The sequence below is a fragment of the Pseudodesulfovibrio thermohalotolerans genome, assembly GCF_021353295.2.
GTDB lineage: Bacteria > Desulfobacterota > Desulfovibrionia > Desulfovibrionales > Desulfovibrionaceae > Pseudodesulfovibrio > Pseudodesulfovibrio thermohalotolerans.
Genome location: NZ_CP120635.1, coordinates 1 through 112,929 on the forward strand (window position 1 = coordinate 1; position 112,929 = coordinate 112,929).

At 60.7% G+C, this 112,929-nt stretch carries 113 protein-coding genes, 2 tRNA genes and 1 pseudogene (1 of these 116 only partly in view); 69 read left to right on the plus strand and 47 right to left on the minus strand.

Going from position 1 to position 112,929, the window contains the following annotated elements; genetic code table 11:
- Positions 1-17 precede the first annotated feature (17 nt).
- The 3 genes from LF599_RS00005 to LF599_RS00015 all read right to left on the minus strand — a co-directional run bounded on the left by LF599_RS00005 (position 18) and on the right by LF599_RS00015 (position 3,444).
- A complete protein-coding gene (locus tag LF599_RS00005) occupies positions 18-1,313 on the minus strand; it encodes an ATP-dependent 6-phosphofructokinase (RefSeq protein ID WP_269940621.1) in 1,296 nt (431 codons plus the stop codon).
- Positions 1,314-1,348: 35 nt separating this feature from the next.
- Positions 1,349-2,362 (minus strand): D-glycero-beta-D-manno-heptose-7-phosphate kinase, encoded by a 1,014-nt coding sequence (rfaE1, locus tag LF599_RS00010; protein ID WP_279521810.1) that lies wholly within the window; start codon positions 2,360-2,362, stop codon positions 1,349-1,351.
- Positions 2,363-2,526: 164 nt separating this feature from the next.
- Positions 2,527-3,444, minus strand: coding sequence for a ParB/RepB/Spo0J family partition protein (locus tag LF599_RS00015; protein WP_279521811.1), 918 nt, complete (start codon positions 3,442-3,444; stop codon positions 2,527-2,529).
- Between the two features lie 90 nt (positions 3,445-3,534).
- On the opposite strand from LF599_RS00015, the gene LF599_RS00020 reads away from it, so the two are divergent.
- Complete coding sequence (locus LF599_RS00020; protein ID WP_279521812.1) at positions 3,535-3,960, plus strand: hypothetical protein; 426 nt, start codon at positions 3,535-3,537, stop codon at positions 3,958-3,960.
- Positions 3,961-4,024: 64 nt separating this feature from the next.
- Here the strand turns inward: LF599_RS00020 and LF599_RS00025 are convergent, their stop codons facing one another.
- The 6 genes from LF599_RS00025 to LF599_RS00050 all read right to left on the minus strand — a co-directional run bounded on the left by LF599_RS00025 (position 4,025) and on the right by LF599_RS00050 (position 9,540).
- Positions 4,025-4,798, minus strand: coding sequence for a ParA family protein (locus LF599_RS00025; protein ID WP_279521813.1), 774 nt, complete (start codon positions 4,796-4,798; stop codon positions 4,025-4,027).
- A 240-nt stretch (positions 4,799-5,038) separates the two neighbouring features.
- Positions 5,039-6,046, minus strand: a complete 1,008-nt coding sequence (locus LF599_RS00030) for an NAD-dependent epimerase (protein WP_269940624.1) — start codon at positions 6,044-6,046, stop codon at positions 5,039-5,041.
- A 352-nt stretch (positions 6,047-6,398) separates the two neighbouring features.
- On the minus strand, positions 6,399-7,148 hold the full coding sequence (locus LF599_RS00035; protein WP_279521814.1) for a hypothetical protein: 750 nt from the start codon (positions 7,146-7,148) through the stop codon (positions 6,399-6,401).
- Positions 7,124-8,350: a bifunctional phosphopantothenoylcysteine decarboxylase/phosphopantothenate--cysteine ligase CoaBC gene (gene coaBC, locus LF599_RS00040; protein ID WP_279521815.1), complete on the minus strand. Its 1,227-nt coding sequence runs from the start codon at positions 8,348-8,350 to the stop codon at positions 7,124-7,126. Before coaBC ends, LF599_RS00035 begins: the two co-directional genes overlap by 25 nt.
- 1 nt (position 8,351) lies before the next feature.
- Positions 8,352-8,813, minus strand: a complete 462-nt coding sequence (locus LF599_RS00045; RefSeq protein WP_269940626.1) for a hypothetical protein — start codon at positions 8,811-8,813, stop codon at positions 8,352-8,354.
- 40 nt (positions 8,814-8,853) lie between these two features.
- Complete coding sequence (locus tag LF599_RS00050) at positions 8,854-9,540, minus strand: hypothetical protein (protein ID WP_269940627.1); 687 nt, start codon at positions 9,538-9,540, stop codon at positions 8,854-8,856.
- 158 nt (positions 9,541-9,698) lie between these two features.
- Between LF599_RS00050 and queA the strand changes: the two genes are divergently transcribed.
- The 6 genes from queA to LF599_RS00080 all read left to right on the plus strand — a co-directional run bounded on the left by queA (position 9,699) and on the right by LF599_RS00080 (position 14,274).
- Positions 9,699-10,781 (plus strand): tRNA preQ1(34) S-adenosylmethionine ribosyltransferase-isomerase QueA, encoded by a 1,083-nt coding sequence (queA, locus tag LF599_RS00055; RefSeq protein WP_279521816.1) that lies wholly within the window; start codon positions 9,699-9,701, stop codon positions 10,779-10,781.
- Positions 10,782-10,823: 42 nt separating this feature from the next.
- Positions 10,824-11,057 carry a 4Fe-4S binding protein gene (locus LF599_RS00060; RefSeq protein ID WP_279521817.1) on the plus strand — a complete coding sequence of 78 codons (234 nt, stop codon included), beginning with the start codon at positions 10,824-10,826 and terminating at the stop codon, positions 11,055-11,057.
- A 1-nt stretch (position 11,058) separates the two neighbouring features.
- A complete protein-coding gene (locus LF599_RS00065) occupies positions 11,059-12,129 on the plus strand; it encodes a 3-methyl-2-oxobutanoate dehydrogenase subunit VorB (protein ID WP_279521818.1) in 1,071 nt (356 codons plus the stop codon).
- Entirely contained in the window at positions 12,130-12,900 is a 771-nt protein-coding gene (locus tag LF599_RS00070) for a thiamine pyrophosphate-dependent enzyme (protein ID WP_279521819.1), read from the plus strand.
- Complete coding sequence (locus LF599_RS00075) at positions 12,900-13,442, plus strand: 2-oxoacid:acceptor oxidoreductase family protein (RefSeq protein WP_279521820.1); 543 nt, start codon at positions 12,900-12,902, stop codon at positions 13,440-13,442. The genes LF599_RS00070 and LF599_RS00075 overlap by 1 nt, the downstream gene beginning before the upstream one ends.
- Positions 13,443-13,827: 385 nt before the next feature.
- Complete coding sequence (locus tag LF599_RS00080; RefSeq protein ID WP_279521821.1) at positions 13,828-14,274, plus strand: hypothetical protein; 447 nt, start codon at positions 13,828-13,830, stop codon at positions 14,272-14,274.
- Positions 14,275-14,793: 519 nt separating this feature from the next.
- On the opposite strand, the gene LF599_RS00085 is transcribed toward LF599_RS00080, so the two are convergent.
- Entirely contained in the window at positions 14,794-15,963 is a 1,170-nt protein-coding gene (locus LF599_RS00085; RefSeq protein ID WP_279521822.1) for a homocysteine biosynthesis protein, read from the minus strand.
- 369 nt (positions 15,964-16,332) lie between these two features.
- Here LF599_RS00085 and LF599_RS00090 point away from each other — a divergent pair, with 369 nt between their 5' ends.
- From LF599_RS00090 to LF599_RS00185, 20 genes are all read left to right on the plus strand, one after another.
- Complete coding sequence (locus LF599_RS00090) at positions 16,333-17,631, plus strand: DnaA ATPase domain-containing protein (protein ID WP_279521823.1); 1,299 nt, start codon at positions 16,333-16,335, stop codon at positions 17,629-17,631.
- Positions 17,632-17,778: 147 nt separating this feature from the next.
- Complete coding sequence (gene dnaN, locus LF599_RS00095; RefSeq protein WP_269940631.1) at positions 17,779-18,948, plus strand: DNA polymerase III subunit beta; 1,170 nt, start codon at positions 17,779-17,781, stop codon at positions 18,946-18,948.
- A complete protein-coding gene (gene gyrB / locus LF599_RS00100) occupies positions 18,949-21,342 on the plus strand; it encodes a DNA topoisomerase (ATP-hydrolyzing) subunit B (RefSeq protein WP_279521824.1) in 2,394 nt (797 codons plus the stop codon).
- Between the two features lie 247 nt (positions 21,343-21,589).
- Positions 21,590-24,037 (plus strand): DNA gyrase subunit A, encoded by a 2,448-nt coding sequence (gyrA, locus tag LF599_RS00105; protein ID WP_269940632.1) that lies wholly within the window; start codon positions 21,590-21,592, stop codon positions 24,035-24,037.
- A 6-nt stretch (positions 24,038-24,043) separates the two neighbouring features.
- Positions 24,044-24,868, plus strand: a complete 825-nt coding sequence (locus LF599_RS00110) for a tetratricopeptide repeat protein (RefSeq protein ID WP_269940633.1) — start codon at positions 24,044-24,046, stop codon at positions 24,866-24,868.
- A 71-nt stretch (positions 24,869-24,939) separates the two neighbouring features.
- A complete protein-coding gene (locus tag LF599_RS00115; RefSeq protein ID WP_279521825.1) occupies positions 24,940-26,049 on the plus strand; it encodes a glycosyltransferase family 4 protein in 1,110 nt (369 codons plus the stop codon).
- A 5-nt stretch (positions 26,050-26,054) separates the two neighbouring features.
- Positions 26,055-26,648, plus strand: a complete 594-nt coding sequence (locus LF599_RS00120) for a histidine phosphatase family protein (protein WP_279521826.1) — start codon at positions 26,055-26,057, stop codon at positions 26,646-26,648.
- Positions 26,648-27,259: a hypothetical protein gene (locus LF599_RS00125; protein WP_279521827.1), complete on the plus strand. Its 612-nt coding sequence runs from the start codon at positions 26,648-26,650 to the stop codon at positions 27,257-27,259. The genes LF599_RS00120 and LF599_RS00125 overlap by 1 nt, the downstream gene beginning before the upstream one ends.
- A complete protein-coding gene (locus LF599_RS00130) occupies positions 27,168-27,791 on the plus strand; it encodes a glycosyltransferase family protein (protein ID WP_279521828.1) in 624 nt (207 codons plus the stop codon). The genes LF599_RS00125 and LF599_RS00130 overlap by 92 nt, the downstream gene beginning before the upstream one ends.
- Before the next feature lie 75 nt (positions 27,792-27,866).
- A complete protein-coding gene (locus tag LF599_RS00135; protein ID WP_279521829.1) occupies positions 27,867-28,631 on the plus strand; it encodes an enoyl-ACP reductase FabI in 765 nt (254 codons plus the stop codon).
- Between the two features lie 380 nt (positions 28,632-29,011).
- Positions 29,012-29,398, plus strand: coding sequence for a 4Fe-4S dicluster domain-containing protein (locus LF599_RS00140; protein WP_279521830.1), 387 nt, complete (start codon positions 29,012-29,014; stop codon positions 29,396-29,398).
- Between the two features lie 2 nt (positions 29,399-29,400).
- Positions 29,401-31,236: an aldehyde ferredoxin oxidoreductase family protein gene (locus tag LF599_RS00145; protein WP_279521831.1), complete on the plus strand. Its 1,836-nt coding sequence runs from the start codon at positions 29,401-29,403 to the stop codon at positions 31,234-31,236.
- A gap of 21 nt (positions 31,237-31,257) precedes the next feature.
- Complete coding sequence (locus LF599_RS00150) at positions 31,258-32,187, plus strand: dihydrodipicolinate synthase family protein (protein WP_279521832.1); 930 nt, start codon at positions 31,258-31,260, stop codon at positions 32,185-32,187.
- A 5-nt stretch (positions 32,188-32,192) separates the two neighbouring features.
- Positions 32,193-33,023 (plus strand): IclR family transcriptional regulator, encoded by an 831-nt coding sequence (locus LF599_RS00155; RefSeq protein ID WP_279521833.1) that lies wholly within the window; start codon positions 32,193-32,195, stop codon positions 33,021-33,023.
- Positions 33,020-34,006 carry a C4-dicarboxylate TRAP transporter substrate-binding protein gene (locus LF599_RS00160; protein WP_269940644.1) on the plus strand — a complete coding sequence of 329 codons (987 nt, stop codon included), beginning with the start codon at positions 33,020-33,022 and terminating at the stop codon, positions 34,004-34,006. The genes LF599_RS00155 and LF599_RS00160 overlap by 4 nt, the downstream gene beginning before the upstream one ends.
- Positions 34,007-34,084: 78 nt before the next feature.
- The gene (locus LF599_RS00165; protein WP_269940645.1) at positions 34,085-34,570 is read left to right on the plus strand and encodes a TRAP transporter small permease; all 486 of its coding nucleotides are present in this window, start codon (positions 34,085-34,087) and stop codon (positions 34,568-34,570) included.
- Positions 34,570-35,853, plus strand: coding sequence for a TRAP transporter large permease (locus LF599_RS00170; protein WP_279521834.1), 1,284 nt, complete (start codon positions 34,570-34,572; stop codon positions 35,851-35,853). The genes LF599_RS00165 and LF599_RS00170 overlap by 1 nt, the downstream gene beginning before the upstream one ends.
- Positions 35,854-35,863: 10 nt before the next feature.
- Positions 35,864-36,523 (plus strand): RraA family protein, encoded by a 660-nt coding sequence (locus LF599_RS00175; RefSeq protein WP_279521835.1) that lies wholly within the window; start codon positions 35,864-35,866, stop codon positions 36,521-36,523.
- Between the two features lie 16 nt (positions 36,524-36,539).
- The gene (locus LF599_RS00180) at positions 36,540-36,821 is read left to right on the plus strand and encodes a UxaA family hydrolase (protein WP_279521836.1); all 282 of its coding nucleotides are present in this window, start codon (positions 36,540-36,542) and stop codon (positions 36,819-36,821) included.
- A 23-nt stretch (positions 36,822-36,844) separates the two neighbouring features.
- Entirely contained in the window at positions 36,845-38,047 is a 1,203-nt protein-coding gene (locus LF599_RS00185) for a UxaA family hydrolase (protein ID WP_279521837.1), read from the plus strand.
- Between the two features lie 325 nt (positions 38,048-38,372).
- Here the strand turns inward: LF599_RS00185 and LF599_RS00190 are convergent, their stop codons facing one another.
- Positions 38,373-38,549 carry a hypothetical protein gene (locus LF599_RS00190; RefSeq protein ID WP_269940651.1) on the minus strand — a complete coding sequence of 59 codons (177 nt, stop codon included), beginning with the start codon at positions 38,547-38,549 and terminating at the stop codon, positions 38,373-38,375.
- A 207-nt stretch (positions 38,550-38,756) separates the two neighbouring features.
- On the opposite strand from LF599_RS00190, the gene LF599_RS00195 reads away from it, so the two are divergent.
- Complete coding sequence (locus LF599_RS00195; RefSeq protein ID WP_279521838.1) at positions 38,757-39,638, plus strand: LysR family transcriptional regulator; 882 nt, start codon at positions 38,757-38,759, stop codon at positions 39,636-39,638.
- A 69-nt stretch (positions 39,639-39,707) separates the two neighbouring features.
- Here the strand turns inward: LF599_RS00195 and LF599_RS00200 are convergent, their stop codons facing one another.
- Complete coding sequence (locus LF599_RS00200; protein ID WP_279521839.1) at positions 39,708-40,589, minus strand: LysR family transcriptional regulator; 882 nt, start codon at positions 40,587-40,589, stop codon at positions 39,708-39,710.
- Positions 40,590-40,764: 175 nt separating this feature from the next.
- On the opposite strand from LF599_RS00200, the gene LF599_RS00205 reads away from it, so the two are divergent.
- Positions 40,765-40,926 (plus strand): hypothetical protein, encoded by a 162-nt coding sequence (locus LF599_RS00205; RefSeq protein WP_269940655.1) that lies wholly within the window; start codon positions 40,765-40,767, stop codon positions 40,924-40,926.
- A gap of 348 nt (positions 40,927-41,274) precedes the next feature.
- Here LF599_RS00205 and LF599_RS00210 read toward each other — a convergent pair whose 3' ends face one another.
- From LF599_RS00210 to LF599_RS00245, 8 genes are all read right to left on the minus strand, one after another.
- Positions 41,275-42,150, minus strand: a complete 876-nt coding sequence (locus tag LF599_RS00210) for a cell division protein FtsX (RefSeq protein WP_269940656.1) — start codon at positions 42,148-42,150, stop codon at positions 41,275-41,277.
- A complete protein-coding gene (gene ftsE / locus LF599_RS00215; protein WP_279523123.1) occupies positions 42,147-42,869 on the minus strand; it encodes a cell division ATP-binding protein FtsE in 723 nt (240 codons plus the stop codon). Before ftsE ends, LF599_RS00210 begins: the two co-directional genes overlap by 4 nt.
- Before the next feature lie 113 nt (positions 42,870-42,982).
- Complete coding sequence (locus LF599_RS00220) at positions 42,983-43,480, minus strand: rubrerythrin family protein (protein ID WP_269940658.1); 498 nt, start codon at positions 43,478-43,480, stop codon at positions 42,983-42,985.
- 169 nt (positions 43,481-43,649) lie between these two features.
- Positions 43,650-44,420, minus strand: a complete 771-nt coding sequence (locus LF599_RS00225; RefSeq protein WP_269940659.1) for an aminotransferase class IV — start codon at positions 44,418-44,420, stop codon at positions 43,650-43,652.
- Entirely contained in the window at positions 44,417-45,691 is a 1,275-nt protein-coding gene (locus tag LF599_RS00230) for an anthranilate synthase component I family protein (protein ID WP_279521840.1), read from the minus strand. The genes LF599_RS00225 and LF599_RS00230 overlap by 4 nt, the downstream gene beginning before the upstream one ends.
- The gene (locus LF599_RS00235) at positions 45,657-46,196 is read right to left on the minus strand and encodes an aminodeoxychorismate/anthranilate synthase component II (RefSeq protein ID WP_269940662.1); all 540 of its coding nucleotides are present in this window, start codon (positions 46,194-46,196) and stop codon (positions 45,657-45,659) included. Before LF599_RS00235 ends, LF599_RS00230 begins: the two co-directional genes overlap by 35 nt.
- 62 nt (positions 46,197-46,258) lie before the next feature.
- Positions 46,259-47,272, minus strand: coding sequence for a helix-turn-helix domain-containing protein (locus tag LF599_RS00240; protein ID WP_279521841.1), 1,014 nt, complete (start codon positions 47,270-47,272; stop codon positions 46,259-46,261).
- 363 nt (positions 47,273-47,635) lie between these two features.
- Positions 47,636-48,169: a hypothetical protein gene (locus tag LF599_RS00245; protein WP_279521842.1), complete on the minus strand. Its 534-nt coding sequence runs from the start codon at positions 48,167-48,169 to the stop codon at positions 47,636-47,638.
- A gap of 169 nt (positions 48,170-48,338) precedes the next feature.
- Here LF599_RS00245 and LF599_RS00250 point away from each other — a divergent pair, with 169 nt between their 5' ends.
- Complete coding sequence (locus LF599_RS00250; protein ID WP_279521843.1) at positions 48,339-49,304, plus strand: sensor histidine kinase; 966 nt, start codon at positions 48,339-48,341, stop codon at positions 49,302-49,304.
- 83 nt (positions 49,305-49,387) lie between these two features.
- Here the strand turns inward: LF599_RS00250 and LF599_RS00255 are convergent, their stop codons facing one another.
- Positions 49,388-51,304, minus strand: coding sequence for a methyl-accepting chemotaxis protein (locus tag LF599_RS00255; protein ID WP_279521844.1), 1,917 nt, complete (start codon positions 51,302-51,304; stop codon positions 49,388-49,390).
- A gap of 215 nt (positions 51,305-51,519) precedes the next feature.
- Between LF599_RS00255 and LF599_RS00260 the strand changes: the two are divergent.
- Positions 51,520-52,575, plus strand: a pseudogene (locus tag LF599_RS00260) (YifB family Mg chelatase-like AAA ATPase); the annotation flags it as partial.
- A gap of 197 nt (positions 52,576-52,772) precedes the next feature.
- On the opposite strand, the gene LF599_RS00265 reads toward LF599_RS00260, so the two are convergent.
- Positions 52,773-53,732, minus strand: a complete 960-nt coding sequence (locus LF599_RS00265) for an integrase domain-containing protein (RefSeq protein WP_071545417.1) — start codon at positions 53,730-53,732, stop codon at positions 52,773-52,775.
- 815 nt (positions 53,733-54,547) lie between these two features.
- Between LF599_RS00265 and LF599_RS00270 the strand changes: the two genes are divergently transcribed.
- Complete coding sequence (locus LF599_RS00270) at positions 54,548-55,036, plus strand: helix-turn-helix domain-containing protein (RefSeq protein ID WP_071545418.1); 489 nt, start codon at positions 54,548-54,550, stop codon at positions 55,034-55,036.
- Positions 55,033-55,761, plus strand: coding sequence for a DNA-methyltransferase (locus tag LF599_RS00275; protein WP_071545419.1), 729 nt, complete (start codon positions 55,033-55,035; stop codon positions 55,759-55,761). The genes LF599_RS00270 and LF599_RS00275 overlap by 4 nt, the downstream gene beginning before the upstream one ends.
- A gap of 156 nt (positions 55,762-55,917) precedes the next feature.
- Here the strand turns inward: LF599_RS00275 and LF599_RS00280 are convergent, their stop codons facing one another.
- Positions 55,918-56,979: a TOBE domain-containing protein gene (locus LF599_RS00280; protein ID WP_071545420.1), complete on the minus strand. Its 1,062-nt coding sequence runs from the start codon at positions 56,977-56,979 to the stop codon at positions 55,918-55,920.
- Between the two features lie 188 nt (positions 56,980-57,167).
- Between LF599_RS00280 and LF599_RS00285 the strand changes: the two genes are divergently transcribed.
- Positions 57,168-58,109 carry a sulfite exporter TauE/SafE family protein gene (locus LF599_RS00285; RefSeq protein ID WP_071545421.1) on the plus strand — a complete coding sequence of 314 codons (942 nt, stop codon included), beginning with the start codon at positions 57,168-57,170 and terminating at the stop codon, positions 58,107-58,109.
- Between the two features lie 378 nt (positions 58,110-58,487).
- Here LF599_RS00285 and LF599_RS00290 read toward each other — a convergent pair whose 3' ends face one another.
- Complete coding sequence (locus tag LF599_RS00290) at positions 58,488-58,808, minus strand: DsrE family protein (protein ID WP_242652933.1); 321 nt, start codon at positions 58,806-58,808, stop codon at positions 58,488-58,490.
- Between the two features lie 151 nt (positions 58,809-58,959).
- Between LF599_RS00290 and LF599_RS00295 the strand changes: the two genes are divergently transcribed.
- The 18 genes from LF599_RS00295 (at position 58,960) to LF599_RS00380 (ending at position 76,560) form a co-directional block, all read left to right on the plus strand.
- On the plus strand, positions 58,960-59,247 hold the full coding sequence (locus tag LF599_RS00295) for an ArsR/SmtB family transcription factor (RefSeq protein WP_071545423.1): 288 nt from the start codon (positions 58,960-58,962) through the stop codon (positions 59,245-59,247).
- Between the two features lie 208 nt (positions 59,248-59,455).
- Positions 59,456-60,217 (plus strand): sulfite exporter TauE/SafE family protein, encoded by a 762-nt coding sequence (locus LF599_RS00300; RefSeq protein WP_071545424.1) that lies wholly within the window; start codon positions 59,456-59,458, stop codon positions 60,215-60,217.
- Positions 60,218-60,273: 56 nt separating this feature from the next.
- Positions 60,274-61,254 carry an ABC transporter ATP-binding protein gene (locus LF599_RS00305; protein ID WP_071547066.1) on the plus strand — a complete coding sequence of 327 codons (981 nt, stop codon included), beginning with the start codon at positions 60,274-60,276 and terminating at the stop codon, positions 61,252-61,254.
- Positions 61,251-61,988: an ABC transporter permease gene (locus LF599_RS00310; protein WP_071545425.1), complete on the plus strand. Its 738-nt coding sequence runs from the start codon at positions 61,251-61,253 to the stop codon at positions 61,986-61,988. The genes LF599_RS00305 and LF599_RS00310 overlap by 4 nt, the downstream gene beginning before the upstream one ends.
- Positions 61,981-62,529 carry an RNA polymerase sigma factor gene (locus tag LF599_RS00315; protein ID WP_022661553.1) on the plus strand — a complete coding sequence of 183 codons (549 nt, stop codon included), beginning with the start codon at positions 61,981-61,983 and terminating at the stop codon, positions 62,527-62,529. Before LF599_RS00310 ends, LF599_RS00315 begins: the two co-directional genes overlap by 8 nt.
- Positions 62,530-62,596: 67 nt before the next feature.
- Entirely contained in the window at positions 62,597-63,070 is a 474-nt protein-coding gene (locus LF599_RS00320) for an anti-sigma factor family protein (protein WP_071545426.1), read from the plus strand.
- A 3-nt stretch (positions 63,071-63,073) separates the two neighbouring features.
- Complete coding sequence (locus tag LF599_RS00325; protein ID WP_071545427.1) at positions 63,074-63,571, plus strand: Spy/CpxP family protein refolding chaperone; 498 nt, start codon at positions 63,074-63,076, stop codon at positions 63,569-63,571.
- Positions 63,572-63,618: 47 nt separating this feature from the next.
- A complete protein-coding gene (locus LF599_RS00330; protein WP_071545428.1) occupies positions 63,619-64,329 on the plus strand; it encodes an ABC transporter ATP-binding protein in 711 nt (236 codons plus the stop codon).
- Positions 64,322-65,575 (plus strand): ABC transporter permease, encoded by a 1,254-nt coding sequence (locus LF599_RS00335; RefSeq protein WP_071545429.1) that lies wholly within the window; start codon positions 64,322-64,324, stop codon positions 65,573-65,575. Before LF599_RS00330 ends, LF599_RS00335 begins: the two co-directional genes overlap by 8 nt.
- Positions 65,576-65,594: 19 nt before the next feature.
- Positions 65,595-66,344: an outer membrane lipoprotein-sorting protein gene (locus tag LF599_RS00340; protein WP_071545430.1), complete on the plus strand. Its 750-nt coding sequence runs from the start codon at positions 65,595-65,597 to the stop codon at positions 66,342-66,344.
- Positions 66,345-66,358: 14 nt separating this feature from the next.
- Positions 66,359-67,741, plus strand: a complete 1,383-nt coding sequence (locus LF599_RS00345; protein WP_071545431.1) for a hypothetical protein — start codon at positions 66,359-66,361, stop codon at positions 67,739-67,741.
- Positions 67,742-67,887: 146 nt separating this feature from the next.
- Positions 67,888-67,962: transfer RNA gene (locus tag LF599_RS00350), tRNA-Glu, on the plus strand.
- A gap of 392 nt (positions 67,963-68,354) precedes the next feature.
- Entirely contained in the window at positions 68,355-69,017 is a 663-nt protein-coding gene (locus tag LF599_RS00355) for a 4Fe-4S dicluster domain-containing protein (RefSeq protein WP_279521845.1), read from the plus strand.
- A 25-nt stretch (positions 69,018-69,042) separates the two neighbouring features.
- Complete coding sequence (locus tag LF599_RS00360) at positions 69,043-71,187, plus strand: aldehyde ferredoxin oxidoreductase N-terminal domain-containing protein (RefSeq protein ID WP_279521846.1); 2,145 nt, start codon at positions 69,043-69,045, stop codon at positions 71,185-71,187.
- A gap of 129 nt (positions 71,188-71,316) precedes the next feature.
- Complete coding sequence (locus tag LF599_RS00365) at positions 71,317-72,714, plus strand: B12-binding domain-containing radical SAM protein (RefSeq protein ID WP_279521847.1); 1,398 nt, start codon at positions 71,317-71,319, stop codon at positions 72,712-72,714.
- A 118-nt stretch (positions 72,715-72,832) separates the two neighbouring features.
- A complete protein-coding gene (locus LF599_RS00370) occupies positions 72,833-73,975 on the plus strand; it encodes an iron-containing alcohol dehydrogenase (protein ID WP_279521848.1) in 1,143 nt (380 codons plus the stop codon).
- 1 nt (position 73,976) lies between these two features.
- Positions 73,977-75,215, plus strand: coding sequence for a two-component system sensor histidine kinase NtrB (locus tag LF599_RS00375; RefSeq protein ID WP_279521849.1), 1,239 nt, complete (start codon positions 73,977-73,979; stop codon positions 75,213-75,215).
- Positions 75,216-75,222: 7 nt separating this feature from the next.
- Positions 75,223-76,560 (plus strand): sigma-54-dependent transcriptional regulator, encoded by a 1,338-nt coding sequence (locus LF599_RS00380; RefSeq protein ID WP_279521850.1) that lies wholly within the window; start codon positions 75,223-75,225, stop codon positions 76,558-76,560.
- Positions 76,561-76,573: 13 nt separating this feature from the next.
- On the opposite strand, the gene LF599_RS00385 is transcribed toward LF599_RS00380, so the two are convergent.
- Positions 76,574-77,611 carry a TIGR00341 family protein gene (locus LF599_RS00385; protein ID WP_279521851.1) on the minus strand — a complete coding sequence of 346 codons (1,038 nt, stop codon included), beginning with the start codon at positions 77,609-77,611 and terminating at the stop codon, positions 76,574-76,576.
- Positions 77,612-77,716: 105 nt separating this feature from the next.
- Positions 77,717-80,215, minus strand: a complete 2,499-nt coding sequence (locus LF599_RS00390) for a methyl-accepting chemotaxis protein (protein WP_279521852.1) — start codon at positions 80,213-80,215, stop codon at positions 77,717-77,719.
- A gap of 669 nt (positions 80,216-80,884) precedes the next feature.
- Here LF599_RS00390 and LF599_RS00395 point away from each other — a divergent pair.
- Both LF599_RS00395 and LF599_RS00400 read left to right on the plus strand, forming a co-directional pair.
- Entirely contained in the window at positions 80,885-81,562 is a 678-nt protein-coding gene (locus LF599_RS00395) for a thermonuclease family protein (RefSeq protein ID WP_279521853.1), read from the plus strand.
- Positions 81,563-81,639: 77 nt separating this feature from the next.
- The gene (locus tag LF599_RS00400; RefSeq protein WP_129586516.1) at positions 81,640-81,852 is read left to right on the plus strand and encodes a hypothetical protein; all 213 of its coding nucleotides are present in this window, start codon (positions 81,640-81,642) and stop codon (positions 81,850-81,852) included.
- Positions 81,853-81,977: 125 nt separating this feature from the next.
- On the opposite strand, the gene LF599_RS00405 is transcribed toward LF599_RS00400, so the two are convergent.
- Entirely contained in the window at positions 81,978-83,798 is a 1,821-nt protein-coding gene (locus LF599_RS00405; RefSeq protein ID WP_279521854.1) for a recombinase family protein, read from the minus strand.
- A 56-nt stretch (positions 83,799-83,854) separates the two neighbouring features.
- On the opposite strand from LF599_RS00405, the gene LF599_RS00410 reads away from it, so the two are divergent.
- Complete coding sequence (locus LF599_RS00410) at positions 83,855-84,283, plus strand: magnesium chelatase subunit ChlI family protein (protein ID WP_319023425.1); 429 nt, start codon at positions 83,855-83,857, stop codon at positions 84,281-84,283.
- A gap of 391 nt (positions 84,284-84,674) precedes the next feature.
- Here the strand turns inward: LF599_RS00410 and LF599_RS00415 are convergent, their stop codons facing one another.
- From LF599_RS00415 to LF599_RS00435, 5 genes are read right to left on the minus strand one after another with little or no spacing between them, the layout of a single operon-like run.
- Positions 84,675-85,034, minus strand: coding sequence for a response regulator (locus LF599_RS00415; protein WP_269940702.1), 360 nt, complete (start codon positions 85,032-85,034; stop codon positions 84,675-84,677).
- Position 85,035: 1 nt separating this feature from the next.
- The gene (locus LF599_RS00420; protein ID WP_279521855.1) at positions 85,036-85,410 is read right to left on the minus strand and encodes a NifB/NifX family molybdenum-iron cluster-binding protein; all 375 of its coding nucleotides are present in this window, start codon (positions 85,408-85,410) and stop codon (positions 85,036-85,038) included.
- A 23-nt stretch (positions 85,411-85,433) separates the two neighbouring features.
- The gene (locus LF599_RS00425) at positions 85,434-86,312 is read right to left on the minus strand and encodes an ATP-binding protein (protein ID WP_269940704.1); all 879 of its coding nucleotides are present in this window, start codon (positions 86,310-86,312) and stop codon (positions 85,434-85,436) included.
- Complete coding sequence (locus tag LF599_RS00430; RefSeq protein ID WP_269940705.1) at positions 86,300-87,169, minus strand: ATP-binding protein; 870 nt, start codon at positions 87,167-87,169, stop codon at positions 86,300-86,302. The genes LF599_RS00425 and LF599_RS00430 overlap by 13 nt, the downstream gene beginning before the upstream one ends.
- On the minus strand, positions 87,166-88,104 hold the full coding sequence (locus LF599_RS00435) for a DUF134 domain-containing protein (RefSeq protein ID WP_269940706.1): 939 nt from the start codon (positions 88,102-88,104) through the stop codon (positions 87,166-87,168). Before LF599_RS00435 ends, LF599_RS00430 begins: the two co-directional genes overlap by 4 nt.
- 233 nt (positions 88,105-88,337) lie before the next feature.
- Here LF599_RS00435 and LF599_RS00440 point away from each other — a divergent pair, with 233 nt between their 5' ends.
- The gene (locus tag LF599_RS00440) at positions 88,338-88,781 is read left to right on the plus strand and encodes a PACE efflux transporter (RefSeq protein ID WP_279521856.1); all 444 of its coding nucleotides are present in this window, start codon (positions 88,338-88,340) and stop codon (positions 88,779-88,781) included.
- A gap of 2 nt (positions 88,782-88,783) precedes the next feature.
- Positions 88,784-89,422, plus strand: coding sequence for a LysE family translocator (locus LF599_RS00445; protein WP_279521857.1), 639 nt, complete (start codon positions 88,784-88,786; stop codon positions 89,420-89,422).
- 328 nt (positions 89,423-89,750) lie between these two features.
- Here the strand turns inward: LF599_RS00445 and LF599_RS00450 are convergent, their stop codons facing one another.
- Entirely contained in the window at positions 89,751-89,921 is a 171-nt protein-coding gene (locus tag LF599_RS00450) for a helix-turn-helix domain-containing protein (protein WP_269940708.1), read from the minus strand.
- Positions 89,922-90,138: 217 nt separating this feature from the next.
- On the opposite strand from LF599_RS00450, the gene LF599_RS00455 reads away from it, so the two are divergent.
- On the plus strand, positions 90,139-91,644 hold the full coding sequence (locus tag LF599_RS00455) for an MltF family protein (protein WP_279521858.1): 1,506 nt from the start codon (positions 90,139-90,141) through the stop codon (positions 91,642-91,644).
- Positions 91,645-91,747: 103 nt separating this feature from the next.
- On the opposite strand, the gene LF599_RS00460 is transcribed toward LF599_RS00455, so the two are convergent.
- Positions 91,748-92,008 (minus strand): RNA recognition motif domain-containing protein, encoded by a 261-nt coding sequence (locus LF599_RS00460; RefSeq protein WP_279521859.1) that lies wholly within the window; start codon positions 92,006-92,008, stop codon positions 91,748-91,750.
- A 348-nt stretch (positions 92,009-92,356) separates the two neighbouring features.
- Here LF599_RS00460 and purD point away from each other — a divergent pair, with 348 nt between their 5' ends.
- The 8 genes from purD to LF599_RS00500 all read left to right on the plus strand — a co-directional run bounded on the left by purD (position 92,357) and on the right by LF599_RS00500 (position 98,376).
- Positions 92,357-93,634, plus strand: a complete 1,278-nt coding sequence (purD, locus tag LF599_RS00465; RefSeq protein WP_279521860.1) for a phosphoribosylamine--glycine ligase — start codon at positions 92,357-92,359, stop codon at positions 93,632-93,634.
- A gap of 321 nt (positions 93,635-93,955) precedes the next feature.
- Positions 93,956-94,438: a 5-(carboxyamino)imidazole ribonucleotide mutase gene (gene purE / locus LF599_RS00470; RefSeq protein ID WP_279521861.1), complete on the plus strand. Its 483-nt coding sequence runs from the start codon at positions 93,956-93,958 to the stop codon at positions 94,436-94,438.
- Between the two features lie 152 nt (positions 94,439-94,590).
- Entirely contained in the window at positions 94,591-95,115 is a 525-nt protein-coding gene (locus LF599_RS00475) for a hypothetical protein (RefSeq protein ID WP_279521862.1), read from the plus strand.
- Position 95,116: 1 nt separating this feature from the next.
- Positions 95,117-95,614 carry a hypothetical protein gene (locus LF599_RS00480; RefSeq protein WP_279521863.1) on the plus strand — a complete coding sequence of 166 codons (498 nt, stop codon included), beginning with the start codon at positions 95,117-95,119 and terminating at the stop codon, positions 95,612-95,614.
- A 4-nt stretch (positions 95,615-95,618) separates the two neighbouring features.
- A complete protein-coding gene (locus LF599_RS00485) occupies positions 95,619-96,365 on the plus strand; it encodes a hypothetical protein (protein WP_279521864.1) in 747 nt (248 codons plus the stop codon).
- Between the two features lie 42 nt (positions 96,366-96,407).
- Positions 96,408-97,007, plus strand: coding sequence for a glycosyltransferase (locus LF599_RS00490; RefSeq protein WP_279521865.1), 600 nt, complete (start codon positions 96,408-96,410; stop codon positions 97,005-97,007).
- Between the two features lie 100 nt (positions 97,008-97,107).
- Positions 97,108-97,527 carry a universal stress protein gene (locus tag LF599_RS00495; protein WP_269940719.1) on the plus strand — a complete coding sequence of 140 codons (420 nt, stop codon included), beginning with the start codon at positions 97,108-97,110 and terminating at the stop codon, positions 97,525-97,527.
- A gap of 42 nt (positions 97,528-97,569) precedes the next feature.
- Positions 97,570-98,376: a substrate-binding periplasmic protein gene (locus LF599_RS00500; protein ID WP_279521866.1), complete on the plus strand. Its 807-nt coding sequence runs from the start codon at positions 97,570-97,572 to the stop codon at positions 98,374-98,376.
- 175 nt (positions 98,377-98,551) lie between these two features.
- Here LF599_RS00500 and LF599_RS00505 read toward each other — a convergent pair whose 3' ends face one another.
- Complete coding sequence (locus tag LF599_RS00505) at positions 98,552-99,430, minus strand: THxN family PEP-CTERM protein (RefSeq protein WP_279521867.1); 879 nt, start codon at positions 99,428-99,430, stop codon at positions 98,552-98,554.
- Positions 99,431-99,839: 409 nt separating this feature from the next.
- Here LF599_RS00505 and LF599_RS00510 point away from each other — a divergent pair, with 409 nt between their 5' ends.
- A complete protein-coding gene (locus LF599_RS00510; RefSeq protein ID WP_269940722.1) occupies positions 99,840-101,183 on the plus strand; it encodes a glutamine synthetase family protein in 1,344 nt (447 codons plus the stop codon).
- 137 nt (positions 101,184-101,320) lie between these two features.
- On the opposite strand, the gene LF599_RS00515 is transcribed toward LF599_RS00510, so the two are convergent.
- From LF599_RS00515 to LF599_RS00530, 4 genes are all read right to left on the minus strand, one after another.
- Positions 101,321-101,551: a thioredoxin family protein gene (locus LF599_RS00515; RefSeq protein ID WP_269940723.1), complete on the minus strand. Its 231-nt coding sequence runs from the start codon at positions 101,549-101,551 to the stop codon at positions 101,321-101,323.
- 21 nt (positions 101,552-101,572) lie between these two features.
- On the minus strand, positions 101,573-102,676 hold the full coding sequence (locus LF599_RS00520; protein ID WP_269940724.1) for a permease: 1,104 nt from the start codon (positions 102,674-102,676) through the stop codon (positions 101,573-101,575).
- 149 nt (positions 102,677-102,825) lie between these two features.
- Positions 102,826-103,128 (minus strand): ArsR/SmtB family transcription factor, encoded by a 303-nt coding sequence (locus LF599_RS00525; protein WP_269940725.1) that lies wholly within the window; start codon positions 103,126-103,128, stop codon positions 102,826-102,828.
- Between the two features lie 85 nt (positions 103,129-103,213).
- Entirely contained in the window at positions 103,214-103,657 is a 444-nt protein-coding gene (locus LF599_RS00530; protein ID WP_279521868.1) for a hypothetical protein, read from the minus strand.
- A 202-nt stretch (positions 103,658-103,859) separates the two neighbouring features.
- On the opposite strand from LF599_RS00530, the gene LF599_RS00535 reads away from it, so the two are divergent.
- Both LF599_RS00535 and LF599_RS00540 read left to right on the plus strand, forming a co-directional pair.
- The gene (locus LF599_RS00535; protein ID WP_279521869.1) at positions 103,860-104,318 is read left to right on the plus strand and encodes an NfeD family protein; all 459 of its coding nucleotides are present in this window, start codon (positions 103,860-103,862) and stop codon (positions 104,316-104,318) included.
- Positions 104,319-104,320: 2 nt separating this feature from the next.
- Positions 104,321-105,304 (plus strand): SPFH domain-containing protein, encoded by a 984-nt coding sequence (locus LF599_RS00540; RefSeq protein WP_279521870.1) that lies wholly within the window; start codon positions 104,321-104,323, stop codon positions 105,302-105,304.
- A 101-nt stretch (positions 105,305-105,405) separates the two neighbouring features.
- On the opposite strand, the gene LF599_RS00545 is transcribed toward LF599_RS00540, so the two are convergent.
- The 8 genes from LF599_RS00545 to LF599_RS00580 all read right to left on the minus strand — a co-directional run.
- On the minus strand, positions 105,406-106,626 hold the full coding sequence (locus tag LF599_RS00545) for a phosphopentomutase (RefSeq protein WP_279521871.1): 1,221 nt from the start codon (positions 106,624-106,626) through the stop codon (positions 105,406-105,408).
- Positions 106,626-107,972: a thymidine phosphorylase gene (deoA, locus tag LF599_RS00550; RefSeq protein ID WP_279521872.1), complete on the minus strand. Its 1,347-nt coding sequence runs from the start codon at positions 107,970-107,972 to the stop codon at positions 106,626-106,628. The genes LF599_RS00545 and deoA overlap by 1 nt, the downstream gene beginning before the upstream one ends.
- Before the next feature lie 71 nt (positions 107,973-108,043).
- Positions 108,044-108,832, minus strand: coding sequence for a deoxyribose-phosphate aldolase (gene deoC, locus LF599_RS00555; protein WP_279521873.1), 789 nt, complete (start codon positions 108,830-108,832; stop codon positions 108,044-108,046).
- Positions 108,829-109,239, minus strand: a complete 411-nt coding sequence (locus LF599_RS00560; protein ID WP_279521874.1) for a cytidine deaminase — start codon at positions 109,237-109,239, stop codon at positions 108,829-108,831. Before LF599_RS00560 ends, deoC begins: the two co-directional genes overlap by 4 nt.
- A gap of 132 nt (positions 109,240-109,371) precedes the next feature.
- The gene (locus LF599_RS00565; RefSeq protein WP_279521875.1) at positions 109,372-110,364 is read right to left on the minus strand and encodes a BMP family lipoprotein; all 993 of its coding nucleotides are present in this window, start codon (positions 110,362-110,364) and stop codon (positions 109,372-109,374) included.
- A 229-nt stretch (positions 110,365-110,593) separates the two neighbouring features.
- Complete coding sequence (locus LF599_RS00570; protein ID WP_279521876.1) at positions 110,594-111,382, minus strand: hypothetical protein; 789 nt, start codon at positions 111,380-111,382, stop codon at positions 110,594-110,596.
- Positions 111,383-111,649: 267 nt separating this feature from the next.
- Positions 111,650-111,725: transfer RNA gene (locus LF599_RS00575), tRNA-Phe, on the minus strand.
- A 65-nt stretch (positions 111,726-111,790) separates the two neighbouring features.
- Positions 111,791-112,929: the 3' portion of an aldehyde ferredoxin oxidoreductase N-terminal domain-containing protein gene (locus LF599_RS00580; protein WP_279521877.1), read on the minus strand. Its footprint extends 616 nt past the window's final position; the window shows 1,139 of its 1,755 coding nt (coding positions 617-1,755); its start codon lies beyond the right edge, outside the window; the stop codon is at positions 111,791-111,793.

Consider the following 112,929-nt stretch of genomic DNA (forward strand, 5'->3'; position numbering starts at 1 on the left):
CAGCAAACGATCCTCGGCTACTTCAGGAACTCACGCTGGCCGGTGGCTTCCATGACGGACGACCACCAGTCGGAATTGATGTTGATACGCCTGCGTTCTGCGGCGACAAGATGCAACGGGAGGTGGACCATACTGGACTTGAGCCTTGTGATGACCATGTCAGTCTTTCCTGCCATGGCGGCGTGCACGGCATTTTGGCCAAGAAACCCGCAATACACGCGGTCTCCGGCATTTGCCGGAATTGAGCGAATCAAATAACTGGGATCGATGAATTTTATGTTGATCTCGAAATTCCTTGATTCGGCATAGCCCTCAAGTTCGCGGATAATGAGGCCGCAGATGTCGCCCAGCTTGGGATTGCCGGACGGGTCCCGTTCGGGTTCGCCGCCGAGAAGGTCCTGGCCGGCACCTTCGGCGCAGACGATTATCGTGTGCTTTCTTTCCTTGAGACGATCTTCCACGGCTTGAAGAAGCCCGCCTTCACCATGCAGGGAGAAGGGCTGTTCCGGAACAAGGAGAAAATTCACCTCCTGCATGGCCAGCGTAGCCTGAGCCGCGATGAAACCGGCCTCCCGGCCCATGAGCTTGACCAGTCCCACACCCATATCCATGCCCGTGGCTTCGACGTGGGCGCACTGAATGACTTCGGCCGCTTTTTCCACGGCGGTATCAAACCCGAAGGATCGGGTTATAAAGTTGATATCATTGTCGATGGTCTTGGGAATACCGATGACCGCGATGTTGCGCTTACGGGCGGATACCTCGTCGACGATGGCCCGAGCCGCACGCATGGCACCGTCGCCGCCGATGACGAAAAGGATGTTGATATTCAGCCGATCGAGGGAATCGACTATTTCCACGGGGTCTTGCAGACCGCGCGACGAGCCGAGGATGGTGCCGCCGAACTGGTGTATGTGGGACACCGACTCCGGCGTGAGCACCTTGACTTCGTAGCCGTACCTGGGAATGAAGCCGCGCAGCCCGTTGGTGATGCCGAGCACGTGGCGCACCCCGTAGTGGTAGTGGGCCTCGTTGACGATGGCGCGGATGACGTCGTTGATGCCGGGACAGATGCCGCCGCACGTGACCACGGCGCACCGGGCCTTGGAGGCGTCGAAGTAGATGCGCTCGCGCGGCCCGGCCTTTTCGAAGTCTTTTTGCAGGATATCCGTGTTCAGTTGGGTCAGCTCGCCGGCGGTGAGCATCAGCGTTACCGGCACGGATTCGTCCACGAATCTCGCGCTCTTGAGGGGCGACATGATCTTGGCCGCGCCAAGACTTGGTATCTCAGTACTGAAATCAAGTCGTTTCATAGTTGCGCTCCGTGTTGCGGATTACGCGCCGACGGTCATTCCTGCCAATACGTCACCTGCGGTTCGGGAAGCTCGCCGACGGTTTCCCTGAGATCCTCCGGGGTTGCCGTGGCCGCTCCCACTTGGGCGACGACCACGCCGGCCGCGTAGTTGGCCAAAGTACAAGCCGTGAGCAGGTCCATGCCCGCCGCAAGGGCCAGGCCGGTGGTGGCGATGACCGTATCGCCCGCGCCGGTGACGTCGAAGACCTTGCGCGCAAAGGTCGGGATATGCCGAACAGCCCCTTCGCCTTCGAATAGGGCCATGCCGTCCGGGCCCAGGGTAATGAGCAGATTCCGGCAGCCGAGACGCCTGAAAATGGCCCGTCCCGCATCAATGACGGATTCCTGATCCGAAACGGGAAGATTCGCACCTTCGCTGGCTTCCTTGGTGTTGGGAGTCAGCAGGTCCACGCCCTGGTAGAGGTCGTAATTGACGGTCTTGGGATCGACCAGGACCATCGGCGGGGTGGCGCGGTTCTTCACCAGGGGCATGAATCGATCCATGAATTCCCGGGAAATGAACCCCTTGCCATAGTCGGACAGGATGACCACGGGGTAGTCGGGGAGATTTTCTTCAAGGATGACGAAGAGGGTGTCCAACTCGGCAGGGGAGAGGGGGCCGACCCGTTCCTGGTCCACGCGGACCACCTGCTGGTTGTGCGCTATTATCCTCGTCTTAACCGTTGTGGGACGGCTTCCATCCTGAATAAGGCGGGTGCTCAGTCCGGCCTGATTGCACAAATTTTCAAGGACCGAGCCGTTGCCGTCCGTTCCCACGGCCCCAATGAGCAGAGGCTTGCCGCCCAGGTCAGCGATGTTCCGGGCCACATTGCCCGCACCGCCTAGGAGGTAGGATTCTTGCTCGACCCTGACCACGGGCACGGGCGCTTCGGGCGATATGCGCTCGACACCACCCATAAGGTAGTGATCCAGCATGAGATCGCCGATTATCATGACCTTGTGGCCCTTGAGGGCATTGACGGCTTCCAGAATCAGTTCATGTGACATATCGTAAACAACCAATGTTTTCCTACTGTTGGTATATTTTCACGGCAAATCGAAATCATGCGGCGATCACGGGCTGTATCATCGATGAAAGGCGGCATGATCGCATAAAATCACGTTTCGCTCACATCCCGATCATTTAACATCGCAGATGACGTCCGGTGCCTCTATTGGAACTGGACCCCAAACTTTTCCGCAACCGACCGCAAATCATCTTCAGCCTTGTAACTTACTGTTAATTTGCCTTTTTCCGGAGAGCCAGAGATTTTAACCGTAAGTCCCAACATATCGGACAACTCGTCCTGCAAAGCCTCTAGGCGCGGATCAACGACGCGAGGTGTGGATTTTGCGGATCGTGAGGGGGACGCAGCCCCGACCTCGTCGGCTCCCGGGAGCCTTCCGTTCTGCTTGTAAAAGGACGCCTGTGCTTCGGCCTGTCGCACGGTCAGCCCGTTTTCGGCGATACGGCGGTGCAATTCGGCCTGCGGCTCGGGGTCGCTCACGGCCATGATCGCGCGGCCATGCCCGGCGGAAAGAATGTTCTGCTGAATATCGGTTTGAACCGACTCGGGCAGGTTGAGCAGCCGCAAGGAGTTGGCCACGGCCGAGCGGCTTTTGCCCACCTGGCGGGCCAGCTCTTCCTGACTCAGACCGAATTCCTGTTGCAACCGCTGATAGCCGAGCGCCTCTTCAACCGAGTTCAGGTCCTCGCGCTGAAGGTTCTCGATAAGGGCGATGGCCAGACTCTCCTGGTCGCTCATTTCCCGGACCAGGGAGGGGATTTCCTCCAGTCCCGCTTTTATGGAAGCGCGAAGCCGCCGCTCACCGGCCACAAGTTCATATTTGCCTCCGCCAAGAGTACGAACCAGGACGGGCTGAAGCACTCCGCGCGTCTGGATGGAAGCGGTCAGGTCGTTGAGCGCCTCTTCGGAGAATTCGCGACGGGGCTGATGCGGGTTCGGAGCAATGGCTCCCACCGGGATGAGCCGCACCTCGGCCGCGTCGGAAGTGACTTTCTCGTCTTCGCGCACGCCGCCGAGCAACGCGTCGAGTCCCCGGCCCAATCCCCTGTTGGTCAATGACATATATGACTCCTCTCTGGCTTATAATTTCATTCTTGCTCTAAATGGCGCTAGTGCCTATAACGCTCCGAAAACAGAACTAACGGAGCGCATATGTCCCAGCACATCAATGAACTTTTCGACAAGGACGGCAACCTCATCGGCGCGCTTTTGACCGCCGAAGCATGGACCGCCGTACGCGATCAGGTCATGACCGCCCTCGGTGTCAGCGAAACCCCCACGGTCCAGGAGAAGCCGGAGCCTCTCTCCGATTGGGAAGAACTCATTAAGTATTGGGACTTCCCGTACCCTGTGGACATGGACGTGGCTTGCGATAATTGCGGCAACGAAACCGCCGACTGGTCCAAGGACGACCCGCGCCGGTTCCGGCTCACGAGCGCCAATCTTGCCGGTTTGGTGTCCTTCAAATGCATGAACTGCCAGGCCAAGGTGGCCAAAAAGCACTTCAAGGACAAGATCGCCACCGAATGCACTCCCTATCAGGAGGAAAAGATCACCTCCAAGGAAGGGCTGTACTGATCGCCGCTTGCTCACGTTCGCGCCGTCCGATCATCAGGGACGGCGCGGATGGGAAAGAACCTGTTTAAGCCCCGGCCGTAGTGCTTCGCTCCACTTCCTGAGCCAGGGCGAGATACGCCTCCGCCCCCCGCGACTTGATATCATAGTTGATCACGGGCTTACCAAAGCTCGGCGCCTCGGAAAGACGGACGTTCCTCGGAATGATCGTCTCGAACAGGTGCTGGGGAAACGCCTTTCGCACCTCGTTCTTTACCTGCCACGAAAGCCTGTTGCGCGAATCGTACATAGTCAGGACCACGCCGAGAATATCCAAACCCTGGTTGAGCCTCTTGCGCACCAGTTCATAGGTCATGAGCAACTGAGCGATGCCTTCCAGCGCATAGTATTCGCACTGCAACGGTACGAGCAGTTCCGTGGCCGCGCACAGGGCGTTGACGGTCAGCAGTCCGAGAGAGGGGGGGCAGTCGATAATGATGAAATCGTATTCACCGTCCACCTGCTCAATGAGTTCGCGCAGGTAGTATTCCCGGGCAAACTTGTCCACCAACTCGATCTCAGCCCCCACCAGATCCTGAGTACCCGGCAGAATGTCGAGAAAGGGAACCCCGGTCTCATAGATAGCCTTGTGAATGTTCTTCGGATCGAACAGCACGGTATAGACGTTCTCCCGCTTGTCGCCGGGGTAGAACCCCAGTCCGCTGGACGCATTACCCTGAGGATCGCAATCCACCAAAAGCACGCTTTTTTCCATCACAGACAGGGAGGCCGCCAGGTTGATGGCGGTAGTGGTCTTGCCGACTCCGCCTTTCTGGTTCGCAATCACGATTCTTCTCGCCACAGGACCCTCGCTTTCGAGCTGCACTTGATGCGTTCGAGATAAAGTCGTTTGTTTCACGTGAAACATTCCTTTCCAAAAAACAGCATGTTTCACGTGAAACATCGTCCTCTTGTCGCTTCGAATGTCGTAGGCTGAATAAAAAACAAAGGCAAGCGACGAGGCTGAAAAAAGGAGAAAAGACACAAAAAAAGGGCGGCTGACGCCGCCCTTGATGATCGTGATGATCGAGATGATCGCCCGCTATTTTCCGTAGTACTCGTTATACCATTCGATGAAATTGCGGATGCCGACCTCAATGGTGGTGTCGGGCTTGAAACCTACATCGGTCTGAAGATCGGAGACGTCTGCCTCGGTGGCCGGAACATCACCTGCCTGCATGGGCATGTAATTGTAGATGGCCTTCTTGCCGACCACTTCCTCGATAACCTCGATGTAGCGGGAAAGCTCGACAACGGTATTGTTGCCGATGTTGTAGATCTGGTAGGGGACCGAGCTGGTGCACGGATCAGGCTTGTCGCCGTCCCACTCGGGGTTGGCTACGGCCGTACGCTTCATGACCCGGACAACGCCTTCCACGATGTCGTCAATGTAGGTAAAGTCGCGACGCATCTTGCCGTAGTTGAAGACGTTAATGGGCTTGCCCTCGATGATGTTCTTGGTGAACAGGAAGAGCGCCATGTCGGGACGGCCCCACGGTCCATATACTGTAAAGAAGCGCAAACCGGTGGTGGGCATGTTGTACAGGCTCGAATAGGAGTGGGCCATCATCTCGTTGGACTTCTTGGTGGCCGCGTACAGGCTCATGGGATGGTCGACGCCTTCATGCGGATTGAGCGGCATCTTGGTGTTCAGACCGTACACGGAAGAGCTGGAGGCGTAGACCAGGTGTTCCACGCCATTGTGACGGCAACCTTCCAGAATATTGAGAAATCCGACCACATTGGAGTCGATGTAGGACCTGGGATTCTCGATGGAATACCGGACGCCGGCCTGAGCGGCCAGGTTGACCACATGGGTGAACTTCTCGGCCTTGAACAACTCGCCCATGGGCTGGTCGTCCTGCAAGTTGATATTCACGTGCTTGAAGAGAGGACTATTTTCGAGAATCTTGAGACGGGCCTTTTTCAGGTTCACGTCGTAGTAGTCATTGAGGTTGTCCAGGCCAACGACTTCATGTCCCTCGTCGGTCAGGCGCTTGGAAAGATGGAAGCCGATGAAGCCAGCGGCTCCAGTCACGAGTATTTTCATATGAATAATCCTTATACCTGTTATAGCCAGGCGGTTGACTTGCAATGAACGGTGCGGGGCGTCGACAACGCACGCCGCACAAAGCTCATACTCCAATTAAAGCCCTGAGGGCAAGTTTTCATAACTTTCCGTTGGCCCCAGGGCTCGGCAAAGTCGCTGAAAGCCGAAAAGGCACGCTTACGGAGAAGAAACAGAACGCAACCTGTTGATATACAAGGTTTTGCGCGCAGTTTTCCATATTTTGTCGGACAACGTTTTTTTGAGAAAAATCGACCACAGGCCCACCCGGGGCAGCCTCTCGCGTCAGAACGAAAATATGCGCGAATTTCACTGATATGGGACAAACAGCCGATCAGAGCCGCATGTTGGCGATGGCATCCACGGCCATCTGCTGTTCATGAGGAAGCATTTCAACGAAACGGGCCATGGGCGGCAACCTATGGACTATGACGTTTTCCAAAAGATGGGTGACGGCCTCGGGATCGGCGTCGGGCAGGATGACCCGGATAGTCTCTTCGCCGAAACAAATTATGTGCGGCGTGTGCCACAGCTCCCATCCGCTCCAGAACATGGACGCGTTGGGTTGGAGCGTTCCGTCGATCAGCGCGGCCATGGGCCAGTAGTTGATGGTGCCCGGAGGCCACTTCAGGTGCGCCTGAAGATTCTTGAGCACGGAGCGGCGTCTGGGGTCGGCCTGGCCGCCGAGATCAAGCCCGAGCTCCATGTAGGTCATGACCACCTTGGCCCCAGGTTTGGTAAACCGCAAAAACGATGACCAGGGTGCGGGAAAATTGGGCGTTGCCCGGGGCGGGACCTGAGGCGCGGCCTGCGGAGCCGGGGAGGGGTGGGGCGGCTCGACCGGGGGACGGCTCCGCTCAGGCTTGGCGGCGGGACGTTGCGGCGCAGACGACTGCGCCGGGCCCTCCGCCTGGCGGGCGGCGGGGTGCGTGGCAGGCTGTTCTGCGGGCCGAGCGGAAGGGCGAGCCGGTTCGGGCTGCGCCTCCACGGTCAGCCCCCCGGGCGCGTACACGAACTCAAGTCCGGATTCGAGCCAGGGGCGCAGAGATTCGCGCACGTTCAGTCGAGAAGAAGGTGATCCCATAATCTCCATGCAACTTCTGTCTTGGGCAGTTGCGGCCACTGTTCCTTACGGCCCTTGGCATCCATGACGAACATCTCGTTGGTGGCCACGCCGAAGCCGCTACCACTGCGGGAGATATTGTTGGCCGCGATCAGGTCGAGATTCTTGCTTTCGAGCTTTCTCGCCGCCTCAGCACGGACGTTGTCGGTCTCGGCGGCGAAGCCGATCAGCTTCTGCCCCTCGCGCTTGGACGCACCCAGGGACTTGAGAATATCCGGATTGGTCTCGAACTCGACGGAGATGCCCGCGCCCGCCGAGGTCGCCTTCTTGAACTTCGTGTCGCCGAAGGGAACCGGCCTGTAGTCTGCAACGGCCGCGGTCAGGCAAGCCATGTCCATGTCGGGCCAGAGGTCTGTGCACGCCTCGAACATCTGCCGGGCGGTGGTTACGGAGACCACGGTCACGCCGCAGGGGAAGCCGAGGGCGGTCGGACCGGCCACAACGGTCACGTCCGCACCGCGCAGATAGGCGGCCATGGCCACGCACGCGCCCATGGTGCCGCTGGACGGGTTGGACCAGAAGCGGACGGCGTCCCACGGCTCGCGGGTGGGGCCGAGGGTGACGAGCACCCGTTTGCCGACCAGGTCCTGCGGGGCCAGGGACTTGAGGGTGGCGACGAGTATCTCCTCCGGAGAAGCGAGACGGCCGGTGCCGGTATCGCCGCAGGCGACCGAACCGCTGTCCGGCGTCACCCGGACATAGCCGAGTTCGCCGAGCATGTCCCAGTTTCTCCTGGTGGCCGGTGCGGCCCACATGCGCGGGTTCATGGCCGGAGCCACGATCCTGGGACCGGCAAAGGCCAGGGCCTGGCAGGAGAGCATGTCGTCTGCCAGACCGAAGGCGAGCTTGGCCATGGTGTTGGCAGAGGCCGGGGCGATGAGCAGGGCGTCCGCGGCCTGACCCGGCTCAAGATGGCCAAAGGCGGTGTCCGCTCCGGGCGTCTCGTCGAACATGTCAGTATAGACGGGCGATGCGCCGAGCGCCTCGAAGGAAAGGGGGGTAACGAACCGGGTCGCGGCCTTGGTCAGGGTGGCCGAGACCATACAGTCCGCCCGTTGCAGGGCGCGCGCCAAATCAAGAGCCTTGTAGGCGGCTATGGACCCGGTCACGCCCAGGTGGACGCGCTTGCCCATGAACCCGGCAAATTCGTAATGAGGCTGCATGTTATTTTCTCTTCACGTCAGCGGAATCCTTGACCTCCACCGCGAAAATAGTCGTGGTGGCGGTAGCGAAGGAGTCGTCGATCTCGATGACGCAGCTCTTGTTGTACTTCTCGAAGGTCAGGAACTGCACGGAGCTGGCCTTGTTGTTGGAAACCAGACTCCAGTTGTCCTTGGTCATGTTGTTGATGAAGTACTGAACCAGCTCGGGAATTTCGACCCGACCCTTGAACTTCATTATCGCGGCCCGGAACTTGGCGTTATCCAGTTTGTAGGACCCGTCGTTCACGTAGTCGATTTCCTTGGGGATCATGATGTCGTCGAAATCGAGATAGTAGTCCGGTTCCTGCTGTTGACCGGCGGAAGGCTGGGACGACCCAGAGGTGGAAGACGAGTTCCTTGCGGTGCAGGCGGCCAGCGCGCCGACAATCAGCAGCGCCAAAAGAATTTTGGTGAAAGAGCGCATTATTCTCCCTCCGGGCTGTACGTGTGGTTCATTGTCTCACTCAGGACGCGGTTTGCCTGAGCCGGTCGATCTTGTCTTGAAGGTATCTTTCCATGTCCCGTCGGTCCTTACGCAACCGAACGAGTTCGCTCTCCAGTATCTGAAGCTTGGCCTTGATATCCGAAGTGTCAAAGGTCAGCTTGAGAGCCATTTCCTCGATCTCCGCATCCTTTTCCTCCAGGGCCTTTGTCTGCTCGGCGATCTCCTCGGGCAAGACGGCCGGACCGGACGGCAACTGCTTGATGCGCTTCTGGCTGCGGGCGAGAAGCACAAAAGCGGTCTTGAGCTTGTGGATGTCTTCCTGCTGCCGCTCGATGGTCGCCTTCTGGTCCGCGATGACCTCCATGCAGGAAGTGACGCGGGAAAGGACATCGTTGAAGGTGGACGCAAGATCGCCGAACCCGTCCATGGACGCGACGGAATGTCCCGCGGCCGGCCGGTGGGTGTCCACCTCTATGGTCCGGGGAAACTCGCTGTGCAGCCTGTCGTCGATCTCGCTGGTAACCAGACCGTCGCCGTAAAGTCGGGAAATACGCTCGAAGACCACCACGGAATCCTCCGGGTACTTGGTCACGCGTCCGACCTTCCGGCCCCCGAGAAAATCCTTGAACAAAGCGGCGTAACGGCGCGCGGTCGGGGCGGGGATGCGGGTGAGTTTGGCTATCTCAGCCACGGAAAGCCAATTCATGGCTATGAAATACCATGATTACGGCCAAGATCAAGCCCCTGCCGCCTAAAGACGTCTTTAGCGCATAGTCGCTCGATATCATTGAAAAAGAAAAAGATTCCGTTGAAATTCGAGGTGTTGTACAAAACGAAACGCACAAGGAGATTGGACATATATTTATGGAAATACCCGAAGATTACCGGCTGTCGAGCTACGATTACGACCTGCCGGAAGACCGCATAGCCCAGGAACCGGCCAAGCAGCGCGACGGCTCAAGGCTCCTGGTTCTGGACCGCAAGGACCGCTCGTTAACCCCGACACGTTTCACGGACCTGCTCGACTTTCTCCCGAAAGACTGTCTGCTCGTGGCCAACAACTCCCGCGTCATCCCGGCACGCGTGTTCGGCCACAAAGCCACCGGCGGGCAGGTGGAGTTTCTGCTGCTCACGCCGCTGCCGCTGATGAAGGCGGTGGAGGAGGGCGGCTGGTTCATGGCCGAGGCAGAAGGACTGCTGCGCGCCTCCAAAGGTCCCAAGCCCGGAACGATCGTTTCCTTTTCCGACGACTTTCATCTGACCGCCGTGGAGGCGAGCGAATTCGGCCGCTGGAAGGTGGAACTGCGCTGGAAGGGCGACCTCAAGGCGCTGTTCGACGCCCTCGGCCATCTGCCTCTGCCTCCCTACATCAAGCGTCCGGACGGCAAGGCTGACCGGGAGCGGTATCAGACCACGTACTCGGACACGTCCAGGACGGGGTCCGTGGCCGCACCCACGGCCGGACTGCACTTCACCCCCGAACTGCGCGAACAGATCAGGGCCCGAGGCATTGAATGGGCCGAAGTGACCCTGTACGTCGGCTACGGCACCTTCAGCCCGGTCCGGTGCCCGGACATCCGCGACCACCGGATGCACGCCGAATACATCGAGGTTTCGGACGCCACGGCCGAGGCCGTGCGCCGGGCCAAGGCCGAAGGACGTCCCGTCATCGCGGTGGGCACGACCAGTGCCCGCACACTGGAGGGAATGCTCCGCGAGGCCGGATCAATCCGCCCGTTCCACGGAGAAACTGATATTTTCATATCGCCGGGCTATACTTTCGGTGTGGTCGACGGTATCCTCACAAACTTCCATTTGCCAGAATCGTCGCTCATCATTATGATCTCGGCTCTTGCTGGTAGAAAAACCATTCTGGATGCATACGCGTTCGCCCTGGAAAACAACTTCCGTTTCTTCTCCTATGGGGATGCGATGCTCATCCTATAACTACGGCAACATTTTGTTATTATTAACAGAACTGGAGTAAACATGTCTCGAATTGAGGTCCAGGAAGATCGGTGCAAAGGGTGTCTGCTCTGTACCACCGTCTGTCCCGTTGACATCATCGTCCAGTCTGACCGGTTCAACGTCAGCGGCTACAAGGTCGCCGAGGTGCCCGAGGCCGACAAGGACAAATGTACCGGCTGCGCATCCTGCGCCCAGATCTGCCCCGACGTGGCGATCAAAGTGTACAGGACCCCAAAGAAAAAAGGGGGAAAGTAGCATGAGCAAGACATCCGAACGCATCTTCGTCAAGGGTAACGAAGCCATTGCACGCGGCGCTCTGGCCGCAAAGTGCAAATGTTTCTTCGGCTACCCCATCACCCCCCAGAACGACATTCCCGAGTTCATGTCCTCGGCCATCATCAAGGCCGGAGGCGACTTCGTCCAGGCCGAGTCCGAAGTGGCCGCGGCCAACATGCTGCTCGGCGCCGGCGCAACCGGCGTCAGGGCCATGACCTCCAGTTCCTCGCCCGGCATCGCCCTCAAGCAGGAGGCCATCTCCTACATGGCGGGCAGTGAAATCCCGGCGGTCGTGGTCAACATGACGCGCGGCGGGCCAGGCCTGGGCGACATCGGTCCGTCCCAGGGCGACTATTACCAGTCCACCCGAGGCGGCGGGCACGGCGACTACCGCCACTTCACCCTCGCTCCCGGCACTGTGCAGGAAGCCTACGACCTGACCATCCGCGCCTTCGACATCGCCTACGAACAACGTACCCCGGTGCTCATTCTGGGCGACGCCATTCTCGGCCAGATGAAGGAACCCATCGTTCCCTGGGAACCCGAGAACATCGACGACAACGCGGGCCGCGACTGGGCCATCAACGGACGCACCGACGGCCGTGAGAAACGGCTCATCAAGTCCCTCTTCCTCGAAGAAGGCGCTCTGGCCGGTCAGAACAAGAAACTCCAGGCGAAATACGACTCCTGGAAGGGCATGACCGAGGCCGAACAGTTCGAGACCGAAGACGCGGACCTGATCATCTGCGCCTACGGCTCCATCGGCCGCATCGCCAAGTCCGCGGTGCGCAAGTTCCGCAAGGAAGGCAAAAAGGTCGGCCTGTTCCGGCCCATCACCCTGTACCCGTTCCCGAAAAAGGAACTCAAGGCGCTGGCAGAGCAGGGCAAGCGGTTCCTGACCATCGAACACAACCTGGGACAGATGATCGACGACGTCCGCCTGGCCATCAGGACCATCGCCGACTCCGACTTCTACCCCGTCTACCCCGGCAACCTGCCCACCCCGGATGAGCTGGAGGAGCCGATCCTCAACTGCCTGGAGGGTAAATAAATGACCGAAATGAAAGAAAAACTGGTCTTTGACAGGCCCGAAAGCGTCATCGACCGGCCCACCCATTACTGCCCGGGCTGCCACCACGGCATCGCCCACCGGCTCATCGGCGAACTGCTCGATGAGATGAACCTGGCGGAAAACACCCTCCTGGTCACCTCCATCGGCTGCTCCGTCTTCCTCTACAACTACCTCAACGTGGATGCAGTGGAAGCGCCGCACGGCCGCGCTCCGGCAGTGGCCACCGGCGTGAAACGCTCCCGGCCCGACAAATTCGTCTTCACCTACCAGGGCGACGGCGACCTCGCCTCCATCGGCATGGCCGAGATCATGCACGCCGCCAACCGTGGTGAGAAGATGTGCGTCGTCTTCGTCAACAACACCGTCTACGGCATGACCGGCGGCCAGATGGCCCCGACCACCATGATCGGACAGGTGACGACGACCACCCCGGCCGGACGCTGCCAGACCCACGAGGGCGCGCCCATCCGCATGACCGAGATCATCGCCTCCCTGGGCGGCGTGGCCTTTGCCGCGCGCGGCGCGCTCAACAACGTGGCCAATATCAAAAAATCCAAGAAATACCTGAAAAAGGCGTTCGATTTCCAGCTCAACAACACCGGCTTCGGGTTCGTCGAGCTGCTCTCCGGCTGCCCGACCAACTGGAAAATGACCCCGCTCCAGGCCAACGAGCGCATCGAAAAGGAAATGATCCCTTACTTCCCCTTGGGCATATACAAAGACGTGTCCGAGGAAGGAGGTGTCTGCTAATGCGCTACATTGATTCCATCATCGCGGGCTTCGGAGGCCAGGGCGTCATGCTCATAGGCAACCTGCTCGCCTATGCGGGCATGAAGGACGGCCTCAACGTCACCTACATCCCGGTCTACGGCCCCGAGATGCGCGGCGGCACCGCAAACTGCACCGTGGTGCTCTCCCAGGAGGATATCGGGTCTCCCATCATCCTTCGGCCCAAATCCCTCATCGCCATGAACCGGCCGTCCCTGGACAAGTTCCAGTCGCGCGTGCAGGACGGCGGCATCCATATCATCAACTCCTCCCTCATCGACATGGAGCTGGCCGATACGGAACGCCTCAAATGCTACGACGTGCCGTGCAACGAAATCGCCGACGAACTGGGCAACACCCGCATGGCCAACATGGTCGCCATCGGCGCCTTCGTGCAGGCTTCGGGAATCATCCCCCTCGACGCCGTCATCGGCTCCCTGGAGAACGTCATCTCCCCGCGCTACCACAAACTCATCCCGGCCAACGCAAAAGCCATCGAGGCCGGCGCCAAGCACGTCGCCTAGATACGCGAATAGCCATTCACTCTAAAAGGCCCTGCCGTAACGGCAGGGCCTTTTTTTGACCGTCGGCCAAAACGCAGTTGGCGAAAAAGCGATGACTTGCCGAAATAAAGCGCATGGCGTTGAGCAATATTCAAACATCATGTATATCATTATATGTACACCTTCTATGGTTAAGCCGAATCAGATATGATGGGGTTGTTTGCAATCCCTGTCCAAGGCGGAATGGCAGCCTCTATTGGATTTTAGGGCCAGTTCCATGCGCATATTCCGCACAGGCTGAGCCGGATACACGTAGTTTGGATTTTTTTGGTCCCGGGGCTCATCGTAGAAGGCGTCGGGGGAATTGTTGGAAAGACAAGATCAATGACAAAAGTAAGGAGCCGAAATGAGATACGTTCTGTTTTTTTTCTTGGCCATACTGAGCTTCGCATCGAGCGCAATGGCTGAGGACGAGCCGATCACCGCTACGGAGATCGTCCAGCGTGAAAAGAAGATGTGTACTGATTTTAATGATGGGAAATTTCACACCACCGAGCAAACCATTACACTGTACGACTTCACCGGCGACGGTCGCCCTGAGACTATTGTGGATGCGTCGCAATTCTCCTGCTCGACATCCGCCACCATGTGGGGCGGCACCGGCGGCACCTTATTGTGGGTGGTTGTGGACGGAAAACCGTACGAGTTTATTGCTCACAGATGGAAAGTCGTGGACATGGACGGAACCAATGTTCTTTTGCTGGCGGTCCATCCTTCGCAATGCAGCGACAATATAGTTCCCTGCTACCGCGCTTATGTCTGGAGCAACGGGGCATTCCATACAACGCGCTGATTGGAGCGCACTATAGGCACACACTCGAAATTCTCCGGTTTTACCACCCCAAAAGGGGCTCATCGTTTAAGCGTACTTTTCCATAACGGGATGTGGACTTCTCTTGTCATGACGCCGTCAGACGCATCCTTTGCCGCGCATCAGCCCGGAGCGAAGCGGACGGCTCTGCGGAGCCAGCGCGGCTTGGCATTCCTGTGACCCCGCATCACTTGGCCCCAGCAAGTTCCGACGCACGCGCTCTCATGGATTTCGTTCTCCCAAAGTACGCATGTTGTGGATGCACCGGATTTTGTGAGCGCCCCCATCTCCCTTCCCAATCTTTTTGTAGTCCCTTCGCGAAAGAGGAGGGTGACAAATAATTTTCAAAACTCAAACAAAGAAAGGCTGCCCCTCTTGGGACAGCCTTTCTAAATTGCACTGTGCGCACCGGCCGAAGGCACACAAAAATTTCTGGAAGGAAAGTCCAGAGGGGAAACCTTTTTCAAGAGGTTTCCCCTCTGGCCGCCGGAGGCATTCTTCTTAATAACTGGGGATATCGTCCTGCTTTTCGGTCAGCAGGAATTCTCCCTTGAGTATCCATTCCTTGAGCTTGTCGGCCACTTCCAGGGACATGGAGTGGGACGTAACGGGCACGGTAGAGGTTTTCTTCTCGTTGACCGTTACTTCGCCGCTGCGCAGTTCCTCGAAGGTGACGCGGGTAACCTCGCGGGGGATGCCGTTGGGATAGTCGTAGCCGTAATCCTTGACCGGCATGGAGATGTCCGCATTGGACACCCCGGTGAACCAGGCCATTTCCTCGTTGAGCATGGGGATGGGAATGCCCACGCCGAGCGCCAGGGACACGCCGTACCCGATGATGGACTGGGCGCGCACGTAGCGGGCCTCCATCTTCTTGAAATCGCCCTTGAGCATCAGGGTGCCGGAACCGCTCTCGGGGATGCCGCGCTCGTTGCGCTTGGGCTTCTGGACGTGCTGCGTACCTTCGCCGATGACGTAGCCTATGCCGCCGCCCAGGAAGATTCTCGTGCCCATGCCGATGGTCTTCAGGTACGGGTCGTTGAAGAGCGGGGAGAGTTCGCCTGCGGTGGCGTAGTTCACGTTCGAGGCGTTCGCCTTGAGCGGCCCCATGTACGTGTAGATGGTCCGGTTGGTCAGGTTCACGGCCGCGTTGTAATTCTGATAGCAGTTGCGCGGGTTGAGCATGACCGCATTGGGCAGGTCGGCAAGGGTGATGTCCTTGTCCAGCTCGCGCCGGGGGTAGCAGTCCGTGCCGTAGGCCTCGGCCCGCAGATGCACGGCCTTGCCGCGCAGCAAATCCTCCATGACGTGCGCTCCGCCATAGGCGAAGCGTCCGGGGTGGACTTTGTTCAACGGATCGTCCTCAGCGGCCTCTGTGGCCCCGAGATACTCGTCCACGGCGGCCAGGCCGCTGTAACAGGGCACGTTGTTGAGCCACAGCCTGGAAACCTTCATGACCGGCGGCTGCTGGCCAATGTTGAAGATCAGCCCGGAGGAGCACATGGGGGAGAAGGTGCCGGTGGTGACGACGTCGACTTCCTGAGCGGCCTTGACCTTCCCTTCCTTCCTGACGATCTCGACCATCTCCTCGGCATTGACGACCACGGCCTTGCCCTGGCGAATGCGTTCGTTGATCTCGCTGACCGTCTTGTTCACTTTGAATTCTGCCATTTGTATCCTGCCTTCGCCCCTCACGCGAACAGCGTCGAAGGGTATTGTTCAGTGCTTGAAGTCAACCCCTTGTAATCCAAATTCGCCAGAAGGAAAACCGACTTGTTGAACTGCCCGCACGGGCGTCTGTTGATAACTCTAAAATATGAGGAAAACTCCTTGTTTTCCTCATGTTATCAACAGATGCTCAATCAACGGTAGAAAACGACATTTCGAATACGTCAAATAAGGGAAAAAATGGCGGAAAAGCTTGGCTTTCTGGCCATTTTGGAGTATAGAATCACATAAATTTCGGGAGTTTTTTTAGACTCGTTTACAAAATTTTAAAATACTTAAAATTCAACTGGTTATAAACAACATTATCACATCGTGAAAGATTCACTACGGCAACATCTCCTCCAGACCTGCACGGACGAGGAATTGAAGCGCTGGTTCGACCCGCTGTCCTTCGACTACTCCGAAGAAAACAAGCGGCTGACCGTTGGTTTTCCCCATGCTTTTTTCGCCAAATGGTTTGAGTCCGACGTTCAGGACAAGTTCGAGGCGCAGCTCAATTTGTTCCTGGGGAACGGCTATGTGGTCAGCTACAAGGACAGCGAAGCCGCCGAACGTCCGCGCGGGGTCCAGGTGGCCGACGTGGTCAAACGCATCGACTTCCCCTTCGGCCAGGAATTCACCTTCGACACCTTCTTGATAAACAAGAAGAACTACTTCCCCATCGCCTCGGCCAAGGAGGTGGCGAAACAGACGGGCTCACTGTTCAATCCGTTCATCATCTGCGGACCGGGAGGGTCGGGAAAGACCCATCTGCTCAAGTCCGTGGCCAACGAGATCAGCAAGAAGCACGACTATTCGACCATCTTCATGGGGTCCCTGGAGGAGTTGAACTCCCTGTATTCCATCAGGTTCAAGGGCGACCCGTTCAAGGCGCGCAACCACCTGTTCGAATACAACTTCCTGTTCATCGACGACTTCCACAAGATCAAGGAACATCCGCATTTCCAGCAGGAGTTGGTGAACATATTCAACCACTTCTACGACAACAAGAAGCAGATGGTCCTGGCCTGCCGGGAAAAGGTTACCAGTTACGATTTCCTTGACGACAACCTCCAGTCCCGTCTGGGCTGGGGGCTTATCGTCACCCTCAAGGAGCCGGATCTGGAAATCAGGGTCGGTTACATCCAGCGTCAGGCGCGGGCCAAGCGGCTGACCCTGACAAAGGAACAGGTGCTCACGCTGGCCCAGCGGTTCACGGACTTCCGCTACCTCCAGGGCATCCTGCTCAAGCTCTTCGCCTTCAAGGAGCTGGTCAAGCAGGACCTCTCGCAGAAAGACTTTGAACACATCCTGGCCAACACCGAGGAAAAGACCACGGACGACCTGACGCCCAAGAAGATACTCAGCGTGGTGGCCGAGCATTTCAGTGTCCACGTGAAGGACCTTACGGGCACAAAACGGCACCAGCACATAGCTCACGCCCGTCAGGTGGCCATGTTCCTTTGCCGCCAGATGTTGAACACATCCTACCCGGCGCTGGGCAGGGCCTTCGGCGGAAAGGATCACTCGACGGTCTTGTACTCGGTCAAAAAAATCGATCAATTACAGGAAGATGACTTCGAATTGAAACAACTGTTGAAAACGTTGAAGAATAAATGTCGCATGTCGTGATCTTTTTCGAAAAGAACCGATTCACGCACTTTCGGTTCGCAAAAGATGACAAATAGTGTGCATAAAAAAATCAATGAAAATAAAGGTTTGATTCCAAAAGGAACAAAGGAACCGAGCTAATAAATCTCAATCAAGGAGATATTTTTTATGTTTCTGAAAGTGAACCGAGATGAAATCATCGAAGGACTCCAGAAGTCGGCGAATATCATCCCGGCTAAAACCGGCGCAGCCTTCCTGAGGACCATCTGGCTCCAGTGCGAAAACGGGAACCTGAACATCATGAGCACAGACTCGAATCTGGAGTTCATGGGATCATACCCGGCCGCCCTGGAAGGAGAGGGGTTGGCCGGTGTGCAGGGCCGCGCCTTCTATGATCTGGTGAAGCAGCTTCGATCCGATCAGGGCGAGCTGACCATCCGCACGGACGACGGCGATCAGAACGTGCTGGTGGAGCAGAAGGCCAGGAAGTACAAGTTCCCGGTCAACGACCCGGAATGGTTCCAGAAGTTCTCCTCCTTTCCCGAGGACGGCACGGTCTACTGGTCCGGAGATTTCCTGCACGAGATCATCGACAAGATTTCGTTCTGCATCTCCGATGAGGATTCCATGGAGGCCATTGCCTGCATCTACATGGTTCCCCGTGAGAAGGACGGCAACAAGACCGTCGAGGTCTGCGGCCTGAACGGGCACCAGTTCTCCATGCTCAACTTCGTCAACGACGATATTTACGCCATGCTTCCCGAAGAGGGCGTGCTCATCCAGAAGAAGTACCTGGCCGAGCTGAAGAAGTGGCTGACCGCCGACGAGATAGAGTTGGCCATCTCCAACAAGCGGCTCTTCTTCCGCACCGGGGACAAGCGCGAGACCTTCACTTTGCCGCTGTCATATTATCAGTATCCGAACTACAACAACTTCCTGGCCAGGCTGAACGACGACAACGTCTCCTCTCTTGAGGTCAAGCGCCTCGACCTGGTGGACGCCCTGTCCCGCGTGGCCCTGTTCAATACCGACTCCAACCGCTGCGCCTACTTCACCTTCGGCGAGAACGAAGTCACCGTGTCCGCGCAGGGCCAGGAGACCGGCACGGCCCGGGAGTCCATCGATGCCGTCTACACGGGCGACATGGAACGCATCGCCTTCCCCACGCGGAACCTGATCGAGATACTCAACCACTTCAATTCCGAGACCGTGAAATTCACTCTCACCGGCACCGAGGCCCCGTGCGGCCTGACCGGCGTCGACGACAAGGATTACATAGTGATCGTCATGCCCATGATGATCCAGGAAGAGACCTACTATACCGAGGAAAACGCATAAATGAGCGACAAACAGTACAACGCCGAGTCAATTACGGTTCTAGAGGGACTCGAGGCCGTTCGGAAACGTCCGGCCATGTACATCGGGTCCACGGATATCCGGGGCCTGCATCATCTGGTCTACGAAGTCATTGACAACTCCATTGACGAGGCCATGGCCGGGTATTGCGACAAGATCAAGGTAACCCTGCACATGGACAACTCCTGCACGGTCACCGACAACGGCCGCGGTATCCCGGTGGACATCCACCCGAAGGAAAAGGTCCCGGCGGTTCAGCTCGCCATGACCACGCTTCACGCGGGCGGCAAGTTCGACAACGACTCCTACAAGGTCTCTGGCGGCCTGCACGGCGTGGGCGTGTCCTGCGTCAACGCCCTGTCCGAGTTCATGGAGACCACGGTCAGGCGTAACGGTCTGACCTACCGCATGAAGTTCGAACGCGGCTACGTGACCCACGAGTTGGAGGAGATTGGCCCGTCCGATGCCACCGGCACCACGCAGCGGTTCAGACCCGACGAGGAAATTTTCGAGGTCAACCAGTTCGAATACGACGTTCTGCGCAAGCGGTTCCGCGAGCTGGCCTACCTCAACTCGGGCCTGGAGATCGAGTTCAAGGACGAGCGGTCCGGCAATTCCGAGACCTTCAAGTTCGAGGGCGGCATCACGCAGTATGTCAAGGACATCAACACCAACCTGAACACCATCGGCGAGATAGTGCACGGCGTTGGCGAGTCCGAGAACATGATTGTCGAGTTCGCTCTCCAGTACACGTCGAGCTACAAGGAAAACACGTACACCTTCGCCAACAACATTCGGACCATCGAAGGCGGTACGCACCTTGCTGGCTACAAGACAGCTTTGACCAGGGCCATCAACAACTACGTCCAGAACGCCGACCTGCCGAAGAAGCTGGTCAAGAAGCTTACCGGCGACGACGTCCGCGAAGGCCTGACCTCGGTTATCTCGGTCAAGCTGCCTGATCCGCAGTTCGAGGGCCAGACCAAGACCAAGCTCGGCAACTCCGAGGCTGCCGGTCTGGTCGCCGGCGTCATCTACGAGAAGCTGAACACCTTTTTTGAGGAGAACCCCAAGGAAGCGCGGTTCATCATCGAGAAGGTCGTGGACGCCGCAAGGGCTCGCGAGGCGGCCCGCAAGGCCCGTGACCTGGTCCGCCGCAAGGGCGCCCTGTCCGACAACGCGCTGCCCGGCAAGCTGGCCGACTGTCAGTCCAAGAATCCCGAGGATTCCGAAATATTCATCGTTGAGGGTGATTCCGCAGGCGGTTCGGCCAAGCAGGGCCGCAACCCCAAGATTCAGGCCATCCTTCCCCTGCGAGGCAAAATCCTGAACGTGGAAAAGACCCGCCTGGACAAGATGCTCGGCAACAAGGAAATCCGGGCCATGATTACCGCCTTCGGAATCGGCATCGGCCACGAGGAGGACGCAAAGGACTACGACAAGCTGCGCTACCACAAGATCGTCATCATGACCGATGCCGATGTGGACGGCTCGCACATTCGTACTCTGCTTTTGACCTTCTTCTTCAGGCAGTACGAAGAGCTGATCCACCGAGGCCATATCTACATCGCCCAGCCGCCATTGTTCCGGGCGAGCAAGGGCAAGTTCGAGCGCTTCATCAAGGACGACATCGAGCTGGACAACTTCCTGCTCGGCCGCATCGGCGGCGATCTGGCCGTGAAGACCGAAAAGAACGCCGTACTGGAAGGGCAGAGGCTCGTCGACGCCATGGACAAGATACGCTTCCTGCGCACCCGGTTTAACGAAGCGGAGACCGTGGGCATCGCCCCCGACCTGTACATGAAGCTGATGGAGTTCCCCGAGCGCATCTCGTTCACCTATTTCGAAGAGCACGATCCCGCGATTTTCAAGAAGAATTTCGAGACGAACGGCTACAAGGTCGAAATAGAAAAGGAACACGATCACGAGATGGACAAGGACCGGCTGTATCTTGCATTCGAGAACGACAACGGCCACCGTACGCGTCTCGCCATGGAGTTCTTTCACTCGAAGCTCTATAAAACGGCCTACAATACCTACGCAGAGCTCAAGGAGGCTTGCGGCGGGTTCGAGTTCGCTTTGGACATGAAAGATAGCGAGAGGCTCGTTTCCGGCATTTTCGCGCTATATGACGCGGTCATCGAGGAAGCTCATCGCGGCTGGCAGATCCAGCGCTACAAAGGTCTGGGTGAAATGAACCCGGAACAGCTCTGGGAAACGACCATGGACCCGGAAAACCGGACCATGCTCCGCGTGACCATTGAGGATGCGGCCGCGGCCAACGATATCTTCATCGACCTTATGGGCGACAACGTGGAACCGCGCAGGGAGTTCATCGAGAAGAACGCCTTGGCTGTCCAGGAACTGGATATCTAGTCGAGATTCCGGCGGGAGCCGGGGGAGCCGGAAAAAGGCGCTTCCGGGGTCCTTCATCCGGGTCGAGGCAAACAGAGCCCACGGATTTCAATTTGCGAAAAACCAACGCCGCCGAAGGGTAGCCGGACAAACCGGCCCGGCGGCGAGACAAAAGTTTGGGAGATTCCCGGGACCCCTTGTTCAAGGAGGTCCGGGCAGCCGGAAAAATTCCGTTTTCGGGACCGGCATCCCAGGAGGCAAGTAAGGAATGAGTGATACCATCACCATCGAAAGCGAACTCAAGAAAAGTTATCTTGAGTATTCCCTGTCCGTCATCATCGGACGCGCCATCCCGGACGTTCGCGACGGGTTGAAGCCGGTTCACCGGCGCATCCTGTACGCCATGTACGACCTGGGCAACTACCACAACAGGGCCTACAAGAAGTCCGCCCGCGTGGTTGGTGACGTCATCGGTAAATACCACCCGCATGGCGACTCCGCGGTCTACGACGCCTTGGTGCGTATGGCGCAGGACTTTTCCATGCGCGACATGCTGGTTGACGGCCAGGGTAACTTCGGTTCCATCGACGGCGACTCCGCGGCCGCCATGCGTTACACCGAAGTCAGAATGGCGAAGCTCTGCTCGGAGTTCCTCGGGGACATCGAGAAGAACACTGTCGACTTCGCGCCCAACTATGACAACACCTTGCAGGAGCCGTCCGTCCTGCCCACCAAGGTGCCGAACCTGCTGTTGAACGGCACCACAGGCATCGCGGTCGGCATGGCCACGAACATCCCGCCCCACAACCTGGGCGAGTTGATCGACGGTTCCATCCATCTGCTGGATAATCCGGACTGCACCATCGAGTCCCTGATGAAGCGGGTCAAGGGCCCGGACTTCCCCACTGGCGGCACCGTGTTCGGCGGCCAGGGGTTGGTGGACGCCTACACCACGGGACGCGGCTCCATCAAGATTCGCGGCGTGATCGAGATAGAAGAGGCCCGCAAGGGACATAAGGAAGCCATTGTTATCAGGCAAATTCCCTACGCGCTCAACAAATCCACCCTGGTGGAGAAGATCGCGGCCCTGGTCCACGAAAAGAAGATCGACGGCGTTTCCGACCTGCGCGACGAATCCGACCGCAAGGGCATTCGCATCGTCCTCGACCTCAAGCGCGGGGCCATCGCGGATATCATCATCAACTCGCTTTACAAGTACACTCCGCTCGAAAGCAGCTTCGGCATCAACATGATGGCCGTTGTCGGCAAGCGCCCGATGCTTCTGAACTTGAAGGAGGTCCTGGGCCACTTCCTGGATCACCGCCGCGAAGTCATCATCCGCCGGACCAAGTTCGATCTCGACAAGTGCGAGAAGCGCGTGCACATCCTGGAAGGCTTGCGCATCGCGCTCGACAATATCGACGAAGTGGTCAAGCTGATCCGCGCGTCCAAGTCGCCCGAAGAGGCCCGCGACGCATTGATGACCCGGTTTGAGCTGTCGGAGATTCAGGCCAGGGCCATCCTGGATATGCGTCTGCAGAAACTGACCGGATTGGAGCGCGACAAGCTGCTGGAAGAATTGGCCGAATTGATGAAGAAGATCGAATACTTCAAGTCCATTCTGTCCAATGAGGACGTGCTCAAGGGCGTCATTCGGGACGAGCTTGTCGACATCAAGGAGAACTACGCCACCCCGCGCAAGTCCGAACTGCTCAAGGCCGATCTCGACTCCATCGACATCGAGGACCTTATCCCGGACGAGGACACGGTCATCACCCTGAGCCGCCGCGGCTACATCAAGCGCACTCCGCTGTCCAACTACACCGCCCAGAAGCGCGGCGGAAAGGGCATCGCGGGCGTGCAGACCGGCGACGGCGACTTTATCCACACCTTCATGCTGACCACCAACCATCAGCATCTGGTGCTCTTCACCAACTTCGGCAAGATGTTCAAGATCAAGGTTCATCAGGTGCCGGAGGGGTCGCGCTACGCCAAGGGCGGCCATGTCAACAACCTCCTGCCCCTGGACAAGGACGAACAAATCGCCACTTGCCTGTCCCTGCGGGAGTTCGACGACGACAGGTTCTTCCTGTTCGTGACCCGAAAGGGCATGATAAAGCGGTCGTCCATCGGCCTGTACGGCAACTGCCGGACCACCGGCATCCGCGCCGTGAATCTGCGCGACGGCGACCAGCTCATGACCGTGCGTGAGATCGAGCCTGATGTGGACTGCATCCTGGCCAGCCGGGACGGTTCCGCGATCCGCTTCAACATCAACGACGCCCGTCCCATGGGGCGCGCGACCGCCGGTGTGAAGGGCATGGCGCTGCGGCCCAACGACGAAGTTGTGGCCTGCGTCGTCACCGGAGATTCCGAGCGCGACCAGATTCTGACCGTGTCCGAGGGCGGCTTCGGCAAGCGCACCTCCATCGATCAGTACCGGGTCCAGACCCGAGGCGGAAAGGGCATCCTGAACATGCGCCTGACCAACAAGACCGGCAAGGTCGTGGGCGCGCACATGGTCAACGAGTCCGACGACGTGATCCTGCTCACTTCCCAAAACAAGGTCATCCGCATGTCGGTTGGTGAAGTCAGCCAGACGCGCGGTCGCGCCACGCAGGGCGTCCGCCTGGTGCGTATGGATGCTGACAACAAGGTTGTCGGATTTGATCTTGTCATGGATGACGACGAAGACCTGACCGAGGTCCAGGCCTAGAGGGCTATGCGAACCATACTCGTGTTGATATTGCTGGCCGCGGCGGCGTTTGCCGCCGCGGCCTGCTCTTCGTCCACCTCGCCCGGCAGGGAGGACATCGAGCGGGCGCGCGAATCCTATTCCAAGGGGTTTTACCTTGAAGCGGAAAAGGATTTCGAGCGCTATCTCCAGGTGGAGCCGCAAGGACGGTTCCGCAAGGAGGCGTGGAACAGGCTGGCCGAGATAGCCGTGTCCATCAAGGGCGACTATGACCGTGCCGTGGTCCTGCTCGAAGCCATGTATCTGGAGCTGGGCAGCGACCCGGACACAGCCTGGAATATCCTGTTTCAGTTGGGCGAGGCGTATTCCGAGCTTGGCAATACGCCGAGGGCATTGGAATCCTTCGAGAAATGTCTGACACATGCCCAGGGAAATCCAGATCACATCTACAGGACCCAACTGCGCATGGCGCGGCTGTACAGGTCCATGGGCAGCTATGACCTGGTGGCCGCCACCCTGGAAAATTGCGCCGATTCGGCGGCGGACGACCAGGCCAAGGCCAAGTGCTTGTATGAACTGGCTCAGAGCTACACCTTCATTTCCAGTTGGTCCCAGGCGTCCAAAACCCTGGACGCGTTGCTCAAGCTCAAAAACATCTCCGCCGAGACGCGGGCCCTGGCTGTTTTCCTCAAAGCGGATATTGCCGAGAACGATCGGGATTACGCCAAGGCCAGGAAACTGCTCGAATCCATTCTGGACACCTATCCCAACCCCAAGGTGGTGGAGACCCGGCTGGCACATCTGCCGATTGTGGAACCGGAGCCGCTGCCTCTGTTGCCGCCCCGGCAGTAAGCCGGTTCACAGGGTCAGGTGATTTGGTGTATCACGATGACGGCGTCCCGCTGAACATTCGAGAGTGACCCGTGAAGATCGCCCTGTGCACCCCGTTCAAACCCATGGACAACGCGTCGGTTTCCGGCGACGTGACCATCGCCCGCGACCTGCGCGATACGCTGGAGGGCCTGGGGGACGAGGTGGTGGCGGTGCCGTTCTTCTCCGCCAAGGAGATATGGAAGCATCCTTCCCGGTGGTTTGGCACATATCGGGCCCTGGGTCGTATGACCGAGGCCGCCCGGGGGTGCGCGGCATGGCTGACCTACGGCACCTATTACAAGGTGCCGGACGTGTTCGGCCCGTCCTGCGCGGCCAGGCTGGGCATTCCCTATGCCATTTTTCAGGCGAGCTACGCCGCGAATCGGGGCCGGAAAGCGGCCACCTGGCCGGGATACCGGCTGAACAGGCGGGCCATGCTTCGGGCCAATCATATCTTTTGCAATCGTTTCAATGACCTGAAAGGATGCTCCCGGTTGCTGCCGCCTGAACGGTACACCCATGTCAGGCCCGGCCTGCCCGAGGGGCTGCCCGTCCGCGACGATGTTGCCGGAGCCGTGTTGCGCCGGGAGTGGGGCGCGGAAACGGCCCGTGTGGTGGTCACGGCGGCCATGATGCGCGCCGGGGTCAAGGCCGAGGGTGTGCGATGGGTTTTCCGGGCCTGCGCGGACCTCGTGCGACAGGGCAGGGATATAGTCCTCGCCGTGGCCGGAGACGGCCCGCGCAGAATGGAACTGGAAGCCGAGGCAAAGGCCCTGCTTGGGGAGCGGGTGCGCTTTGTAGGCCTGGTGGACCGCGAACGGCTTGGCGGCTTTTTCGCGGCCGGAGACTTGTTCGCCTTTCCGGGGCTCAAGGAGAGCGTGGGCATGGTCTATCTGGAGGCTCAGCAGTGCGGCCTGCCCGTGGTCGCCACGGACGACGAGGGCGCGCCTCATGTGGTCGCCCACGGTCGAACCGGGATCATTACCCCTGCGGATATCGAACATTTCACCCGGGGCGTGGACGAACTGGTGCGCGGTCCGGAACGGTGCGCGGCGCTGGCCGCCAACGCGCCTCTATACGTAAGCGAAGAACACAACGCGCGGCGCAATTACGGCCAGGTGGCCGAGATTCTGCGCCGGTTGGCCGAAGCGAGGGCCTGAACGACATGACCACCTATTTCTGTATGCGCCACGGGATGACCGAATGGAACCGCGAGCGTCGCATTCAGGGCAACACCGACGTCCCTCTTTGCGACGAAGGACGCGCAATGGCCCGCAACTGGGCTGAATCGCTCGGCGGCGGGGGACTGGACTGCATCTTGACCAGCTCTCTGTCCAGGGCGAGGGAAACGGCGGATCTCATCAACGAGACCCTGGGCGTGCCGGTGTTCGAGGACAAACGCCTCGGTGAACAGGACTGGGGCCGGTGGACCGGCCTGACCAAGGACGAGTTGAAGGAGATGCGCAAGGAGGTTCGCAGGCAGGAATACCAGGGATTCGGTTTCCGGCCCGATGGCGGGGAGAGCCGCGACGAAGTCCTGTTCCGCGCATGTGACGCGCTCATCGAATTCTCCGAAGAGCATTCCGGCGAGTCCGTGTTGGTCGTCACCCATAACGGGGTGCTCAAATGCCTGGCCCACGCCCTGTCCGGCTCGGATTTCATGCCCGACGACACTGTGGAATACCTGCCGTACCGCCTGCACCGCATCGAATGCGTCGAAAACGAACTCGCCCTGGGCGAACTGAATATGGAGCTGTAATGCGCATCGTCTTCTACTGCCAGCACGTGCTCGGCGTCGGCCACATGTTCCGCTCTCTGGAAATCGTCAAGGCCCTGAAGGACCACGAGGTCATCCTGGTTACGGGCGGGGCCGAGGTGGATTTCGATCCGCCCGCCAATATGACGCGGGTCCAACTGCCCGGCCTGATGATGGACGCCAAGTTCACCCGGTTCATCCCTCTGGAGGAGGGCGCGGAAGTGGACGAGGTCCTGGGCCGCAGGCTGCGGTTGTTCAAGGAAATCATGGCCGAGCAGCAGCCCGACATTTTCATGGTCGAGCTCTTTCCCTTCGGCCGCAAAAAATTCCGTTTCGAGCTGCTGCCCATCCTCAAGAAGGTCAGGAAGGGCGAGTACGGCAAGTGCCGGTCGGTCTGCTCCGTGCGGGACATCCTGGTGGAAAAGAACGACATGAAGCGGCAGGTGGAGCGCGTCCACGGCTATCTCAATCCCAATTTCGACCACGTTCTTGTGCACTCCGACCCCAACGACGTTTCCCGGAGTGGACGGCATCGTTCCCGAAGTCCATTACACCGGCTATGTGGCCCGCAAGCCCGATCCGGCCGAGACCGAACGGCTGGCCGCGGAACTTGATCTCGGCGACACGCCTCTGGTGGTGGTTTCCGTGGGCGGCGGGCACATCGGCCGCGACCTGCTGCGCGGGGCCATGGCCGCTTCGCCCATTTTGCAGCAAATCCACCCGCATCGTCTGGCCGTGTTCACCGGCCCGTACGTGGAGGAAGACGAGTTCGCACGTCTTCAGGCTCAGACCGAGGCGTTCCCGCACATCACCGTGAAGCGGTTCACCAAGCGATTCCTGGCCTATCTCGACCTGGCACGGCTGTCCGTTTCCCTCGGCGGCTACAACACGACCATGAACCTGCTGGCCACCAATACCTTTGGGCTCATGTACCCCTTTCTTCAGAACCGGGAACAGAACATGCGTGCCCGGCGCATCGAGGAAAAGGGCGGCCTCAAGGTCATCACCGAGGATGATCTCGGCGCCGAACGGTTGGCTGCGCTCATGCGCGAGGGGCTGGACCGCACAGCCGCGCCGCTCAACCTCAACCTTGACGGTGCCGACAACTCGGCCCGCATCCTGGAAGGGGTGCACGCGGCCATGTAGCTTTCCGCCCGGTTCAATTTCCCCTCGCCAGAAAACTCGGGCAGGGGTACCATGCCGGCAAGCAAAGGAGACTACATGCTGCTCAAGGATAAAAAGGCTCTCATTTTCGGCGTGGTCAACGACCGCTCCATCGCCTACGGCATCGCCAGGCAATTGAAGGAACACGGCGCGCGCCTCGCCTTCAGCTACGCCGCAGACCCCATTGAACGCCGACTGGCCCCCATCTGCGAGGAGCTGGGCGGTGAGTTCATGTATAAATGCGACGTCACCTCGGATGAGGAGATCGCCTCCGGCGCGGACCTCGTTCGCGAAAAGTGGGGCGGCGTGGATATTCTCGTTCACTCCATCGCCTACGCCAACCGCGAAGACCTCAAGGGACGGTTCATCGACACCAGCCGCGAGGGCTACAAGGTCGCCCTGGACGTGTCCTCCTATTCCCTGGTCGCCCTGTGCCGCGCCTTCGAGCCGCTCTTTCCCGTAGGCGGGTCGGTCCTGACCATGAGCTACTACGGCTCGGGCAAGGTGGTGGCCAATTACAACGCCATGGGCGTCGCCAAGGCCGCCCTGGAAGCCTGTGTGCGCTACCTTGCCGTGGACCTGGGCGAAAAAGGAGTGCGCATCAACGCCATCTCGGCCGGGCCGGTCAAAACCATGGCCGCCTCGGGCATCTCGGGCTTCAAGTCCATTCTCGGACGCATTGAGGAAAAAGCTCCCCTGCACCGAAACATCTCCATCGAAGACGTGGGCAAATGCGCCCTCTACCTCGCCTCCGATCTTTCCTCCGGCACCACCGGCGACGTCGTCTTCGTGGATTCGGGCTACAACATCATGGGCGTGTAGCACCCTCAGCGGGTAGGCGCATCCGTCCGGTATCGCCGATAGCTCAAATAGACTTCCAACGATACGGCAGGCCAGACCGGGCTGCCAATATTGTATGTAATGGACGCGCTGTTCGATGTGCTCGAACGGCGCGTCCATTTTTTTTATCGCCCAAAAAGAATTTTCATTTTTTGCATCATAGTCCGCGTTGGAGTCATTTTATGGAAGTTGCTGTTTGTAAAAAATACAAATTAAAACAAAATGATATACGTTAAAAATGAGGTAAAAACAAACAAGGTTCAATATAATAAACTTTCGTTCAACCTCTTGAATGGGGCCTTTAATTTGATAGAATGAATTTTAGTTCAGTATATTGAACAGATATTCAGAGAGAAGGAACCATGATCAAAACACGGAAAACGGAATGCACCAACTGTCGGCTCTGCATGCTGGCATGTACGGCGGCTCATGAGTCCGGCCTGCACAGTTCTAAATTTTCGCGCATACACATCGAGGACGCCTGGCCCGAAATCGGGGCCATTCATGTCTGCGTGAGTTGCGCCAAGCAATTCTGCGTTGAAGCCTGTCCCGAAAAGGCTTTGTCCTGGGATGGACACGTGGTGCTGGACAAGGACAAATGCACCCGCTGCGGCGTCTGTTCCGAAGCCTGTCCCTTCGGCGGCGTCCGCAAGCATCCGGTGAGCGGTTACCCCCTGGTATGCGATACGTGCAATGGTCGTTATTTATGCATCAAAGCCTGCCCCGCAGGGGCCATTTCGAGGAGATAGCCATGGAGTGGAGCGGATACGCCGGAAAAGTGCTCGAAGTTGATCTGACTTCGGGTTCCATCACCATCAACGAGCTTGACCGCGATATGGCCGAGCAGTTCGTGGGCGGCAAGGGGTTCGGGGCGAGCATCCTGTACGACAGGTTGCCCGCCGGATGCGACCCCCTGTCTCCAGAAAACATGATCGTTCTGGCCACCGGTCCCCTGACTGGCACCAGCGTCGCGGCCTCCGGGCGGCTTGAGCTGTGTACCAAGGGACCTGCTACCAACCTGTGGCTGGATTGCAACGCGGGCGGAAGCTTCGGGCCGGAATTGAAATATGCGGGCTATGACGTGTTGATTATTACCGGCGCGGCCTCCGAGCCGGTAATGCTGGTCATAGAGGACGACGACGTTCGCCTGGTTTCAGCAGATGAATACTGGGGGCAGGATACCCTGGAAACCTCCCGGCGGCTCAAGGCCGACTTCGGTGGCGATTACCGGGTGACCTGCATCGGCCAGGCGGGAGAACTGCTTTCGCCGTTGGCCTCGGTGCAGACGGAATACCGCTCCTTCGGCCGGGGCGGGGCCGGGGCGGTCATGGGCAGCAAAAAGCTCAAGGCCATTGTGGTCAATGGATCGGGAGGTCTCAGGGCCGCAGATTCCGCCAAGCTGGATATGATGATCCGCGAGGCCGCCAACGAGCTGGCCAATTCCCCGGACACCGGTTCGGCGCGGCCCGAATTCGGCACCAATGTGCTCCTTTCCCTCATGGAATATACCGGCATCCACCCGAACAAGAATTTCCAGCAATCCACCCTTGAAGGCGAGCCCGTGACCGAACTGGAGGTCAGCAGGTACTTTGATAGAAGCAGGGCCTGCTTCGCGTGTCCCATCCGGTGCAGCAAGATAGCCCGGGTCAAGGAAGGGCGGTTCAAGGGCGCTTTCACCGAAGGCCCGGAATACGAGACCGTGTGGGCCTTCGGTGGCCATTGCGCCAACAAGGACATCCCGACCATCATTGAGGCGGAGCATGTTTGCGATGCCTACGGCCTGGACGCCGTGTCCGTCGGCAACGTCATCGGGTTCCTGATGGATTGCTGGGAGCGGGGTTTTATCACCGCCGAGGATACGGCGGGGCTCGAATTTACCTGGGGCAACGTGGAAGCCATGATCGAGGCGGTCCATCTCATGGGCAAGCGGGAAGGTCCCGGCATGGATTGGTCCATGGGCGTGCGCTATCTCGAAGGAATTATCCCCGGAGCCGCCGGCCTGGGTGGCCACGTCAAGGGGCTTGAGTTGCCCGCCTACGACCCGAGGGCGAGCAAGGCCATGGCCCTCGCCTACGCCACCAGCGACCGGGGCGGCTGCCACTTGCGTTCCTGGCCCATTTCCGAAGAGGTCATGGTGCAGAATCCGCTGGGTCAGCACACGCTGGAGTTCAAGCCCGAAGTGGTCAAGGGCCAGCAGGATTTCTACAGCCTCATCAACAGCAGCGGTCTGTGTCTGTTCGCAGCATTCGTCCTGACCATGGAGCAGATAGCTCCGCTCATGGAATATGCCACCGGGCTTCCCGGACTGGATTCCGCCGACAAGCTAATCGCGGCCGGAGAGCGCATCAATACTCTCGTCAGGCTGTTCAACCTGCGCGAAGGCTTGACCGCCGACCAGGATACCATCCCCGACCGTTTTCGCACGGACCCGTTGCCGGACGGTCCGTGCAAGGGAGAAACCGTCGATGTGGCGCAACTCGTCAGCGCCTACTACTGCCTGCGCGAATGGGATTCCGAGGGCCGACCCACGGAAGAACTGCTGAACAAACTCGGCCTGGCGGAACGGTCCGCCGCTTCGCAACAATAGCGATAAGGAGATTTTCATATCATGTTCCGTCCTGAAGGAATTTACCCCGCACTTTTGACACCGTTCGACGAAGACCACCGGATCAACGAAACGGAATTGCGCCGCCTTTCGGAGTTCTGCGTGCAAAAGGGGCTTGACGGCATATTCCCCGTCAGCTCCGTCGGCGAAGGCCTGCATATGAGCTTCGAAGAAAAATGCCGGTGCATGGATATCGTCATGGACCAGGTTGACGGTCGTATTCCCGTCACTCCCGGAGTGGTCGCCTCCACGCCGGATGAGAGCGCCCGGCTGGCGCGCCATGCCGGTTCCCTCGGCTGCCCTGCCGTGGTCGGCACCCCTCCCTATTATTTCAAGCCCGGCGTGGCCATGGTCGAGCGCTTTTTCGAAACCATCGTGGAGAAGGGCGGCGTGCCGCTGATCCTCTACAACATCCCCTTGTTCACCCAGCCCTTGGACTACGACATGGTCAAGCGGTTGAGCCGCTACGAATACGTCGTGGGCATGAAGGATTCCAGCGGCAGCATGGTCGATTTTCTGCACTTCATGGACAAGATATCCATCGCCGGGGAGGACATCAGCATGCTTACCGGCCGCGAGGAAACGCTGCTCGCCTGCCTGGTCATGGGCGCGAAGGGCAGCATGACCGCCATGGCGGGCATCTTTCCGGAAATCATGGTGGGCATCTACGACGCCTGGAAGCGGGGCGACATGGACGAAGCCAGGACTTTGCAGAAGTCCATGCTTGTGCTGGTCCGCACCATGTTCGCGGTGCCGTTCCCGGTCGGGTTCAAGCTCGGCCTGGAGCTGCGCGGCTTCAATATGGGGCCGCCGCTCATGCCGCTGGCCCATGGGGACGCCTACCAGCTTTCGGTGGTTCGTTCCCGGCTCCAGATGCTGATGCGTCCCCTTTTGGCAAACTATGGAGAAAAATTGTTCGAAACCAACGTGTAAAAGCCATGCAGAACAAAAACAAATATCAGGTTCCAGCTCTAATGCGGGCGGCTCGGATACTCGAACTGCTCGGCAAGAAAAGCGCGGATTTAACCGAGATCATGACAATCCTGGAACTACCCAAGAGCAGCGCCTATTCGCTGGTGCTTACTCTTGAGGAGTTGGGGTTTGTGCGCCGTCTTGCCGACGGACACAGGTTTACTCTCGGGTTCCGCCTGTTCGAACTTGGCAACCTCTCGGTGACCAAGGTGTCCATCCGGGACTACGCCATGCGGCACATCCAGGAGCTTGTGCAGCGGGAGAAGGTCACCAGCCATCTGGGAGCGTTGGACGGCGCGGAAGCCGTGTACCTGCTCAAGGTGGACCCCCAGGACAGCATTCTCATCAATTCCTGGGAAGGAAAGAGGGTGGCCCTGACCCGTTCCGCGATGGGCAAGGTGCTCCTTGCCTGGCTGCCGCTGGAGCGGCAGATCGCGCTGCTCAAGTCGGCATCGTTCGTCAAGAAGACGCCCAAGACCATCGTGGATATGGACGAACTCCGCAATCATCTCGCCGACGTCAAGCGACAGGGGTGGGCGATAGATGACGAAGAGGACATATTGGGAATTCGTTGTGTGAGCGCTCCGGTTTTTTCGCCGGACGGCGCCGTCAGGTATGCGCTCAGCATCTCCAGCACGGTGCTGGCCATCAGCCCGGAGCGGATCCCCGAGCTGGTGAAGGCGGTCACGGAGGCCGCCAACAATATTTCCCGAAGCATCGGGACACCGTCGGAAATGTTTCAGCACTGGAAACGGGAAACCATGGACTGTAATAATCTTATGGAGGGAAGCGAATGAAATCCGTCAAAACCACTTTGGTAGCCCTGCTGGCAGGGGCTGTGCTCATCCTGGCCATGTCCGGGATCGCCCAGGCCAAGACGACCATCCGCCTGGCTTATGAAAACAACCCCGGCGAGCCTTTGGATCAGGTCGCCCACAAATGGGCCGATCTGGTGAAGGAGCGGAGCAACGGCGAGGTGGAGCTTCTGCTGTTCCCCAGCTCGCAGCTCGGCGGCAAGAAGGACATCCTTGAAATGGCCAAGATGGGCGTCAACGTGATTACCATCTGCGACGCGGGCTTTCTGGCCGACTACGTCCCCGATTTCGGCATCCTGGTTGGTCCCTATCTGGCCGAAAGCCCGGAAAAGATTTTCAAGCTCTTCAAGACCGGCTGGTACAACGATCTCGCCAAACAGCTTGAAAGCAAGGGCCTGCACATCGTCACTTCCAACTGGCTGTACGGCGTCCGTCACATGGTCACCACCAAGCCCGTGAAATCGCCCGCCGACATGAAGGGCCTGAAGATTCGCGTACCCAACAACCGCATCCAGATCGCGGCCCTCAAATCCATGGGCGCGACCCCGACCCCGATGCCCCTGGGCGAGGTCTACCCCGCGCTGACGCAGGGCATCATCGACGGCGCCGAGAACCCGCTGAGCGTGCTGTACGGCCAGAAGCTCTACGAGCCCGCCAAGTACATCGAGCTGATCGGCTACCTGACCATGACCGCCCAGTGGGTCGGCGGCCAGGCCTACTTCGACACCCTGCCTGCCGACGTCGTGACCCTGCTTCAGGAGACCGGCGACGAAGCCGGGTTGTACAGCCGCAAGGTCATGGCCGAGGAAGACGAGAAGATCATCAAGAAGATGATCGCCGACGGCTCCACCCTGGTGGATGTAGACACGGCCGCCTTCCGGGAGATGTCCAAGTCCACCTACTCCCAGTTCCCCGAGTGGACTCCCGGTCTGTACGAAAAGGTCCAGAAGCTGCTGGCGGAATAGTCCGCTTTCAACGTTGCCTGCGGGTCGGAACCGTTCCGGCCCGCAGGAAAACGCTCAGGTCAACCTAGGAGAGACTCAATGCGATTTCCTGACCCGGTAAAGGTATTCGACTTCCTGCCCGCAGCGGCGCTGGGAACGATCATGCTACTGACCGTGGCCGCGGTATTCCAGCGGTACGTGATGTCCACCCCCATCGCCTGGCTGGAGGAAGTGAACGGTTTGCTCTTTCTCTGGGCGATCATGCTCGGAAGTGCCGCGGCCAAGGGTGCCGGAAGCCATTTGAGCATCGACATCCTCACCTCGCTGCTGCCGCCCAGGGGGCAATGGATCATGAGCATCGTCGTTGAGGTCCTTACCCTGTTCGTGGCCGGTCTGATGTCCTGGTACGGCTATCTTTTGGCCAGCCAAGTGCAATTCAAGATCACCAACGTGCTTGGCATTCCCTATAGCTACATCGACTACGCCGTTCCTGCGGGCGGCATCGGCATCGCGCTGTTTTCCATCCGCAACATCGTTGTCCTCTGCAAGGGCCACGACCCCAGCGTCGCCAAGGAGATGAACTGATGACTCTCGCCGTTATCTGCGGAGTGATGCTGATTGGCTTCTGCATCAACCTTCCGATATTTCTTTCCGTTATTGCCGCGACCTTGCTGTACTTCGTAATGAACGACGGTATATCCGCGACCATCGCAGTCCAGCGGCTCGTGGGCTCGTCCCAGAACCTTTCGCTGCTGGCCATTCCGTTCTTCATCATGCTCGGCACGGTCATGAACCATACGGGCATCACCAAACGGCTCCTCAAGCTCGCCGAGTTGATGGTCGGCCGTTTCCACGGCGGGCTGGCGCAGGCGAACGTCTTGTTGAGCACCATGATGGGCGGACTTTCGGCGTCCAACCTCGCCGACTGCGCCATGCTCACCAAGATGCTCATGCCGGAGATGAAGCGGCACGGCTACGACAAGCCCTTCTCGGCGGCCGTCACCGCTTCCGGATCGCTCATCACGCCGATCATCCCTCCGGGAATCGCCCTCATCATCTATGGATTCCTGGCCGACGTTTCCATCGGCAAGATGTTCATGGCGGGCATCCTTCCCGGCATCCTGTGCGCCGTTCTTCTCATGTGCGCCATCTATCTCGTGGCCAAGAAGAAGGGGTACGCTCCCTCGCGCACGCAACGGGCGACGTCCGGCGAGTACCTCGTGGCCCTGCGGAACGCCATTCCGGCGATCACCCTGGTCCTGGTCATCATCGGCGGCATCCGGTTCGGCGTTTTCACCCCCACGGAAGCGGGCGCGGTTGCGGTCATCTACGTCATCGTCATCGGCATGTTCGTGTACCGGGAAATGAAGGTGCGCCACATCTTCGAGTCCCTGGTCGAGACCACCAGGTCAACGGCTTCGGTCATGATTATCATCATGGCCTGTTCCGCGCTGGCCTGGATCTTCTCCTGGGAGCAGGTGGCCCAGAGCATGGCCACCACGATCACCTCGATCACCACCAATCCGCATCTTTTCCTGCTGATCATCAACGTGCTCTTTCTGTTCCTGGGCATGGTGCTCGAAGGCAATGCCATCCTCATCGTGCTGGTGCCTCTGCTCAAGCCCACGGTCATGGCCCTGGGAATCGACCTGGTCCACTTCGGGCTGGTGATCATCCTGAACCTGTCCATCGGCACGCTTTCCCCGCCCGTGGGGACGGTCATGCTGCTGGTCACGGGGTTGAGCGGGACCAAGATTCAGGATTTCGTTAAGGCGGCCCTGCCGTTCTACGGGGCGCTCGTGTTGTCCCTGTTCCTGATTACCTACTTCCCCGTGATCACCTTATTATTGCCAAACCTCATGAAATAGGGAGTGTTTAATGACACCGGAAGAAAAAAGAATTTGCGCCCATCGCCTTGAGCAGTGTTATAGCGGCGCGGTTTACGACGCCCTGCGTGAAAAAGGCATCCGCGATTGCGTGCTGCCCCCGGAGTTCGCACCCCTGGCCCCGGGACGCAGGCTGGCCGGTCCCGTCTACGCCGTGGAGGGCGAGCGGGTAACCACCTCGGACCACGAGACCCTGCTGGAATGGACCGGGCTGTTGTCCAAGGTCCCGAGCGGCACGGTGCTTATGATCCAGCCCAATGACATGGAGCAGGCGTACATGGGCGAGTTGTCCGCTGAAACCTTGTCGCTCAAGGGCGTCAGGGGAGCGATCATCGACGGGAACTGCCGGGACACTGACTTCATCGTCCGTTCGGGATTTCGCGTGTTCGCCAAGGGCAAAACTCCAAGGGACGTCGTCGGCACCTGGCTTCCCAGAAAATTCGACGCCCCGGTCCTCATGGGCGGCGTGACCGTCAATCCCGGCGACTTCGTGGTCGCGGACGAAGACGGCATTGTCATCGTACCGGGCGACCTGGTGGAGGAGATCACCACCAGGGCCGAGGAGTTCCTCAGGACGGAAAGCCTTGTGCGCAAGGCCATTCTGGAAGGCGAGGACCCGCAACAGGCGTACATCAAATACGGCAAGTTCTGATTTAGGAGTATATACAATGAGTTGTGTACGAATTGATCCGGCGGACAATATCGTCATCGCCACCAGCCCGCTGAAAAAGGGGGAGGTCATCAACGTGGACGGCGAAAACATCACCGTCAGGGATGACGTGGCCTCCTATCACAAGGTTGCCGCCAGGGACATAGCCAAGGGCGAGCCGGTGTTCCGGTACGGCGTTTCCATCGGCGAGGCCACGGAAGACATCCAGGCCGGTTCCCACGTGCATCTGCACAATATGCGGAGCACCTATCTGCCCACCTATCTGCGCAAGGGCGAATAGCCCCGCACCAAGGAGTTCACATAATGATCATAGGAAACGGATATGTCCGCAAGGATGGGCGCAAGGGGATCAGGAACGTCGTCGTGGTAACCTATCTGGTCCAATGCGCATCCCATGTGGCCAAGAAGATCGCCGGTGATTTCGGCGATACCGTGCATCTGGCGGGATTCACGGGGTGCTACCCCAACGACCATGCGAATAGAATCATGACTCGCTTGTGTACCCATCCCAATGTGGGCGGCGTGGTCGTCGTGGCCCTGGGCTGCGAGAGCTTCCCCAGGAACGCGCTGGTGGAGGCTGTTCGGGAATCGGGCCGCCCTGTGGAGCTGGTGGTAATCCAGGAAGACGGCGGCACGGCCAGTAGCGTGGCCAAGGGCAAGGCCGCGGTGTCCCGCATCCAGGACGAAATAGCCGACGCGCCCCGCGCTCCCATGCATCTTGACGAGCTGGTGGTCGGCACGGTCTGCGGCGGTTCCGACGCGACCAGCGGCATCGCCGCCAACCCCGCAGTGGGCCTGTTCTTCGACAAGTTCATCGACGACGGCGGAACCGGTATCTTCGAGGAAACCGGAGAGCTGATCGGCTGCGAGGAAATCATCCGCCACCGCAGCGCCACTCCGGAAATCGGCGAAGAGGTCGTGGAATCCATCCACAAGGCCGCCCGCTACTACACGGTCATGGGTCACGGCAGCTTTGCGCCGGGCAATGCCGAAGGCGGTTTGACCACCCAGGAGGAGAAGTCCATGGGCGCGTACGCCAAGAGCGGTTCCTGCTCCATCAGCGGCGTTATCCGGCCCGGACAGATCCCTTCGGGGAAGGGGCTCTACCTCATGGACGTGATCCCCGACGGCGAGCCGCGTTTCGGATTCCCGAACATCAACGACGTCACGGAGATCATCGAAATGGCCGCCTCCGGGTGCCACATCATGCTTTACACCACCGGCAGGGGATCCGTGGCGGGCAGCGCCGTCATTCCGACCATCAAGGTCTGCGCCAATCCCGAAACCTACCGCCGGATGCCCGGCGACATGGATATTGACGCGGGCCGGGTGCTGGAAGGACGCGGCACCCTCCCGGAAGTGGGACAGGAAATCTACGACCTGGTGGTTAAGGTGGGGGGGGGAACCCCGTCCAAGTCCGAGGCCCTGGGTCATCAGGAATTCGAATTGCCTTACAAAACCTTCGCAATCGAAGAATCGCCCTTTGATTGCGGTTGCGCCTCCTAAATGCCTCTTGCGGAACGCCCCGGTCGCATCGGGGCGTTCCGCAAGAAATCTCCAGCCTTTCCTCCGGCCCCGGACCGAAGTCCGCTGGCCGATAATGAAAAAGGCTCCCCGCCGACAATGCATGCATCGGTGGGGAGCCTTTTCATTGCGGAACCAAGTAATTGGGGACGGTGCCTTCATGGAATGCCCCCCCCCCAAAAAAAGCCGCGGCCGGACAGCGGATTTCCGTGACTTGCGTCTCCGCTGTCCGGCCGTTGCCGGAGAGGACCTTATCAGGTCTGAGCGCGGGAGCGAGCAGGTGATTCGCTTCCGCGGAAAAATGTAATTAGACGAGTTGGCTGATGGCCACGCTCAGGGCCATGGAAACGCCCGTCCAGAAAAGGAGTTTGACCAGGCCGAGCGGTCCATTGGCGGCGCGGCACAGCTCGTTGCTCCAGGGCTCGCCCGTGGAATCCTCGGGCTTGAACAGATAAACAAGCGGATTCATGGTGGACTTCTTCATTTTCTCGACCTCCTTGATTATCTTGTTGCAAGGCAACCAACTTCTTTTTTTCTCCTATGCGTTTCTGGGCGATCTGGTCCAATAACGATGCGTGAGCATATACATAAGGATTCCTTATGGGATGGCTGAACGGCCCATTATCCGGGGGGAAATCGGAGGCGGGCGATACCGATTGCCCCTTTTGGTCCGTGCGGGTATGAAGAGCCCATGGAACTCTACCAGCTAAGAACGTTCGTGGCAGTGGCCGAGGAAGGCAATTTTACCCGTGCGGGCAGGCGGGTACATGCCACCCAGCCTGCGGTGAGCGCGCATATCAAGGCCCTTGAGGAAGAGCTTGGCGTGCGGCTTTTCGACAGGGTGCCGCGCGGCGTCGAGTTGACCCAGGCCGGAGCCGAACTGGTGCATGACGCCATTGAAGTGCTGGCTGCGGCCAACGCGCTCAAGGCCCGGGCCGTGACTCTGGGCGGCGAGGTGGCGGGGCAGGTCGCGCTGGGGCTGTGCACCGATCCGGCCTTTCTCAAGGCCACCAGCCTCATCGACCTCATGAGCGAGCGTTTCCCCAAGCTCAGTCTGAAGCTCATCCAGTCGCCGTCCGGCGTGATCCTGAGCGGCATCCGGGCGCGCACCCTGGACGCGGGATTCGTCTTTTCCGGCAATCCCTACCATGATTTGGAGAGCATCAAGCTGGCCGAGCCGAAGTATTCCATTCTGGGCGCGGCCAGGTGGCGCGATGAACTGGCTGTTGCCGATGCCGAAGCGTTGTCCGCGTTCACCTGGGTAATGCCCGCCAGCCACAGCCCGTTCCGAGAACTGCAACTGGAAATATTCAACAAGTACGGGATAGTTCCGGCACGAACCATCGGTGCGGATTCCGAGGAGGTCATCCGCGCCCTGGTTGCGGACGGCAAGGGGTTGGCCCTGGTGCGCGAGGACGAGATGACGGCCATGCTCGAAAGCGGGCAGGCGGCCGAGTGCGTCCTGGTCGGGCGGCATCCGGTTGAGGTGAATTTCGTGTTCCGCAAGGGAGAGGACAGCCTGCCTTCCCTGGCCGCCATCATAGAGCTGGTGCGGCGCACCTGGGAGTGCTGACGGGCCGGTTCCGGTTTTTCGTTCGGAAGGTTTGTTTTCCCTATGCGCCCCGAGCGGGCGCGATGATCTTTACGCCACTTCCCAACATTGCTTGACGCGGTCGATGACCGCGCGCATGACCGGGTCTTCGTCGTGCTTCCTGAGGTAGACGAAGTTCGCCTGGATGGACAGCTCGTCGAAGGACATGGTGTGCACGGGCCTGCCGATGCGGTTGGCCGCCTGGATTTCGTTCTTTCGAAGGAACGAGATGCCTTTGCCCGCGGCCACAAGCACCCGGATAACCTCGTCGCCGTCCACTTCCAACTGGATGGAGGGCTTGATGTTGTGCGTCTTGAAGAAGGGCTCGATGAGTTGCTGCACCGGATTGTCCGAGGGGTCCATGATCCACGGCAGGTCGGACAGCCCGGACAGCCCGAGGCTCATGCGGTCCTTCCAGATATCCGGCACGGCTACGAAAAAGCGCGTCTTTTCCAGGGGGATGGCGCAGAGTTCCGGGTATCGAGGCTCGCCGAAGATGAATCCGCAGTCGAGTTGCCCGTCGCGGATGGCCCCCTGTACCGAGGTGGATGCGCGCTGCTGGATTTGCAGGACGATTCTGGGGTGGTCCTCGCCCAGTGAGGTCAACAGGGGGACGATGCGCAGGTATTCGGCGTCCGTGTTCAGGCCGAGCGACAAGTCGCCCACCAGCTCGTCGCCCATGCTTCGGGCCTCCAGCTTCAGCTCCCGGGCGGCCTTGAGCACGTTCTCGGCCCTATGCTTGAGCCGTTCCCCGGCCTGGGTCAGGCGCATTCCCTTGGGCGTGCGGATGAACAGCTTGGTCTCAAGCTCCTCCTCCAGGGATTTGATGTGTGCGCTTACCGAGGGCTGGCTGGTATGCAGCCGGACCGAAGCGCGGGTCAGATGGCCTTCCTCGGCCACAACCACGAATGTCTTGAGTTGGTAGAGTTCCATCCGCGATCAGCCTCCTTAATACTCTTCATAATCATATCCGATCAAGATCGGATATGCCATCAGAAAAACGGAACAACTACATCAAACAAAACAATTGGATTGATTTCGACAACATCCGTAGATGTGCAGATATGGAGAACCGCCTGATTGGTGGCGTCAAACAAGGAGCAACACTATGAGCATGGACAACGATACCCGACTGGCCATGATGCATATGCGCAACGAGGCGCACCGTTACGACGATATCCGTCCCCGCCGAAACAACAGCAAGCGTGTTCGCAAGATCACTTCGGCCATGGCCGCCTTTACGTTGCTGCTGTTCACTCGGGGTTTCTAAATATTTCCGGGAGCATTCCGCTCCCCTTACTCAGCGGGTTAGAGCCGCTCTTGTCTGGGGTTTGTTCATCCTTTCCTCTCAGACAAGGGCGGCTCTTTTATTATTTATACGGCAAGGCGCGTCGTTGAGTAGCCGAATCCATGAAAGCGTGTGAGGCGGTATTCGCGGGCTTTGCGAGCAGCTTCGCGGCCGGGTGGCGTTGGGCCCCGGAAAGGCTGGGCCGCGCTTGTTCCGCATGACTTTTCCATCCGCATCGGATTGGCGGCGTGGGATTGACTTAAGTCCGGCGTGAACCGTTTCGTATCAAATGGGAGTGAGGGGGGGTCGGCATCCCGTTACGGGGTGCGGCTATTTTACGGCCACCCAACTGGACAGGACGGACACGAAGGTCACGGCCCCGCCGAGGATGAGAAGCTGGCTCAATGGGAGAAACTGGAGCTGGATGAGGAAGGGCGGGAAGTTGAGGGCGTCGGCCACGGCCGAGTGGGTCGCGGCGAGCAGGCCGATGCCGAGTCCCGCGCCGAGGATGCCCTGGATCAGGCCGCCGATGAGCAGGGGCCAGCGGATGTAGGCAGGGCTGGCCCCGACCAGCGCGAGGATTTCCACCTCGTCCATGCGGGTGAGCAGGGAGAGCTTGATGGTGTTGTGGACCACAAGGGCGACCACGAGGCCGAGGAAGCCCAGGACCGGCCATATCACCGTGCGGGTCAGGGTGCGCCATCCCTGGGCCAGGTCGGCCTGGAACGGGGCGTAGTTGACCTTGTCCACGCCGGGCAGTTCCTTGAGCGTGGAGAGCAGGGCGGCGGCCCAGCCCTCGCGCTGCGCCTCGGGAGGCACGGCAAAGGCGGCAAGGCCGGAATAGGGCAGGGGATTGTCGTCGGCCAGCCGGGAGAAGTCGCCGGTCTTGCCCAGGGATGCCGCAAGTTCGGCAAGGGCGTTGGCCGGAGTGAACGTCTTGAAGGCGTTCAGATGGTCCATGGCGCGGATGGTCTCCCATTCCGCGTTCACTTGCGCCGGTTCGACGCCGTTCTTCCAGTATATCTGAAACTCCACCCGTCCTCTGGATTTGAGCAGCTCCTGGTCGAGGTTGTGCACGCCGAGCAGGATAAGCCCGGTGAGCAGCGTGACCATGGCCACGGCCATGAGGGTGAGCAACTGGGCAAAGGGGTGGAGGCGCAGGTCGGTGATGCCGCGCAGGGTCAGGCGGAGGAGCGGTCCGATCACGGCTTCTCCTCGTCGAAATCGTCTTCGAAATCCTCGTCAAAGGGGATGTCGTCCAGGGGGTCGCTGTCTTTGGTGATGCGCCCGTCCTGGAGATGGAGAATGCGCGCGTTGGGCACGCATTCGAGGACCTCGGTGGAATGGGTGGCCATGATGACGGACGTTCCGTAGGTGTGGAACTGCTTGAAGATTTCCATGAGGTGCATGGTCAGGTCGACGTCGAGGTTGCCGGTGGGCTCGTCGGCCAGGATCAACTCGGGGTTGGCGACCATGGACCGGGCGATGGCCACGCGCTGCTGTTCGCCGCCCGACAGGCGTTCGCACAGGGAATAGCTTCTGGTTTCCAGGCCCAGCGCGCGGATGATGGCGCGCACGCGGCGTTCCAGGTGGGTGCGGGGCATTCCCCGGACTTCGAGCGCCATGGCCACATTGTCGAAGACCGTGCGCTCGGGCAGGATTTTGAAGTCCTGGAAGACGACGCCCACCTTGCGGCGCAGCTTCGGGATGTCGCGCTTCCGAAGGTGGTTGAGCTGGAACCCGGCCACCGAGGCGCGGCCTCGGGATACGGGCAGGGCTCCGTAGAGCAGACGCAGGAGGGTGGTCTTTCCGGCCCCGGAGTGCCCGGTGAGGAAGAGAAATTCGCCTTTCTCCAGGGTGAAGGAGATGTCCTTGAGAGCCCAATAGGACCCGAAGTTGTAGGACAGGCGTTCCACATTGACCATCATGTCGGGTTATGTACCTGTCTCACCCGCGTTTGTACAGGACCGGAAAAGAAAACGCCGCCCCGTTCCGGGCTGGAACGGGGCGGCGCATGAGAATCACGATGGCGGAGGGGTTAGCCTTCGACCTTGACGTATGCCTTAACGGCGGCACCGCAGATGGGACACTTGTCGGTGGGTTCGCCGTCCATGGTGTGGCCGCACACGGAGCAGATGTAGAACTCGGCGTCGGCGAACTTTTCCGGGTCTTCCAGGGCCTCGGAGTACAGCTCGGCATGGATCTTCTCGGCCTCGTTGGCGAATCCGAAGTAACGCAGGATGGCGTTTTCGCCCTCGGCCTTGGCGTCTTCCATCATCTCCGGGTACATCTTTTCAAATTCGTAGGTCTCGCCGGAGATGGCGGCCTTGAGATTCTCCTCGGTGGAGCCGATGCCCTTCATCAGCCGCAGGTGGGCATGGGCGTGGATGGTCTCGGCGGCGGCAGCGGCGCGGAACAGCTTGGCGACGCCGGGTTTGCCTTCGGCCTCGGCCTTGTCGGCGAAAGCGAGGTACTTGCGGTTGGCCTGGGACTCGCCGGCAAAGGCGGCTTTGAGATTTTCCATGGTCTTGGTCATTTTGTCTCTCCTGTATTGTTTTGTGTCGGCTCGCAGGCCGATTGAATGCGTGAAGCGATTAGTAATGATTCCTATTTTAAAATGCAAGCAAAAAAATGCTTTTGATGAACATCCCGAGTTCGGAAGCGGTTTGTGTTGATGTTTGAGTCGCCATATCGGGAGCACCGGGCTAGTCCGAAGCGTTCAGGACCAGGGCAGACACTTTGTCGCAGGCCTTGTCGTCGGGCACGAATGCGGTTTCGCCGATGGCCACCACCGGCCGCATTCCTATGAGGGCGTTGAGCAGGTAGGCGTGCCGGTAGGAGGCGAGGTCGTGCATGGGAAGACGCGCGGGCAGGATGTCCAGGACTTCCATGGCGAGCTTCAGGGTGGTGGAGCGGAGCCGGTACTGGGAATCCGGGAAGAAGAACCGTCCGTCTTTTTCAAGGACGATCGCGCCGGTGGCGGCTTCGAGGAGGTTGTCGCCGAAGTCGAACAGGGCCACGTCGTCGAAGCCGCGCGCTTTGGCCCGGCGCAGGGCCAGATGAAAGAACATGTAGCTGGTGGTTTTCTGTCCGTTGAGGGTGGAGACATGACGGTCTTCGCAGATGCACAGCCGATAGGCCTTGTAGGGCTTGGCTTCGTAGGGCGCGGCGATGATGACGGGCGAGGCGTTCGCGCTCTCGATGGGGTAGAAGATATTGACCCGGGCGGTTTGGCCGACAAGGCCGTTGCGGCTCAGGACCTGGCCGATGATCTGTTCAAAGTCAACGGTGACGTAGGGAATGCCGTAGTCGCGCAGGGAGGAGAGGATGCGGTCCAGGTGCCGTCCGAGGTGGCAGACGTCCCGGCCGTTGTAGTAAAGCGTTTCGAAAAAGCCCGCGCCGTAGCGGAAGGCCGGAGCTTCGGGGTCCTGTCGGACGTCTTCGTCGGAATAGCCGCCGTTGTGATAATGGATCATGTTTTTTCCAGTGAAAGAAATTTTTCGGCTTTTGCCAGTGTCTCCAGATACTCTTTCGCCGGATCGGAGTCCACCACGATGCCGCTGCCGGCGAAAAAGTCCAGAAACTCCGTTTCCACATCGAAGATCGCCGTGCGGATGGCGATGGAGGAGTCCATGTTCCGACGGTCGCGGATCACCGCCATAGCCCCGCAGTACACGTTTCGCGTGTGCGGTTCCAGTTCCTCGATGATCTCCATGGACCGCTTTTTGGGGCAGCCCGTGATGGACCCGCCCGGAAATGCGTCGAAGAATAGGTCCAGGCAGTCCCTGTCCGCACGCAGTGTTCCGCGCACGTCCGAGTACATCTGCAACAGGTTGTCCACCGCGAAGACGGATTTGTGGTTCTCCACCCGGACCGACCCGTACTCGCTGTTTGCGGAGATGTCGTTGCGGATCAGGTCCACGATCATGGACAGTTCCGCGGACTCCTTGTCCGAGCTTTTGAGTAAGTTCTCGGCAACTGTCCGGTCGCCCTCAAGGCGCGCCGTGCCCTTGATGGGCTGGGACAGGATTTGTCCGTCGGACACCCGGAGGAACCGTTCGGGCGAGGTGGACAATATCCGCCTGGGGCCGCTGGAGAACCATGCGTAGAACGGCGCGGGATGGCGGCGTCGCAGGGTCAGCAGCAGGGCCAGGGGATCGAGGCCCGGACAGCGCCGGGAGAACCGGGTGGACAGGTTGAGCTGGTAGGTGTGCCCGGACAGGATGCGTTCCAGGGTCTCGCGGACCCCGGCTTCATAACCCGCCCGGTCGAGCGAAGCCGTCGGGGGCGTCTCGGGGAAGGCGGGCATGGCGGGCGCGGAGTCGGCGTCCGGAGTCCGTTCCAGGGCTGCGGCGAGGTCCCGGGCCAGGGACGCGGAACGAGCCTGGATTCGGGCCGCGCCGTTGTCGAATTTGATGGTCGCCGCGTATTTTCTGAGGTGCCCCAAAGGACCGCCGCGTTTTTTGGCCGACCCCACGCCGCGCAGGAGCATTCCGAAATCGTAGCTGATGAAGCCGAAGGTTGGACCGGGCGTGCCGAAGCAGAACGCCTTCGCGTTGTCGGGCGTGGTCTTGTCGGTGAAGATCAGTTCGGCCACTGGCTCCACGCCGACCAGGGATTCGGTTTGGGCGGGGAAACCGTCCGTGGACAGGAGCATGTCGGCCCCCTGCGTGCGGGCCAGCTCGCCTGCGAAACGGTCGAACCGTTTGCGGCTAGCGGAGACCGAGATAGTCGAGAGCGAAGTCAATGAACCAGCCTCCGTCGCGGGAGAGAAAGGATTCGGGATGGAACTGGCAGCCGATGACCCGTTGCGTCCTGCTGCCCATGCACATGACGATTCCGTCCCTGTTGGCGGCCAGAACGTCCAGCCCGGCACCCGGCTCCGTCACGTGCAGCGAATGATACCGGGCCACCACGTGTTCCGCGCCGTCCATGAACAGGGTGTCGGTCTTGCCGTGCACGCAGCCGTGAAGCCTGCCCGTGAGGCCGCCGAACCGCTCGTTGACGATCTGCATCCCGAGGCATACCCCGAGAATCGGCTTTTCGGCCGAAAACACCCGATCGTAGCCGAGGTATTCCGAGGGCGCGCCCGGGCCGGGTGAGATGACGAGCAGGTCGCGGGCTTCGAGATCGGCGTCCTTCAGCCTGGCGTACGGCGTCACCTCCACCGTTGCGCCGGGCACGGAGGCCGCGAGCAGGTGCTCCAGGTTCCTGGTGAAGCTGTCGTCGTTGTCGATGAGCAGAATATTCATGGCGTGCGGCCTGCCCGATTCGCCCGCGCCTGCGGACGGGACGGGAGCCCCGGTGGCGGGGCTCAGGCCTTGTCCTTCACCTGGCGGAAGAATTCCTGGAGAAATTCGGGGCTGGTCCGCGTGTGGTTCACGTCCAGCCGGTCCAGCAGGATCACGAGATTGCCGCGAGGCGTGGTGGTGGAGGTGAAATGGAGGGCGTGAGTGTCGCCGTCGGACGCGGTCACGGTGAATATCCAGGTGTTTTCCTTCCTGGTCCAGTTGGCGTCGGCTCCGTCGGTTTCGTCAACCAGGATGGAAAGGAATCCGGCCAGGGGGAGCCTGCCGGGAACGCCGAGGAATTCGCCCTGGTCGTTGCGGATGACAATGGGCGTGCCGAGGAAGGCGTCGGACGGGCGCTCGGGGGAGGGCTGGTCGTCCTGCTCCAGGGCGTAGGAGGCCACATCGCCTTCGGGGCCGCGCACGTTGACGATCTTGCGCGCCCGTATTTTCGGCTCCGGAGCGGACTGGGGTGCGGCCTCGGCCGTAGGTTCGGCCGCAGGTTCGGGGGCGGCTTCGGGCGCGTCGCCGGGAATTACGGGCGCGGCGGTCCGTTCGAGAATTCGGGAGAAGAAAGCCTTGTTTTCGGCCTCGATCTCAAGGAGCTTTTCCAGGGCGGTTTCGACTTTGCGCAGCCTGTGCTCGGCCTTGGCCTGGGCCGTGGCCAGTCCGGCCATGCCCTGCATCATCTGCCCGGCCGTGGCGAAGAAGCGTTCGAGATATTCCTGCGAGACGCCGGCCGAGAACGCGGCGGACTGCTCCGGGGCGGGGTCTGCGTTCCGGGCGCGGCGTTGCCGTGCGGGCCGGTCTTCCTTGAAGTGTTCCTTGAGGACCTTGTAGGTCTCGTTGACGGACATGCCCTTGGCGAAGCAGTCGCGGATCTTGAGGCAGATCTCGCCCGCCTCGGACTTGAAGCGGATGGGCTTGCCGCGCGTCAGCACCGGGATGAAGCCGGGGAACTTGCGCCGGTAGCTCTTGATGGTGGTTTCGGAGACGCCGCAGAGCGCGGCCAGATCCTTATGTGTATAAATATCTGCCATGATAGCTGTTCATCCTCGGGTTTGTGAGGGCGGTGTCCCTGGTGGCCAGGGCGAGACGCCGGGGCCGATTGCGGAACCGGGTGTCCCAGACGCAGGAAACCGTCTTCGGGCGTATGTTTTCGGTATGGGTGAGCGTGTGCGTTTCGCCAAGCCTGACAACCACTTTTCGGGGTGCGGAACCAAATGCGAGTCTGATCATCTGTCCTCCTTGTGTGGAAATCGGCACCAATCGTCACCCTTGTAAATAAAGGAAATTCAAGGAACGAAACTTACCGATATATTATCTAGAAAACATCTAGACGTCAAGGCGGGCAAGCTCTGTGGACCGCGCTTTGGCCCTGTGCGGCCGAGTCTCGGGCACGATCAATTGGTCTTGAAGGAGATGTTGGCCACCTCGCTTTTCTTTACCTCGGTCAGCTTGCGTTCATACCGGTCGTCCAGGACATAGAAGGCATAGGTGCCGGGCTGTTCGCTGCCCAGGTATAGGTTGGCGTCCTCGAATGCCCACTCCTTGCCCCGGTTATTGGTGATGGTAAAGGTGTGCGGGTCTTTGAAGACGATGGACTGCCAGCTCATGAGGTCCCGGAAGCGGGTCAGGCTGATGACTGTGGAGGAGCGGCCGTTGAGCTTGCCGGAGATGTATATCCAGTAGTTGCCCAACTTTTCCAGCCCGTCGATTACAAGGGTGGAGCCGTTGGTCAGTTGGATTTGGCCGATCGGGCCTTCCGGGATGGTTTCGGTGATGGCGAGCGAGGAGACGGGCTGCCCGTTCGACGGGGCGGCGGATTCCCGGGCGGCCGGGGCCTCGTCGGGAACGGGAAGTTGCGCGGCTTCGTCTTTCGAGGAGCAGGCCGTCAGGGCCAGCGCGAGCATCAGGGCAAGCAGCAGGGTTCGCATGTGTCCTCCATGGGGGTTTTTGCCCTTCGGTTTTAGCAGGGAACGAGCCGGGAATCCAGGGTTGTATGCGCGTCCGGCCTGTTGGAAAGGACGCGGTTGCATGGTGTCGGGACGTGAGTGGGATGGGGCGGCCTGTCGCTGCGGGATGTCCTGTGCTAGGTGATATGCTATGAGAGAAGGAAGCCATGTTCGGGAGATATGTTTTTATGCGGTGGTGCTCTTCGGAAGCACCTGGCTGCTTATGCGTATGGACGCTTACGAGTCCCTGCACGAGTGGAGCCGTGCGCATGAACACTGGGAGCTGGATGAACTGGCTCTGACCCTGTTCGGCATCCTGATCTGCCTCGCGCTTTTCGCCTTCAACAGGGTTCGCGATTTGAAAAAAGGGGCTGCGCTGCTGGAGGATTCACGCCGGGACCTGGCCAAGGCCCATGAGGAATTGCGCGTCCTGCACCAGTCCAGGGAGACCTTCCTGACCACTGCCTGTCATGAGTTGAAGAGCCCGCTGGTCGGCATCGTGAACGCCCTGGAGCTCATGCAGTTGTCCGGGGACGACGACGAGCGCAGTGAACTGATCGAGCTGACCTGGATGGCGGCCAGGAAGTTGGGCGTTTTGGTGGACGGCGTACTTGAATTTTCCCGTCAGGAGTCCCTGTCTCTGTCCCGTGGCGTGTTCTCCCCGGCCGAACTGATCGAGTCCGTCCGGGATATGTCCCGGCTTCAGGCCAGGAGCGAAGGGCTCTCCGTGTCAGCTCAAGTGGCCGAGGGCACGCCCGCCCTGGTGTACGGGAGCGAGTCGGTTCTGCGGCTGGTGGCCCTGAATCTGGTGGGAAACGCCGTGCGCTACACCGAGCGGAGCGGTGTCCGCATCGAACTTGGCTACGACCACGAATCCGGCGGGGAACTGGTCCTGACCGTGTCGGATACGGGCCGGGGCATCCCGGTCGACGAGCTGGAGACCATCTTCGAGCCCTATGAAACGGGCTCCGGCGGCGGCAACGGGTTCGGATTGGGGCTGTCTATAGTCAAGCGCAGCGTGGAGCGCATTCAGGGGACCGTTTCCGTGGACAGTACGCCCGGCAAGGGGTCGCGGTTCACGGTCAGGCTTCCGGCCGCCGAGGCCGAACATCCCTGACCGCCTGGTGCGGTCCGCCGGGAAAATGCAATCGGCCCCCGCGCGATGGTTCGCGCGGGGGCCGGTTGCGTATCGAAAGGGGATCAGTAGCGTTTGAGGCCGTCTTCCTCGCCCAGGTTGAAGCGGCCGATGGCCTCGTGCAGGGAGCGGGAGCCCTCGGACAGGCTGGCGGCCGTGGCCGCGACCTCCTCGGCTGTGGAGGCGTTCTGCTGGACCACGGATTCCGACTCCTGGATGGCCTTGGAAACCTGCGCGATGCCCTGGCTTTGTTCGCTGGCGGCGGCGGAGATTTCCTGGATCAGCTCGGCCGTGTGCTGAATGTCCGGGACCATGCGCTTGAGCAGTTCTCCGGCTTCCTCGGCCACGGCCACGCTGCTGGACGACAGCTCGCTGATGCCTGCCGCGGCCGTGCCGCTGCGTTCGGCCAGTTTGCGCACCTCGGCCGCGACCACGGCGAATCCCTTGCCCGCCTCTCCGGCTCGGGCCGCCTCGATGGCCGCGTTGAGCGCCAGCAGGTTGGTTTGGCGCGCGATTTCCTCGATGATGCCGATTTCGTCGGCGATCTTGCGCATGGCGGACACGGTGCGGGCCACGGCCTCGCCACCCGTCTCGGCGTCTGCCGAAGCCTTGGAGGCGGTCACTTCGGTCCTGTGGGCGATGTCGGCGGTCTGCTGGACGCTGCCGGACATCTCCTCCAGGCTGGCGGCGATCTCCTCGATGCCCGCGGCCTGCTGGTTTGCGCCCTTGGAAAGACTGTCGCTGGCCAGGGAAAGTTCCGAGCATCCCTCGGCCACTTCGCCGGAGATATCCCGTATGTCGCGGATGGTGTTCGCGAGGGTCGCGTTCATTTCACACATGGCCGACAGGATGATGCCCATCTCGTCGCTGCGCATTTCGCAGGCCTGGCTTCGCAGGTCGCCCCGGGCGATGTCCGAGGCCAGGTCGGCGCATTGGATGATGGGCCGCTTCACGGACCGTTCCACCACCCAGAAGATGATGACGATGGGCACGACCACCACGATGAGCAGGCCCACCCCGACGAGCCACGCCACGGCGGACATCATGGCCTGCTGGTCCGTGATGTCCATGGACAGGAGGATCACGCCGATGGCGTCGCCCCGGTAGTCCTTGACCGGAAACACGGCCACTCCGTCATGCCCCTCGACCTCCACCAGGGCGGACTGCATCCCTCGGTCCAGGAGGTCGGTACCGGCCAAGGCCCGCGCCGATTCGTTCTTCTGGCCGTAGATGAGCACGAACTTGCCGTCCTTGACCGGGTTCTTGGCCGGGTCCCGCAGTCTGGTGGTCACCGGAAGCAGCTTGGCGTCCATGTAGAGCAGGGCCTTGACGGCTCCGGCGGACTCCATGGTCTTGAGGATGTTGTCGAACCCGAGCAGCACTTCCACGGACCCGAGGTGTGCTCCGTCCGTCCCGGTGACCGGCGTGAGACCTCGGATGGTGAAGCCGCCCCGGCCCGGCTCTATGCCCAGGACCGGCTTGCGGGTCTTGTTCACGTCGATGACCGTGTTGCGGAATCCGGACAGGTCGTCGGAAATGTCCACCCACTCGCCGCCCTTTTTGGCCTGTTTCTCGCGCCAGGTGCGCAGCAGGCTTCGGGCCGTGGGCAAATGGAAATGGAGCTGGAAGCTCCGGCCGATGTTTTCCTTGTATCCCGCGAGCACGGGCGCGAGGGATGCGCGCAGTCGTTCTCTGGCCTCCTGGAGCATGGGGTCGGCTTCATCGTCCATGTTTCCCCGGTTGGCCAGGGCGTATGCCTCGACCACTTCGGGCATTCGGCTGAACAGGGCCGCCTGTTGCAGGGCGCTTTCGGAAATTTGTGTGATGGACTGGCGGACGTCCTCGATTTTTCCCCGCAGAATCAGGGTCACAAAGGAGTTCTCCAGATCGGCGAACTGTGACTTGAGGACCAGATACCCGCCTACGAGCATAACCAGGGCCATGCCCAGCAGGGGCAGAAAAAGTTTGGCGCGGATACCCATCGGAGCTCCTTGGTGAATCGTTTAATCGTGTCGGACTCGTTCATTTTTGGTGCAGCCGGATGCAATGGGCAATTATTTTTCCGTCGGACGAAATCTTTCGGCCATGCGCTCCGCGCGGCAACGGGAGTGCGGACGCCCGGAAGGACCGACCGGACCTTTACAGCAAACCGCTTTTGTACTAGCCGTATTCAATTATCTGTAATCACGAGGCTTTCATGATCGCCACCATCTCCTGCGCCGCCCTCATGGGCATCGATGCCTTCAAGGTCCAGCTCGAAGTCGATTTTTCCCGCTCCGGGATGCCCTGTTTCACCATGGTCGGCCTGGCCGAAGGGGCCGTGCGCGAGTCCAAGGAACGGGTTTTTTCCGCTTTGAAAAACTGCGGCTTCAAGGTGCCGCCCGCACGGATCGTCGTGAATCTGGCTCCGGCGGATGTGCGCAAGGAGGGGAGCGGCTACGATCTGCCGCTGGCCGTGGGCATTCTCTGCGCCATGGGCGTTCTCGAACAACAGGCTGTGGACGGCTGGTTCATGGCCGGGGAACTTTCCCTGAGCGGAGAGCTCAAGTCCGTGCCGGGCGTCCTGCCCCTGGCCCTGGCCGCGCGCAAGGAAGGCGGGCGGGGCATCATCGTGCCGGAGGCCAACGGCCGCGAGGGCGCGGTGGCGGGGGACCTGTCGGTTATCGGGGCCGTCGACCTGGGGCAGGTGGTGCGGATGCTTCTTGGCGAGGAGATCATTGAGCCCGCCAAGGTGGACATCGACACCCTCTGGAACGAGCGGTCCCGGCACCTGAACGACTTCGGCGAGGTCAAGGGCCAGGAACACGCCAAGCGGGCCATCGAGATCGCGGCGGCGGGCGGGCACAACATGCTTTTCATCGGCCCGCCCGGCTCGGGCAAGACCATGCTCGCCAAGCGCATTCCCACTGTGCTCCCGCCTCTCGGATTCGAGGAGGCCTTGGAGGTGACCAAGATATACTCCGTGGCCGGGCTGCTCCCGGCGGACCGGGCACTCATGGTAACCCGGCCGTTTCGCACCCCGCATCACACCATTTCGGACGTCGGCCTGGTGGGCGGCGGCCGCTATCCCCAGCCCGGCGAGACCTCGCTGGCGCACAGGGGCGTGCTTTTCCTCGACGAGATGCCCGAATTCAAGAAGTCCGTGCTTGAGGTCCTGCGCCAGCCGTTGGAGGACGGTGAAGTGTCCATCTCCCGCTCGCTCATGACCCTCAAGTACCCGGCGGACGTCATGCTCGTGGCCGCAATGAATCCCTAATTATATTTTCTTTTGGCCAACATAAAATTTCCCATGGCGAGGCGCTAAATTTGCTCCAGATGTAGTTTTATAAACCCCTATTTTATTTTTCCTTTCCTTACCTAGTTGTAACCGAGTACAGTATTAGCCGCACTCCATGCGTGAGCAAAGCCTCACGCCCGAAAGAAACCCCGCCGGAAATGGCGGGGTTTCTTCTAACGGGAACTGCCAAGATAGGCGTTCGATACGTCCCGACGGCCAGGCGAATGCCCCGCCGCCACTTCGATGTTGTCGCGTGCTTCGTCGTCGAGCCGGGGCCAGTCGTCCCCGGCCGTGGCCTGGGCGGCTTCGTGGAATGCCTGAACGCTATCGTACTGGTTCGGCGGTTCGAAGCCCGTATGGTCCACATACATCTGTCGAAAGCGTTCGTGACGCAGGCCATGCAGGGTACCCCCGGCATCCTTGCCCGTCAGGCCGTGCTTTCTGGCTGCATAATCCAGCCGATGCAGCCATTCGTCGCCCATGCCTTCGGGCATGAGATTGTTGATGCCCTTTCGGTCGGAAGGGGACACGTATTCTTCGGCCCGCTTAAGGGCCGCTTCCTGTTGCCGGGACAAGCCGTACAGGGTTCGGGGCCTGCCGCCCTTGGTCCCATACTGAACGAGAAGGCTATGGTTTTCCCGGTCCCAGTCGTTAGGCAAGTCCAGCTTGGCTGATTCTTCCCGGCGCAATCCCACGTTGTACATCAGGTCGATCTGCGCCGCCGCCCGACCCGCGTGCGGATACGACTTGTCGTTCCGCATGCGGGTCAGGGTGCCTTGGAAGACATCCGCGGCGACCGCACGGGACATCGCATTGGCGATGGACCCGCGCTTGACCCCGAAGGTCGCGTTGCTTTCGCTGATCTGATCGTTTCCGTAAGCGCGGCAGATGTGGCGTGCCGCGGTGAAGACTTCGGCAATCCTGCCGTCGCCCACACCGTCCGCACGCATGGCATCCGCCACGCGCTGGAAATGCTTGTTGGATACATTGGTCCACTTTTCAATCCCCATGTTCGCCTGGCGCAAAACATCGACGAAATGGCGGGCAGTCTGGCGGATTCGGTGTTGTTTCGTTTTTTGCCCGGACAAGGTTGCCCGGTTCACCGCAAACTTAAGGCTGTCGGATTTTCCCATTGGAATTCTCCTTCCGTTAAAGGTTCGGGGCAGCGCCCCGGGGCCAAGCAGATCGGACTTTTCCCGTTATCCGGGAAAGACCTGCCTGTGGCGGTAAACCCGCCACGCATCACCAGCTAAGGGAAGAATGAATGCCCGTTTCCCATTGGAAGAAGATTCCGGAAGACCCAGTCAATAAGGGGTGCTGCCCCGCAAGCGCGTACGTCTTGCGGACTTAATGGCAGCCGTAGGGGAAGTGCGGCAATGACAAGCGTAGATACTTGCCATTCCACTATCGGCGGGTGCTGCGTTACAGCCTGCGTGTTTGGATTTGGAAATGGCCGTTTGTTTGGAAAACGGCGCGTGGATCGTTGAAGCACAAGGCTTCTTCATGCGTCATCAGTTTAGACTTCGTCAAAACTTATGAACGCGCCTGATCGCGTTTTACCTCCTTCTGGTGACCGATTTATCCTGTGGATATGCCCAACCATATGACGCCCCTCAACCCTCGCGCAAGCTCCGACGGCACGATTTCTTCCCCTCCCGCCGATTATCCGCGAGCGTGGCGCAAGCAGCCGCCGGGGCAAGGCCAAGCCCTACGGGCGGACGCTTCGCGGTCCGGCCTTGCCCCGACGACTTTACTTGCGTCGTGATTACCGCAGGCGACGGCGAGAGGGATGGCGGGTTCGACTCCGGCTCAAGGGATATCCTCAGGTCCCTGCTCACGCATCCACCCCAAAAAAGCAACAAATCCCTTGCTACTGATTATCAACTTATTTATTAACAGCGTTAAGCAACTAGTTGCTTAACGCTGTTAATAAGGTGGTTGATTAACCATGGCCGAAGATGACGACGTTGACCTCACCCCTGTGAAGACCCCGGAACAATTGTTGAAAGAAGAAGTCGGGCTTTATCTGAAGATTGTCCGGGAGAATCGGCACAAACCCCTCAGATGGGTCGCCCAGAAATTGGGGTGCTCCAGCTCGTTCATATCCCAGATCGAAAAGGGGGACGCTTCGATTCCACTGGATCGGGTACTCGACTTCTCCCTTGCCTATGATCTTCCTGTTCCGGAGTTCGTTCGAATCGTTCTCGTCACCATGCACAACGACACATATCGGGCGTTGATGAGCATACTGGAGAATGACCCGGAAATGGCTAATGCCGCCAACAGTTGCCACACGATTGCAAATCCCAAAGAACGAGCCAAGCGTCGCAAAATTCTCAATCCGGGACTGAGCTCAAAATCGCTTGATCGAATGCGGGAATTTATCTTGGAGAACCAAAAACCAACATATGGGAAACCGGTGGCAGGTGACTCATGATAGATTTACGGAAACAAGACCATCTTGGGGTAACCTCTTCGTCTAAGGACGGCGACATTCACAACAAGGACGCGTTCCTTTTTTTGGGGAATTGTCCTGCCCACAGGTACGAGGCCATAATCACCGACCCACCTTACGAGATCGGTATTGCCGGCAAGGATTGGGATTGCAAAAAGCTACGGATCGACGTTCTGGCCTATCAATTCCATCGCGTTCTGAAACCTGGCGGCAATGTCTTTGTGTTCTGCTCGGATTTCCAATTCGGCGATTGGTATCGTGAGCTTTCCCGCTATTTTACCAGGTTGCGCAAGTATGCTTGGTGCAAACCGGATTCGCGAGGCACCAACAAGGGGATGTTCCAGGAAAGCTTCGAACTTGGGCTACATGTGTGCTCAGAAAATGCATACTTCGACATGGAAGACCGCTATAAAAATTATGTGGTCGCTGGAAAAACATCAGGGAATGAACGGATGATGCCTGACCCAGACGAGGAATGGTCAACCAAGAAGGGCGAAAAAACCCTTCACCCAACTCAAAAAAAATTGTCGGTAATTGAGACTCTGGTTACCGCATTGAGCAAAAAGGGCGACACCATTCTTGATCCCTTTGCCGGCACCGGAACGCTTGGGGTCGCAGCCAAAAATTTGGGCAGAAAATTCGAGATGGTCGAGTACGGCTTCCGAAACCACATTGCGGCATGGGACAGGATTCTAGGGGAAGAGTGAGTCCCTTTTGTCTTTACCCGCAAATGCCAATTCAACGTGCGGCGCAACGTGTCTTAAGAGTCCAGTTTATTTTAAGCAGACTTCAAGGGGTGGCTCCCAGAAAAGCCCTTGTAGTCTTGTATAATACAAATCGAGAAAACCAGCGGGAGGAGGTCATCAGTCAACGTGAAGCACCACGGCGGAACAATTAAACAATGCCCATGCACAGTCTCCAACATTTAATTCAAAGGGTGAGCTTGGGGAGGAAGTGACAAGGGCGCATATTTCAGTTGTTTCAGAAATCTTGACGATAAATTCCGTGTTGACCTCTCCATTGGTTATTCTGGTCACCACTCCCCTGAGTCTGTTTTCCGTGCTGCATTTCGGAGATGCTTCACCGCCATGCAAGATTACCAACGGAGCCTTTACCTCGGCTGTGATCAATCTGCCTAAGCTCAAGCCAAGCCGCTCCAAACTGTCATTCGTGATTACGGTGATGATGGAGTTTCCTTCTAGGGTTTCCATAACGACGCGTGTTTGTATGTCGCCCCTCAATATTTCTGACACTTTTCCAAAAAAACTATTTCGTGCGCTTGTTTTGCGGCCGGATTCCTTTTCCAGAAAACGCTGAGCAACAGCTTGAATTTCATCCTTGGAGAACGCGACATAGGACGAGGTGAGATTGGGGGTGGAGTGCCCCAGCATCATCTGCACAGCGGGCAAGGGGATGTTGCTTTGCATCAACTCCACGCCTCTCGCCTTGCGGATGGCTTCCGGACCGCCCAGCCGCTTTGGAAACCCACATTCCAAAGCCCGTTCATAAAATTTGCGCCGAACAAAACCAGGGTCCAAATCAAGCAGTCTTTCCGACTCCTTGTGAGATTTCAAGGTGTCGATCTTCCCCCTGATCTCGTCGGCAAGAGATTGTGAAATATGAACTTCCCTCGGTTCCGCATTCTCATTCCCATTCGAACGAAAAATCACCAGATGGCGAGCCCAATCGAGATCGGTATGTATGTTGATCGATAATACTTCGCTCAACTTTGCGCCCGTATACCTGACCAAAAGGAAAATGAGCAAAACGCTTAGTCTGGACAAACGAACATCGTCGCGTTTTGGTTTTTCAGCCCATTCCCGGAAAGAATCCTCTAATCGATTAAGTTGGGAGTGACTCAGGCACTCCTCGCCTTCCGCAATAGAGAGAATCCGTCCATCATCACTTCGGTTGAAACCTGTCATTGCTATGAACCTTTGATTGCTGAGAGTTGCTGCTTGCCCCCGAAAATACCATGTCATCTTGAAGAAAGCCCGGCGATAATCATTCGACCTCGCTCACATTGGTATTGACTTGTCGAAGTTTTACTGTCACGAATATAAATACTTTCGTGACTGTTGACAAATGTTTTCACAAAAAGGCGGTCGATTCCATGTATTTCCAAACTGCTGATATCGAAGTCGCGCTCTGGATTCCACCTTTTGTGGCGTTCGTCATTTCTTTTTTCACCTCAATGGGCGGCGTTTCCGGTGCCTTTCTGCTCTTGCCGTTTCAGATGTCCTTCATCGGGTATACGAATCCATCGGTCAGCGCCACCAACCAGGTGTTCAATGTCGTTGCCATCCCAAGCGGAGTATATCGTTACTGGCGCGAGGAACGAATGGTGTGGCCGCTGACGTGGATTGTTGTCTTCGGCACGCTGCCAGGCGTCTTTATCGGCGCCATGGTAAGGGTGCTCTATTTGCCGGATCCGAAACATTTCAAACTGTTTGCCGCCTGTGTGCTCTTTTATATCGGGTTTAAAATGGTGAGGGACGTGCTGGGGAACTCAAATGGTGGGAACAAGAAAAAAAGCGAAGCACGCTTTCGGGAAATGGTCAAACGTAATACCAGTCCTGGGGGGGCGGCAGCCTCGCCCGCCACGACAGTCACTTGTTTCAATCTAAAGCGACTGGGGTTCACGTTCTACGGAGATGCCTATAATGTTTCATTCTGGGGAATTTTGCTTCTCAGTTTCATTGTCGGCATAGTAGGGGGAATCTACGGGATAGGGGGAGGATCAATAATTGCCCCGTTTTTTATAACTTTTTTCGAACTTCCCGTCTATGTCGTCGCAGGGGCCGCACTGATGGGTACTTTTGTCACATCAGTGGCTGGCGTCGTTTTTTATCAGGCCATCGCCCCATTCTATCCGAATCTTTCCGTGGCCCCCGACTGGCTGTTGGGAATTCTTTTCGGAGTAGGTGGAATGGCGGGAATGTATCTTGGGGCTCGATGTCAAAAGTTTGTGTCAGCCAAGGCCATCAAGTGGATGCTGGCGGGTGTCATGGTGTTTACTGCAATCAAATACATCCTTAATTTCTTTGAATATTGAAGAACAGCAGCCGACAATCCGCTCCCCTTCAGGAGGCGATGCTATGTGTACGAAGAGAGATATTGAAGACATTCTCAAGCAAATTGGAGAAAGCCACGATCCCGATCATATTCGGCGACTCCTTGAAGAGATTAATGCATGCAGCAAATGTCCGGAGAATCTTCAGTACCAGGATGACCAGGATTCAGTTTGCCGTTGTCGTCTAAATTTTCATATTGAACTCAAGAATCACATCTATGCGATTACAAACAAAAAATAGTGTATCCTTTTTGGCAGAGGGTCTTGCGGTTGCGTGCCCACCTCATTTGCAAATGTGATCGACAATGTTTCTCCGAAGACGTGGAAGGCACCTTTCCCAAGGTGCCTGCCACGTATCATCTAGTAGTTGAGAATCCTGTCCGCCTTGATCATTTCCGCATACAGGAATTTCATGCTGGACAACTTGACGTATTCGCTTTCATCCACCCCGTGGATGCTCAGGCACTTCCCTCAGGCTACCAGCACGCCCTCGCTCAGGGCGAACATCTTCGCCTGTTCGGCGATCGGGAATGCTTCCGAATCGCCCGCATACAAATCAACGGCACCGGCGTTCAGGAACAACGTGACGTCCTCGCCCTCGTTCAACAGGAAGTTACCGAAACGGACAGCGTTCCATTTCACTTCCGGGTCGTTGCTGGAAAGAATGATCAAGACCTGCATAGAGGCTCCTTCTATTTGACATTGCCTAAGCATAGATTATTTCCATGCGAAGTTGAACAAAAACCTCGGCAAGGCCATTGTTGGAAATGGGGGACTTTACGCCATTTTTAAATAAGTATATGCATAGACTCTTAAACAGATCGAGGTACGTATGGTCAATTATGAGAAACAAGCCAGAATATTCAAAGTCCTCTCGGTCGACACCCGCATCCGGATGCTGGAGTTGCTGAAAGGCGGGCCTTTGTGCGTGAACGCCTTGTCAAAAAGGTTGGGCATCACTCCGTCGGCTGTGTCCCAGAACCTGCGCATCCTGAGGGATGCGGACCTCGTGGTCGCGGACAAGCAGGGCTATTTCGTGCATTACGGGATTAACCGGCAGACCATGACGGAATTGCGGTCCCTCGCGAACGGGGTGTTCAGCATGCCAAATTTGTTGTGAAATGGTATGAATAGACAACCTGTGGAGAAACCCGCAACTCGTGCCGAAAGATTGCCTGGGGAGCAATTCGGTCGGTACGGCAGAAATGCCGAAGCGGTCGCGATGCGACTTTTTCCGATCAACAGATTGAAACGGTACACCATCTAGGTGGGCACGAGTCCCCGACCTGCCGCAAACAATCACCTGAACACATCGTCAAGGATCGCATATGACTGTTCCCGTTGTCCTGCTTGCGAGCATATTTCTCATCTCACTCCTACTGACCATGGTCGGCCTCGGCGGCGGGCTTGTCTTCTCGCCGCTGTTCGTGCTCCTGGGTATGGCGAAAGCCCAGGCGGCTGCGGCATCCTTGTTCCTGAACCTCACGGCGGCGGGGTCGGCGGCGTACGCCTATTCGCGAAAGGGGATGGTCGATTTCTCCCTTTCGATCCCGCTGATCCTATTTTCCGCAGCGGCCGCGCCGCTCGGCGCTTACCTGAACACCCGAATCGAGACGAAACCGTTCCTGATGATCATGGCCGTCATTCTCTTTCTGGCGGCGATACGCATGCTATTTTCACCCAAAGGCGACAACCGAACGGTTGAACGGGCAAAAGCAACAAAAATCATCGGCGGGGCGACCATCGGCGCGGTCACCGGCTTGATGGCCGGGCTGCTTGGAGTCGGCGGCGGGGTTTTCATCGTTCCCCTGCTGATCTTCGCCCTGAAGACGCCGACCAAGACCGCTGCCGCTTCATCCACCTTCATCGTCTGCTTCTCCTCGCTCACCGGGTTCATGGGATACGCTTCCATGGGGGAGGTCGATTGGTATTTCCTTTTGCCTGCGGCGGTGGTCGCCTTTATCGCCGGTCAGGCCGGGGCGCGGCTCATGAATGCCCGGCTGACGGGCCGGACGGTCAGGCTGCTGTTTAGCCTGCTCCTGTTCGGGTTGTGCGCCAAACTGTTGCATCAGTGGTTTTCGGGGGTTTGATGAATACGGTAAAGAGCAGATTGAAACAAGAATTAGTTCGGGGGGGGGCCATCCTGATGAAGAATGAAGCAGTAGCGGTCGAAGACCTGAGCAAACGGTTCGATGGCGTGCAGGCCGTGGACGGCGTGTCGTTCGCCGTGGAGCGGGGGGAGTTGTTCGGATTCCTCGGGCCGAACGGGGCAGGAAAGACCACGACCATCAACATGCTGACCGGGTTGGCCCGCCCGGACTCGGGGGTAATTCGCCTGTGCGGCGTCGATTGCACCACAACCCCTAGGACCGCCCAGCACCTGATAGGGGTGGTCCCTGACGAAAGCAACCTCTACCCCGAGCTGACCGGATTCGAGAACCTGTGTTTCTGCGCATCGCTGTACGGCATCCGGAAGGACGAGCGCCGGGCGCGGGCAAGGGCGCTGCTGCGCGACTTCGACCTCGCCAAGGCGGCTGACCGAAAGTTCGGCGGGTACTCCAAGGGGATGAAGCGGAAGCTCACCATCGCGGCGGGCATCATCCACCGTCCGGACATCCTGTTCCTCGACGAACCCACCACGGGCATCGACGTGGCCAGCGGACGCCAGATACGCCAGCTCGTGGCCGACCTGCACCACGCCGGGACGACCATCTTCCTGACCACCCACTACATCGAGGAGGCCGAGCGGCTTTGCAACCGCATCGCCTTCATCGTTGCCGGGCGCATCGTAGGCATCGACTCGGTGGAACACCTGATTCAGCCCCTGCAAGGACGGCATGTCCTCGAAATCACCTGTCAGGAGGCCTTGACGGAAACGGTTCGTGAAGGATTGAGCCAGGCCTTCCCCCCGCTGGTCATCTCGCCCCCCGAGCAACATTCGATCCGTGTGGAATCGGACTCCCCCGTGCACGTGGGGCCGTTGGTGCGCCGAATCGAGGAACAGGGATTCACGGTCACGGAGGCGCGGCGGGTGCGCCTCTCTCTTGAAGATGTTTTCGTGCAGATAACGGGCATAGAATCCGGCACCATGCATCACGAGAAAGAGATGAAGGGGGGAAAGAAATGAACAAGCTGATCGCCTTCTGGAACATATTGGCAAAAGACATGCGAACCTACTATCTGAAACCGCCGAACGTGAGCTGGGGCATCATCTTCCCCCTGGCGTGGACGGCCATGTTCTTCATCCGCTCCGGGAGCGGGCTGGAAAGTATTCCGCAACTGCTTCCCGGCGTGGTGGCCATCTCCATTCTGTTCGGCACCACCTCCATGCTCGCGGTCACGGTGACCTTCGAGAAGAAAAACCGCTCCTTCGAACGGCTGTTGCTGGCCCCCATGTCCTTTGAGCTGCTCATGCTTGCCAAGACGAGCGGAGCGATCTTTTTCGGCGTGTGCAATGCCTTTGTACCCGTGATCATGGCTCTGTTCCTGACCGACCTCGCCGGGATCGCCTGGGCGCAGTTCATCCCCGCAGTGATCCTCATCGCGGTGGCCTCCACGTTCCAGGGACTGTTCATCGCAGTGGCCGTCAGCGAGGTGTTCGAGGCGCAGACCTTTTCCAACTTCTTCCGTTTCCCCATGATCTTCCTGTGCGGGCTCTTCTTTCCCATCGAGAGGCTGCCCGCCCTGCTCCAACCCGTGTCCTACGTCCTGCCCCTGACTTACGGGGCCGACGTCCTGCATGGTGCTGTCCATGGCGGCCACATCCTGCCATGGTACCTGGACTTGCCTGTACTCGGCCTGTTCTGTGCGGCGCTGTTCTGGGCGAGCCTTCGAAACATCAGGAGGCGGTGGATTGCCTGATCGGTCCCGATCGCAACTTCCGGACGAAGCCCTGCTGGAAGCCTCGGGCAACGGGGACCGGCAGGCCTTCGGCGAACTCGTCCGACGGCACCAGTCCTGGGCCTGGGGCGTGGCCTATCGTTTCATTGGATCCAGGGACGAGGCCGAAGATATTGTTCAGGCCGCCTTCATCAAGTTGCTTGTCGCGTCGGGCCGCTATCGCCGTACCGCACGCTTCAAGACGTTCTTCCACGTCATCATATCCCGGCTCTGCCTGGATCATGCCAAAAGGGAGAAGCCCGTACAGGCGGACGACTATCCGGAATTGGCCGACTCGTCTCCCGGACAGGAGGAGGCGCTGATGACGAGCCAGAACGCGGCCCGCGTGCGCCGGGCATTGGACTCCCTTCCCCCCAGACCTCGCATGGCCGTCGTGCTTCGATACTACGAAGGGCTCGGTTATGATGAAATGGCCGTGGTTCTTGAAACGTCGCGGAAGGGTGTCGAGCGGCTGCTGTCCAGGGGACGCGAGGCGTTGCGGGAGAAACTGGGATCACGCTGAACTTTTTTCGATCGAAGGCGGGGGTTTTCCGAACTTGGATCGTTTAATAAAAATGAGGTCGACACACATGCTTTGCCGAAACTGCCATACACGTCTTTCTGCCTACCTGGACGGTGAACTGTCCGGGCGGGAGCTGTGGGACATGAAACGCCATCTCGACGGTTGCGCGTCCTGCCGCGCCCACCTTGCCGAGTTGGAGGCGTTGGACGCACCGCTTGCCTCTCCGGGCACCCCGGAGATGCCGGGCGACCTGGAATACCGGATCATGGCCCGGGCTTCACGAGAGTATTTCGATGCCCGTGACACGAGCCGCTTCCGGGCGATTGCCCGTAGGTGGCTGGGGCCGACCGCCACGGCATCCGCCTTGGCGATCGGTCTGCTTCTGGGAGGATTGCTCGGGTGGAACAGCCATGGCGGACCAATTTCGGAACAGTCCACCCTGCGGACGGAAAATGCGGTCTTCGCATCCCTGAGCGCGGCCCCCGGCGGATCGATCGAGGCCGCGGTGCTGGCCGGATTCGACGGCGGAGGGAGGTTGTAATCCATGCATTATCTGAAACGGTCGTTGCTGGCCTTGTCTGTGGGATTGAACATCGCCTTTGTCCTGTTCTGGGGCATGCAGTATTTTCAAGGACAAGATCCGGCGCCGTCAGGAGCGCCCCGCCGTTCGGGAGATCAACTTCTTACGGCGCGGTATGAAGGGGTCCAGGTGACTCCCGAACAATGGAAGGCGCTGGAGCCCAACGTGCTGGCCTTCAAGACCAACACCGATCGTATTCGCCGGGAAACGGTGCAGTTGCGAGAGCGGGTGCTGGAGTTGCTGGCCGAACCCGTTGCCGATGAAGAGGCGATCCAGGCTATCCAGCAAAGAATTCTTTCGAATCAGGGCGGCATGAAAGACGAAGTGCTTCGACTTCTGCTCCGTGAAAAGGACGTGTTGCGGCCGGATCAGTTCTCCGTGCTGATACAGGCGATTCAGAATTACGGAGGCCGTGGTCCCGGATTTGGTGTAATGACCGGCGGGAAACCGGAACGCAATTAACGGCACGACCGGGGGATGCCCCTGAGTCATGCGTACAGGAGAAAATCATGTCGCTGATCGAGCTGAACAGCATTTCGAAAAAATACCTGACGGGTCAGGTCGAAACCGAAGCCTTGAAACAGGTTACCGTGTCCATCGAAAAAGGGAAACTCGTCACGTTCGTGGGACCTTCGGGAAGCGGCAAGACAACGCTGCTCAACATCATCGGTTGCATGGACAAGCCGTCTTCCGGGGAGGTCCGCGTGACCGACACCAGGGTGGACACCCTGGACAAGAAGGCGGCGGCGAATTTTCGCGGCAAGCATCTCGGTTTCATCTTCCAGTCGTTCAATCTCATCCCGGTCCTGAGCGTGTATGAGAATATCGAATACCCCTTGCTCATGATCTCCCGGACCCCCGCAGGCGAGCGGCGGGAACGCGTGATGGCCGTGCTGGAGGCCGTAGGCATGGCCGACCAGAAGGACAAGCGGCCGGACCAGATATCGGGCGGACAGAAACAGCGCGTGGCCGTGGCCCGGGCGCTGGTGACCAACCCGGACGTGGTGCTTGCCGATGAACCCACCGCGAACCTCGATCACGACACGGCCCACAAGATAATAGATTTGATGAAAAAGATGCGGGACACCTACGGGACCACCTTCGTCTTCTCCACCCACGACCCGCGCATCGTCGAACACGCCGACGTGGTGCACGGCATTGAGGACGGCAGGCTGCTGAACGGAAACCCGCTGTACCAGGGAGGAAAAGACCATGCGTAACATATTCAAGATCGCCCTGCGCAACCTTACTCGCTACAAACGGCGTACCGCCCTCACCTCTCTGCTCATCGTCATCGGCGTGTGCATGGTGGTCATGTTCTCAGGCCTGGCCGGGTCGTTCAAGTCCATGATGATCGGCATCATCACAGATTCAAGCATCGGCCACCTGCAAATCCATCGAAAGGGGTACTTCTCGTCCATCGACACGATGCCCCTCAACCTGAACATGAAAGGGCCGGCATACCAAAAAATATCGGAAATGCTCGAAGCGACACCCGGTGTGACAGCCTATGCGCCCAGACTGAAATTCGGTGCGGTCCTCAGCAATTACATGGAAAGCACCAACGTCAGGCTTTCGGCTGTCGATCCGAAACGGGAGCTGGCTGTCTGCACGGCCTTGGCTGACAGGATGAAGCAGGGAGCCCCCGGTCCCGGCGAGGGACTGCTCGAAAAGGGCCAGGTCGTGGTTCCCGAAAAGGTGGCCAAGAGCCTGGGGATGAAGCCCGACGACTCCGTGGTGCTGGTTGCCACCAACAAGGACGGCTCCGTCAACGGCATGGAATTCCAGATTGCCGGAATCATCGAGGACCTCATGGGACCGGGCGGCAAGGACGCCTACATGCACATCGAAGACGCCCGCAGCCTCCTGCGCACCGAACCGGGCGAAGTCACGGAAATCGTGGTCAGGGTGTCCGATTTCAACAAGCTGAAGCCTGTCGCAGCGTCGCTCGCGGCAACGCTCGGGGAGGTCAAGAACAAGAAGGGCCAGCCCGCCTTCGAACTGCACACCTGGGACAAGCTGTCGCCGTTCTCCAACATCGCAAACATGATTGACCTGATGCTGGTCACGGTGAAGATCGTCATGGTCGCCATCGTCCTTATCAGCGTGCTCAACGTGATGCTGATGTCGGTCTTCGAGCGCGTACGGGAAATCGGAACCATTGCCGCCATGGGGACATCCCCCGGAACGATCATGTCGCTTTTCGTGGCCGAGGGCGTGCTCCTGGGCGTGCTGGGGACGGCGCTCGGCCTGATTCTGGGCGTGGGCGGTTTGTTGGCCTTCAAGGCGGCGGGAGTTGCCTTCTCCTTCGGACGGATGGACAACCTGATCGTGCGCCCGGACATCAATCCCGGCGAAATGCTCTTTTTGTCGGCCATCGTCCTGCTCGCCTCCGCCCTGGCGGCGCTGCAACCCGCGTGGAAGGCGAGCCGGATGGAACCCGTCGATGCGCTCGGGCACGTATAACATCATGAGGATACCACAAATGCATTACTTGAAATACGTTCTGTCCGTTGCCGCCGTCTGTCTCGTCCTTGCCGGGGGCTGGCCGGCGTCAGCCATGGACGCCGGGGAAGTGCTCCTGGCCGTGGACCGCAACCTCGCCCCGGTCAGCTACGAATCCTACCGCAAGCTCATCAACATCGAGCCGGACGGGAGCAAAAGGGAATACGTCCTCTACACCATCAAGAAAGGCCAGGATATGGTGGCCTCCGTCTTCCTGGAGCCTTCCAGCGACAAGGGACGCGGGACCTTGCGCCTGGGCGACAACATGTGGCTCCACATTCCGAGCGTGGCCAAGCCGGTCAGGATAACCAGCCTCCAATCGGTAACGGGTGGCATCTTCAACAATGCCGATATCATGCGCCTAGACTACAGCGCCGAATATACGCCCGAATCCTTGGAGGAAAGCGGTGACGCCTATTTGCTTCGCCTGAAGGCGAAGACCAACGAGGTTGCCTACGACAGGCTGGAGATGCTGGTGGCCAAGGACCGGTTGGTTCCGACGGAGATCAAGTGTCTCGCGGCGTCCGGGATGCTGATCAAGACCCTGCATTTCAAGAAGATGACCGATTTCGGCGGCGGGTTCGTCCGCCCGGCCATTGTCGAGACGGACAGCCCGCTCCACAAGGGGTACCTCTCGGTGATGATCTTCGCCCGGATGAAGGCCAGGGATTTCTCGGATGAAGTCTTCACCCTCAACTACCTGCCGCGGATTGAAACCCTTCGTCAGTGATGGCGGGAAACGGAATGACGAAAGCAGGTACATGGCTCGGGCCGTTCTTCTGCATGGCGCTCATCCTGGCTGCCTCGGCTTCGGCCCTTGCCCAGGATGAGCCCCTGTATGATGCGGATTTTGATATTTCCGCGACGGAAGAAAAGCACTTCGAGTTCTGGGGGCAGGCCGAGCTTCGGATGTACGAACGTCTTCTGAACAGGGATTCTGCGGTGTACGAGCAACGCTTCTTCGATTCCCCGAAGGACGAACTCCAGGCGGACCTGCTGTTCCAGCTCAAGCCCGAACTATCCCTGAAGTACGAGACGTTCGGGTTCTATGCCCGCCCGCGCGCCGACGTCGGATGGAGCCAGTTGCCCCTGTCGGCGGCCAGTGAACCGGACGAACCGTCGGAACGGTTTTTCAAGGACGACAAGCATTGGGCCGGGGAGGTCATGCTTGAGGAAGGCGTGGCCGCCTGGAGGCCGGACCCGAGATTCACGCTGGAAGCCGGGAAAAAGGTCCTCAAATGGGGCAAGGGATATGCCTGGAACCCCGTGAGCTTCGCCAGCCGTCCCAAGGACGTGGACGACCCGGACCAGAGCCGCGAGGGCTACGTCATGAGCGTCGCCGACGCCATCTTCAGTTTTGACGGTCCACTGAAGACGTTTGCGTTCACTCCGGTAGTTGTTCCCGTATGGGAGCGGGTAAACACGGGGCTGGCCTCGGATGACAGCGTTCTCTACGGGGGGAAGCTCTACTTCCTGCTTTCCGATGTGGACCTAGACGTCATGGTCATGGCCGGAGACTATTATGATACGTCCCTCGGCTTCGACTTTGCTATGAACCTCACCGACAATTTCGCCATCCACGGCGAAACGGCGGTCCGGTTGGGCTACGAGAAGACGGTGTTCCACGATGACGGAACCCGCAGCGTTGACAAATACGACGCTTGGAGCTTTCTTCTTGGTGCCCGATACCTGACCGAGGACGAAACGACCTATCTCCTTGAATATTACCACAACGGAGAGGGGTACACCGCTTCGCAACTAGAAACCTACTACGACTATGTCCACACGGCGTACGACACGTATCAGGCCACGGGGAACGCCGCCGACCTGAATAAAAGCAAAAAGGTATCGTCCGATTACAACCGGAGCAGCGTCGGGCAGGACTATCTATATTTCCGCGTGTCCCAAAAAGAACCTTTCGACATCCTCTACCTGAACACGACAGCGACCGTGATCATGAACCTCGGGGATCGAAGCCTCTCCCTCAACCCCGAAGCGTCCTACATGCTCACGTCCGACATCGAGTTGAGGCCCCGCCTCATCCTGCCGATCGGGGGCTCCGACACCGAGTTCGGCAACAAGCTCAACGCAGCCAAGGGCGAACTCCGGTGCGTGTACTATTTTTGATCCGAACACCGAATTATTGAGCTTGCACCAATTCCCCCCCCGTTTCTCTTTCCGGCAAATTTTGCGTGTCACCCAAGTGTCATTTTCAACGGCAACTATGGTTTTTGTGGTGAATATGGCGTTTTCAACCCATTGAAATAACGGAGGTAAGCGACCTTCCGGTTGATTGTTTACGGCCTTTCACGCCGTTAACAGGGGTTCAAATCCCCTTGGGGACGCCAAGGATACCAAAGGCCTTACGCAGATTGCGTAAGGCCTTTTCCTTTTCGCGCCTCTTCCCGACCGTCTGTTCCCGCCTCTTCCCGACCGCAACTTCCGGGCCCGCCTCCCGGCCACGCTCCCGCCGCCGAAAGGCGGGTCATTCCGACACAGCCATTTTCCCTGTTCGGGTCAATAGGGAACGGTCCGCGCGGGCTCCCCACCCCGCGTTCCGGACCGTTTTACCCTGCCCGAAAAATTCCCTCATTTTTTCCAAATCGGCGATGCTGTAAGGCTAGCATTATGCCCAAATCATGCACGAAATAGCGGGACCCGCGTGTTGCCGCGGAGGTGGTCCCGGAATTGCTCAAGGCGTGTTCATGCGGTTCAACGCGAAACACAACAGGAGGTAACTGTGAGCACCAACAAGGCAATGGACCATACGGCAACCGAGGAAGCGGCCGACGCCCGTCCGGCGGTCAAAAAGGAATCGTCACCGTGCAAGGGGAAGGGGATATCGCGGCGCAAGATGCTCGGGTTCCTGGGCGTCCAGGTCGTGGCTGGAACCCTGGCCGGGGCGGCCATGGCGGCCCCCAAGAATTTCAAGGCGGAACACTACAACCGGGGGATCACGCCGGACCAGCTGCCCAACACGCGCTCCTGGTTGATCACCGACCCGACCACCTGCGTGGGCTGCCGGACCTGCGAGATCGTCTGCTCCCTGGGGCACGACGACATCTGCCAGCCCGCCCTGTCCCGAATCCACACCACCTATGACCCGCAGCACAAGCTGGTCAAGCTGGCGGTCATGCCCGACGTCTGCCGCCAGTGCAACATGGCCGACTGCTACCTGGCCTGCGAATACGACGCCCTGACCCTTGATCCGAAGACCGGAGCGCGGGTCATCGATCCCGCCAAGTGCCAGGGGTGCGGCGAATGCTTCGCGGCGTGTCCCTACGACATGATCGTGGAGAACAAGGAGAAGAGCATCTTCTCCAAGTGCGACCTCTGCGGCGGCGACCCCATGTGCGTCAAGTACTGCCCGGCGGACGCCCTGAAGTTCATCGAACTCGGTTAACCACACAACCCAAGGAGACAGTACAATGTACGGATGGGCTGGAAAGATATTGCGAGTCAACCTGGACGACGGTTCCATAGTCAAGGAAGATACGTCCAAGTACCTGAATTATACCGGGGGCATCGGTTTCGGCTACAAGGTGGTCTTCGACGAGGCGCCCACGGCGGGTCCTTTTGACCCCGAGAACCGGATCATCTTCGCGGTGGGGCCGCTGACGGGCTCGCTGGCGCCCTCCACCGGGCGCTCCGAGGTCATCTCCATCTCGCCCCACGTCTACGCGCCCAAGTCCAAGCGCCCGCTGGTCACCCGTAGCGGTTTCGGAGGCTATTGGGGCGCGGAGCTGAAGTTCGCGGGCTACGACGCGGTGATCGTCCAGGGCAAGGCCAAGAAGCCGGTCTTCATCAACGTCGTGGACGACGAGGTGACCATCGAGGACGCCTCGGCCATGTGGGGCAAGGACACCTTCGAGACCCAGGACATGATCAAGGCCAGGACGGGCGACGAAAAGACCCAGATCGCGGTCATCGGCCCCTCCGGCGAACGGCTGGTGCGCATCTCCCCGATCATACACCGCATCGGCAACGCGGCGGGCCAGGGCGGCTTCGGCGCGGTCATGGGGTCCAAGAACCTCAAGGCCATCGCCATCCGGGGCACCAAGGGCGTCAAGGTCGCGGACAAGAAGAACCTGATCCAGTACGTCAAGAGCGTGCGCGAGTTCCAGCCGGGCCCCCTAGGCTCCACCCCGCTGTCCACCGGCGCGCTCAGCTGGACTGAGAAGCACGTGGACCCCAAGGACATCAACAAGCAGGCCCTGCGCTTCGACCAGACCGAGAGCTGCGCCCCCTGGCTGAACAAGTACCACGTCAAGTCCCAGTCCTGCTATTCCTGCCCCCAGGGGTGCTACTCCTACATGAACGTGGACGGCATGGGCGGCGGCGCGGTGAGCTGCACCCAGTGGTTCTACTCCTGGCTGGGCAACCGCGACAAGGCCACCTTCCTGGCCAACCAACTGGCCAACAAGCTGGGCGTGGACACCTTCGAGATGTTCCCCATGATCCAGTTCGTCTGGTACCTCCAGGACACCAAGGTGGGCGGCAAGGACCTGGTGCAGCTCCTCCATGAAAAGAAGCTGGTCAGCGACGAGATCATGGCCGGCCTCGAAAAGGGCCACTACCCGCCCAGGGGCGACTTCAGCACCGACGGCCTGGAGACCATGATGAACATGATCGCCTACCGTCAGGGCTTCCTGGGCGACGCCCTGGGCGAGGGATTCCGCCGGGCCATGGACATCATCGCCGCCAAGTTCGAGTCCATGGGCATGAAGGAAGCCGCGCAGAAGACCATGCACTTCGAAAACATGGAAGGCATCATGGGCGGCGTCGTGGGCGGCAACGGCGGCTGGGGCATGTCGGCCCACTACGACCCGCGCACCTTCGGCTACTACTGGGCCGTGAACTTCGCGGTGGAGAACCGCGATCCCAACCGCCACTCCATGACCAACCTGGTGGAATGGACCGGCCTGACCTTCGAACAGGCCATGCCCGTGGCCATCCGGCACTGGGGCGAGGAGATCGCGGAGAACGGCCTCAACGACCTGCACCGCAAGCGCGACGTCCCCCTGACCTGGAACGGCGAGAAGTCGGCCAAGGCCAACGCCTACCTGGGCCAGTTCATCCACTACCGCGGCTGCATCAAGGACAGCATCACGGTCTGCGACTGGGTCTTCCCGATCATGACCAGCGGCCGCAAGGACCGCGACTACACCGGCGACATCAGCGTGGAGTACAAGCTCTTCGAGCTGGTCACCGGCGAGAAGATGACCCAGAAGACCCTGGACGACAAGGCGGCCCGGATATGGGTCCTGCACCGGCTGCTGACCGCCATGGAATGGGGCGGCGGCCGCAAGGTCAACCTGCGCGAGGAGCACGACCAGCTGCCCGACCACTTCTTCGCGCCCGTGGAGACCCGTCTGCTGCCGAGCTACCCTCCGGCCGACCCGCCCCATCCCCCGCTGGTCCGGGAGAACTTCGAGGCGGTCAAGAACGAGTACTACAAGCTCATGGAGTGGGACCCCGAGACCGGCCTGCCCACCCGGAAGCTGATGAAGCGGCTGGGCATGGACGCCGAACTGGCGACCTTCGAGAAGAAGGCGTTCCCGCTCCCGGCGTAGGGGCAACCGTTCCTGGTTCACCTCCGTGGCAGGAGCGTTCAACAACCCCGGCCCCCCCACCGTCCTTCCCGGGGGGCCGGGGCATACCGTCCGGGGCGGACGCGCCCGGGACCAAACCTAGGAGGATGGATGAAGGCATTGCTCCTGACCCCTCCCGCACCCCGGCTCTGGAACCCGTCCACGGCCGAAGAGGACCTGCTCCCGGCAAAGACCTGGGTTCCCCTCGGCATCGCCTATCTGACCAGCGCCCTGCGCGCCAACGCCGTTACGACCGTGTTCCGCGACCTGCACGGGGAGACCTGGCCCGAGGTCGCCGCCCTGCTCGAACGCGAGCAGCCCGACCTGGTGGGCATCAGCTGCTTCACCCTGGGCCGGACCAACGCCGACCGCCTCGCCTCCGAGGCCCGGCGCGTCCTGCCCCAAGCGCGCATCGTCGTGGGCGGGCCGCACGCCACCTTCTTTCCGGAGCACGTCCTCGCCAACCCCGCCGTGGACGTGGTGGTCCTGGGCGAGGGCGAGGAGACCATCGTCGAACTGGCGGACTGTTTCGAGCGGGGCGGCGACCTCGCCGAAATCCCCGGCCTGGCCCTGCGCACTGCGGGCGGCGTGCTCCGCACCCGGGCCAGGGAGCGGTCCACGGACCTGGACGGCCTGGCCTTCCCGGCCTACGACGCCTTTGATCTCGCCGAATACAAGTCCCCCGAGATTCCGCCGCAATACCGGGACCTCGTCGGGACCCACGTGCTCAGCTCGCGCGGCTGCCCCTTCCACTGCGGCTTCTGCTCCGTGAACCGGTTCTTCGAGGGCCGCTGGGCCAGGCGCTCGCCGGCCAACGTGGCCGACGAGGTCGAGCGGCTCGTGACGGACCTCGGCGTCGGCCATCTCTACTTTTCCGACGACCTGTTCACCCTGGACCGGCAGCGCATCCTCGACCTCTGCCGGGAGATCGCGGAGCGCGGGCTGCGCTTCGCCTGGATGGCCGAGACCCGCGTGGACCTGGTGGACGGGGAGCTGCTCGCCCGGATGCGCGAGGCCGGATGCTACCGGATCTACTACGGGGTGGAGTCCGGCAGCCCGCGCGTGCTCAAGGCGGCCAACAAAGGGTTCACCGCCGACCAGGTCCGCGAGGCCTTTGCCCTGACCCACGGGGCGGGGATCGAGCCGTGCTGCTTCCTCATGGTCGGCAACCCCGGCGAGAACCCCGAGACCATCGAGGAGACCGTGGCGCTCATCCGCGAGATCCGCCCGGCGACCATGCCCATCCTGGGCATCAACACCCTGCTTCCGGCCTCTCCCCAGTACGAGCGGGCCAAGGCGGCGGGGCTGATCAGCGACGGGTACTGGCTCGGCAAGGACGCGCCGCCCCCGTACACCCTGGAGCACGATGTGGACGATCTGATCCATCTGCAGATGCTCCTGACCAGGGGCATCGCCCCGCAGGTTTACGAGCAACTGCGCGCCATGGGCTTCGACGAGAAATACTTCCTCATGCGCCGCATGGCCAAGGGGATGGACGGCCGGGCGTGACGGGCCCAGGGCGGGGCGGCGACCTCTTGCAGACAACCGCCCGGAGAGAAAAGATTTTTTTCGTACCGCCTTGATCGCGGATGGGCAAGGCGCTATACATGAAACAAAAGGAATCACCGTGGACATATTCAAAGTCGCCATACCGGAAGTGATCTTCGGACGGGGGAGCCTGCAATACGCCAGCATCTGTGCGAAAAGGCTCGGCGCGTCCAAGCTGTTCGTGGTCTCCGACCCCGGCGTGGAGCGCGCGGGCTGGGTGGAGGCGCTCCTCGACATCCTGCGCAAGGAACAGCTGGACTTCGTCTATTTCAATGACGTGGTTCCCAACCCGCGCGACTTCCAGGTCCACAACGGCGCGGACCTCTACCGCCGCGAAGAGGCGGACGTGGTCATGGCTCTGGGCGGCGGCAGCCCCATGGACGCGGCCAAGGGCATCGCCCTGATCGTCAGCAACGGGGGCGAGATCGCCGACTACGAGGGGGCCAACATGGTCCGCCGCCCCCTGCCGCCCATGGTCTTCATCCCCACCACCATGGGCAGCGAGTCGAACATCTCGCAGTTCACGGTGGTCACCGACGTGGAGCGGCGGGTGAAGATGACGGTCATCAGCCGGACCCTGGTCCCGAACATCTCCATCACCGACCCGCTGCTGCTCGAAACCCTGAGCCGGGACCAGATCATCCCGCCCCTGTTCGACTCCCTGGCCCACGCCGTGGAGTCCTACGTCTCGCCCATCGCCAATCCGTTCACCGAGGCCTGGAGCCTCAAGGGGCTGGACCTGCTCATCCGACACATCCGCCCCGCCCTGGAGCACCGCAGGCTGGAGGACCTCGAACAGCTGGCCATCGCCGGGACCTCCTCGGGCATGGCCTTCACCAACGCCAGCGTCGGCCTCGGCCACGCCCTGGCCCACGCCCTGGGCGGCATGCACGACGTGGTCCACGGCACGGCCCACTCCCTGCTCCTGCCCAGCGTCATGCGCTTCAACCTCCCGGTATGCGCGCCCAAGATGGCCAAGATCGGCGAGATCATCACCGGCAAGCGGCTCGGAACGGACGAGGCCACGGCCCTGGCGGGCATCGAGGCCCTGGAGCAGCTGCGGGAGGAGATCGGCATCCCCTGCCGTCTGCGCGAGATCCTGCCGGACCGGACCATGCTGCCCCAGGCGAGCCACAACGCGGTCAAGGACATCTGCCTGCTGACCAACCCCCGGCAGGCGGACTGGAAGGACATCCTGAACATCTACTACGAGATGTGGTGACATGAGCAGGGAAGACGGCAACGGAGACTCCGGCGTCAGCGCGAGCCTCGACGACATCATCGGCATCGAGTCCATCAAGCTCGGGTTCTTCAAGGAAGTCCAGAAGACCATCAACGAGCTCAAGGCCTCGAACATCGAGCTCGAACGCAAGCGCCGCGACGTCCAGGACATCCTCAACGGCATCCCCGACGTGGTCGCCGTGGTTTCCCGCGAGTACAAGGTGCTCTCGGTGAACAGCGCCTTCTACGAGACCTACGGCAGCCGCGACCCCATCGGCCTGCCCTGCTACCGGGTGTTCAAGGGCGCGGACAAGCCGTGCCTGCCCTGCCCCCTGCTCATGGCCAGGGAGGAGGGCCGCAAGGTCTGCCGCCAGTTGCAGATCATGAACATCGACGGCGAGAACAGGCAGATCGAGTGCTCCGCCGCGCTCATGCCCGGCACCGGCGACGCGCCGGGCAAGGTCCTGCTCCTGCACCGCGACGTGACCGTGGAGAAGCAGTACCAGGCCAAATATTTCCAGGCCGAGCGCATGGCCACCGTGGGCGTGCTGGCCGAGGGCGTGGCCCACGAGATCAACAACCCCCTGACCTCCATCCGGGGCTTTGCCGAGGCCTTGTCCGGCCACCTGGGCCGGCTGGGCGCCTGCCTCAAGGACGGCGAGCAGTGCAACGACCTGCTCGAAACCTTCGAGGAGTATCTCGACATCGTGCTCCAGGAGTGCAACCGGTGTTCGGAGATCGTCCAGAACCTCCTCAGCTTCGGCCACCGCGACGTGCGCTCCATGACCATCGTCAACATCAACAACATCATCGTCAACTGCCTGAAGCTGCTCCAGCCCAGGCTGGCATCCCTGCCGTCCGGGGTCATCGGCCTCTCCCTGTCCGAGGAGGAGCCGTGCCTCATGGGCCATCCGGGCGAGCTGATGCAGGTGGCGCTCAACCTGATCGTCAACGCCCTGTACGAAGTCCGCGACACGGGCGGCACCATCCGCATCACCACCAGCGTGACAGGGAGCATGATCCAGCTGCGGGTCTCGGACACGGGCAAGGGGTTCGAGCCCGAGGACGCGGAAAAGCTGTTCCAGCCCTTCTTCACCACCAAGCCCGCCGGCCAGGGCATCGGCATCGGCCTGTCCACCTGCTACAACATCATCATGAAGCACGGCGGCGAGATAACCGCCACGAGCGAGCCGGGCAAGGGCGCCGTCTTCGAGGTCATCCTGCCCCGGCTGGAGGAGTAGCCGCGCCATGACCGCCCCTGAAACCAACCGCATCCTGGTGGTGGACGACGAGCCGTTCATCCGCAAGCTGGCCGAACGAGAACTGGCCCTGCCCGGCAGGGAGGTGACCACCGCGGCCACGGCGGCGCAGGCCCTGCGTCTGGCCAAGCGGAACGGATTCGACGTGGTCCTGCTGGACGTCCGGCTGCCCGACGGCAACGGCAACCGGCTCCTGGAGCACTTCCGGGAGACCCTGCCCGACGTCGAGGTCATCATGATCACCGGCTACTCCGAGGTGGACAGCGCGGTGGAGGCCATGAAGGCCGGGGCCTACGACTACGTGACCAAGCCCTTCTCCCTGGACCGCATGAACCTGCTCATCGACCGCGCCTACCAGCGGCGGCTCATGCAGCGGGAGCTGCGCATGAACAAGGGGGGCAAGGCCAGGGCGACGCTCATCGGGACCTCGGCGCCCATGCGCCAGATCGGGTTCCTGGTGGACAAGGTCGCGCTCACGGACGCGCCGGTGCTGATCACCGGGGAGAGCGGCGTGGGCAAGAACGTGGTCGTCAACGTCCTGCACAGCCGCAGCTCGCGGGCGGAGATGCCGCTCATCGTCAAGAACTGCGGCGCGTTCAACAAGGAGCTGCTGCGCAGCGAGCTGTTCGGCTACTGCAAGGGCGCGTTCACCGGGGCCGAAACCTCCCAGGAGGGCGTTCTGGCCCAGGCGGACAAGGGGACACTGTTCTTCGACGAGGTGGGCGAGCTGCCCCTGGAGGTCCAGGCCATGCTGCTTCGGGTCTTCGAGTCCCAGACCTACCGCCGCGTGGGCGACCGCGAGGAGCGGTCCGTGGACGTCCGCTTCCTCTTCGCCACCAACCGCGACCTGGCCAGGGAGGTGGAGGAAGGCCGCTTCCACGAGGCCCTGTACCATCGGCTGAACGTCTTCCGCATCGACATTCCCCCGCTCAGGGAGCGCAAGGAGGACATCCCGCAGCTCATCGAGCACTTCCTGCAGAACCTCTACCCGGACCGGCCGCCCTACCGGCTGTCCAAGCGCGCCGGGCAGAGCATGATCGCCTACGACTGGCCGGGCAACGTCCGCGAGCTGCGCAACGTCATCGAGCGGGGCATCATCCTGGCCGAAAACGACCTGATCACCACCAAGTGCCTGCCCTCGGACATCGCCGACTCCCTGGAGCAGGGCGAACCGCTCGCCGCGCTGCCCACCCTGGAGCAGCAGGAGAAACGGTACATCCTGCGGGTCATGGAGCACGTCGACCAGAACCGCACCCAGGCCGCGCGCATCCTCGGCATCGGGCGCAAGACCCTGTACCGCAAGCTGCGCTCCTTCGAGGAATCCTGATCCGATCCGCCCGTTAGCGGGTCTGCAACAGCATCAGCCCGACCAGGGCGGCCAGCAGCGCGGTCCAGATGAGGGCCGCGCGCAGGGTGGCCTTCTTGGCGCGCTCTTTTTCATACCAGGAAAGGGGACGGATGCCCTGGGCCAGGAAGGTGACCACGCCCGCCAGGTTCAGGCAGATGACGTTGACCGCGAAGAGCAGCCCCGCGCCGCCCGCCTCCGGGAGCATGGACGCGCCCAGGAACAGGCCGCAGGCGATGAGCGGCGGGAGCAGGGACAGGGCGACCATAACCCCCACCAGGGAGGTGGGCACGCCCAGGGTCACGGTGATGATCCCGGCCGCGCCCGAGACCATGGCCAGGACGATGTCGGAAAATTCGGTCACGCTGCGGCTCATCAGCTCTTCGGACGGGTCGGGCAGGCCGAGCAGCAGCCCGGCTCCGGCGGACAGCGCGAAGCACAAAACCACGCCCACGGCCAGGGTCTTGATGGACTCCCAGGTGAGCTTCCTGTCCCCCAGGGTGGTGGCCAGGGCCAGCCCCACGTTGGGGCCGAGCAGCGGGGCCAGGACCATGGCCCCGATGATGATCGCCACGTTGCCGCGCATGAGGCCGATGATCCCCACCAGCGACGAGAACAGCACGAGCATGGCGTAGTGCCGGGAGAGCAGGGTCGTGTCCAGGACGTCGGCATACAACTCCTCGCGGCTGATGCGGCCGTTGCCGTTGCCCTTTGCCTCTTCCTCCTGGAATTGGTCCCCGCTCTTCTTCGCCTCCTCTTCCTTGGTCAGCGGGTCCAGCCGGGGCAGGGTCGCCTCGGCCGGGTAGACCACGATCCGGTACTTGTCGGTCCAGGCGAAGAGGTTCTCCAGCTTGTCCAGGACGTCCTCGGTCTCGCGCACGTCCAGGACCACGCGGAAGGACAGGGACTCGCCGTCGTCCAGGGGGGAACCCCAGAACACGTAGCCCTCGTCGGACTGGCGTTCCTCAAGGGACTTGGCCACCTCCTCCTTGTCCTTGCGGGGGGTGACGATCTCTATGACGCGCAATGCCATGCAATACCTCGCAATGGTTGATCCGCGAGGAGTAGCACAAAGGGCGGGGGGAGTACATGCGCCGGTCGGCCCGCCCCCCTTGCGGAGAGCGGGCCGCCGTCCGCACTAGGAGGAGCCGAGTTCGCCGATCAGGCCGTCCAGCTCCTTGGCGATGGAGGCCAGCTCGTGGCAGGCGCGGGCGGATTCGGCCATGGCCTCGCTGGTGTTCCTGGAGATGCCGTGCATCTCCTCGGTCGCCTTGGTGATCTGTTCCGAGGCCGAGGACTGCTCCTCGGCGGCGGCGGCGATGCCCTGGACCTGGAGCACGGAGTCGCGGGAGACCTCCACGATGGCCTGCAGGGAGTCGCCCGCGTCGCGGGCCAGGGAGGTGCAGGTCTCGACCACGCGGGCCACCTTGTCGGTCTCGCTGACGTTGCGCTGGGCCATGCCCTGGATGGCGCCGATGGCGTTGCCCACCTCGGTGGTGGCGACCATGGTCTTTTCGGCCAGCTTGCGGACCTCGTCCGCGACCACGGCGAAGCCGCGCCCGGCGTCGCCCGCGCGGGCCGCCTCGATGGCCGCGTTGAGCGCCAGCAGGTTGGTCTGGTCCGCGATGTCGTTGATCACGGTCATGACCTTGCCGATGCCCTCGGCCTGTTCGCCCAGCTCGCCCATGTTCGCCTTGAGGGTGGAGGCGAGTTCCCGGACCTCGCCGACGGTGGAGGCCACCTCGACCACCACGTCGCGTCCGGCCTGGGCCTGCTCGGCGTTGTGGGCCGCGTCGTTGGCGTTGCGGGCCACCTCCAACACGGTGGAGTTCATCTCGTCCATGGCCGTGGCCGTCTCGGTGGCGCGGGCGCTCTGCTCCTCGGCCCCCTGGCGCGATTCCTCGACGCGGTCAAGGAGCTGGCCCGAGGCGGTGGTCATGCGCTCCGAGAGCCGACCGGCCCGGTCCGCGACCCGCTGCATCTTGCGCTGGGAATCGAGGATATCGGTCTGGTCCACTACCACCTCAAGCGCGCCGACCACGTTCTGGTGCTCGTCGAACAGCGGCGAGGCGTAGCCCTTGATGTCCACGGTGCCCTTGTCCAGGACCCCTCTGGTGGAGCCCACGGACCGTTTGCGGGTCCGCATGGATTGGGTGCAGACACAGTTCTCCGTGTCGCAGATGTCGGTGTTGAAGACCCCGCTGCACGGCTTGCCGAGCAGCTCGTGGTCGCTCCTGCCCGCGATCTCCTGGGCGTTCTTGTTCAGGAAGAGCAGCTTGTGGCCCTGGTCCACGGAGAACACCGGGAACGGGAAGGAGTCGAAGGTCGCGGTATAGGTGTCGGCCACCCGGTTCATGGACCGGATGAGCTGGGCATAGGCCCCCTCGTAGCGCGTGGCGTCGCCGCGCGTCCGGATCACGCCGCGTCCCACCTCGCGGGCCGTGGCCTCGCAGTCGTCGATGAGCGCGCTCAGGGTCGCCGGGATGCGGCTCACCGAGCGGTGGATGGAGCCGATCTCGTCCGTGGAGGCCGCCGGCTCGCCCTCGGCCAGGTTGCCGCGCGAGACGTCCTCGGCCAGGGCGCGGATGCGGTCCAGGGGCCGGAACACGGCGTAGCGCAGGACCACCATGAGGGTCAGCAGCGGCACCACCACGGCCAAGCCGAAGAGGATCAGGACCAGCACCGAGGCGCTGTCCAGGATGGAGTTCTGCAGGGAAATGTCGCGGGCCAGGGTGATCACGCCGATGTTCTTGCCCTGGTAGTCCTTGACCGGCAGGTAGGCCACGGCGAAGTCCCCGGTGATGGTCACGTACCGGCCGTCCTCGGCCTTGCGCAGCATGTCCGCCGTGACCGCGCCGTCGAGCTGCGCGTTCTCCTTGCCCGCCACGCGGACAAAGGCGTCGTCCACCAGCGGGTACTTGGCCGGGTCCTGGAGATTGGTCGTGGTCGGCAGCAGGGAACTGCTCATGTACAGGGTGTAGTAGCTGCCCGCCTCGTCCTGGAAGAGCTTGAACACGTCGCCGTAGCTCTTGAGCACCTCCACCGAGCCGAGCCGGTTGCCCGCCGCGTCCTTGACCGCCACCAGGCCGCGGATGGCGAATCCGCCGCGCCCGGGCTCAATGCCCCGGCGGGGCTGGCCGTCGCGGTTCACGTCGATGACCGTCTTGCGGAAGCTCGAGATGTCGTCCGAGATGTCCACCCACTTGCCGTTTCGCTTGGCCTGCTTCTCGCGCCACATGCGGGCCAGGCTGCGCGCGTTGGGCAGGTGGAAGTGCAGCTGGAGCTTGTCCCCCAGGGTCTCGCTGTACCCCGCCATGGTGGAGGCCAGGGCCTGGCGCAGCCCTTCGCGGGCGGACTGCACCACCGGGTCGCTCTCGTCGTTGATGTTCCCCTGGTGGGCCAGGGTGAAGGCCTCGATCACCGCGGGCATGCGGCTGAACAGGGCCGCCTCCTCCTGGGCGCGGACCGCCGCCTCCTCGGTGTTCTGCTCCAGGGTCCTGGCGGCGTCGCCGACCAGCATCTCCGCATAGGAGGTCCTCAGCTCGTCGAACTGCCCGCTCAACAGCAGATAGCCGCCGCAGCCGATCAGAAGGACCAGCGGAAGGGTCGGCAACAGGATCTTAAATTTGATGCTCATATTCGTGCTCCGATGACCAGGGACACCGGCCCCTCAGACGGGCCCCCGAAATGTATAAAGAAATGACCTCCGGCATGAAAAAACAGCCGTATCGTAACACGATTCAATAGGAACTCAACACATCGTACACAATTATATTCAATAAGTTCGAACATTCACAAACCCGACAATCCCATCTGGCAAAGGTTCTCCCTTGGGCCGACTCGCTTGTGAAAAATCGACGTATCTCTTTGGTAACACCCGTGCGCAACCGCCATGGCCGAAAAGGGTTGCGCGGGAGTTTGTTTTATGTAAGAAGGCGACCTCCACGGACGGGCAACCCTCCGCGGGAGGCCGCCCCCACCGGGGGAACGCCTTCCGCCCCATGCGTCCCCATCGTCTAGCCTGGTCCAGGACGACGGCCTTTCACGCCGTTAACAAGAATTCAAAGTGGATCTCATCACTGGTCGACCAGCACGTTTCCATGACCGAGTGCAGCGCGCCGACTGTCCGTGAACGTGTTCTCAGCATTCTTGAGCGCAAGCGACAAGGTCTACTGCACCTGTGTCAATGATGGAAAATTATCATTGGCACAGGGTTTGCCCGCAACAGCGTATCTGTTTGAAACCTTGAGCCAGAGGGCCGGAGGGGATACAAGAGCGCCAAGATCAACTAATCCTTGGGGCCCACATGGCTAATAGATTTCTCTCGATCCTACTCCTAATCCTTCTTTTTTTCACCGGCCTGTCTCACGCTTTCATGGGCAAAGTCGTCGGGGTAGCTGATGGCGATACCATCACGGTGTTGGCCGAAGGGAATACGACCATCAAGGTTCGGCTCTACGGCATCGATGCCCCCGAGAGCAGGCAGGACTTCGGCAACAAAGCCAAGCAGAATCTTACATCGCTGGTATTCGGTAAGATCGTTGACATGGAGCCCATGGCCCAGGACAGGTACGGTCGGACCGTCGCCCACATCTTCGTTGATGACCAAGACGTGTGTGAAGCCCTTGTGCGAGCGGGCATGGCCTGGGTTTACCTCATTTACTGCCGAGAAAAGCCCACATGTGACAACTGGCTTATGTTTGAGCAAAAGGTCAGAGTTGCGGGCGTGGGCCTGTGGGCCAGTCCGTCACCGCAAGCACCTTGGGAGTGGCGACGGGGAGGTGGGGTTAAGGGTGACGCGCTTGCTCCTGCACCCAAATACCAAGCCGCCTCGGGCACTGTGTATCATGGAAACATCAGCAGTCACGTTTTTCACCGGCCTGGATGTCGCCACTACGACTGCAAGAACTGCGTTGAAAACTTCGAGAAGCGCAAGGATGCGATTCGGGCTGGGTACAAACCCTGCCAGATATGCAGCCCCTGACCCCTAGAGTGGCTTCCTTCATCAGGGCAAGGGCATCAGGTACAGCATTGTGCGGGGATGAGCATGAAGAAGAAATTATGCAAGACCAACGAACGTCGGCCATGGGATGTGCTCAACTGCTCAAAATCATGCTACCTGGCAGCGCCCCGTGGAAGCAGGCCAAGATGAAACGCCACGAATTCGAGGCACTCCTCCTTGAGATGCCCGACGGGTTCACGGAATATGTCTCCAAGGAAGCCGAGGTCGAGAGGCTGCTTGAGGCCGTGTTCGGCAAGGACAGATTGAAGTGAGGAGTGGCGGTTACCATGCGGCAACCTCCTGAATTGCCCAAAGAAGACCCAAAAAGCCATTTCCAGCACAGGGCAAGGAGAATTGAACGCCTCAAGGGTCTTTCTGTGGAAAATGTAGCCGGTTTTTACAGTTGCTTTGATCGAGTAGCTATCCACTTTTGCAAGTCCTCAAGATCCCAGTCATAGTGTGTCTGCTCCGGTGGAGCGGGAGTTCCATCTAGCTTAACAAATGGACCACCTGCTACAATGGATTCAGGCGGTACGGATTTTTTATAAATGAATCTTTGCCAGACGACCTTTTCATTTACTCTTCGTGGCGGTGGACAGAAACATGCATAATATAGGGTCCTGTCAGGCATATCTGTATGTTCGCCACCGATTTCAAAAACAGCTACCCGATCTGGGAAAAAAGTAATTTTGCGGACAACCCGTCTCAACTCGGCGGTCAACTCCCCGCGAAGTCTTGACGCTTCTTCTTCATCTGCATTTTTCAACTTTTCGGCCAAGGCCGTGATGTTGGACTGCCTTTTTTTGATAGACGGCTTTACCTGGCTTTCTGCAAGTCGATCTTCAAGGTCTAGGATTCTTTCCTTACAACCCCTAACGTCCTCGTGCATGTCCCGGATGCGTTGCTCGACTTGCGGGATGGAGTCGGCCCCGAAAGACTCGACTAGCTTGTCCAAGGTTCTCGTGCTTTCCGCTAGTTCGGCTTGCGCCTTTTTCAGTTCCTCCTGAAGGTCCGGCTTATGGATTGTCTTTTCCTCGCCGATGGAGTCCAGGTCGATTTCTCGCAGGAGGCCATCAAGGAGCGCTTGTTCAATCCGGGCATACTGGTGGAATGAGGCGTGTTCACAGTTCGTCCCGCGACTCCGGCCATCACAAACGAGATATTTGTCTTTGGGACGGGCAGTGCGCAAACGCATGGCACACCCACACAATCCGCAACGAGCGACTTTCCTGAAAATATTGGTCACAAACCCCTTTTTCCCCTTCCCTCCCGTGTCGGGCTTCAATTTCCTCCGCTTGGAAGCAGCCCTTGCCCTAAGCCATGTCTCCTCGTCAATCACCCGGGGCCAGTAGCCATGTACGGGGTCGCCGAACGGAACCCGCTTCCCCCCTTGGCGTTTACCACCAGTGTACGGCTGGTATTCACCTAAAACCGATCTTTCATCGACGATTTTGCCAACGTATGAAGCCGACCAACCATTCTTGGAACGGCCCCAAGTCGGAATCTTCTCTTCGTTAAAACGCATGGCGATCATGCGTCTTCCGTACCCGGTGATCGTCTCCGCGAACATCCGCTTGATTAACTCAGCCCTTTCCGGGATCAGGATGTATTTGCCCTGGTCAGCGGAATACTCGACCCACGCCGGATGGAGACCGCCGATCGGGACCCCCCTTTTAGCCAAACGGTGCTTGTTGTCCCACATCGCACCGAGCCGTTCGGATTTCCGCTCGGACTCCTCGTTCGCCCTCGCCATGATCCCGAGGCAAATTAGCAGATCACTGAAATTGTCGTTGATGTTCTCGTGAGTGTATGTTTTCCCGTTTTCAAGAGTATGGATTTTTATGCCCGCGCGGACGATCTCACGGAAAACGTCGAAAGCGTCCAGAACCTTGGCGCGGGAAATTCGGTCCAACGACTCGACGACTAGGACCGAACCGCATGGGATTTTGCTTTCGCGAACAAGAGACAGAAACTGTCCCAGCGCCCCTTCGGTGACGTTGGCCGAGGTGTATGCCGAAACACCAAGGTCCCGCAGATCATCATCGAGAACAAGCCCGTTGGCTTTCACGTATCTATGTGTCGCCTCAAGTTGCCTTCGCAAGCTGTCGCCATGAAGCTGTTTTTTTGACGACATCCTTATATAGCTGTATGCCTTTGTTTTTTTCTTGTTTGATTTTGACATGTCTAGCATGTTAATATGTTGTCCAAATAAAAACAAGTCCCTGTCCGTGCGGTTACCTGTCCGACGAGACCCACCCGTGCACCTGCACGCCGTTGGCCGTGCAGCGGTATCGGGGCAAGATTTCCGGTCCGCTGCTCGATCGCATCGACCTGCACGTGTCCGTGCCCGCCGTGCCCTACGAAAATCTCCGGCAGACCCGCTCCGAAGTGGACTCCGCCACCATGCGCGCGCACATCCTTTCCGCGCGCAGCATCCAGGCCGAGCGGTACAAAGGCCGACACTTCAGCCTCAACGCCGAACTGGACGGCGCGGCCCTGGAAGAGTTCTGTTCCCTGGGCGAAGCCGAGCACCGCTTCCTGCGGCAGGCCGTGGAAAGTCTGGGCCTCTCCGCCCGCGCTTATACCCGCGTCCTGCGCATATCCCGGACCATCGCCGATCTCGCCGAAGACAACGCCATCCGCGCCGAGCACCTGGCCGAGGCCATCAACTACCGAAGCATGGACCGCGAAGGCACGGTTTGAGGGGGCCTCCGGCGGCTGGGGGAAGGGAGGGAAAAACCCTTTGAAAAGGGTTCTTTCCCTCCCTTCCCCCAGACCCCTATCCCTCCCTTTTCCCAAACTTTTTGTTTGCCTTCGGCAGGTGTGCAGGAGCGATTTCAAGGTTGTTCCTTATTGGTTCAGCCTTTTTTCGTGTTCGTTGGTAAGAGTTCTTGAAAAATAAAATGCCTTCCTTCCGCGAAGCGGCGGCAAAAAGTTTAGGAAGGGAAAGGAGATGGGGGGTCCGGGGGGAAGAGGAAAGGGAAAGCCCTTTTCAAAGGGTTGCCCTTTCCTCTTCCCCCCGGCCGCCGGAGGCACCAAAAAAAAGGCCCCCCGCACACGCGGGGGGCCTTTTTCATTCGATCATCCGTCGGGACTAGACGCCGGACAGGCGGTTGGCGAGTTCGGTTCCGTCCTGGGCGGCGGGGTTGGCGGGCAGGGCCATGAGAACCCCGTAGCCTTCGGCCGCCTCGTGGAAATCCTCTTCGCTCATGGAGGTGACCACGGCGGTGAGGGTCATGGCCGAGACCATGAGGATTTCGCGGACCAGGTCGAGGGGCTTGTGGTCGGGCAGGTTCTCGTCGATGACCACGAGCGCCGGGGACTTTGCGGACACCCGTTCCAGGGTCGCGGCTCCGGAGGAAGCCACGTCCACATCCTGTCCGGTCTTGTCGGCCAGGGCCTTGGAGAAGGCGGCCAGCTCGTCCGGGCGGGTGGTTGCCAGCACGATGGACATGTTAGTGTCCGCCGCCGCAGGTCTGTTCAACAGTGAAGACCGGCAGGGAGTCGTGCAGGAACGCCTCGACGGCGGCGTGCACGGTGGGTGCGCCGGAGCCGTGGTAGACCTGGATGCCGACCTGGTTGAAGCCCATGAGCGGGCGCATACCCATGCCGCCGGAGATGAGGGCCTGGACGTTGTTGTCGGCCAGGTAGTTCACGGGGGCCATGCAGCCGCCCTGCACATGGGGGCAGCTCGGGACCACGGAGACCTCTTTCACTGCGCCGTCCTCGACGTCGACCAGGGTGTACATGGCGCAATGGCCGAAGTGGGCATCGATGGAGGCGTCCATGCCGCCGGGAGCGGCGGAGGGAATTGCGATACGCGTATTCACTGTAAAAACTCCTTACAAATAAGTTAATTGCATGTATCCAGAAGGGCCAGGACCCCGGCCCAGGACGTCTTGAGGGTTTCGGAAAGCTCCGGGTTGTCCGTCTCGGTGAGGACCTTGCGATCGAGCATGGCGTCGACCACGGCGCGATCGTGCGGGAACCGTCCGGCCAGGGTGTAGCCCTTGCCGAGACTCCACTGTTCGATCTCGTCGGTCATGCCCGGGTTGATGTCCCACTTGTTGACGAGCACGGCCACCTTGGTGCGGAACCTGTCGCACAGTTCGGCCACGCGCTTGAGGTCATGCAGGCCGGACGGGGTGGGCTCGGTGACGATGACGGCCAGGTCGGTTCCTGCCATGGAGCTGATGACCGGGCAGCCTATGCCGGGCGTGCCGTCGCAGAGCACCAGGTCGAGGCCTTTTTCCTCGGCGATGGTCCTGGCCTGCTGCTTGAGCAGGGTGACCAGGCGGCCGGAGTTTTCCTCGCCGGGGAAGAGCTGGGCATGGACCATGGGGCCGAATCGGGTGTCGGAGACATACCATTGTCCGCAGTGCTTTTCCGGGAAGTCGATGGCCTGTTCCGGGCAGAGGGCCACGCAGACCTTGCACCCTTCGCAGGCCATGGGCGCGACGCGGTAGACGTCGCCCGCCTCGTGCACGGCGTCGAACCGGCACAGTTCGGCGCACTGGCCGCAGCCGATGCAGCGGGCCGGGTCGATGATCGCCTCGTGGCCGGAGTTGAAGGCGTTTTCGGATTTGAGCTGCGGGTCGAGGAGCAGGTGCAGGTCCGGGGCGTCCACGTCGAGATCACAGAGAATGGCGTTTTCCGCGAGATGGGCGAACGCTCCGGCAATGGAAGTCTTGCCCGCGCCGCCCTTGCCGCTGATGACCACTATTTCGCGCATGGTTCGCCTCCCTGGGCTGCCGCAGTGCGCATGTGTTCGCGCAGATCGACGAAGGTTTGTTCCAGTTCCCTGAGCGCGTCCGCGATGACCTCGCCTCTGGAGTACGCTTCGGCGATTTCCCGGGAGTAGGGGATTTCGGCCCAGACCGGGATGTTGTTCTCGCGGCAGAAGTCCAGCACGGTGGCGTCGCCCAGATCGGACCTGTTGATGACCGCGCCCATGGGTTTGTTGAGCGGGGTGAAGGCTTCCCAGGCGAGCTTGAAGTCGTGGAATCCGAAGGGCGTGGGTTCGGTGACGAGGACGATGCAGTCCGCGTCGGTCACGGCTGCGATGGCCGGGCAGCTCACGCCCGGAGGGGCATCGATGAGGATGTCTCCCTGTTTCTCCAGTCCAGGGAAGAGGTGGCGGATCTGGCGCATGAGCGGCGGGCTCATGGCCTCGCCCACGCGCAGCCGACCCATGACGAAGTCGTGCCTTCCGGCCGTGCCCCGGCAGATCTCGCCCAGTTCGCGGCGGCCCGGGAAGAGCGCGCCTTCGGGGCACACGGCCAGGCAGCCGCCGCACCCGTGGCACATCTCCGGAAAGACGAGCAGGGTGTCGGCCATGACCGTGATGGCTTTGAACTGGCACAGGTCCGCGCAGGCCCGGCATCGGGTGCACTTGGACTCGTCGGCCTCGGGAACCTCGATCCAGGCCTTGCGGATGTCGGTCAGCTCGGGCTTGAGGAAGAGGTGGAGATTAGGTTCCTCCACATCGAGGTCCACCAGGGTGGCGGGTCCGTCCCAAAGGGCGGCCAGGGACGAAGACACCGTGGTCTTGCCCGTGCCGCCCTTGCCGCTGGCGACGGCGTAGATCACTTGTTGCCTCCGGCCTGCGCATTGGGGGAGTCGGCCATGTTGACCTGGCCCGCCATGTATTTTTCGACCGCTTCGCGCACGGTCATGTTGTCAACGTCCTGGCCGATGCTGATGCCCGCGGCCTGAAGGGCGGTGAACGCCTTGGGGCCGACGTAGCCGGTCAGCAGAACCTTGGCTCCGGCGTTGGCCACGTTCTCGGCGGCCTGGATGCCCGCACCCTGGGCCATGGCCTGGGAACCGCCGTTGTCCACGTACTGAACCACGGTCATGGTTTCCGGGTCCACAATGGCGAAGCCGCCCGCCCGTCCGAAACGGGGGTCGACGCGGTCTTCCAGGGTGGGACCTTCGGTGGTCACTGCTATCTTGTTCATGGTTGCATCCTTGATTTGCTGTTGCGTTCCGGAGCCTGTCGCGGCTCCACGGCCCTGGCCCGCACCGGGCCCGGTACCCATGCCCTGGCCGCCCATTCCACGGCCCTGGCCCATACCCATTCCACGGCCCATTCCGCGGCCGCGACCGCCCATGCACCTTCCGCCGCCGCCTGCGCCGCGCGGTCCGGTTCCATCCATTCCTGGCATACTGTCATCTCCAAGTGTTTCGGACTGTTCGTCCCGTGACATTTTGGGGCATTCCCAGGCTTCTCGTGCAAGGGTGTAGTGGCCGCCCTCTATGCGGATGGCGTGCCCCTCGGCAAGCGCCGTGGCCACAATGCGCCGCGCCGCGCCGAGCACTCTGCCGAAAGTGGCCCTGGATACGCCCATGGCCTGCGCGCCCTCCTCCTGGGTCAGCCCTTGGGCGTCGGCCAGCCGAAGCGCCTCCAGCTCTTCCAGGGTAAGGGTCGCGTTTTGCAATTCGTGCATTGGGATGCCCTGCGGCTTGTAGTATGTCGCTTCGGGCTCCTGTTGCACGGTCCGCCTGATTTTCCGTCTTCCCATCGGTCCTCACTCATATGAACAGTTACACAAATGAAGATACGCTCGGATATCCGGGAGTCAAGGGGAAAAGTGAGCATATGCCCAAAAAAACACCAAACGAGGATAAATCGGGAATGAAGGAAGGGGATTCGGAAGAGAGGGAAGCGGGGGAGGGCAGTTCCAGTCGTCTCGGTGGGGGCAAGACCGGGCATCCCCGTGGACAAGCGGTTCAAGCGGGTGTATTCACCTGGGTCATGCGAACTCCTGCGGATCGGCTCCGCCATACCATACTCTTCGAGGTCATCGGTCTCGTCACCTGCACCCCCCTGGCCTCCTGGGCGCTCGGTCGCGACCTGTTGCGCGTGGGCGTCATGTCCATGATAATTTCCCTCACGGCCATGGTCTGCAACTATCTGTTCAACCTGGCTTTCGATCACGCGCTTGAGCGCTTGGGCCATCCGGTGAATGTGCGTCCGCCCTGGCTGCGCGTTGTGCACGCCGTGCTTTTCGAAGCGAGCCTCATGCTGCTGACCGTGCCCTTCGTGGCCTGGTGGCTCGATCTTTCCCTGTGGGCTGGGTTCCTCACGGAAATCGGTTTCGCCGTCTTTTTCCTGGTTTACGCCTATATCTACAACTGGGCATATGACGCGTTTTTCCCCATGCCCGTGGCATCCACAATCGAAACGGCAGGAGACTAGCCATGTTCGGCGTCCATGACTTCCTTCTTTTCGTCCTTTCCGGTCTGCTCTTGAACATCACCCCGGGCCAGGACGTTTTCTATGTCGTCAGCAGGGGCGCGTCCCATGGCTGGAAAATGGGTTCGGTGGCCGCTCTTGGAGTGTGCACCGGCTGTTTTGTGCACGTCTTCGCGGCCGCCCTCGGTTTGTCCGCCATCCTCGCAACCTCGGCCATGGCCTTTACCGTGGTCAAATTCGTGGGCGCGGCCTACCTCATCTGGGTCGGCATCTCCATGTGGCGCAAGAACGGCAGCGGCAACGGCGGGGAAACGGATGAATTCTTTCGGGTGAAAGCGAGCAAGGTCTACGCCCAGGGGTTCTGGACCAATGCCCTCAATCCCAAGGTCGCCCTGTTCTTCATGGCGTTTCTTCCCCAGTTCGTGACCGTGGACGCGCCCAACAAGCCGCTTGCCTTTCTTCTGCTCGGCATGGTCTTCACCTGCACCGGCACCCTGGTCAATCTTACCTACGCATGGTCCGCCGCGCGCGTTTCCGCCAAGCTCGGAAAGAACGGCTCCTTCGGCACCTGGGCCAAGCGGGCCGCCGGCACCTTGTTTGTCGGCCTGGGCATCCGTCTGGCCATGTCCGATTCCGTGGGCTAGGACCGTTTTTCGCGGACAGCCTTCCGAGAGCTTCCGGCATGTTCCGCCGGGGCGTCTATTGCCGCTTGCGCATCGCCGTTCCCGGCGTTTCGTCGACCGTCGGTCCCATACAGGGCCCGACGGCGTCTTTTTTTTACAGCCATGCGACGACGTTTCCGGTCATATCTGCGCGGTTTGCGGATCAGCGCCGACCGGCCGCGTGGGGAAGTGGGCATGTCGGCCGGGTAGGGGGTCGCGTTTCCAGAAACGGGGAAGCCCCGGTCTCGGGGGCTGAGACCGGGGCTTCATCATCAAGAGGAGGTAAGGCAGGGGTGTGACTATCGGTTATCTAGGCGGGTTCGTAGTAGCACCGCTTGGGCGAGACCACGCTCCCTTCTTCCTTGAGGACCTTTATGACCTTGGAAATTTCTTTGCTGTCCACATCGAGGGCTTTGGCGACGTCGCCGGGACGAACCGGCTTTCCGGCCTCCCGCATGGCTTTCAGGACTTTATCTTTCATTGGAATGCTCCCGTTGTTGTGATTTGATATTAAGAATCATTCCTGAAACGAGCACTTTTGTCAACAGAAAATAGGAGCGGTTGCCACGGATTGGACAAAAAAGTTAGGATTGAAGCCAGCCCAGGCCCTTGCCGGGTGTTTTTCGACCTTTCAGCCAAGGAGCACCATGCTCGAATCACCCTTCATATCAGGATGGGGAATTCCCATTGGAATCGGCTTGTTGCGATCGAATGCCGGGGCGTGGGCCGAGGCTCGCGGACCGCATTTCGCGGACGCATGGCGGAAAGGCGTGTTGCGCTTTCGCGGGGCGGCATTGCTGGGGTGCGTCATCTGTCTGATTCTGGCGGTGTGGTCCGTACCGGCCCGGAGCGCCGAACCGGCGGGGAAGGCCGGGGAGCGGGTGCGCCAGTCGTGGAAGGGAGACCTCTCGCAGATCATGGAAACGCGTCGGCCCATCCGGGTGCTGGTGGTCTACAACCGGACCAACTTCTTCATGAAGGAAGGGGTGATGCGGGGGCTTGAAGCGGACAAGATGCGCGCCTATGAGGAATATCTGGGCAAATCTTACGGGAAGGATATGGTGCGGGTGGTCTTTGTGCCGGTCCCCTTCAACGAGTTGTTTTCGGCCCTGCGGGAGGGCAGGGGCGACATTGCGGCGGCGGCCCTTACCGTGACCGCAGAGCGGAAAAGGGACGTGGCGTTTGCCGCTCCCTATCGCACCGGGATTCGCGAGATCGTGGTCGGCGGCCCCGGAAGCCGGGAACTGTCCTCGGCCGAGGCGTTGTCGGGCCTCAAGGTGACGGTGCTGGCGGGGTCGAGTTATGCCGAGCATTTGTCGGACCTGAACGCGCTACTGAAAAAACGGGGAAGCGCGCCGGTGCGCGTCAGGGAGGCCGACGCCCATCTGGCCACCGAGGACCTGCTGGAGATGGTGGCCGGGGGACTGATCCCGTACACCGTGGCCGACGAATTTCTGGCCCGGCAGTGGGTGAAGGTCTATCCCGAGCTGCGTCTCAACCCGGACGCGCTGGTCCATTCCAGCGGCGAGCTGGCCTGGGCCGTGCGCAAGGACTGCCCTGAACTGCGCGAAAGCCTTTCCGGGTTCGCGGCCACCGTGCGGCAGGGAACCCTGCTCGGAAACATGCTTTTCAAGCGGTATTACGGGAGCGGCGAGTTTATCGGCGACCCCACGGCCCCGGTGGAGATCGGCAAGCTCAAGCCCATGGCCGATCTGTTTCGCAAGTATGCGGAGATGTACGATTTCGACTGGCTCAAGATTGCGGCCCTGGCCTACCGGGAGTCGCGTTTCGACATGAGCCTGACGAGCCGGGCCGGGGCGGTGGGCGTCATGCAGATCAAGCCCTCGACCGCGGCCTGGTCAGTGGTGGGCATCCCGGACGTATCCACCCTGGAGAACAACATCCACGCCGGGGTCAAGTATCTGCGCTATCTGACGGACAACTACTTCGCGGACGCTGCCCCGGAGGCGAGGATGGATTTCGCTCTGGCCGCCTACAACGCCGGTCCCAACCGGATCACGCAGGTACGCAGGCGGGCAAAGGAAATGGGTCTTGATCCCAACCGCTGGTTCGGCAACGCCGAGTGGGCCGCCTACGACCTTATCGGCCGGGAGACCACGGCTTACGTGGCCCAGGTCCTTATGTGCTACGTGGCCTACAAGGGAGCGGAAGAAGTCCTGACAAAGCGGCGCGAAGCCCGGTGACGGGACGCACGACACAAGTCCGGGCGCGTGCGGCGCGTCCGGGCGCATGACCAGACCCCGGGCGGCGGACCGTCCGGGAGCGGCGGGCAGTCTCCGAACCCGGTTAGTACCTGGGGCGTGGGGCGCGCGGTTTGGCTTCGTTGACCTTCAGGGGTCGTCCGGACATCTGGTAGCCGTCCAGGGCCTCGATGGCCGCGGCGGCGTCAGCGTCCGACATTTCCACGAATCCGAATCCGCGGAAGCGGCCGGTTTCATGGTCCTGAATGAGTTTTACGGAAGAAACGGTGCCGTGGGACGCGAACAGGTCGCGCACGTCGTTCTCGGTTGCGCCGAAGGGAATGTTGCCGACATAAATGCTTTTCATGACAAAGAGGCTCCAACAAAAGTAATTCTGCGAACGGGGAAGGGTTGTGATCGCCGGGTTCCGGACCGTGAGCCCGAAGGGTTGCCGACTGCTCTTCCCCGCGCCATTTCCGCGTCCCGGACTCACACGGCCAAGCCATTGGGAGTACGGGATTACCTTAGCCATTACGACGAGTTGCAATTTTCGTCAACAGGGTGAAGCGTTTTTTGTCGACCCGGACCCGTTCCTTTCCCGGAAATCCAATGAGGGCGCGGCATGGCGGGCCGGAACCCGGCGGCCATAGTCCTTGAAAAATGGCGCGATTTTCCTTACACCGTGAACATCCCGAAAACAGACTGGAGGGGAACGATGAAGATTTTGGTTGTCGGTTCCGGAGGCCGTGAGCACGCCCTGTGCTGGAAGCTGGCTCAGAACCCGAACGTGGAGACCGTCCTTTGCGCCCCGGGCAACGGCGGCACCGCCCAGGTGGGCGAGAATATAGATGTGAAGGACGACGACATTCCGGGCCTGGTGGCTCTGGCCAGGGACAACGAGGTGGACCTCGTTGTGGCCGGACCCGAGCTGCCGCTGGTGCTCGGCCTGGAAAACGCGCTCAGGCAGGAGGGCATTCCCTGCTTCGGGCCCAACGCCTTTGCCGCCAACCTGGAAGGCTCCAAGGCGTTCTCCAAGAACGTCATGGCCGAGGCGGGCGTGCCTACCGCGCCCTTCCGCGTGTTCGACGAATATGAGGACGCGGTGGCCTTCATCAAGGAAAAGGGCGCGCCCATCGTGGTCAAGGCCGACGGTCTGGCCGCAGGCAAGGGCGTGGTCGTGGCCACCTCCGAGGAGGAGGCGCTGGAGGCCCTGGATGAGATGATGGTCAAGAAGGTCTTCGGCTCCGCCGGGGAACGCGTGGTCATCGAGGAGACCCTCAAGGGAGAGGAAGCCTCCTTCCTTTGCTTCTGCGACGGCGTGAACTACGCCATGCTCCCGTCCAGCCAGGACCACAAGGCCGCCTTTGACGGCGACACCGGCCCCAACACCGGCGGCATGGGCGCCTATTCTCCAGCCCCCATCCTGCCCAAGGAAAAATACGCCGAGACCGCCGAGCTGTGCATCAAGCCCATCCTGCGTCATCTGGCCGCCAAGGGGGAGCCGTTCAAGGGCGTGCTTTACGCCGGGCTCATGTACACCGAGAACGGCCCCAGCGTGCTCGAATACAACGTCCGTTTCGGCGATCCGGAATGCCAGCCCCTGCTGATGCGCCTGGAGACCGATCTGCTTGAGATCATGTTCGCCTGCATCGACGGCAAGCTCGATCAGGTGGAGGTCCGGTCCACCCCGCAGACCGCCTGCGGCGTGGTCGTGGCCGCCGAGGGCTATCCCGGCTCCTACCCCAAGGGCATGGAGATCACCGGCATTGACGAGGCCGACGCCATGGAAGGAGTCAAGGTCTTCCAGGCGGGCACCAGGCTGGAGAACGGCAAGATCGTCACCTCCGGCGGCCGGGTGCTCTGCGTCACCGCCTTGGGCGACGATCTGGCCGCCGCGCGGGAGAGGGCCTACGAGGCCGTGGCCAAGGTTCACTTCGACAAGAGCTTTTATCGCCGCGACATCGCCGACAAGGGCTTGAAACGCGCCGAATAATCTGGAAGAAAGGCAAGGGGGAAACTTTTTCGAAGGTTTCCCCCTTGCACTCTCCCCCTCATGACTATTGGCGTTGCGTCGCCGGGAGGGGGGCCGGGAAGCGGATGCCCGGCAAGACGGCGCAGGGGCGCAAGCCTCTCCGGCAACTGTTTCTGCACAAACGATTTTCCGGCCTTTTCCATTCTTGCCGATCGCGTTGAGCCGTTTTCGGAAAGAATGGAAATGGGATTCGGCGGAAGGGAAGAGGGAAGTTCTTTTTCGGAGGATTTCCCGCGTTCCGTTTTCCTCCGGCGGCCGGAGGCACCTACAAAGGAGCATACGATGCCGCAGGTAGTTATTTTCATGGGGTCCATTTCGGATGAGGAAAAGATGCGTCCGTGCTCGGACCTGCTCAAGGAGCTCGGTGTTGACCACGTGTTCACGGTTTCCTCGGCTCACCGCACGCCGGAGCGCACCGCCAGGCTGGTGGAGGAGTTCGAGGCCGACGGAGCGCAGGTGTTCATCTGCGCGGCGGGGCTGGCCGCGCATCTTGCCGGCGCGGTAGCGGCCAAGACCACCCGGCCGGTGCTGGGCGTGCCGCTGTCGGCCTCGGCGCTGGGCGGCATGGACGCGCTGTTGGCCACGGTGCAGATGCCTCCGGGCTTCCCCGTGGCCACCCTGGCCCTGGACAAGGTGGGCGCCAAGAACGCGGCCTGGCTGGCGGCGCAGATTCTGGCCCTGCATGACGAAGATCTGGCCGGAAAGATCAGGGCCGCCCGCGACGGGTTCAGGGAATCCGTGGAAAAGGCGGCGGCGTCCCTGTAGCCGGTTTTAGGACCTTTCGCCGGAGCGGCAATGCGGCGCGCCGGACGAACCTCGCGGCCGGGCCGTGCGGTTCGCCCGGCGTCCGCGCGTTTGAGATTGGCGGACGTCTTGCCCGGCACAGGGCTTTCACGTAATGATCCGGGACAGGCATCATGACGATATCCAAGAATCAGCACAGCGCCGAAGGGGTGCCGGAATACAGGTCCGGCAAGGCCTCCAGACGGTTTCTCCGAAACCTGGTCTGGGTGCTTGTCATCGGCGGCCTGTTCCTGGGCGGCCAGGGGGTGCGCTATTGCCTGCACTACGCCCAGCTTGAGCGGATTCGCGAGGAGACCGACAAGCTCTACAGGTCCGTGCTCGGCCCGGACATTGGCGGTTCGCCTTTCGGACGGTTGCAGTTCGAGCACGGCAAGCTGCTGGCGTCCCGGCGCATCGGCCTGGACCCGTTGTCCGTGCTGGCTTCCTTGAGCCAGCCCGCGAGCGAGGGAGTCCGCGTCGACGCGGTGGACCTGACCGGCGCGCGGGGCCGGGTACGCGGCTTTTACAGCGGCGACGAGGCCGGGTTCATGCAGTACGTGGAGAAGTTGTCCGACGACGACCGATACCTTTTTTCCGTATACAAGATAGTCGAGCTGGGCGGGGGCGTGTCCTTCAGCCTGAGCGTGGAGTCCAAGTAGCATGGCCCGGAAACGCGCGACATACCCCTGGAGCGGATGGCCGCCCGCTTCGCAGGAGCGGCTGTTCAAGTACGCCCTGTTTTTTGTGGCCGGGGCGTTCTTCGCGGTCTTTGTGGGGGCGAACCTGTTCACCGGTGCGCTCGGTCAGCAGATCGAGGCCCAGAAGACGCAGTACGGGCTGGTGGTGCCGCTGGTGCGGGAGATCAACATCCTGCGGGCCGCGCAGGGGGATTTGGTCCGGCAATCGCCCGAGAACGCGGTTCGGCGCATTCTCGACGACCGTTCCCTGAACGACTACGCACGGTCCGTCGAGTCCTTGCGGTTTGCGGAGGATCAGGAAGGCGTGCGGGTGGTTCTGGAAGGCCTTACCGTCATAATGCTTACTGATTTTCTGCAGGACGTGCGCGACAGGGCTGGTCTCCAGACGCCCGAGTTCAAGTTGACCCGCAACCTCGGGGAGCCCCGCCTGGCGGACGTGCTCCTCGTGCTGGCGAGGTAGGGCCATGGCCGCGTCCCATTCCAGACACTCTTCCCTGCCTGGCCGCATCCTGGCCCGTCTGGTGCTGATGGGCATCGGCTTCGTCCTCGGGGTGGCCCTGTTCATGCCCTGGGACAAGGTCTGGGCTTCTGCTCTGACCCGCCTGGACGCGAACATGACGGCCGTGGGACTGACCTGGAGCTCCATTGACCGCGACGGGCCGTTCGGTTTCCGCGTGCGCGATTTCAAGATTTCCGCGGCCCAGACCCCCGGCAGGCTCCATTTCGAGCACGCCTATGTGACGGTGGGATTTTCGCCCCTGGCCAGGGTCAGGCTCGACACCGGCGGCTCGCAGTGTCACCTGGAGCTGTTCTCCAACGGGGTATTTGACTTCGAAGGGGACCTGGACCTGACCTATCTGCTCGGCAACAGCGACCTGAAAGGGGTGGTGCACGCCTCGGGCAGCCTGTTCCTGCCCGAAGGGGCGCGGCTGCCCAGAAAGGGCTGGATGGACGTGCGGTCGGCGCAACTGGTCCTGCCCGGCGGCAAGCTCGTCGAGGACCTGGCGTTCACCGCTGAAATCAGGAACGGAAACATGGACGTGCGCGACTTTTCCATGCGCCTGCCCCTGAACTACAAGTCTTCGGGCACGGCCGTCATCGACCCGGACGACTTTTTCCGAACCAGGTTCGATCTCAAGGGAGACATGATCGTGGGCCGGAAGACCTTTCCCTACGAAATGCGCGGCACTCTGAGCGACGCCATTTGGTAGGCCCTTGTTTTCAAAACGCAAATCGTCTGCTAGAGCAATCCCATGAAGATAGCCGTCATCCATGAAGACGCCGCAACCCTGCTGGCCGGTTGCGGGACGTTGCTGGCGTCCATGGCCGCCCTTGGGCATGAGGTCAACGCCGTGGCCCCGGCCGGAGAGCCGGACGTCGCCGACGGTTTCGAGTCGCTGGGCGCGGAATACGCCATGTACCCCCTCGTCCCGAACGGTCTGACGCCCGTGAGCGACATCGGCACGCTGCTTCACCTCAAGCAGGTTTTGTTTCGCATCCGGCCCGATCTGGTCCTGTCCGCAGGGCTCAAGCCCATGGTTTACGGCCCCCTGGCCGCGCGCATGGTCTGGGTGGGCGAAACGAAGAAGGTCTTCACCCTGGCGGACGAACCCGGAGCCGCTCTTGATGGCGGCGGGCTCCGGGGACGGTTGTTTGCCGCTCTGGCCAAACCCATGTTCCGGGCCGGGTTCCGCTCCTGCGACGGGATATGTTTCCGGTCTGCCCGGGCCGAGTCGTTTTACCGAGGTCTAGACGTGCTTCAGCCGGACGCTCGTACCGTGGTCGTAGACCGAGACGGCCCGGAAATGGACCGCGCCGTGCTCGACTTCATGGGCCTGACAGCGACCGATTGATTGTACAATCGTGTTGGCAGCGTCTTGCTCCATAGTGTAGGCTTGGGACGCGTTCTTCGTTGAAGGCGCGCCTGAACGCCAAACGCAAAGGAGCGGACTTATGAACATTTCTCGAATTCTTCTTCCTGTCGACGGGTCGCGGTTGTCCGATGCGGCCGCCGATATGGCCATCGACCTGGCCGGAAGCGAGGGAACCGTCTTCCTGCTTAACGTGCGCCGGACCGTGCCCACGGCCCTTGGCCAGCCCAACGCCAATGAACTGCTCGAATATCTCAATCGGAACGCCGAGGAGATCATGGCCCACTACCGGGCCAAGCTGTCCAACGCCAAGGTGGATTTTCAGGAGTTGATCGTGGGCGGGGACGTGGCCGACGTCATCGCCAACGTGGCCGACAACGAACGGTGCGACATCATCGTCATCGGCTCCAAGGGCAAGTCCGATCTGGAGGGCCTGTTTCTCGGCTCCGTTACCCACAAGGTGCTTCAGGTCACGTCCAAGCCCGTGCTGGTGGTGAAGTAGTCCGGCGGGCATTCCCGCACGGACTTCAAGGACATGCCGACCATGAAGAGGAAACCCCGTTTTCGGGCGCGTTGCCTGACCTGCCTTTTGGCCTGCTGCCTGCTCGTTCCGCTTTTCGCGCCGCGTCCGGCGGCCGGGGTGGAGCGCGTGGTCGCGGTCGCGGACGGCTGGATGCCGTACAGCGGCACGCCGAATTCCGACCGGGAGGGCTATGCCGTGGAGGTCCTGCGCTCCGTGCTCGAAGAGCGGGGTTTCAGCGTGGAGTACCGCGAGCTGCCCTGGAAGCGGGCCATGCAGGAAGTGCTGTCGGGGCAGGCGGATATTCTCGTCTGCGCGACCCGGGACAAGATGCCCGCCCTCGTATATCCCGGTACCCCTCTGGGGCGGAGCGATTTGTGTTTCTTCGCCCTGGACCGGCACTGGCGGTTCGCCGGTCCCGGCTCCCTGGCCGATGTGGTCACCGGATTTGTCCAGGGCTATAATTATCCGCACTGGTTCGTTGAGGACATGGAGCGCCACCCCGGCCGGTTCCACGCCCTGCACGGCGGGGACGCCTTCGCCCGAATGCTGGCCATGCTCGCCGAGGGCCGAGTCCAGGCCATTCCCGGCTGTAGTGCCGTGGTTGATTATTACGCCCGTCAGGCTGGGCTCGAAGGCAAGGTGTTCATGGCGGGGTGCAGCGGAGACGGCTGCCATGAACTGTATTTCGGCCTGTCTCCGGCCAATCGCCCCCGGTCCACGCTCCTGGCTGCCATTCTGGACGAGGGGATGCACGTCCTGCGCACCACCGGCAGACTCGATCACCTGCTCGTCAAATACGGTCTCAAGGACCCGGTCAAGGTTCACTGACCGCCGCAGCACGCCATGCCCGCCGCCTGTCAGAACAGTTATTCATCAGTTTTCCCCTATGGGTGAAGAATCTTTCACTGACCGCTTGTCCTGAGATGGGGCTTTTGAATCCTTTCTGGAACACAAAAAAACCCGCATCCGAAGATGCGGGTTTGTCGTTGGTGTCCGGTTGGCCTTACCGACGCATGCGGCGGCTCACAAAGGCCAGGCCGACGAGACCGAGGCCAAGGATGGCAAAGGTGGACGGCTCCGGAGTGGGAACGGGGCCGTTGGAGACAACGGTCAGCTCGGAGCTGGCATAGGTGGTAGCGTCTTCCACGGTGGTCCAGCCAAAGAGGTTGAAATCCGGATCGGCGACCCAGCCGTTCTCATAGGCCCAGAACAGGAAAGTCTCGTAAGTTACTTCCCCATAGCCCATGTCTTCAAGAGTTTGCAGCACGGTAGAGCCGTTGTAATCCATTCCCGCCAGGCTCTCCATGTCGAGCAGGCCGAGGCCGCTCGTGAAAGCGAAGGTGTAATCGTACCCCATGTAGGTAAAGTCCTCAACGGAGGCTTCGGGGTTGACCAGAACAAACACATCGTTGTTGAGCGCAGGGTTGAAGGGGTGGCTGTTGTCGGTTTCAAAAAACATGAATTCGAGAACAGTGTCGAAGGAGGCCGTGGCACCGGTGACAGGGTCGATCCCCTGCAACGTCAGGTTGGCGGCCATTATGCCGCCTTGAAGGAAGTAATCTCCGCGAATGGACCTGTTGTCATGATACATGTGGTCTTCGATTTCGACGGTGGCACCGGTGTTCAACGTGCCAGTCTTGGTGATGAAGCCGATGGAGCTTTGGTCCTGATCGCCCCAGCTCAAGGAGTTCACGACTTCTCCCGATCCGTTGGTAAAACTGTTGGGGGTGAGACCGTTCTGGGTTCCTTCCTGGTTCCAGTAATCATAAAATTCGTAGGAAATCGTGTATTCCCACTGGGTAATCTGGGCGGCGGAAGCCGGATTTGCACAAAGTATGGCCAGGCATAAAGCTATGAAAATCTTGAAGGGAGTGGTTGTCATTGCGAGTTCTCCTGCATGTTTTTGCATTGTCGTTGCACAAGACATACCAGAAGTTAACACGCTGAAATATAAGCTTTTATTATCTTACAAAAGTGAAGGAAAGATATTTTGTGTAAATATTATCGACATGTTGCGTCTTTTTTTTACACTTTTCAGTTAACGCAAGCGAGGGCCCGGGCCCAACGTATTCCCCGCACCCCCCCCTTTTCGCCTCGGTTTTAACGACCCGGCCCAGTCTTTTTTGCGCCGGAAACGATTATCGGGACATTTCTGTTGATGGCGGACCGAAAAAATGGGTAAACATCTACCCATATCATTGTGCAAAGCACCGGCATTGCCGTTTCGGCCGAAGGCCGCGCACAGCGGCGCGAACGGCCTGTTGCTCCAACATTCAAACCGGAGGAGTCTTATGAGTATCCCTGTTTTCAATTGCAAAAACGCAGACGACGTGATGAAGGCGGTCAAGGATTACAACGTCAGCTTCATCCAGTACTGGTTCGTGGATATCCTCGGCACCCTGAAGAGCTTCCAGATCACCCCCAACGAGCTTGAAGCCTCCTTCGAGGAGGGCATGGGCTTTGACGGTTCGTCCATCCTCGGCTTCTGCCGCATCGACGAATCCGACATGGTGGCCATGCCCGATCCGACCACGTTCCAGATCTGCTCCTGGCGGCCCGCCGAAAAACCCGTGGCCCGCATGTTCTGCGACGTGGTCAATCCCGACGGCACCCCGTTCGAGGCCGATTCCCGCTACGTGCTCAAGAAGGTCATGGCCCAGGCCGCCGAGAAGGGCTACACCTTCTACGTCGGACCCGAGCTTGAATTCTTCCTCTTTGCCGACGATCAGGACACTGAGACTCTGGATTCGGGCGGATACTTCGACGCGCCGCCGCTTGATCTCGGCAACAACATTCGCCGCGACATCATCTTTGCCCTGGACGCCATGGGCATTCAGGTCGAGTACTCCCACCACGAGGTGGCTCCGTCCCAGCACGAGATCGACCTGCGCTATCAGGAAGGCATGAAAATGGCCGACACGGCCATGACCTACCGCGTGGTGGTCAAGGAGATCGCCCGCAAGTTCGGCTGTTACGCCACCTTCATGCCCAAGCCCGTCTTTGGCGAGAACGGCTCCGGGATGCACGTCCACCAGTCGCTCTTCAAGAACGGCCGCAACGTCTTCTACGACGCCAACGACGAATATCATCTGTCCGCCGAGGGCAAGTCCTACATCGCGGGCATTCTCAAGCACGCCCCCGAATTCGTCTGTGTCACCAACCAGTGGGTCAACTCCTACAAGCGGCTTGTGCCCGGCTACGAAGCCCCGGTCTACATCGCCTGGGCGCGGCGCAACCGTTCGGCCCTGGTCCGCGTGCCCATGTACAAGCCCGGCAAGGAGAACGCCACCCGCATGGAGCTGCGCTGCCCCGATCCGGCCGCCAACCCGTATCTCTGCTTCGCCGTCCAGTTGGCTTCTGGCCTCAAGGGCATTGAGGAGAACTACAACTTGGCCGATCCGGTTGAAGAGGACATCTTCGCCATGAACGACCGCCAGCTCAAGCGCAACCGGATCAAGGCCCTGCCCGGCTCCCTGTACGAGGCGGCCATGAACTTGCAAAAGTCCAGCTTGATGAAGGAAATCCTCGGCGAACATCTGCATTCCGCCCTGGTCGAGAACAAGCTCGCCGAATGGGACGAATACCGTACCCAGGTCACCGAGTTCGAACTCGACAAGTATCTGCCGATCCTGTAGCCCGGCGTTTATCGACAATCAAAACCCCCGTCGGCCATGTGCCGACGGGGGTTTTTGATTTTACGGGGCCGTCCCCTGTTCCCGCTCTTTTCCCGTATGCTGGCGGGCTCTTCACCGGGGAGCGCGGCGGGACGGCGTTATTTCAACCAGTCGAGGACCTCTTTCTTGGACGGGGCTTTGCCCACCACCTTGACCTGTCCGTCGATGACCACGGCGGGGGTGGAGAAAATGCCGTACTTGGCGATTTCCTGGAAATCCTTGACCTTTTCAATCTCGGCGGCAACGCCTGCCTCGGCAACGGCTTCGCGCACGGTCTTTTCAGCCTGTTCGCATTTGGGGCAGCCGGGGCCCATGACCAGAATCTTCATATCTTTCTCCTGTTGTATCGGTTAGATGACGGCGTTGAAAAGATAGCCCACGATCAGGATGCCGCTGCCCACCACGGCGATGAAGGCCGCGATGAGGCGGGGCTTCAGGACCTTGCGCAGGATGACCATCTCCGGGAAGGAGAGGGCGATGACGGACATCATGAAGGCGAGGGTGGTGCCGAGGGCCGCACCCTTGCCGAGCAGGGCTTCGACCACCGGGATGATTCCGGCGGCGTTGGTGTACATGGGAATGCCCAGCAGCACGGAGAGAGGCACGGACCACCATGCCTCGCTGCCCATGATTCCGGCGAGCTGCCCCTCAGGCACGTAGCCGTGGATGAGCGCGCCCGCCGCGATGCCCAGCACCACGAACTTCCAGACCCGGCCGACAATGTCGCGCACGGAATCCAGGGCGTAGGCGAAGCGGTCCTTCCAGGTCATGGACGGGGTGTCGGCGGCCTCGCCGGCGCGGATCTCCCGGACCCAGTCTTCCACATAGGGTTCGAGGCGCATCCGGCCCATGACCCAGCCCGCGACCACGGCGATGGTGATGCCGGTGACGAAGTACAGGGCCGCGACCTTCCAACCGAGCAGCCCGTAGAGCAGGACCAGGGCTATCTCGTTGACCATGGGCGCGGCGATGAGGAAGGAGAAGGTGACGCCCAGCGGGATACCGGCCGTCATGAACCCGATGAACAGGGGAACGGCGGAGCAGGAACAGAACGGCGTGACCACGCCGAGCAGCGCGGCCAGGACGTTGCCTGCGGATTCCCGTTTTCCGGCAAGGAAAGCGCGGGTCCAGTTGACGGTGACGAACGAGCGCAGGATGCCCACGCCGTAGACCACCAGCAGCAGGAGCATCAGCACCTTGGGCGTGTCGTAGACGAAGAACTGCACGGCCGCGCCCAGGTGGCTCGCCGGGTCCATCCCGAGCAGGGAGAAGGCGAACCACTCGGAAAAGGGGAGCAGTTGCCGGTAGAGGACGTACCAGGCGGCCAAGGCCAGGATTTGCACGAGCAGAATGCGGCCGATTCCGCCTTTGTCCTTGGGCGAGTCGGCCTCGGGCTCGGCCTTGGCGGCGCCGCATCCGCAGGCGCAGGAAATGTTGTTCGATTGTTTCGACATCGTAACCTTCTCTTGGCTAAATCGCCAAATGTTGTTTCAAAAAAAATCACCCGGCCCCGGGGGCGGCCGGAATGGGATGAATCCTCATTCCGGGGGCGAGATCATCCGACAATTCAACCGAAATAGTGCGTTGGCTCCTTCCTTGCCAGCTACTTGTCGGCGTTGAGCACCGACTCGATGCAATGGAAGAAATTGAGGACACAGGGAACGCGAAGGCGGTAATAGATGTGCTTGCCGCGCCGCTCGTCTTCCACGATGCCAACCTTTTTCAACACGGCGAGGTGCTTGGACACGGTGGACATGTCCGCCCCGACCAGCTCGCGCAGGTCGCAGACGCAGCGCGCTCCGCGCGACAGCTCGTCTATCATCATCAGCCTTGACGGGTGCGCCATGGCCTTGACCACTTTGGCCCGCGCCTCGAAGCAGTCGGCGGGCATAATTTCCTTGGGCATCGTTCCTCCACGGTCTACATTTGGTAATATAGCCAAATGATCGGCCGCGTCAAGGGGCGTTGCGCAGGGTTGCGAAAAAAAGGGATCAGTCGCGGGGGGCGATGGAGGCCTTGCCGTGGCTGAAGACCAGGCGGTACGGCTCGTTGCGGATGACGTGGTCCAGCTCGACGTTCATGGGCGTGAAGCTGGTGATGGCCCCGCCGTTGGTGGTCACGGTGACGAAGACCTTCTGGCCGGGCCTGGGGTTGAAGTAGATCATGCCCTCGCCCCGTTTCTGCCAGCGGCTTTCCAGGGTCTTGCATCCGCCCGTGAAGGTCTTGGGGATGAAGGGGGTGACCGCGTAGACGGTCTTGAAGGTCACGCTTTTGAGGGTGCCGTCGGCGTTGTTGCCGACCACCTGGATTTTGCTCACGGTGGCGATGGCCTTGACCTCGGACTCGCGGGCCATCATGGCGAGGTAGTCGGTTTCGGCCCGTGCGGGGACGGCGGCGAGAAGAAACAATATGAAAAAGAGGGTGCGGAGCTTCATGGTCGTTGGTTGTCGAAATGTTGAGCGGCTGAAACGGAGGCACCGTAGCCCAGATGGCGCACAGGCGCAACAATGTGCAAGACGTCGATGCGCAGGGTGAAGAAAGCTGTTCGAGCGTCCGCCGCTCCCCGGCAGGCCAAGGCAGGCCCGTATCGACAAGTCCGGTCTAATCCGGTACTTTTGAGGTGATCTGGGAGGTCCCATGGAATATTTCGACTCAGTGGAAAACGTGCAGTGGCTCATCTGGTTGGGCGTGGGCGTGTTTTTTCTCATCGCCGAACTGGTGGTGCCCGCCTTTATTGTGGTGTTCCTGGGGGTGGGCGCGCTCTTCGCCGGAGCGACGGCCTTTTTCGGGGCCTCTGTTCCGACCCAGCTCGTGGTTTTCGGCGTCTCCTCCGTGGTCCTGATTCTCCTGTTCCGGAAGGTCATGGCCAAGACTTTTTCGGGCGCCAGGGCCGAGGACGAGCGGGAACGGAACATCATCGGCGCCGTGGCGGAAGTGGTTGAAGCCATTCGTCCGCCCCAATCCGGCAGAATAAAATTCCAGGGCTCCTTCTGGAGCGCCCGGAGCAGTGAACCCGTGGAGCCGGGCTCCATGGTCCGTATCGTCGAACGCGACGAAAATGACGTGAACGCCTTCGTGGTGGAAAAGGAGCAGTAAATATGGACCCCGCAACCATGACATCCCTTGTCACGGCCCTTGTATTCGTCCTTGTGGTAATAGTCCTGATTATCAAGACGGCTGTGGTCGTGCCGCAAAAAAGCCAGTTCGTCGTCGAGCGGCTTGGCAAATACGCCAAGACCATCGGCGCGGGGCTGCACATTCTCATTCCGTTCATCGACCGCATCGCCTACAAGCGATCCCTCAAGGAAGAGGTCATGGACGTTCCGGCCCAGACCTGCATCACCCGCGACAACGTGTCGGTGACCATCGACGGCGTGCTGTACATCCGCGTCATCGACTCCAAGATGTCCGCCTACGGCATCGAAAATTACTACATCGCCGCGTCCCAACTCGCCCAGACCTCCTTGCGTTCCGCCATCGGCAAGATCGATCTGGACAAGACCTTCGAGGAGCGCGAGTCCATCAACGCCTCCGTGGTCCAGGCCGTGGATGAGGCGGCCCAGGAGTGGGGCATCAAGGTCATGCGCTACGAGATCAAGGATATCACCCCTCCGAGCACGGTCATGGCCGCAATGGAGCAGCAGATGAAGGCCGAGCGTGAGAAGCGCGCCGAGATCGCCATCTCCGAAGGCGACCGCCAGTCCCGCATCAACCGATCCGAAGGTATGCGCCAGGAGGCGATTCAGATATCCGAGGGCGAAAAGCAGAAGCGCATCAACGAAGCCCAGGGCCGGGCCCAGGAAATCATCCTCGTGGCCGACGCCACTGCCGAAGGCATCCGCAAGGTCGCCGAGGCCGTCAACCTGCCCGGCGGCGCGGAGGCCATGAACCTCAAGGTCGCGCAACAGTACATCGAGGAGTTCGGCAAGCTCGCCAAGACCAACAACACCATGATTATCCCCGCCGATCTCGCGGGCGCGGGCGGCATGGTCGCCACTGCCACGGAAATCATCAGCACCGCCATGCGCCGGGGCAAGGCTGCGGCCGCGCCCCTGGTTCCGGGCGCGCCCAAGGCCGAATAGCGGTTCGGGCGAAGAAGTTGCGACGGCCCCGTTCGGAAGACCGAGCGGGGCCGTTTTGCGTTCCGGGAACGGTCCGGCGGTTTTGGGTGCCGAAGTCCGGCTCAGCCAAGCTCCATGGCCTGGCCCGCATCCAGCGGGGCGATGCCGAGGTGGCGGGCCACGGTCTGGCCCACGTCGGCGAAGGAAGTTCGCAGGCCCGCCGAGCCGGGCAGGACGGCCGGGCCGAACAGCAGCGCGGGCACGCACTCGCGGGTATGGTCGGTGCCTTTCCAGGTGGGGTCGCAGCCGTGGTCGGCAGTGACGACTGCCAAATCCCCGGCCCTGAGCCTGGGCAGAAATCCGGCAAGGCGGGCATCGATTCGTTCCAGCGCGGCGGCGTATCCGGCGGTGTCGCGGCGGTGTCCCCATTCGGAGTCGAATTCCACGAAATTGGCGAAGGTCAGGGAACCGTCGGGCGCGTGGGCGGCCTCGGCCTCGACCAGGTCGAACAGCGCGCCGGAATCCGGTCCCTTGACCGCCCGTGTGATGCCCCGGTGGGCGAAAATGTCGGCGATCTTGCCAACGGAGACGACTTCGCGTCCGGCGTCCTTGAGGCGGTCCAGCAGGGTCTCGCCCGGCGGCTCCAGCGAGTAGTCGCGCCGGTTGGCCGTGCGGGTGAACCGGCCGGGAACGCCGACGAAGGGGCGGGCGATGACCCGGCCTATGTTGTAGCCGTCGAGCAGGGCGCGGACGAGCTCGCACAATTCGAGGAGCCGGTCCAGGCCGAAGGTTTCCTCATGGGCCGCGATCTGGAAGACTGAGTCGGCCGAGGTGTAGCAGATGGGCTTGCCGCTTTCCATGTGTTCGCCCCCCAGCTTTGCGAGGATTTCCGTGCCCGAGGCCGCGCAGTTGCCGAGGATGCCGGGCAGGCCTCCCCGTTGGATGATGGAGTCGGTCAGCTCCTTGGGAAAGCTCGGGTATTCCGGCGGAAACACCCCCCATTCAAAGGTCACGGGTGCCCCGGCCAGCTCCCAGTGTCCGCTCGGGGTGTCCTTGCCGAGGCTGACCTCGCGGGCCGCCGCGAACCGGCCGCGAAGCACGGTCGGATTCAGGCCGGGCGGCACCTTTCCTGTGACCAGCTCGGCGGCCAGACCCAGTCCGAGGGAGGTCATGCAGGGCAGGGAGAGCGGGCCCCTGCGCACGCCTTGCCGGTCCGCATCGCCACGCGCGCAGGCTTCGGCGATGTGGCCGAGGGTGTCGGCCCCGGCGTCGCCGTAGCGGTCAGCGTCCGGGGCCGCGCCTATGCCCAGGGAGTCCAGGACCAGGATGAACGCGCGGGGCATCAGGACGCTTCCTTCGCGGTTTCGGCGGTGATCCGTTCGCGGACCACCGGCCTGTCCGGCGGACGCCGCTCCCCGATGGATATCGCCGCCCGGATGCGGTCGGCGGCCATGCGCGCGGTCTCCCCGTCGCGGGCGTGGACCACGCACAGGGGGGTGTCGGGTTCGACCCGGCCGCCGATCCGGATGAAACGGGTCATGCCCGCGCCGTGGTCTATGGACTGGTCGGCCCTGGTCCGGCCGCCGCCCATGGCCACCAGGGCCATGCCCACGGCGCGGCAGTCCATGGCGGCGACAAAACCCTCCCTTTCGGCCAACACGGGCATTTCCACGGGCGCGACGTCGAGATATGCGTCCGCCCGTTCCACGAAATCCTTTGGCCCGCCCAGTCCGGCGACCATGCGCCCGAACCGTTCGGCCGCAGTGCCGGAAGCCAGGGCGTCTTCCATTTTGCGCGCCGCCTCGGCCATGTCGCGGGCCGCACCCTCCATGACCAGCATTTCGCCGGTGCAGGCCAGAACGACTTCGGCCAGCCGCGGCTCCCTCGACGCGCTGGTCAGGAACTCCACGGCCTCGCGGACTTCCACTGCGTTGCCCACGCTGTGCCCCAGCACCTCGTTCATGTCCGTGAGCAGGGCGGTGGTCGGTACGCCCGCGCCTTCGGCCACGGTGACGATGGACCGGGCCAGCTCGCGCGCGTCGTCGTATTCCCGCATGAACGCGCCGGAGCCGAATTTCACATCCATGACCAGCCCGCCCAGTCCGGCGGCCAGTTTCTTGGACAGGATGGAGGCGGTGATGAGATCGATGGATTCCACGGTGGCGGTCACGTCGCGCACCGCATAGAGCCGCCGGTCGGCCGGGGCCAGGTCCACGGTCTGGCCGATGATGGCGCATCCCGCCTCCCTGACCACCTTGGCGAACCGTTCCAGGCCCGGCGCGGTGTCGTAGCCGGGGATGGCGTCGAACTTGTCCAGCGTGCCGCCCGTATGCCCCAGGCCGCGCCCGGAGATCATGGGCACGAACAGTCCGCACGCCGCGGCCAGCGGCCCGAGGACGAGGCTGACCTTGTCGCCAACGCCGCCCGTGGAGTGCTTGTCCGCCACGCCGCGCCCGATGCCGAGGGACGGCCAGTCGAGCACCCGGCCCGAGTCGCGCATGGCCTCGGTCAGGTCGACGCGCTCGCCGAGGGTCATGCCCCGGAAATAGACGGCCATGGCGAACGCGGCCACCTGGCCTTCGCTGACCGAGCCGTCCGTGATGCCGCGCACCATGGCCCGGGTTTCGGCCCTGTTCAGCTCCAGCCCGTCGCGTTTTTTGCGAATCGTTTCCTGCGGTATGAACATCATGTGACGTTTCCTGCCCTTTTTCCGGTCTCGCGCAGAGAGGCCCGGAAGGAAGGGCGTTTCATTCGGTCCGGTTAGAGGCCGAGGTGTTTTTTCACATCGTCGAGAAGGCTGCTCGCGCCGAAGCGGAGGGTTTGCGGGGTGGCCCATCCTTGGCCCAGGATGCGGTCGGCGAGAAAGAGGTGGCCCGCCGCCTGGTCCGCAGTCTTGAGGCCGCCGGACGGCTTGAAGCCGAGGGGCCGCTTGACCTTCGGTTCCATCTCGCGGATGGCCGACAGCATGACCGCCGCCGCCTCCAGGGTCGCCCCGCCCGGCACCTTGCCCGTGGACGTCTTGATGAAATCCGCTCCCGCCTCGATGGCGTCCCGGCTGGCCTCGCCGATGATTTTGGGCGACTGGAGCTGGCTCGTCTCCAGAATGACCTTGAGCAGGACCGTCTCGCCGCAGACCTCGCGGACCTGGTGGAGCAGGGCTATGGCCTGGTCGCGGTGGCCCGCCTTGTATCGTTTGTAGGGCAGGACCACGTCCACTTCCTGCACTCCGGCGGCCACCTGGGCCCTGGCCTCGGCCACGGCTTTCACCGCATCGGGCAGGCCGTGGGGGAAGTTGCAGACCGTGGCCACGCGCACCCCGGTTCCGGCCAGTTCGCGCAGGGCCAGCGGCACGAACTTGTCGTACACGCAGACCGCTGCCACATGCCCCTTTGGCGTGACCGCCCGCGCGCACAGGGCGCGAATCTTCTCGTCGGTGTCGTCCTCCCCAAGGGAGGTAAGGTCCATGGAAGCCAGAATGCGCAGGGCGCACGTTTCGTCGGCCCGGGCCTTTTCGGCCTCGGCCACCAGTATTTTCAAATCGTCGTTCATCGTTTTCGCGGGTTGAGGTTGTGCGGCCCGAAGGATTCGGGTAGCAGTTCGTCCATGGTCATGGTCAGCAGCGGACCGCGTTCGTTGCAGGCGCGGACGATCGTGTCCGGCCCGGCGAACTCCCGGATGCGCTGTCGGCAACCGCCGCATGGGGTGCAGGGTTCGTCCGAGGGGCCGACCACCACCAGTTCGCGGATCACGCCGCCCCCGGCCAGCACCATGGCCGAGATGGCCGACTGCTCGGCGCAGCAGCCCAGCGGGTAGGCCGCGTTTTCCACGTTGCAGCCGGAGAACGTCCGTCCCTGGTCCGTGACCAGGGCGGCGCCCACCGGATGGCCGGAGTAGGGCGCATAGGCGTTGTCGCGGGCCTCAATCGCCAGCCGTATGAGTTCATCGGTTCGGGTCATTCAACGCCTCCTTCACGCAGGGTATGCCGTCCGCTTCCGTTCGTCTCCCCGTCCGTGGAAATGGTCCGCCGGATCACGGCCGCGATGTCGGGCGGCAAGATGATCCGGGCCGGGGGTGTCCGAAACGATCGGTTATTTGTCCATGGTTTCGACGTAGTCGGCAACCTTGAGTCTGCCCGCGACGATGTCCGCCTTGGCCCGGGCCACGCGGTCCCGCATCTCCGGGGAGATCAGAGCCTCGTTGTACTTGTCGATCGCGTAGTCCACGCCGCCCTGGGCCAGGCCGAGGACTTTCAGGCCGGGTTTCCATTCGCCGTTCAGCGCGTCGCGCATGGTTTGGAGCACGGCCAGGTCCACGCGCTTGACCATGGAAGTCAGCACGCTGCCGGGGTGGATGTGGTTCTGGTTGGAGTCCACGCCGATGGAGAATTTCTTCATGTCGGCCGCTGCCTGGAGTACGCCCAGGCCGGACCCGCCCGCAGCGGTGAAGATGACGTCCGCGCCCCGTTTGAATTGGGAGCGGGCCAGCTCGCCCGCCTTGATGGGGTCGCCCCAGGCGTCCGGGGTGGTCCCGGTCATGTCTTCGAAAATCACGATCCTTTTGTTCACGTACCGCGCGCCCTCCCTGTAGCCGAGGGCAAATCTGCGGATAAGCGGCATGTCCATGCCGCCCACAAAGCCGATCTTGCCGGTCCGGGATTTCATGGCCGCCACCATGCCCACCAGGAACGCCCCTTCGTTCTCCTTGAAGACAACGGACTGCACATTGGGCTTGTCCACCACCGAGTCGATGATGACGAATTTGGTGTCCGGGAATTCCGGGGCGACCTTTTTCAGCGCCGGGGCAAAGGGGGAACCCATCACCACGATCAGGTCGCAGCCTTTGGCCGCGAACCTGCGCAGGGCCAGCTCGTACTGGGACTCGTCGATCGGCTCATAGTCGCGATACCCGATGCCGGTCTCCCGCGAAAATTCATCGGCTCCCATCCGCGCGGACTGATTGAAGGCGTTGTCGAATTTCCCGCCCAGGTCGTAGATGACCGCAGGGTTGAGGGCCAGCGCGCCGCTTGCGGACAGCGTCAAGGTCAGGATGACCAGGGCTTGCATCGTCAATGTGCGGAACATGCTTGCCTCCAAACGGTTTTTCGGGAAAATCCTCTTTCCCCGCAACGGCGGCGGGGCGGAATGCGACAATACGTCATCGCGGCCGGGACGCCAACCCGAAGATGATCGTCAGGGGCGAGACCGCCGCCGTTCCCGGCCCGGCCGGGGAGGGAGCGGCCAGGGGCCGAAAGAAAAGCGCGTCCCGCGAGGCTGTTTCGCGGGACGCGGTATTTCCATATTCGAGCCGGGGTTAGTTGAAGATGTCGCTGATGGCGTTGCGGATGCTGCTCTTGATCTCGTCCTTGGTGGAGTCCTTGGCGTCCTGGCCGATCTCCTTGGCGTCGTCGCCGAGGCCCATGTCGTCGTCCTGCTGCGTGGGCTGCTGCATTTGGACCATATGGGCATTCTTGGGCAGCTTGTAGTAAGAGGCGTCGAGGTTTTTTTTGGAAAGTCTGGCAAGGCGCATCTCGTTGCCGTAGCGGAGGATGCCGCCGTAGCCCATCTTCTTCGCCTCATTCAGGGAATCCTGGAAGGATTGGCCCATGGACTGGGTCAGCGCTTCGGACATGGCCATCCATGCCTCGGTGAGCTTCTTGATGTCGGCATGAGAGGACATGACCATCTCGTCGCGGCGGAAGACCTTGCCGTTTTCGAAGATCACGGCGTTGTAGACCGTGCCCTTGTACCCGGCCACGGTTTCGGTCTTGCCGGTCTTTTCGTAGCGCACTTCGTAGTCCGGATCGGAGTCGCCTCCGCCGAACATGGAGGTCATGCCTCCGGACATGCCTGCGGACATGGCGCCGAGGTCGTATACTTGGCACTGGCCTTCCTCGCAGTTAACGGAATAGACCTTGCCGTCGGCGAGCAGGGTATAGCTCGTGGGCGAGCTGTCCATGCGGACGTGCTTGGCGTCCCTGGCGCAGATGGTGACCATGGCCCCGTCGGTATAGGTGTAGGTGGCGACGATGTCGGACGCGGCCAGCGCGGCGGCCGGCATCGCCAGGACAAGACAGAGTAGAAGGACAAGCCTGCGCATCATTTTCACTCCTCGCATTTCCCCGAAGTTGTTTTCGCTCCCGCACGGCACATTGCCGTTCATAGGAAACTACTAAACATAGATGAGGAATTGTTTCAATCCAGAGGGATTCCCCGGCCTTGGGCGTTGGCGGTGCGGGGCCCGGCTTCGACGGAACCGGCAGGGCGGCGGGCACGAACCTCCCCATGTCCCGCATAGCCAGGACGGCGTTTGGCAATGGAAAAAGAAAAAGGCCTTCACCCGTTCAGGTGAAAGCCTTTGATTCCGAAGTGGTGCTCGGGGACAGAATTGAACTGCCGACACGGGGATTTTCAGTCCCCTGCTCTACCGACTGAGCTACCCGAGCAACCGGTCGAGAAGTGGGATTTACCGAAATGGCCGACGGTTGGCAAGTCCTTTTTTCAGTATATTTCAGCTCTCTTCTTCCGGGGCCGCGCCCATTTCCAGGATGCGGGCCGCGTAGGCTCGGCGCAGGGCCTCCATATAGTCCACGTCAACCGGGCCTTTCCAGGTGGTTATCTCGGTGTATCGCTTGGGAATTTTGGCCTCGTCAGGGCGGTAGCCCATCTGTAGCCGCAGACGCCAGCGCATCCGCTGAACCCGCTTGCCGATGTCGTCCAGGGAGCCGTTCAGCTCGCCGTAGCCGATGGAGGCCAGGGCTTCGGCCAGCAGGTCCTCCTTGTACACGCCCCGCGAGAACATACAGCCGACCATGCAGTTGAGCACGATCCGCTCCCGGCCGTCCTTGAGCAGGAATCCCAGGGCCTTGTCCGCGTCCTTCTCATCGTGCTTCTGGTCGTAGGCGTAGCCGCCCGCGTCCAGGTGGGAGTGGCGGAAGCCCAGCCCCTCGGCCACGAAAAACACCTCGCCCGTGGCGTAGCCCGCCATCTCCTGGCCCAGGACGCAGGCGAAGTCCTCGCCGCCGTATTCCCGGGCGCATTTCATGGTGCCTTGAGCCAGCAGCCGATAGAAGTCGTTGTCCGGGCGGCCGAGATGCTCCACGGCCCGCATGTATGTCTCGGAGTCGCCCCACTTGAGCGGTTCCAGGGTTTCCTTCTCGGTGATGACGCCTTTTTCCAGCGCCTCCGTGGCCCAGGCCAGGGCCACGCCCGCCGACATGCAGTCCAGCCCCTCCTTCTCGATGACGTCCAGGATGCGAAGGACTTCGGAGGCGTCGGTCACTTCGAGCATCCCGCCGCAGGAAAAGATGGGCTCGTAGTCATAGCCCACCTGGCGGTAGAGATATTGGTTGTTAGTCTGGAACTGCTCGCGCACGAAGCCCACGTGGATGCAGCCGACCGGGCAGCCCGCGCACGCCGCGTTGCGCAGCAGAGTGTCGTCCGCAAAGGTCTCGCCCGAAATCTTGACGGCGTCCGGGCTTGATGTCTGTTGCAGGTTCTTCCACGGCAGGGATTGGAGCGCGTTGAGCGGGTTGATGTTCACCGCCGTGCCCAGGCCGTGGTACTTGGCCATCATTTCGGTGGTGGTCAGTTGCTCGTAGATGTGCTTGTAGAGCTTGGGGTACGCCTTGCCTTCGGGCAGGGGGAAGC

What these genes read in the sequence shown, in the direction of transcription:
- LF599_RS00005 (WP_269940621.1), bottom strand. Translation starts at nt 1,313, where the DNA reads ATGAAACGACTTGATTTCAGTACTGAGATACCAAGTCTTGGCGCGGCC.
- rfaE1 (WP_279521810.1), bottom strand. Translation starts at nt 2,362, where the DNA reads ATGTCACATGAACTGATTCTGGAAGCCGTCAATGCCCTCAAGGGCCAC.
- LF599_RS00015 (WP_279521811.1), bottom strand. Translation starts at nt 3,444, where the DNA reads ATGTCATTGACCAACAGGGGATTGGGCCGGGGACTCGACGCGTTGCTC.
- LF599_RS00020 (WP_279521812.1), top strand. Translation starts at nt 3,535, where the DNA reads ATGTCCCAGCACATCAATGAACTTTTCGACAAGGACGGCAACCTCATC.
- LF599_RS00030 (WP_269940624.1), bottom strand. Translation starts at nt 6,046, where the DNA reads ATGAAAATACTCGTGACTGGAGCCGCTGGCTTCATCGGCTTCCATCTT.
- LF599_RS00035 (WP_279521814.1), bottom strand. Translation starts at nt 7,148, where the DNA reads ATGGGATCACCTTCTTCTCGACTGAACGTGCGCGAATCTCTGCGCCCC.
- coaBC (WP_279521815.1), bottom strand. Translation starts at nt 8,350, where the DNA reads ATGCAGCCTCATTACGAATTTGCCGGGTTCATGGGCAAGCGCGTCCAC.
- LF599_RS00045 (WP_269940626.1), bottom strand. Translation starts at nt 8,813, where the DNA reads ATGCGCTCTTTCACCAAAATTCTTTTGGCGCTGCTGATTGTCGGCGCG.
- LF599_RS00050 (WP_269940627.1), bottom strand. Translation starts at nt 9,540, where the DNA reads ATGAATTGGCTTTCCGTGGCTGAGATAGCCAAACTCACCCGCATCCCC.
- queA (WP_279521816.1), top strand. Translation starts at nt 9,699, where the DNA reads ATGGAAATACCCGAAGATTACCGGCTGTCGAGCTACGATTACGACCTG.
- LF599_RS00060 (WP_279521817.1), top strand. Translation starts at nt 10,824, where the DNA reads ATGTCTCGAATTGAGGTCCAGGAAGATCGGTGCAAAGGGTGTCTGCTC.
- LF599_RS00065 (WP_279521818.1), top strand. Translation starts at nt 11,059, where the DNA reads ATGAGCAAGACATCCGAACGCATCTTCGTCAAGGGTAACGAAGCCATT.
- LF599_RS00070 (WP_279521819.1), top strand. Translation starts at nt 12,130, where the DNA reads ATGACCGAAATGAAAGAAAAACTGGTCTTTGACAGGCCCGAAAGCGTC.
- LF599_RS00075 (WP_279521820.1), top strand. Translation starts at nt 12,900, where the DNA reads ATGCGCTACATTGATTCCATCATCGCGGGCTTCGGAGGCCAGGGCGTC.
- LF599_RS00080 (WP_279521821.1), top strand. Translation starts at nt 13,828, where the DNA reads ATGAGATACGTTCTGTTTTTTTTCTTGGCCATACTGAGCTTCGCATCG.
- LF599_RS00085 (WP_279521822.1), bottom strand. Translation starts at nt 15,963, where the DNA reads ATGGCAGAATTCAAAGTGAACAAGACGGTCAGCGAGATCAACGAACGC.
- dnaN (WP_269940631.1), top strand. Translation starts at nt 17,779, where the DNA reads ATGTTTCTGAAAGTGAACCGAGATGAAATCATCGAAGGACTCCAGAAG.
- gyrB (WP_279521824.1), top strand. Translation starts at nt 18,949, where the DNA reads ATGAGCGACAAACAGTACAACGCCGAGTCAATTACGGTTCTAGAGGGA.
- gyrA (WP_269940632.1), top strand. Translation starts at nt 21,590, where the DNA reads ATGAGTGATACCATCACCATCGAAAGCGAACTCAAGAAAAGTTATCTT.
- LF599_RS00110 (WP_269940633.1), top strand. Translation starts at nt 24,044, where the DNA reads ATGCGAACCATACTCGTGTTGATATTGCTGGCCGCGGCGGCGTTTGCC.
- LF599_RS00120 (WP_279521826.1), top strand. Translation starts at nt 26,055, where the DNA reads ATGACCACCTATTTCTGTATGCGCCACGGGATGACCGAATGGAACCGC.
- LF599_RS00125 (WP_279521827.1), top strand. Translation starts at nt 26,648, where the DNA reads ATGCGCATCGTCTTCTACTGCCAGCACGTGCTCGGCGTCGGCCACATG.
- LF599_RS00135 (WP_279521829.1), top strand. Translation starts at nt 27,867, where the DNA reads ATGCTGCTCAAGGATAAAAAGGCTCTCATTTTCGGCGTGGTCAACGAC.
- LF599_RS00140 (WP_279521830.1), top strand. Translation starts at nt 29,012, where the DNA reads ATGATCAAAACACGGAAAACGGAATGCACCAACTGTCGGCTCTGCATG.
- LF599_RS00145 (WP_279521831.1), top strand. Translation starts at nt 29,401, where the DNA reads ATGGAGTGGAGCGGATACGCCGGAAAAGTGCTCGAAGTTGATCTGACT.
- LF599_RS00150 (WP_279521832.1), top strand. Translation starts at nt 31,258, where the DNA reads ATGTTCCGTCCTGAAGGAATTTACCCCGCACTTTTGACACCGTTCGAC.
- LF599_RS00155 (WP_279521833.1), top strand. Translation starts at nt 32,193, where the DNA reads ATGCAGAACAAAAACAAATATCAGGTTCCAGCTCTAATGCGGGCGGCT.
- LF599_RS00160 (WP_269940644.1), top strand. Translation starts at nt 33,020, where the DNA reads ATGAAATCCGTCAAAACCACTTTGGTAGCCCTGCTGGCAGGGGCTGTG.
- LF599_RS00165 (WP_269940645.1), top strand. Translation starts at nt 34,085, where the DNA reads ATGCGATTTCCTGACCCGGTAAAGGTATTCGACTTCCTGCCCGCAGCG.
- LF599_RS00170 (WP_279521834.1), top strand. Translation starts at nt 34,570, where the DNA reads ATGACTCTCGCCGTTATCTGCGGAGTGATGCTGATTGGCTTCTGCATC.
- LF599_RS00175 (WP_279521835.1), top strand. Translation starts at nt 35,864, where the DNA reads ATGACACCGGAAGAAAAAAGAATTTGCGCCCATCGCCTTGAGCAGTGT.
- LF599_RS00180 (WP_279521836.1), top strand. Translation starts at nt 36,540, where the DNA reads ATGAGTTGTGTACGAATTGATCCGGCGGACAATATCGTCATCGCCACC.
- LF599_RS00185 (WP_279521837.1), top strand. Translation starts at nt 36,845, where the DNA reads ATGATCATAGGAAACGGATATGTCCGCAAGGATGGGCGCAAGGGGATC.
- LF599_RS00190 (WP_269940651.1), bottom strand. Translation starts at nt 38,549, where the DNA reads ATGAAGAAGTCCACCATGAATCCGCTTGTTTATCTGTTCAAGCCCGAG.
- LF599_RS00195 (WP_279521838.1), top strand. Translation starts at nt 38,757, where the DNA reads ATGGAACTCTACCAGCTAAGAACGTTCGTGGCAGTGGCCGAGGAAGGC.
- LF599_RS00200 (WP_279521839.1), bottom strand. Translation starts at nt 40,589, where the DNA reads ATGGAACTCTACCAACTCAAGACATTCGTGGTTGTGGCCGAGGAAGGC.
- LF599_RS00205 (WP_269940655.1), top strand. Translation starts at nt 40,765, where the DNA reads ATGAGCATGGACAACGATACCCGACTGGCCATGATGCATATGCGCAAC.
- ftsE (WP_279523123.1), bottom strand. Translation starts at nt 42,869, where the DNA reads ATGGTCAATGTGGAACGCCTGTCCTACAACTTCGGGTCCTATTGGGCT.
- LF599_RS00220 (WP_269940658.1), bottom strand. Translation starts at nt 43,480, where the DNA reads ATGACCAAGACCATGGAAAATCTCAAAGCCGCCTTTGCCGGCGAGTCC.
- LF599_RS00225 (WP_269940659.1), bottom strand. Translation starts at nt 44,420, where the DNA reads ATGATCCATTATCACAACGGCGGCTATTCCGACGAAGACGTCCGACAG.
- LF599_RS00235 (WP_269940662.1), bottom strand. Translation starts at nt 46,196, where the DNA reads ATGAATATTCTGCTCATCGACAACGACGACAGCTTCACCAGGAACCTG.
- LF599_RS00240 (WP_279521841.1), bottom strand. Translation starts at nt 47,272, where the DNA reads ATGGCAGATATTTATACACATAAGGATCTGGCCGCGCTCTGCGGCGTC.
- LF599_RS00245 (WP_279521842.1), bottom strand. Translation starts at nt 48,169, where the DNA reads ATGCGAACCCTGCTGCTTGCCCTGATGCTCGCGCTGGCCCTGACGGCC.
- LF599_RS00250 (WP_279521843.1), top strand. Translation starts at nt 48,339, where the DNA reads ATGAGAGAAGGAAGCCATGTTCGGGAGATATGTTTTTATGCGGTGGTG.
- LF599_RS00255 (WP_279521844.1), bottom strand. Translation starts at nt 51,304, where the DNA reads ATGGGTATCCGCGCCAAACTTTTTCTGCCCCTGCTGGGCATGGCCCTG.
- LF599_RS00265 (WP_071545417.1), bottom strand. Translation starts at nt 53,732, where the DNA reads ATGGGAAAATCCGACAGCCTTAAGTTTGCGGTGAACCGGGCAACCTTG.
- LF599_RS00270 (WP_071545418.1), top strand. Translation starts at nt 54,548, where the DNA reads ATGGCCGAAGATGACGACGTTGACCTCACCCCTGTGAAGACCCCGGAA.
- LF599_RS00275 (WP_071545419.1), top strand. Translation starts at nt 55,033, where the DNA reads ATGATAGATTTACGGAAACAAGACCATCTTGGGGTAACCTCTTCGTCT.
- LF599_RS00280 (WP_071545420.1), bottom strand. Translation starts at nt 56,979, where the DNA reads ATGACAGGTTTCAACCGAAGTGATGATGGACGGATTCTCTCTATTGCG.
- LF599_RS00285 (WP_071545421.1), top strand. Translation starts at nt 57,168, where the DNA reads ATGTATTTCCAAACTGCTGATATCGAAGTCGCGCTCTGGATTCCACCT.
- LF599_RS00295 (WP_071545423.1), top strand. Translation starts at nt 58,960, where the DNA reads ATGGTCAATTATGAGAAACAAGCCAGAATATTCAAAGTCCTCTCGGTC.
- LF599_RS00300 (WP_071545424.1), top strand. Translation starts at nt 59,456, where the DNA reads ATGACTGTTCCCGTTGTCCTGCTTGCGAGCATATTTCTCATCTCACTC.
- LF599_RS00305 (WP_071547066.1), top strand. Translation starts at nt 60,274, where the DNA reads ATGAAGAATGAAGCAGTAGCGGTCGAAGACCTGAGCAAACGGTTCGAT.
- LF599_RS00310 (WP_071545425.1), top strand. Translation starts at nt 61,251, where the DNA reads ATGAACAAGCTGATCGCCTTCTGGAACATATTGGCAAAAGACATGCGA.
- LF599_RS00320 (WP_071545426.1), top strand. Translation starts at nt 62,597, where the DNA reads ATGCTTTGCCGAAACTGCCATACACGTCTTTCTGCCTACCTGGACGGT.
- LF599_RS00325 (WP_071545427.1), top strand. Translation starts at nt 63,074, where the DNA reads ATGCATTATCTGAAACGGTCGTTGCTGGCCTTGTCTGTGGGATTGAAC.
- LF599_RS00330 (WP_071545428.1), top strand. Translation starts at nt 63,619, where the DNA reads ATGTCGCTGATCGAGCTGAACAGCATTTCGAAAAAATACCTGACGGGT.
- LF599_RS00335 (WP_071545429.1), top strand. Translation starts at nt 64,322, where the DNA reads ATGCGTAACATATTCAAGATCGCCCTGCGCAACCTTACTCGCTACAAA.
- LF599_RS00340 (WP_071545430.1), top strand. Translation starts at nt 65,595, where the DNA reads ATGCATTACTTGAAATACGTTCTGTCCGTTGCCGCCGTCTGTCTCGTC.
- LF599_RS00345 (WP_071545431.1), top strand. Translation starts at nt 66,359, where the DNA reads ATGACGAAAGCAGGTACATGGCTCGGGCCGTTCTTCTGCATGGCGCTC.
- LF599_RS00360 (WP_279521846.1), top strand. Translation starts at nt 69,043, where the DNA reads ATGTACGGATGGGCTGGAAAGATATTGCGAGTCAACCTGGACGACGGT.
- LF599_RS00365 (WP_279521847.1), top strand. Translation starts at nt 71,317, where the DNA reads ATGAAGGCATTGCTCCTGACCCCTCCCGCACCCCGGCTCTGGAACCCG.
- LF599_RS00375 (WP_279521849.1), top strand. Translation starts at nt 73,977, where the DNA reads ATGAGCAGGGAAGACGGCAACGGAGACTCCGGCGTCAGCGCGAGCCTC.
- LF599_RS00380 (WP_279521850.1), top strand. Translation starts at nt 75,223, where the DNA reads ATGACCGCCCCTGAAACCAACCGCATCCTGGTGGTGGACGACGAGCCG.
- LF599_RS00385 (WP_279521851.1), bottom strand. Translation starts at nt 77,611, where the DNA reads ATGGCATTGCGCGTCATAGAGATCGTCACCCCCCGCAAGGACAAGGAG.
- LF599_RS00390 (WP_279521852.1), bottom strand. Translation starts at nt 80,215, where the DNA reads ATGAGCATCAAATTTAAGATCCTGTTGCCGACCCTTCCGCTGGTCCTT.
- LF599_RS00395 (WP_279521853.1), top strand. Translation starts at nt 80,885, where the DNA reads ATGGCTAATAGATTTCTCTCGATCCTACTCCTAATCCTTCTTTTTTTC.
- LF599_RS00400 (WP_129586516.1), top strand. Translation starts at nt 81,640, where the DNA reads ATGCAAGACCAACGAACGTCGGCCATGGGATGTGCTCAACTGCTCAAA.
- LF599_RS00415 (WP_269940702.1), bottom strand. Translation starts at nt 85,034, where the DNA reads ATGTCCATCGTGCTGGCAACCACCCGCCCGGACGAGCTGGCCGCCTTC.
- LF599_RS00425 (WP_269940704.1), bottom strand. Translation starts at nt 86,312, where the DNA reads ATGCGCGAAATAGTGGTCATCAGCGGCAAGGGCGGCGCGGGCAAGACT.
- LF599_RS00435 (WP_269940706.1), bottom strand. Translation starts at nt 88,104, where the DNA reads ATGGGAAGACGGAAAATCAGGCGGACCGTGCAACAGGAGCCCGAAGCG.
- LF599_RS00440 (WP_279521856.1), top strand. Translation starts at nt 88,338, where the DNA reads ATGCGAACTCCTGCGGATCGGCTCCGCCATACCATACTCTTCGAGGTC.
- LF599_RS00445 (WP_279521857.1), top strand. Translation starts at nt 88,784, where the DNA reads ATGTTCGGCGTCCATGACTTCCTTCTTTTCGTCCTTTCCGGTCTGCTC.
- LF599_RS00450 (WP_269940708.1), bottom strand. Translation starts at nt 89,921, where the DNA reads ATGAAAGATAAAGTCCTGAAAGCCATGCGGGAGGCCGGAAAGCCGGTT.
- LF599_RS00460 (WP_279521859.1), bottom strand. Translation starts at nt 92,008, where the DNA reads ATGAAAAGCATTTATGTCGGCAACATTCCCTTCGGCGCAACCGAGAAC.
- purD (WP_279521860.1), top strand. Translation starts at nt 92,357, where the DNA reads ATGAAGATTTTGGTTGTCGGTTCCGGAGGCCGTGAGCACGCCCTGTGC.
- purE (WP_279521861.1), top strand. Translation starts at nt 93,956, where the DNA reads ATGCCGCAGGTAGTTATTTTCATGGGGTCCATTTCGGATGAGGAAAAG.
- LF599_RS00475 (WP_279521862.1), top strand. Translation starts at nt 94,591, where the DNA reads ATGACGATATCCAAGAATCAGCACAGCGCCGAAGGGGTGCCGGAATAC.
- LF599_RS00480 (WP_279521863.1), top strand. Translation starts at nt 95,117, where the DNA reads ATGGCCCGGAAACGCGCGACATACCCCTGGAGCGGATGGCCGCCCGCT.
- LF599_RS00485 (WP_279521864.1), top strand. Translation starts at nt 95,619, where the DNA reads ATGGCCGCGTCCCATTCCAGACACTCTTCCCTGCCTGGCCGCATCCTG.
- LF599_RS00490 (WP_279521865.1), top strand. Translation starts at nt 96,408, where the DNA reads ATGAAGATAGCCGTCATCCATGAAGACGCCGCAACCCTGCTGGCCGGT.
- LF599_RS00495 (WP_269940719.1), top strand. Translation starts at nt 97,108, where the DNA reads ATGAACATTTCTCGAATTCTTCTTCCTGTCGACGGGTCGCGGTTGTCC.
- LF599_RS00500 (WP_279521866.1), top strand. Translation starts at nt 97,570, where the DNA reads ATGAAGAGGAAACCCCGTTTTCGGGCGCGTTGCCTGACCTGCCTTTTG.
- LF599_RS00505 (WP_279521867.1), bottom strand. Translation starts at nt 99,430, where the DNA reads ATGACAACCACTCCCTTCAAGATTTTCATAGCTTTATGCCTGGCCATA.
- LF599_RS00510 (WP_269940722.1), top strand. Translation starts at nt 99,840, where the DNA reads ATGAGTATCCCTGTTTTCAATTGCAAAAACGCAGACGACGTGATGAAG.
- LF599_RS00515 (WP_269940723.1), bottom strand. Translation starts at nt 101,551, where the DNA reads ATGAAGATTCTGGTCATGGGCCCCGGCTGCCCCAAATGCGAACAGGCT.
- LF599_RS00520 (WP_269940724.1), bottom strand. Translation starts at nt 102,676, where the DNA reads ATGTCGAAACAATCGAACAACATTTCCTGCGCCTGCGGATGCGGCGCC.
- LF599_RS00525 (WP_269940725.1), bottom strand. Translation starts at nt 103,128, where the DNA reads ATGCCCAAGGAAATTATGCCCGCCGACTGCTTCGAGGCGCGGGCCAAA.
- LF599_RS00530 (WP_279521868.1), bottom strand. Translation starts at nt 103,657, where the DNA reads ATGAAGCTCCGCACCCTCTTTTTCATATTGTTTCTTCTCGCCGCCGTC.
- LF599_RS00535 (WP_279521869.1), top strand. Translation starts at nt 103,860, where the DNA reads ATGGAATATTTCGACTCAGTGGAAAACGTGCAGTGGCTCATCTGGTTG.
- LF599_RS00540 (WP_279521870.1), top strand. Translation starts at nt 104,321, where the DNA reads ATGGACCCCGCAACCATGACATCCCTTGTCACGGCCCTTGTATTCGTC.
- LF599_RS00545 (WP_279521871.1), bottom strand. Translation starts at nt 106,626, where the DNA reads ATGCCCCGCGCGTTCATCCTGGTCCTGGACTCCCTGGGCATAGGCGCG.
- deoA (WP_279521872.1), bottom strand. Translation starts at nt 107,972, where the DNA reads ATGATGTTCATACCGCAGGAAACGATTCGCAAAAAACGCGACGGGCTG.
- deoC (WP_279521873.1), bottom strand. Translation starts at nt 108,832, where the DNA reads ATGAACGACGATTTGAAAATACTGGTGGCCGAGGCCGAAAAGGCCCGG.
- LF599_RS00560 (WP_279521874.1), bottom strand. Translation starts at nt 109,239, where the DNA reads ATGACCCGAACCGATGAACTCATACGGCTGGCGATTGAGGCCCGCGAC.
- LF599_RS00565 (WP_279521875.1), bottom strand. Translation starts at nt 110,364, where the DNA reads ATGTTCCGCACATTGACGATGCAAGCCCTGGTCATCCTGACCTTGACG.
- LF599_RS00570 (WP_279521876.1), bottom strand. Translation starts at nt 111,382, where the DNA reads ATGATGCGCAGGCTTGTCCTTCTACTCTGTCTTGTCCTGGCGATGCCG.